The sequence below is a fragment of the Stenotrophomonas forensis genome (genome assembly GCF_028752115.1).
Lineage (GTDB): Bacteria > Pseudomonadota > Gammaproteobacteria > Xanthomonadales > Xanthomonadaceae > Stenotrophomonas > Stenotrophomonas forensis.
The window spans coordinates 508,838-624,180 of sequence record NZ_CP082270.1 but is presented as its reverse complement, the minus strand read 5'-3'; the positions used below and the strand labels follow the sequence as shown (position 1 = coordinate 624,180).

Genomic DNA, 115,343 nt, shown 5'->3' with positions numbered 1-115,343 from the left:
GCTCTCCTCGCCGAACACCTTTTCCAGGTCGGCGGCGACCTGCTCGGCCTTGCCCGACTGGATCGGGAACACGCCCACCGACATGCCCGACAGCCAGTCGACGTCGAAGATCTCGACCGTGCGCATATAGTTTTCCAGCTCGGCGCGGGTACCGCCGAGCGTGATCACGTTGCGGCCGCTGTCGACGTTGACGATGGCGTTGGGCCGCGCATACGGCTCCAGCACCTTCTTCATCTCGCTGGCGGAGATGAACTGCAGCGGGATCACCCGCACTTCGAAGCCGCGCGCGCTGGCCGCCGGCGCGGTGCTGGGCGCAACGGTTCCGGCCAGCGCCTGGTCGGCGGCGACGATGTTGTAGCGGCCGCCGCTGTACACCATGCGCGCGTTGTTCCAGCCCAGCACCATTTCCAGCAGGTTCAATGCCTGTGCCGGCGACACCGGCTTGGGCGTGGCCAGCGTGACCGTGCCCTGCACCCCCGGTGCGATCACGTAGTTCTGGCCCAGCATGTCACCCAGGATGGCCTTGACCACCGCATGCACCGACTCGCCTTCGAAGTTGAAGGTCGCCTCGCCGGTACTGGCCCCGTGCAGTGCCGGTGCCGGTGCGCGTGCCGCTTCGCGGTTGATCATGGTGCCGGTGCCGCGACGGATCACCGCCTGCGGGGCCCCCTGGGCATCACGGGCGGCATCGGCGGCGACCTCCGCGGCCTGTCCGGCCTCGGTGGTGGATGTCAGGTTGCCCTTGCGCTGCACGTGCGGCGCGGACACGGTGCTGCAGCCGACCAGCAGCGCGAGGGCAAAGGACCAGGGAAGAAAACGCAGGCTCATGCATTCACTCTATCGGTTGGTGCCATCGCCTGGGGGCGGCGACGGTTGTTGCTGCTGTTGTTGCTGCAGCTGGCGGCGACGGGCCTGGATGCGTTCGCGGATGGCCTGCATCTGCGCTTCGCTGGGGCCGTTGTTGTTGGCAGGCGGTGTAGCGGCCGCTGGCGGCACGCTGCCGGCCGGTTGCGGCTGTGGCTGCGCACTTGCCGCAGCAGGCGGCGGCGCGGGCGGGGCACCGGCCGGCGGCGGTACCACGATCGCACCGGCCGGCGGCGCACCGTTGGCGCCACGCAGTACGGTGGGTGGTTCACCGCCCTGGCCATTGAACACGGCCAGCTCCAGTACCTGGCTGCCACCGGGGCCGATCACCGTGGCCCGGCGCGGTTCCAGCGCCACCAGCTGCCAGCCATCCACCGCATCGCCGTTGAGGCGCAGCCGCACCGAGCGGTTCTGTTCGGTGGTGAAGGTGGCCATGCTGAAATTGCCGGTCAACAGCACGCCGGTCAGGCGCAGGGCCGCGCTGGCGGCTGGCTCGCTGCCACCGAGCAGGTAGGGCCGCGGCCTGCGGTCTTCGGCGAACAGCGGGCGTTCGCCGATCGCGCTGTAGCTGTCTGCGCTGGCCATGCGCTCGGCGGCCAAGGCTGGCAGCGCCGGCAACGACGGCGCTGCATCCGCATCGCCGTCGGCGCCCGGCAACTGGCTGCCAAGGCCGAAGCCGGTGGCCAGCCAGATCGCCGCCGCCCAACCCGCCAACGCCAGCAGGAAGCCGGTGCGCAGGCTGATCTGCTCAAGTTTCATCGGCCACCTCCTGCCCCTCGGCCGGCGCCGCCGGGGCGGGCGCCGCGGCCGCCGGGGACGGCTGCGGCTGCGCGGCCGGTTCGGTCGCCGGGGCCGGCGTGGCCGCATCGGTCGCCGCACCCGGCAACAGATAGCCCGCCAGTTCGAATGACACATCCAGGCCCAGGCCGGATTCATTCGGTGACTGCTGGAAGCGCTGCGCGATCAGGTTGAGGTTGTCGACGAACAGGCGCGGGCTGCCGGTCTCCAGGCTGTGCAGCACCGTGGCCAGTTCGGCGACGCCACAGCGCAGGCGCACCTGCATGGCGACGCGCACGAACTCGGCATCGCGCCGGTTGTCGGTCAGCGGCGTACGGTTGCTGATGGTGCAGCTGCGGTTGCCCGGGCTGGCCATCGCCACCGCATCCTGCAGCTTCGCGCCCAGCGCGGCAGCGGCGGCTTCGGCGGTGGCTTCATGCAGGAAACCGGGGCGCTGCTGCAACGCTTCGCGGGTGGCGCGCAGGCGCTGTTCGATCTGCGGCTGCTGCTGCAGCTGCGCCTGCACGCGCGCCTCGCGCTCGCGCAGTGCCGCGACATCAGCATCGATCTCGCGCAGGGGCTGGGTGAACCACGGGTGCACCAGCAACAGGTAGGCCAGGCCCAGCACTGCCAGCAGCAGTGCCAGTGCCAGCCAGCGGTCACGGCGTGCGCTTGGCATCGGCATCGGCCGCCTCCCGGGTCGGGGCAGCCGCCGGCAACGGCCGCAGTTCCGCGGTCATGGTGAAACGATCACGGCCACTGGCAGCGCCGTCGGCCTGCAATACACCGGTCAGATTGACCTTGCGCCACTGCGGTGCGTCCTGCAGCAGCTGCACCAGCTGCGAGGCTTCGCGGCTGAGCCCGATCAGCTGCAGGTTGTTGTTCTCGATGGCGAGCTTTTCCAGATAGGTGCCCTCCGGCAGGCGCCGGGTCAACTCGGTCCAGATGTCGACCGTGCCAGCACGCTGGCTGCGCTGCTTTTCCAGGAACGCGGCACCGTCGATCAGCGCCTGCAGCTGCGCGCGCTCACTGGCTACGCTGCGCGCACTGCGCGCGCTGCGTTCCACCTGGGCACGCAGTTCGTCGGCCGCTGCGCGTCGGTTGTCCAGCAGTTGCAGGCCGGCAAGCACCAGCATCACCACGGCAGCCACACCCAGCAGCAGGTTCCAGCGCCGCATCGGATCTGCCTGCAGCTGGCGCTGCGCGGGCGGCAGCAGGTTCACCTGCAGCGTGTTGCCCTGCGCGTCGATGGCATCTACACCGGCCAACGCATCGGCCCAGGGGCCCACGCTGCCGCGCCAGGCGTCCAGCTGGCGCAGCGGCCAGGCCACCAGTTCGACCTGCAGCTGGCCCTCGCCTGCCGCTCCGAGCTCGCGCACGTCATAGCTGACCTGGCTGGATTCGAACGGCGTCTGGCGGTCGATCTCGAAGCCGACCACCGCACGCAGGCGGTCGGCGGCGGCGGCCGGCAACCGCAGATGGCGACGCAGCACATCGCTGGCAGGCAGCAGCCACACGCGCGGCAGGCTGCGCAGGCGTGCTTCCAGGACCCGGTCCAGCTCGGCCGGCGACAGTGGCCACGGCAGCCGCGCCACGGACTCTCGGCGCTCACCGGCCTCGCGCCAGACCTGCAGCTGGTCGCCCTCACGCTGCAGCAGCAGGCGTGCCTGCGCCCAACCCAGCGCCCACTGCCAACGAACCGGTACCCATGCCAGCAACGACTGCCGCCACCAGCGCAGGAAACGGCCGGCGCCAGGACCGATCCGGCCCTGCACCTGTCGCAGACTGTCCTGCCACGCCGTCATCTTGCTGTCATTCCCTGCTCCCAGCGAAGCACTGTGTAGGTCCGCCCGGGAACCCCGCCCGAGCCGTTGCGTACCACTGCCTGCAGCACTGAGCGGCGTCCACTGCCGTCGGTGACACGGGACTCGATACTATAGGTGCCACTGCTGCTGGCAAGCGTTGACGCACCCGCAGCGGAATCGGCGTCACGCTCCTGCTGGGCGCGCTGGGCCAGCAGGGTGTCCGCATCCAGGCCCAATGCGGTCAGCACCGGCGCGCTGGCAAACTGCGGATCCGGCCGCGACTGGCGGCTGTACAGGGTCAGGTGCGGAAGCATGGCCCGGTACAGCGGACCGCGCATGCCCAGCACCCGCTGCAGCTCGCCCAGGGTCTCGAAACGTCTGTTGCGCGGGCCGTAAGGCAGCCCCGCCGCGGCGTAGTCGGGCGCCTCGGCGCCGCCGCCGGGCTGCAGCAGGCTGTCTTCGTCACGCCAGTCGACGATGGCCCCGGCCAGCTGCCGGGCACTGCCGTCTTCCTCGCCCAGCGCCTTCAGGAACGCCTCCAGCAGTGCCACGTCGGCCAGGTTCAGATTGATCTTGCCGTTCTCGTCGAGCACCGTGATCTCGATGTTGGCGTCATCGAACTGCCAGCGGTACGTGCGGCCGTCGGCGCGCCAGGGTGCCCGCTGCGGGTCGGCGGACAGGCGCATCAGCGCATATTCCATGCCCGCGCGCGCGCGTTCCTGGCCCCGCGCGTCGCCATCGAGCACCTGCTGCTGCAGATGCTCGACGCGCGCGCTCAGTGCGAACGCACCCACCAGCGCCGTCATCAGCGCGATCAGCCACAGCACCAGCACCAGCGCCGCGCCCCGCACCCGGTTCATCGCGCACCTCCGCTGCCACCGGCGCGCGGCGCCACCACCAGCGCCGGCCAGGGCGTGCCCTTGGCCGGCACGATCTGGATCTCCACCAGCATCGGCAGGCGCCGCGTGTCGTCCCAGCGTGGCATCCAGTCGGTCACCTGGCCGGTGCTGGCATCGATGCCGCGGTAGCGCAGCTGCACCGACTTCAGGTTGTCCACCAGCACCTCCGGCGGACGCGGCGGGTTTTCGGCGATGTGCTCGCCTTCCTGCAGCAGCACCAGGTCCAGCAGCAGGCGCTGCTGGCCGCTGCGGCCTTCCACCTGCAGCGCGTGCAGGTAGGCACCGCCGCGGCCGAGGTAGCCCGGCAGATCGGCCGCGAACAGCATGCGCTGCTCTTCGCCCTGGAAGAAGATCGGCTCGCGGGTAGGGTCCGGCGCTTCCAGCGGCGTACGCAGCGCCGCGGACAGCTGCCGCCGCAACAGCGCTTCCACCGCACGCATGCGCTCGCTCTCGGCGGCGATCTGCTCGCCGCGCTGGCTGACCGCCATCGCCGAGCGCACGCTGGCGAACGCCAGCGCCAGGCCCCCGGCCAGCAGCACCGTCGCCAGCATCACTTCCACCAGGGTGAAGCCTGCGGCGCCGCGCTTCATCGCGCGTTCTCCAGGTCCGGCGGCAACAGGCGCAGGCTGCGCCAACGAAGCTGCTCGCGTTCGCTGTCGCCCCAGCGCACCTGCAGCTGCAGTTCGGCCAGCCACGGCATTCCCGGTGCCTGCGTTTGCGCCTGGTTGCCGGCTCGCGGCTCCACCCACGGCTGCACCTGCAGTTCCCAGTGGTAGCGCCCCTGCTCCCAGTCACCCTGCTGGCTGCCGACCTGCAACGGCGAGGCCACGCCGGCTTCGGCCAGCAGCGACTGCGCATGCAGCACCGCACGCGTACGCACCTCGGCCTCGCGCACCTGCTTCGCACCACCGGAGAGGCTTCCCAGCAGCAGGGTCAGCGCCAACCCGAGCAGGGCGAAGGCGATGATCACTTCCAGCAGGGTGAAGCCACGTGCGCTGCGCTTCATTGTTCCCGCCAGGGGCCGGAACGGACTTCGCCGGTCAACCAGCCGACATCGATGCGCCATTCGGCAGCGTCGCGCTGCAGGCGAATGCGGCCACCGCTGGAACCGCCATCCGGATGGAACTCGATCACGCCCTGCCCCGGCGCGGTGGCCAGCTGCGCGGCGCCTTCGAACTGCACCTGCAGCTGTGGCGGCACTTCACCCACACGCTGGTTGGCACCTTCCCAGCGACGTCGCGCCGGTTCGATGACGAAGCGCTGCGGCTCGCCGCGGGCGATCGCCTGCGCGCGCACCATGCGCAGCTGGTTGGCGATGTCCTTGCCGGCGCTGCGCAGCTGCATGCCTGAAAAACCCCGCGACAGCCCGGCGGCGGTGATCAGCCCGATGGCCGCGATCAGCGCGATCACCAGCAGCATTTCCAGCAGCGACAGTCCCGCCGCGCGCCTGCCGTGCAGGCGCGGGCGTGGCAGCCGGCGCGGCAGGAAATACGTCATGCAGGATCAGGGCTGGTAGCGGATGTCGGCGTCGACGCTGCTGCCGCCGGCCTTGCCGTCCTTGCCAAGGCTGACCAGTTCGTAGGGCTGGCCTTCGCCCGGCGCGCGGTATTCCAGCGCATGGCCCCACGGGTCGTTCAGGTCGGCCGGCTTGGCATACGGCCCCAGCCAGCCGCCGATGCCGGCCGGTGCGGTCACCAGGTCGTTGAGCGATCCCGGCAGCTTGCCGGTGTCGATCTGGTAATTGTCGATCTTGGACGCGACGGTCTGCACCTGGGCCTTGGCGATGTTGGCCTTGCCGCGATCGGCGCCGCCGAGCACGCGGCTGGCGACCAGGGTCAGCACCGCGCCGATCAGCACGATGACGATGATGATTTCCAGCAGGCTCATGCCCGACTGGTTGCGCGCGGCAGTGAAGGAAAGGCGGATCGGTCGACGGGAAGCAATCATGGTCGGTCCTTTCGGTTGCGGAGTGTCGGGGTTGCGTAGGGATCCATCGTCAACCGATGGCATTGGTCAGGTCATACAGCGGCACCAGCACCGCCACGATCACCGCACCGACCACCGAGGCCAGCACCAGGGTGATCGCCGGCACCATCGCCGCCAGCAGCCGGTCGATGCGCCGGGCGCTGTCCTGTTCAAACGTATCGGCGGCCTTCAGCAGCATGGTATCGAGCGCACCGGATTCCTCGCCGACCTGGATCATCTGCAGGGCCAGGCGCGGGAAGCGCTTGCCGCGTGACAGCGCCAGCGACAGGCCGGCACCATTCTTCACTTCATCGGCCGCCGCTTCGACATCGGCGGCCAGCGCACGGTTGCCCAGCACGTTGCGGGCGATGCCCAGCGCACCCAGCAGCGGCACGCCATTGCGCAGCAGCGTGCCCAGCGTGCGCGCAAGCCGTGCGGTTTCCAGTTCACCCAGCAGGCGGCCGATGCCGCGCCGCTTCAGCAGCCAGCCATCCAAGGCCAAGCGGAAGGCCGGTTGCCGGGCCTTGCGTTCGAAGAACAGCGCCAGCACGGCCGGCACCACCAGCAGCAGCACCCACCAGTCGCGCACGAACAAGCCCAGTTGCAGCACCGCGTTGGTGAACCACGGCAGCGCCACATCCAGGCTTTCGTACATCTGCGCGAACTGCGGCACCACGTAGCCGAGCAGGAACAACAGCGCGCCACCTACCACCACCAGCAGGATCGCCGGATAGACCAGCGCATTGATCACCTTGCCCTGCAGCGCGCGGCTGCGTTCCAGGTAATCGGCCAGGCGTTGCAGGGTTTCATGCAGGCTGCCGCCGGCTTCGCCGGCACGCACCATGTTCACGTACAGGCGCGAAAACAGGCCGTGCTGGCGTTCCAGCGCGGTGGACAGCGGCGCACCGCCGCGCACCACGTCGCGGATGTCGGTGATGGCGCGACGCGAACGTTCATCCTCGGGCAACCCCAGCAGGATCGACAGCGCGCGGTCCAGCGGCTGGCCGGCACCGAGCAGGGTCGCCAGCTGCTGGGTGAACTGCAGCAGCGCGGCGCCCTGCAGCGGGCGCTGGCGCAGCAGGTTGCGCCAGCTGCTGCCACCGATCGCGCCACCATCGGCCAACTGCGTTTCCATCGGCAGGTGGCCCTGGTCCTGCAGGCGCGCGACCAGTTCGGCCTCGCTGGCCGCTTCCATCTGCCCGTCGAAGATCTCGCCGTGCGGATTGAGTGCCCTGTAGCGATAGGTCGGCATGTCAGCCCCGGCGTCCTGCGCGCATCAGCTTTCCTCGGTCACGCGCAGCACTTCCTCGATGGTGGTCTGCCCGCTCAGCGCCTTGGACAGGCCATCTTCGTACATGGTGCGCATGCCGGCTTCGCGCGCGATGCGCTCGATCTCGCCCATGCCATCACGGCGCATCACCGCCCGCCGCAGCGCATCGTTCATCACCAGGAATTCCATGATGGTGGTGCGGCCGAGGTAACCGGTCGGCGCCAGCGCCGAGGGCCTGGGGCGGAACAGGTGGATCGGGCCTTCGGGCTGCAGGCGGCGCAGCTCGAAGCGTTCGATCTCTTCCGGCGAGGCTGCGTAGCGCTCGGCGTGGGTCGGCTCCAGCCGGCGCACCAGGCGCTGGGCCAGGATGCCGTTGATGGTGGAGGTGAGCAGGTAGTCTTCCACGCCCATGTCGAGCAGGCGGGTGATGCCGCCGGCCGCATTGTTGGTGTGCAGGGTGGACAGCACCAGGTGGCCGGTCAGCGCCGACTGGATGGCGATGCGCGCGGTTTCCAGATCGCGCATTTCGCCGATCATGATGATGTCCGGGTCCTGGCGCACGATGCTGCGCAGGGCGTTGGCGAAATCCAGGCCGATCTGCGGCTTGGCCTGGATCTGGTTGATGCCCTCGATCTGGTACTCCACCGGATCTTCGACGGTGATGATCTTGACGTCGGCGGTGTTGAGCTGGCTGAGCGCGGTGTACAGCGTGGTGGTCTTGCCTGAACCGGTCGGGCCGGTGACCAGCAGGATGCCGTGCGGTTGTTCCAGCACCTTGCGGAACTGCGGCAGGAAGGCATCGGTAAAGCCGAGCCGATGGAAATCGAATACCACCGTTTCACGGTCGAGCAGGCGCATCACCACGCTCTCGCCATGCGCGGTCGGTACGGTGCTTACGCGCAGGTCCAGTTCCTTGCCCTGCACGCGCAACATGATGCGGCCGTCCTGCGGCAGGCGGCGTTCGGCGATGTTGAGCCGGGCCATGATCTTGATGCGGCTGATCACCGCTGCGGTCAGGTTGGCCGGCGGGCTTTCGCCCTCCACCAGCACGCCATCGACGCGGTAACGCACCTTGAGCCGGCTTTCGAAGGGTTCGACGTGGATGTCCGAAGCACGCAGTTCCACCGCACGCTGGATCACCAGGTTGACCAGGCGGATCACCGGCGCTTCCGAGGCAAGATCGCGCAGGTGCTCGATGTCGTCGACCGCGCCGCCCTCGCCGTCGGCGGTTTCCACGATCGCGCCCATCGCACTGCGGCCCTGGCCGAACCAGCGTTCGACCAGATCGTCGATCTCCGCGCGCATGCCCAGCACCGGCGTCACCGGAACCCCCAGCGCCAGCTGCACGGCCTGCTGCGGGTAGGCGTCGTGGGCGTCGGCCAGCCACAGGCGGACGCCCTGTTCATTCAATTCCAGCGGGCATACGTGGAACTGCTTCAGGAAACGCAGCGACAGCGGCAGGCCGTCGGCCAACGCCTGCGGCGGGGCTTCGGGTACCTGCTTGCCCTCCAGCAGCGGCAGGCCCAGCACCTCGGCGCTGGCCTGCGCCTGGTCGCGCTCGGAAACCAGCCCCAACCGCACCAGCAGGCCGAGCAGGCTGCCGCCGGCTTCGGCATGCAGCGGCCGCGCGCGCGCCAGGTCTCCTTCCTTGAGCCGGCCACGCGCCAGCAGCGCATCCAGGATGCGGCCTTCGGCGTCGTCGGTAACGGTTGCGGCGAGCGCGTTCACGTGACTCTCCTGTCAATCGCTCCGACTTTAGCAGTTAAGCCGTGATTTCCGCCGCCCCTCGGCCACCTTTCGTAAAAAGACGAAGCCCGTCACACAGGATGACGGGCCTCGGCCATTCAACTACGTCGGCAGGTGTTTACTGCGTGGCAAGGATGCTCACGCCGTTGTACGCCGCCTCGCCTACCACCTTGATGTAGTAGGTGCCGGCGGCCGGTGCCGTCACCCGCACCGTTTCCGAGGTGCCCGGGCGGGTCGAACGCGCATCGTTGTCGGTGGCACTCGGCTCGCGGCCCTGCGCCAGGTAGACCGAGACGTTGCCGGTACCGCCGTAGGTGATGACGCTGAGCTGCTTGCCGGCCACGGCCTCGAAGCTGTACAGCCTGCTGCTGGCGGCAGCGCCATTCAGGCCACCGACCGCCGCCTTGTTGGTCAAAGGCGTCGCCACCGGCCCGCAGTTTTCGGTGCACGGTTCTTCCAGTGCCTTGGCCAGCGCAGCCTTGGCGTCAAGGATGCCGGTACCGATCGGGGTCGCTGCCGGAATGGCGACCGGGAACGGACGCGCGGTTTCCTTCAGCAGGGTGCGCATCGCGGCCGGGGTCAGCGGATCCTTGCCCTTGGCGATCAGCGCGCTCTGCACCAGTGCGGCAACGGCTGCCACATGCGGCGAGGCCATCGAGGTACCGCCCATCCCCATGTAGCCCGGCGTGCCCGACTCCGGCGTGGTCGCTGCATTGGAACCGGTCTGCCAGATGTAGCCCCCCGGGTTGCCGTCGACACTGCCGCCGCCACCCGGACCGGACAGGTCCACGCGGGTGCCGTAGTTCGAGTAATAGGTGATGCCGCCGGTGATGCGGGTCGCGCCCACGGTCACCACGCCTTCGCAGCTGGCCGGCCGGTACTTGGATGCGTTGTCGGTCTCGTTGCCGGCGGCCACCACCACCGTGGTACCGCGCGAGATGGCGCCGTTGATCGCGTCCTGATAGGTGCTGCCGCAGGCGCCGCTGCCGCCCAGGCTCATGTTGATGATCTCGGCCGGGTTGGTGTTGGCCGGGATGCCCGATACGGTGCCGCCGGATGCCCACACCACGGCGTCGGCGATGTCGGACAGGTAACCGCCACACTTGCCCAGCACGCGCACCGGAAGCACCTTGGCCTTGTAGGCGACACCGGCCATGCCGACCCCGTTGTTGGTCTGCTCGGCCACGGTGCCGGCGACGTGCGTGCCGTGCCAGGAACTGTCCTCGGCCAGCGAGCCGTTGTAACACTCGTTATCGTTTTCGACCCAGTCGCCATAGTCCTGCGCACCGGGTACGCGATCATTGGTCGGGCGGCGCGAGGTCTCCGCGTCGCTGATGAAGTCGTAGCCTTCCAGCAGGTTGCCGACCAGGTCCGGATGCTGCGGCAGGATGCCGGTGTCGATCACCGCCACCACGATGCCCTCGCCCTGCGAAACGTCCCACGCCGCCGGTGCGTTGATGCCGCCGACCGCGTTGTGCAGGTGCCACTGGTTCTGCTGGTAGAAGGGATCGTTGGGCACCAGTGCCGGCTGCACGTCGCCGGCACGCAGCTCGGTGCGGCGCAGCTTCACGTCCGCTTCGGCGTACTGAACCGACGGGTCGGCCTGCAGTTCCTTCAGCACGCGCTGCAGTTCGGCCGGGGCCAGGCGGCCCTGTACGCGGATCAGGTCCGCGCCGGTGGCGAGCCTGCGCACCACCTGCGGGCCCAGCGTGCTGGCGCGGGAGGTGCCGCCGGACAGGCTGGCACGGGTCAGCGCCGACTGCACGGTGGACAGCTTGGCCGAGCGGTCGCTGGCGGCGGCAGCCCCGGCCCGGTACTTGACGATGATGCGCTCGGCCCCCGGTTGGGCGGTGCTGGCCTGGCGCACCGGCTCACGGGTCGGCAACCCGGCGGCGTGGACGGCACCGACGGCCGTCATCGACAGCACGGCGGCGGCAAGCACATTGATGCGAAGGTTCTGCTTCTTGATCACGTCGAAATTCCTCTTCTGGGTCATGGATCGAACCAACACTGCGGCCATCATTCCTTGACGACTCCCGGCCGGCCCAGCCGGGATTGCCGTGACCTCCCCCCAGGCCCTCACTGCAGGTGCTGCGCCGGCGTGGGTGGCCGCCGGCGCAATGGACGGGCTTACCAGCCGAAGCCGGCACCGACGCCGACCGAGCTGTCATCGCTGCTGAAAGCACCGCCGAAGGTGACCGTGGCGCGATCGCTGATCGCACGCTGGTAACCCAGCGACAATGCCGATTCGCCCCCCTGGAAGCCGATGCCGACACCGACCCGGTTCTGGGTGCGGATACCGGCGGCACTGGTGGCCATGTTGAGCATCGCGGCGCTCATCGCGCCCTGACGGTCGATGCGGCGGTCCATGTGACGCAGGCGCCCATCGATCTCGCCCTTGAACACATCGAAGCTGTCGGCGACGGCCTGGACGCGGCTGTCGGTGTAGCTGTTGGCGGTGGCCATGCCACGGTCGAGCTGGCCCTTGTTGACCGCGTCGGTGGCCGTGGTACCGGCCGCCACGTTGGTCACCTGGCGCTCGTTGCCTTCGCTGCCCACCGACACCGTGTTGGCGCGGTCGGCGACCGAGCCCTGGCCCAGCGCCACCGCGTTCGCTGCGCTGGCATTGGCCCCCTGGCCGATGGCGGTGGACGAGGCACCACTGGCAACGGCGCCGTCTCCCATGGCAACCGCATTGAAGCCGCTCGCCGGGGTACCCACCGGAATGCCGGCACCCGCCGCAGCCGCGGTCGGCGTGCCCTGCACACGCGCGGTGCTGGCCGGTGCTGCGTCCGCCGTCACCCGTGCGTCGGCGACGCTGGCCTGCGCACCGTCCTCCAGCGGCGCACTCATCGCGCGCAGGCTGGCGGTCCCGGCGCGTGTGCCACCGGCGGTGCGACGGTCGATTTCGCTGACCTTGCGATCCAGCGCGCCCAGCGCATCGCCGACATTGCTGTAGGTGGCGCCCTGGATCACGTAGTTCGGCGCCACGAACACCCCCTGCATGCCCACGCTGGCACCGCCACCGAGGAAGCTGGCGGCGTCGCTGAGCGACTGGAACAGCTGGCCACCATTGATGGCCTGGCGGCTGCCGGCAGCGATGCTGCCCGCGCCGACGTTGTCGATGGTGGTGCCCTGGAAGCCGGACAGGGTCAGGCGGTCACGGCTGGCATCGTCGTAGCTGACCGCACTGGCTGCGGTGGTTTCGACCGTGGCGATGCGCGAATCGAAATCGCCCACGCGGGTCTCCACCGCACCGACACGCTGGTTGGTGACGTTGAGCTGCGAGCCGGTGATTGCGTCGGTGCTGCCTGCACCGATGCGGCCATCAGCCACGTTGACGATGCGGCGCGTCGCCGGGCCATCGGTGCCATTGCCGCCGCCGACCGAGACCACGTTGGCATCAAGTGCACGTGACCCTGCGCCCAGCGCCACCGAGTTGGCACCGGATGCACCGGCGCTGTTACCCAGTGCCAGCGCGCCATTGCCGATCGCCATCGCGTTGGCGCCCACGGCGTTGCTGCGTGCGCCGCTGGCACTGGCCGCCGAACCGATGGCCGTGGCATCGCTGCCGCTGGCACTGGCGGTACCACTGCCGGTGGCCTTGAGGTAGCGCGCGGTGCCGTCGGCGGTCGCCGCCACTGCATCGAGCTGGCCGCGGTTGACCGCATCGGTACGCTCGGTACCCGCAGCGACCCGGGTGATCTGGCGGTCGGTGCTGACACTGCCGACCGACACGGTGTTGGCACGATCGGCCACCGAGCCGGCACCCAGTGCGATGCTGCTGGCCGCCGTGGCGTTGGCACTGACACCCACCGCAGTGGCGTTCGCACCAGTGGCCTTGCTGCCGTAGCCGACCGCCGTACCGAGGCGACCGCTGGCTTCGGCATAGCTGCCCAGTGCCGAGGCGCCATCGGCCGACGCATTGGCGCGGAAGCCGCTGGCCTGCGACTGCGTGCCACTGGCCGTGGCCTGCGCACCGCTGGCGGTGCTGTAGGCGCCCTTGGCCTGGGCACCGGCACCGCTGGCACTGGCGCCGAGTTCGCTGGCGCTGGCACCACTGCCCACCGCCACGCTGTCCACACCACTGGCCTGTGCAGCATTGCCCAGCGCTGCGGCGTTGTTGCCGGCAGCCAGTGCATCGAAGCCGACTGCGGTGGCATTGGCGGCCATCGCGTTGGCACCGCTGCCCAGCGCGGTAGCGCCGTTGCCTATGGCGTTGGCTGCATTGCCGGCGGCCAGGGCGTTGTCACCGTCGACCAGCGCGCCGGCCTCGCCATCGGCATTGCCACTGGCCTGGAACTGGCGGCTGGTCTTGTCGGCGACCGTCGCCACTGCATCCAGCTGGCCCTTGTTCACCGCGTCGGTAGCTTCGGTGCCGGCGGCAACATGGGTCACCTGGCGTTCGCCACCGGCCTTGCCGACGGCAACGGTGTTGTCGCGGTCCGCCTTGGACCCCGCACCGAGAGCGACGCTGTTGCTGCCGTTGGCGGTGGCGTTGGCACCCAGTGCGGTGGCGCTGCTGCCCGCCGCCCACGAATTCCAGCCGATGGCGGTGGCGTAGTCTTCGGTGGCCCACGCACCTGCGCCGAATGCCGCAGCGCCAGTACCGCTGGCACGCGACGGGATCAGGCCGAAGAAGGTACTGCCGCCAATGGCGACGCTCTCCTCGCCACTGGCCTCGCTGGACTGGCCCACGGCCACCGCGCCGGTACCGGCCGCGGCCGCGCCGAAGCCGACCGCCGTGGTGTTGGCACCGCTGGCCGCCGATCCATAGCCGAGCGCGGTACCGAGGCGGCCGCTGGCTTCGGCATAGCCGCCGACAGCGGTGGTGCCATCAGCGGACGCGGCGCTGCGGAAGCCACTGGCCAGTGCCTGCGTGCCGCTGGCGTTGGACTCGGTGCCGGTTGCGGTGCTGTAGGCACCACTGGCCTGAGCACGTGCGCCGGTGGCGCTGGCACCCAGCTCGCTGGCGCTGGCGCCACTGCCCAGGGCCAGGCTGTCTTCACCGGTGGCCTGTGCGGTACTGCCCAGCGCCGCTGCGTTGTTGCCGGTGGCCAGCGCATCGATACCGACGGCCGTGGCATTGGCAGCCAGCGCATTGGCACCGCTGCCGAGTGCGGTGGCACCGTTGCCGATGGCATTGGCCGCATCACCGGCCGCCAGTGCGTTGTCGCCCTCGACCAGTGCGCCGGTTTCGCCATCGGCATTGCCGCTGGCCTGGAACTGCCTGCTGGTTTTTTCCGCAGCAGCGGCAACCGCATCGAGCTGGTTCTTGTTGACCGCGTCGTTGCCCTGCGTACCGTCGGCTACGTTGGTGATCTGGCGGGTGTTGCCGCCCCCGCCCACCGAAACGGTGTTGTCACGGTCTGCAATCGAGTCCGCACCCAGCGCCACGCTGTTGGCGCCGCGCGATTCGGCGGCGTTGCCCAACGCGGTGCTGTTGATGCCACCCGACCAGGCGCCACCACCCACCGCGGTGGAGTAGTTGCCCGAGGCCTCGGTGGCCAGCACACCGAACAACGAGCCACCGACGGCGACGCTGTTGGTACCGGTGGCCAGGCTGCCCTGGCCGGTGGCGGTGCTGTAAGCACCGGACGCTTCCGAATCGCCGCCCAGTGCCACGCTGTTGGAGCCGGAGGCATTGGCGAAGTTGCCGAACGCGGTGGCATTGAAGGCCGAAGCCTGCGCGTAGCCACCGATGGCGGTGCTGTAGCCACCGGTGGCCTCGGCGCCGATGCCGAATGCCGCCGATGCGGTACCGCTGGCCACGCTTTCGCTGCCCACGGCAGTTGCCGCATCGCCACTGGCATTGCTGAAGTAGCCCACGGCCACGGCTTCTTCGCCGGACGCTTCGGACAGCACACCGTTAGCCGTGCTGCCGGCGCCGCTGGCGATGCTGGCGGCACCGAAAGCGGCGCTCTGCTCGCCGCTGGCCTCGCTTTCCGCACCGTGCGCGGTGGCGTACTCGCCGGTGGCCTGTGCGTTGGCACCCACCGCGCTGGCGTTGGCCGCGGTCGCCAGTGCATTGAAGCCGAGTGCCTGTGCATTGTTGGCCAGTGCGTTGGCGCCGCTGCCCAGCGCGGTGGCGCCATTGCCGATGGCGTTGGCCGCATCGCCCGCCGCCAGCGCGTTGTCCCCCTCCACCAGCGCACCGGCCACATCGTCGCCGTTGCCGCTGGCCTGGAAGAAGCGGCTGGTGGTGCTGGCGGTGCTTGCCACCGCATCCAGCTGCGCCTTGTTCACTGCATCGGTGGCCTGCGTGCCAGCAGCCACGTTGGTGACCTGGCGTTCGTTGCCGGCGCTGCCGACCGACACCGTGCGTGCACGGTTGGCCACTGAACCTGCGCCCAGCGCGACGGCATTGCTGGCGCTGGCATTGCTGCCGGCGCCGAGCGCGATCGCGCTTTCACCACCGGCCACGGTGTTGGTGCCGATGGCGATGCTGTTGAGGCTGTTGCCCAGCGCCTGGAAGCCCAGCGCCACGCTGTTGTCGCCATAGCCGAAGGCGCCGCGCCCCACCGCAGTGGAACTGGCGCCGTTGGCCCAGCTGTTGTAACCGATGGAGGTTGCACCGCTGCCGCTGGCCCAGGCCGCGTTGCCGAAGGCCGAGGCGTTGGTGGCGGTGGCCCACGCGCCGGAGCCGAAGGCGCTGGCGCCACTGGCGGTTGCCCAACTGTAGCCGCCGACAGCGGTGCTGTCGTCGCTGCTGGCGAACGCACTGTCACCCACCGCCACCGCATAGGCGCCGGTCGCGCGCGACTTGCCGCCCGCGGCGAAGCTGTTGTCACCGCTGGCCCTGGCGGCACTTCCGAAGGCGTTGCTGGCGGCTCCGGTGGCCTGTGCACCGCTGCCGACCGCCGTACCGTCGGCAACGGCGGTGGTACCCACCTGCTGCGCCGTGCCGTCGGCACCGATGATCGGCTGGTTGTACTCGTCGTAGGCCTGGCCGAGGCCACCGATCGCCACGCCGCCCTTGCCGGTGGCGTTGCTGTTGCGGCCGACCGCCACGCTGTCATCACCGATCGCCGAGGCGGCAGCACCCTGTGCAACCGCGCCGGCACCGATCGCATTGCTCGACGAACCGGCAGCAACCGCGCCTTCACCTTCGGCCAGTGCGCCGGCATCGCTGCCCGCTTCCGGCTGCGCCTGGAAGAAGCGCGCGGTGCTGTCGGCGGTGCTGGCCACCGCGTCCAGCTGTGCCTTGTTCACCGCATCGGTGGCTTCGCTGCCGGCGGCAACGCTGGTGATCTGCCGTTCGTTGCCGGCACTGCCCACCGCCACGCTGTTGGCGCGCACCGCTTCGGAGTTCGCGCCGAGTGCAACACTGTTGGCGCCCCGCGCGGTGGCGTAGTAGCCCACCGCCGTGCTCTGCGCGCCGCTGGCCCAGGTCTGCGCACCGAGCGCGCTGGCGTTCTCGCCGGGTGCGTAGGCGAAGTAGCCGACCGCAGTCGCTTCGGCGCCGGAGGCTTCGGTCAGGCTGCCGTTGGCCACCGCGCGGTCGCCGCTGGCGATTGCGCCGGCACCGACCGCGGTTGCGGCTTCGCCACTGGCCTGGGTCTGCACGAAGAAGCCCAGGCCGGGAATCAGGTCGGCCGGGCCACCGATGGCCACGCTGCTGGTACCGGTGGCGTTGCTCTGCGTGCCCAGCGCGGTGGAGTAGTCACCGATGGCATTGGCGACCGCGCCGAACGCGGACGACTGCGCACCGGCGGCATACGCGCCCACGCCATAGGCCGACGCGGCGAAACCACCGGCATCGGCACTGGCGCCCACGGCGGTGCCACCGACACCGGCACTGGTGGCGCCGGTTTCCACCGGCACACCGCCACTGGTGATCAGCGGATTGCCATCGGCATCGACCGCAGCACCGCCAACGGCGACGCTGCCCGGGCCGTTGGCCTGCGCATTGTTGCCGAACGCCGCGCTGTTCTGGCCCGAGGCCAGTGCGTTGTTGCCGACGGCGGTGGCGTTCTGCGCGACGGCGGTGGCACCGGCACCCACGGCGGTGGCGCCCTTGCCAATCGCGTTGGCCGCTTCGCCTGCAGCCAGCGCCTCATCACCCTCGGCCAGCGCACCGGCATCGCTGTTGCTGCTGCCGTTGGCCTGGAAGCGCTTGGCGGTGGCATCGGCCACGGCGGCCACGTCTTTCAGCTGGCCCACGTTGACGGCATCGGTGTCTTCAGTACCGGCAGCCACGCTGGTGATCTGCCGGGTCAGGCCATACTCGGCGGCGCCGACGGACACCGTATCGACACGGTCGGCCAGCGAACCGGCGCCCAGCGCCACGCTGCCGGTCGCCACCGCCGCCGAATTGGAGCCCAGCGCGGTGCTGTATTCACCCACGGCGGTGCTGAACGCGCCGACCGCAATCGACGCTTCGTTGGCGGCGGTCGCACCACGGCCCAGCGCGGTGCTGCCCGGGCCCATCGCGACGGCACCGCCACCCACAGCGGTGGCACCATCAGCGGTGGCTTCAGACAACGCGCCGAGCGCGGTGGCCGCGCCGTTCTCGCTGGCCGCATAGGCACTGGCACCCACGGCGGTGTCGCCCAGGCCGAAGGCCGCAGCACTCTGCCCGACCACGACGCTGGCATCGCCAATGGCCAATGCGCCCTGGCCGAACGCGCTGGCGCCGATGCCGGCTGCGATGGCCTGGGTACCGATGGCAGTGGTGGCATTGGCCAGCGACTGCGCACCGGCACCGGCCGCCAATGCGCCATGCCCCTCGATCTTCGCCGCGTCGCTGTCATCGCCTGCGCCGTCGGCCTTGAAATAGCGGCTGCCGTCTGCGGCCACGTCGGCAATCGCGGCCTGCGTGGCCCGTGCCTGCGCATCGAGCTGCGCCTTGTTCACCGCATCGGTCGCCTGGGCGCCCGCCGCGACATTGGTGATCTGCCGTTCCTTGCCGGCATCACCGACGGACACGGTGTTGGCCCGCGTGGCCTTGGAACCGGCGCCCAGCGCCACGCTGTTGGCGGCACTGGCGTTGCTGTTGCTGCCAATCGCAACGGCGTTGCTGCCCTTGGCCGTGGCCGAGCCCTCGATCAGGCACTTTTCCAGCAGCTTGCCGCTGAAAGCGACGCAGGTGGCGCTGCCGCCGATCTGCACCGACTGTGCCGCGGCGGTGCCGCTCATGCCCAATCCCAATACCAGGCCCAGCGCCACTGCCAGCAATGCGGGCGTGGCTCGTGTCGCATCGCGGCGCTGGTCGACGACCCCACCGCTGCTGCTGTCGGAGGAGGCCAGTTCCGAAGCCACCACCCACTGACCCAATGCTTTGTTCCAGACCTTGCGATAAATCCGATTCATCGGTACGGCTCCTGATTGGACTGGTTTTGGGCAAAGCAACGCCACCGCTGGGCTTTCCGGCCCAACGTCCCCTGGGGGCGTTTATTCGCGTGATTTACTGCGGGGTATTGCCGAACGGCGCGCAGCGACAGAAAACCGAGCGCGTGCGCCAACCGGTTACTGCGAAATGAATGATTCTGTAACGGGCTTCAAGTGTTAACGGCAACTTTCCAGATCGTCAAGACTTTGACACGGCAAATCCTATTGCCGTGAAGCAGTTCACTATTTCACCTGTTTATAAAGCGATTTTGTTAGGTCTGGGTGACGAACCACCGGCGCCCTGTAAACGCATGTAACTGATGGTTGCGGCAGGTATTTCTGCCCATCCAAAGAAAAACCCGACAGTCGCCTGCCGGGTTTTCCGTACCTCATCGCATTGTGGCGTGCGCGACGGTTGCGCCGTCAGCCGCACCACACCCGCGCGTTGCGGAACATGCGCATCCACGGCGAATCACCCTGCCATTCGGCCGGCGCCCAGCTCAGGTTGAGCGCGCGCGGGGTGCGCTCCGGGTGCGGCATCATGATGGTGACGCGGCCATCGCTGCTGGTCAGGCCGGTGATGCCGTCCGGCGAGCCGTTCGGGTTCAGCGGGTACTGGCTGGCAACGTTGCCGTGGCCATCGATGTAGCGCAGCGAGACACGGGCCGCGGCCTGGTCGACGGCGTTGTCGAACACCGCCTGGCCTTCGCCATGCGCCACCGCCACCTGCAGGCGCGAACCGGCCATGCCGCGCAGCAGGATCGACGGCGACTCCACCACTTCCAGCAGCGCGGTGCGGGCTTCGAACTGCTCGCTGGCATTGCGGCGGAACTGCGGCCAGTGTTCGGCACCGGGGATGATGTTCTTCAGCTGGCTCATCATCTGGCAGCCGTTGCACACGCCCAGCGCGAAGCTGTCTTCGCGGGCGAAGAACGCGGCGAACGCATCACGCAGCGCGCTGCGCTCCAGGATCGAGGTCGCCCAGCCACGGCCGGCACCGAGCACGTCGCCATAGCTGAAGCCGCCGCAGGCGACCAGGCCGGTGAAGTCCTGCAGCGCCACGCGGCCTTCGATCAGGTCGCTCATATGCACGTCAAAGGCGCGGAAGCCGGCACGTTCGAAGATGTTGGCCATTTCGATCTGGCCGTTGACGCCCTGTTCGCGCAGCACCGCCACGCGCGGACGTGCACCGGTACTGATGAACGGCGCGGCGACATCTTCGTTGAGGTCGAAGCTGAGCTTCGGCTTCAGGCCCGGCGCGTTGAAGGCGCGGGCGACTTCACGTTCGGCATCGGCGTTGGCCGGGTTGTCGCGGCGCTTCTGCATCGCGTGGGTGACCGACCACCAGGCGTCGAACAGCGCGTCCCAACGCCATTCGGCCAGGTTCTCGCCGCCCAGCGACACGCGCACCACCGGCGCGGTGGTCGGCTTGGCAATGCGCTGCGCGCATTCGGTGAGTGCGTGGCGCTCGACCAGATCGGCGAACGCGGCGCGGTCCTCGCGCGCGATCTGCACCACTGCGCCCAGTTCTTCATTGAACAGGCTGCGGAACGGATCATCGCCCCAGGCATCGAGGGTGATGTCCAGGCCCAGGCGCGAGGTGAAGGCCATTTCGCACAGTGCGGCGAAGGCACCACCGTCGCTGCGGTCGTGGTAGGCCAGCAGCAGGCCGGACTGGCGCGCATCGCGGATCAGTTCGAAGAAGCCACGCAGGCGCTGCGGATCGTCCAGGTCCGGGGCGGCACCGGCAAAGGCCGGCAGATCGCCGTGGTCGGCATGTACCTGGGCCAGGATCGAACCGCCCAGGCGCTGCTTGCCGGCACCGAGGCCGATCAGCCACAGCTCGCTCTCCACCTCACGGTCGAGCAGCGGGGTCAGCTGCTGGCGCACGTCGGCGACCGGCGCGAACGCCGAGATCACCAGCGACACCGGCGACACGCTCTTGTGTGCTTCGCCCTGGTCGTGCCACTGCGCCTGCATCGACAGCGAGTCCTTGCCCACCGGAATGCTGATGTCCAGCTGCGGGCACAGCTCCATGCCCACCGCCTTGACCGCGTCGTACAGCAGCGCGTCTTCGCCCGGGTGGCCGGCGGCGGCCATCCAGTTCGCCGACAGCTTGATCTCATCCAGTGCGTCGACCGGTGCCGCGCACAGGTTGGTCAGTGCTTCGCCCACCGCCATGCGCGCCGAAGCGGCCGCATCGAGCAGGGCCAGCGGGGTGCGCTCACCGATCGACATCGCTTCGCCGGACACGCCATCGAAGTCGGCCAGGGTGATCGCCACGTCGGCCACCGGCAGCTGCCACGGGCCGACCATCTGTTCGCGCGCGGTCAGGCCGCCGACGCTGCGGTCACCGATGGTGACCAGGAAGTTCTTCGAGGCCACGGTCGGGTGCGCCAGCACGCGCAGGCCGGCCTCGTGCAGGTCCAGGCCACCGGTCTTCAGCGCCGGCCAGCGCGGTGCCGGCGGGTGCGCGGTGTCGCGGTGCATCTTCGGCGGCTTGCCGAACAGGACGTCCATCGGCAGGTCGATCGGCGCATCGGCCGGGGTGTGGCCCGGCACCGCACCGTAGGCCACCACCAGGTGTTCCTCGGCGGTGGCCACGCCAACCGCAGCGAACGGGCAGCGCTCGCGCGCGCACAGCGCGGCGAATTCGGCCAGGCGCTCCTGGGCTACACCCAGCACGTAACGTTCCTGCGACTCGTTGCACCACAGCTGCATCGGCGACAGCGACGGATCATCGGTGGGCACCTTGCCCAGGTCGATGACGCCGCCGACCTTGGAGTCGTGCAGCAGTTCGGGAATGGCATTGGACAGGCCACCGGCGCCGACGTCGTGGAAGAACTTGATCGGGTTGTTGGCGCCCATCGCCACGCAGCGGTCGATGACCTCCTGGCAGCGGCGCTCCATTTCCGGGTTGTCGCGCTGCACGCTGGCAAAGTCCAGGTCCTCGGCGCTCTCGCCGGAGGCCACCGAACTGGCGGCGCCGCCGCCCAGGCCGATCAGCATCGCCGGGCCACCCAGCACGATGACCGCATCACCGGCCTGCAGCGGGATCTTCTCGACCTGGATGCGGTCGATGGCACCGAGGCCACCGGCCAGCATGATCGGCTTGTCGTAGGCGCGCACCAGGTCAGCACCTTCGGGCAGCTCGAAGCTGCGGAAGTAGCCGAGCAGGTTCGGGCGGCCGAATTCGTTGTTGAACGCGGCGCCGCCGAGCGGGCCGTCGGTCATGATTTCCAGTGCAGGTGCCATGCGCGGGTTCAGCGCGCGCGGCGCTTCCCACGGCTGCGGCAGCTCGGGAATGCGCAGGTGCGAGACCGAGAAACCGGACAGGCCGGCCTTCGGCTTGCCGCCGCGGCCGGTCGCACCTTCGTCGCGGATCTCGCCACCGTTACCGGTCGATGCGCCCGGGAACGGCGCGATCGCGGTCGGATGGTTGTGCGTTTCCACCTTGATCTGGAACGCGCTGGGCACCTGCGGCTCGCGCCGGTATTCGCCGCTGGCCGGATCCGGGCGGTAGCGCGAGGCCGGGTGGCCTTCGATCACCGCCGCATTGTCGCTGTACGCGCTGAGCGTGTGCTGCGGGGTCTGCTGGTGGGTGTTCTTGATCATCCGGAACAGCGAGCGGTCCTGTTCCTGGCCGTCGATGGTCCAGCTGGCGTTGAAGATCTTGTGGCGGCAGTGCTCGGAATTGGCCTGCGCGAACATCATCAGTTCGACGTCCGACGGCGAGCGGCCCAGCGCGGTGAAGCGTTCGCGCAGGTAGTCGATCTCGTCCTGGGCCATGGCCAGGCCCAGGCGCTGGTTGGCGGCCTCCAGCTGGTCCACCGGCACGCGTTCCAGTTCACCACGGGCCGGTGCCGAGAACAGCGCCTGGCCCTCTGCCACGGTCTCCAGCACCGACTGCGTCATCGGGTCGTGCAGCGCCTTGACCAGCGCCTGCTGGGCGGCGGCATCGGCCGGCCAGCCCTGCACATCGATGCGCAGGCCACGCTCGACCCGGCTGACCGGCTGGCCCGCACCGCGGACCAGTTCGGTGGCCTTGCTCGACCACGGCGACAGCGTGCCCAGGCGCGGCACCACGATGCGGCTGACCGCGCCCTCGGCCACGGCCTCGGCCTGCGGCGCAGCTTCGAGGATGCGGCACAGGGTGGCCAGGTCGGGGGCGGCGCTGCCTTCGGGCTGCACGAAGTAGACGTGCCAGGCACCGCTGATGCGCAGGGAGGGAGCGATGGACTGCAGGCGGGATTCAAGACGTTCGCGGCGGAACGGCGACAGGGCGGGCGCGCCCTCGAGGACCATCATGTCCGGGGAACCGTAGTTGGGAAACGGGCCCGACATTGTACCGGAAGCGGGGGAAGGGCTCTGGCCGGGCGGCGCCCGGCACCCGCCGAGGCCAGGGCAACAGCAACGGCCAAAGCAAAAGCTGGGTTCCCGTGGGATGGCGGGGTGGGTCCGGTGGCGGGGGACGCCGTAAACCCGTCCCTGGGGGCTTGGCCGCGGCATCCATGCCGCGGACACCCCCGCCACCGGACCCACCCCGCCTTCGACAGATTTCTGCGATCTGCAGTAGATCCACGCCATGCGTGGATGCTCTGCGGTAGTGCCGGCCGCTGGCCGGCAACCAGGAAACATCGGAAATCAGGCAGTGAAGAGCGAAGCGACCGGCTTCTGCTTTTGATTTTTTTGTTCTGCCTTTCGTGGCTGGCCGCGCAGGAACCTGTCAGGGGCCGGGTGGGTGGGCTGCGCAGGGGCGTGAGCCGCATGGATGCGGCGACCGAGCTTACATGGACGTACTTGCAGCGTCCCCTGCGCAGCCCACCCACCCGGCCAACCCTCAGAAACCCGCTTTCAGCGACCCACCCCAGCCACGAGGGGGCTCCGCCGATGGCCGCCGACCGCGCGCAGCGCCGCTCTCCAGCCGAATCCCCGAACCATGCACTCGCTCACGGATTGACCACACGATTGATGACAACGTTGTCCCCACCTGGTGCCGGACTCTCTCCCCGGCCTCCCAGGTACCTCCGTCCGCCCCCTCCGTCGCCTTCCCGGGCGACGCCCGGACCTGCGTCACGCGCGGCGCCATCGGGGCCCGCGCGCCCTTTGATCGGAGACTTACCCATGTACGACCCGATTGTGCGCAGTGCCGAACGTTCGACCCGTAGCTGTCGTCCCCGCCGCCTGGCCTGGCTGCTTGCCCTGGCCGCCGGCAGCGTCGCCCTGCCCGGCCTGGCGCAGGCCGCCAGCTGTGCCGGGGTGGCCCAGTGGGACCAGGCCAAGATCTACCGGGCCGGCGATACCCTGCAGAAAGGAGGCGTCCTCTATCGGGCGAACCAGGACATCTGGAACGCGCCGCCGGATCATCCGGCCGGCGCGCCCTACTACACCAACCTGGGTGCCTGCGATGGCAGTGGCAGCAACCAGCCGCCGGTGGTCAGCCTGACCTCGCCGGCCAACGGTGCCACCTTCAGCGCCGGCAGCACGGTGAACGTGACCGCCAACGCCAGCGATCCGGACGGCAGCGTCGCCAAGGTCGAGTTCTTCCGCGACGGCAGCTCGCTGGGCATCGCCACCAACGCGCCGTATGCGGCCAGCTGGGCCAATGCCAGCGCCGGCAGCCACACGCTGCGTGCGGTGGCCACCGACAACAACAATGCCACCACCAGCACGCCCACCATCACCATCACCGTCAACGCGGCCGGGGGCGACACCACCGCGCCGAGCGTGCCGGGCGGGCTGGCAGTCGGCACCCGTACCGCCAACAGCATCGCGCTCAGCTGGAGCCCGTCCACCGACAACACCGGCGGCAGCGGCGTGGCCGGCTATGACGTGTACCGCAACGGCAGCCTGGTCGGCTCGCCGTCCAGCGCCAGCTATGTCGATGGCGGGCTGACCGCATCGACCACCTACCGCTACCGCGTGCGTGCCCGCGACAACGCCGGCAATGCGTCGGCACAGGGCACCGAGATCAGTGCCACCACGCTGGCCGGCGACGGCGGCACTACCGGCAAGCGGGTCATCGGTTACTTCACCCAGTGGGGCATCTACGGCCGCAACTACCGGGTCAAGAACATCGACAGCAGTGGCTCGGCCGCGCGCCTGACCCACATCAACTATGCGTTCGGCAACGTGCGCAACAACCGCTGCGAAGTGGGCATCACCCAGCCGTCGGATCCGAACAGCGGTGCCGGTGGCGATGCCTTCGCCGATTACACCAAGGCGTTCAGTGCCGCCGAGAGCGTCAGCGGCAGCGCCGATACCTGGGACCAGCCGCTGCGCGGCAACTGGAACCAGCTCAAGCAGCTCAAGGCCAAGTACCCGGGCATGAAGGTGTTGATCTCGCTGGGTGGCTGGACCTGGTCGCGCGGCTTCTCCAGCGCGGCCCGCCCGGAAAACCGCCAGGCCTTCGTCGCCTCGTGCATCGACGCCTACATCAAGGGCAACCTGCCGGTGACCGACGGTGCCGGTGGTGCCGGAGCCGCGCTGGGCGTGTTCGACGGCATCGACATCGACTGGGAATACCCGGTGGCCTGTGGCATCGAATGCGGCAAGCCGGAAGACAACGCCAACTTCACCGCACTGATGGCCGAGTTCCGCCGCCAACTCGATGCGGTGCGTCCGGGCCTGTTGCTGACGGTGGCAGTGGGTGCGGGCATCGACAAGATCCGCGTCACCGATCCGGCCGCGTACCACCCGTACCTGGACTACATCAACGTGATGACCTACGACTTCCACGGTGCGTGGGATGCGAAGACCAATCACCAGTCGGCGCTGTTCGATTCGCCGAATGATCCGTCCACCGGCGACCAGAAGCTGTACAACAGCAACGATGCCATCGAGGCCTTCATCAGCCGCGGCGTGCCCGCTGCAAAGCTCAACCTGGGCATCGGCTACTACGGGCGTGGCTGGACCGGCGTGGCCAACGCCAACAACGGCTTGTACCAGACCGCAACCGGCGCCGCACCGGGGACCTACGAGGCCGGCATCGAAGACTGGAAGGTGCTGAAGAACCTGGCGTGGCCGGGCTACACCGACAACACCGCCGGTGCCACCTGGATCTACAACGGCAGTACGCTGTGGAGCTTCGACACCCCGGCCAACATCACCCGCAAGATGGGTTACGTGAAGACCCAGGGCCTGGGCGGCGCGTTCGTCTGGGAGTTCAGTGGTGACGATGCACAGGGCACGCTGACCAAGGCGGTCAGTGATGGCCTGAAGTAAGGAAAAAGCCGGGGGCGCATTGTGCGCCCCCGGCCCCTGATCTGTAGCGCCGAGCCATGCTCGGCTGTCACATGTGGAACCGCAGTCGAGCATGGCTCGACGCTACAGTTCCGCGTCAGCGCTTGGCCGACAGCTTTTCCAGCGCTGCGCGCAGCTGTGCCGGCGGCAGGTAGCCACCCAGCTGGGTGCCATCGGGGGCGAAGATCGCCGGCGTGCCGTTCACGCCCAGCTGCTGGCCCAGCGCGTACTGCATGGCCACCGGGTTGGTGCAGTTCTTGGCAGGCACGCTGCCACCGCGCTTGGCATTGGTCAGCGCCTGGCGACGATCGGCCGCACACCAGACCGAGATCATGTCGGTGTAATCCTTGCTGCCCAGGCCCATGCGCGGGAACGCCAGGTACTCGACGCTGATGCCGTTGCGGTTCAGTTCGGCAATGTCCTGGTGCAGCTTGCGGCAGTAACCGCATTCGATATCGGTGAACACGCTGATGGTGTACTTCGCGTTCGGCGCGGCAAACACGATGCGGTCACCATGGTTGGCCTTGGCCAGCAGGTCGCGGCGGTAGCCGAGCAGGCCTTCGCTGTTGGCCGGGCCCTTGGCACGGGTGTCGTAGGGCTGCGACTGGAACAGGTAACGGCCATCGTCGGAGACGTACAGCAGCTGGCCGGAAACGACGACCTCGCGGAAGCCCGGGAACGGCGCAGCACCGATGTAGTCCACCTGGAAGCCCGGATTGAGCGCGGTCAGCGCCGCACGCACGGCCTGGTCGGCCGACGCATTGGCGACCGGACCGGCCTTGGCCGCCGCGGCGGCAGCAGGTGCCTTGGCGGCCGGCGGGGCCGGCTGGGCGCAGGCGGTCAGGCTGAGCGCACCGAGCACGGCGGCGATGGCAAATCGAAGCATGGAGCGGTCCGCGACAGAAGAAGACCCCGGATTCTGACACAGCCGCCCGCAGCGGGCCGCGACGCCGCGCACGGCCCGGGGCCGGGATTCAGCCGCCGGCTCAGCCGCGCGGGTGATGGCGGGCGTGCAGCTTCTGCAGGTGTTCGCGGGCCACCAGGGTGTAGATCTGGGTGGTCGACAGCGAACTGTGGCCCAGCAGCATCTGCAGCGCGCGCAGGTCGGCGCCGCGATTGAGCAGATGGGTGGCGAAGCTGTGGCGCAGGCCATGCGGACTGATCCGCGCCGGATCGATCCCCGCGACCTGGGCGTGGCGCTTGACCAGATGCCAGAACGCCTGCCGGGTCAGTGCGTGCAGCGTCGGCTCGATGAACAACGGCGTCTGCCCATCGGCCAGGGCGTGCACCCTGCCCTTGCCGACCAGCTGCGGCCGCGACTGCTGCAGGTAGCGCTCCAGCCAGTGCTGCGATTCCTCGCCCAGTGGCACCAGGCGTTCCTTGCTGCCCTTGCCGGTGACCCGCAGCACGCCCTGGCGCAGGTTGACCGCGGTGGCCGGCAGCAGCACCAGTTCGCTCACGCGCAGCCCTGCGGCATACATCAGTTCGAGCATGGCCCGGTCGCGCAGGCCCAGTGCGCTGTCGATGTCCGGCGCCGCCAGCAGTGCATCGATCTGGCTTTCGGCCAGCGCCTTGGGCAGCAGACGTGGCAGTTTCGGTGGGTCCAGCAACGCGCTGGGGTCTTCACTGCGTTCGCCACGGCGTACGCCATCGGCGAAGAACGCACGCAGCGCCGACAGCAGGCGGGCATTGCTGCGCGGCGACCAGCCATGGCGGGTGCGCCAGGCCAGGTAGTCGAACAGCCCGGGACGCTCGATGCCGGCCAGGCCACCGTCGCGCCCATCCATCCAGCGCGCCAGCCCTTCCAGGTCGCGCCGATAGCTGTCGAGGGTGGCGCGGGCCAGGCCGTTCTCGGCCCAGATGGCATCGAGGAAGCGCTGGATGCGCGCGCTGTCGTCACCGCGCAGCTCGGGCAGCTGCTGGACCAGCTGGCGGCGTTCGGCAGGAGTGGAAACAAGGGCCATGGGTGAAGGATACGAGGGTGCCAGCGGATGCGGCCAGCATTGCGTATGCTCGGCGCATGTCCCGCCCCGCCACCGACACGACCCCTGCGGCCGCTACTGGAATGCCGCGCCCGCGCGCCCTGCTGGTCTGGCGCGTGCTGGCCATGGTCTACGACGCACTGCCGGTGCTGGCACTGTGGATGCTGGCAGGCACGCTGTTCACCCTGGCCTACACCCTCAGCGGCCACGCGCAGCGCGAGAACATCGCCCCGTTCAGTGCCTGGCAGTGGCTGCTGTGGGCGGTGTGCTGGGCTGTGACGGGCGGGTATGCAACGGCCAGCTGGCGCCGCGGCGGCCAGACGCTGGGCATGCGGCCATGGCGGTTGAAGCTCGAATCGAGCGATGGCACGCCGCTGCGGCGCGCGCAGCTGTGGCTGCGCTTCGCGGTGGGCACGCTGTCACTGCTGCTGGCTGGGCTGGGGTTCTGGTGGGCATGGGTCGACCCCCAGCGGCTGACCTGGCACGACCGCGCCAGCGCCACCCGGCTGGTGCGGATGCCCAAGCGCTGACGCGCATTCTGTAGCGTCGAGCCATGCTCGACTGCCTTCTGTGTAGAGTCGAGCCGTGCTCGACTCACGCGCGGAGCTCAGAAAGCAGCCGGGCCACGCCCGGCGCTGCATCACTCAGCCCGACTTGCGCCGGAACAGCAATCCGGACACCGCCAGCATCACGATCGGCGGCAACGCATAGGCAATGCGGTAGTCGAACTTCAGCGCGCCGGCCATGCGGCCGAAGAACAGCTGCAGCAGCCAGAAGCCCAGTGCGAACAGGATGCCCAGGAACAGGCGCTTGCCCATGCCGCCGCTGCGTAGCGAACCGAACGCGAACGGCACCGCGGCCAGGCACAGCGCCAGCACGTTCAACGGGTAGAACCAGCGGCTCCAGTAGATATCCTCGAAATCACGGGCATCCAGGCCGTTGCGTTCGCGGTACTCGATGCTGGCCCGCAACTCGGTGATCCTCAGGTTGCGCGGCTTGGCGATCCCCGCGGCCAGCGCGCCGGCATCCAGGCGGGAATTCCACGGCTCCCGTGCCACTTCCTGGCGCGTGGCCGAGCGCTCGCCGAACGTATCGCGGCTCACGCTGGTCAGCACCCAGCCGTCACGGTCATGCTCGGCGGTGGCGGCATGGGTGATCGAGGCGATCCGTCCATCCTCGGCGATGCGATACAGGCGCACCTCACGCAGGATCAACCGCGTGCCCTTGTCGCCCACCAGCTGCTCCTCGCCGCCGGCAGCGCTGAGGAAGGTGTCGCCCTCACGTGCCCACAGGCCCGCGTAACGGGTGGTGGCGATGTCCCGGCCCCACTTGGCGCTGGCCTTCAGCGCATCGGCGCGGTCCTGGCCCCACGGTCCCAGCGTCTCGGCGCTGAACACCATCACGGCGGTCAGCAGTGACAGCGCGATCGCCACCGACACGCTCAACCGCCTGCGCGACAGGCCCAACGCGCGCAGCGCGGTCAGTTCCGAGGTCGCGGCCAGCTGGCCCAGGCCCATCAGCGCGCCGATCACCGCAGCCGTGGGGAACATCGTGTAGGCCCGGCGCGGCACGGTGTACAGCACCCAGGCCGCCGCGTGTCCCAGCGTGTAGCCGTTCTTGCCGATGTCCTTGAACTCGCCGGAGAAGGCCATCACCACGTCCAGGCCCACCAGCACCGCCCAGGTCAGCAGCACCGTGGTGAACACCGTCCGGCCCAGGTACAGGTCGAAACGCATCGGGCGCAGCCTCATGCGCGGGCTCCCTTCGGTCGGCCCAGGCGGCCATCACGTGCATACATCCAGATCGACAGCGCCAGCAGCGGCAGGGTCAACCACCACAGGCCGAGCGCGGCCGGTATCTTGCCGGTGGCGATCCAGCCACTGCCGATGAACATCAGGTTGGTCCCCACCATGTAGGCCATCAGGGCCAGCATCATCCGCCCGTAGCGCTGCTGGCGCGGCGAGCTGCGGCCCAGCGGTACGGTCAGCAGGGCAAAGGCCAGTGCGATCAGCGGCGGCGCCAGGCGGCGGTGCAGCTGGGCCTGCGCCTGCGGGCGCCCATCGCCGATCAGCTGCAGGGTCGGCATCAGTTCCGGATCATCCTCGGTCCGGGTCTGCGCGCCATCCGGCAGGGCCACATCGTTGCGGGCGAAGGTGGCCAGGCGGTAATCCAGCCCGCCTACGGCCGGGCCTTCCACCTGGTGCCCGTCGTCCAGCTCGAGGAAGCGCTGGCGGGCACCTTCAAAGAACATCCGGCCACCTGCGGCGGACACCACCTCGATGCGGTCGTCCTTCTGCCGCTGCATGAACACCTTGCCCAGCTCGGTGCCGTCAGCCGAGATCGAAGACAGGTAAACCACGCCCCCATTGGGCAGCGGGGTGAACCGGCCAGGCTCCAGGCCGGCCATCAGCACGCTGCGGTTGGCCTCGATGATCATCTGCTCGGCCACCCGGCCGGCCCACGGGCCCAGCCACAGCGAGCAGGCACCGACCAGCAGCACCACCGGCACCACCAGCATCAGCAGCGGCCGCAGCAGGCGCTTGGGGCCGACGCCAATGGCGGTGATCACCGCCATTTCCGAGTCGCGGTACAGGCGGGCGATGGCCAGCAGCAGGCCCAGCATCAGTGCCAGCGGGAGGATCAGCGGCAGGTAGGCGATGAACTGCAGGCCCAGCTGCGAGAACAGCAGCTTGGCCGGCAGGCGTCCGTCGGCAATGTTGCCGAGGATGTCCACCAGGACGCCGCCCACGCTGACCACGAGCAGGACGATCAGGGTAGCGAGGAAACTCTGGACGAAATCGCCCAGCAGGTATCGGTCGAGCTTCAACATGGGGCGGTGGTTTAAACTCTGGGGTTCGTTCGCGGTGCCGCCCAGTCTACTGTCTGGGCGTAAACGGTCCGCGATTGTACGGACTTGCCAATGGAATCTGCTCAATGGCCCTCGAATTCACCCTGAACCACGTTGCTCCGGCCGCCGCCACCGTTGATTGCCTGGTGGTCGGCGCGTATGCCGACCATACCCTGACTCCGGCCGCAAAGGCACTGGACGCCGCCAGCGGCGGTCGCCTGGCCGCCCTGGCCCAGCGCGGCGATCTGTCCGGCAAGACCGGCGCCACCACCCTGCTGCACGACCTGCCGGGGGTGTCGGCCCCGCGCGTGCTGGTGGTCGGCCTCGGTGAGGCGGCCCGTTTCGGCGTGCCCCAGTACCTGAAGGCCGTCGGCGACGCCGTGCGCGCGCTGAAGGCCGGTGCCACCCGCAGTGCGCTGTTCACCCTGTCCGAAGTGGCGGTGAAGGACCGCGACGCCGCCTGGGCGATCCGCCAGGCCGTGATCGCCGCCGATCACGCGGCTTACCGCTACACCGCCACCCTGGGCAAGAAGAAGGCCGACGATGCCGGCCTGGCGCAGCTGGCCATTGCCGGTGACGACGCCCAGGCCCTGGCCCAGGGCCAGGCCATCGCCGCCGGTGTCGAGTTCGCCCGCGAACTGGGCAACCTGCCGCCGAACTACTGCACCCCGGCCTACCTGGCCGAAGTGGGCGTGAAGTTTGCCGGCGAGCACGACGGCGCCGAGGCCGAGATCCTGGATGAGACCCAGATGGAAGCGCTGGGCATGGGCTCGCTGCTGGCCGTGGCCCGTGGTTCGGCCAACCGCCCGCGCCTGGTCGTGCTGAAGTGGACCGGCGCCGGCGACGCCAAGCCGTACGTGCTGGTCGGCAAGGGCATCACCTTCGATACCGGTGGCGTCAACCTGAAGACCCAGGGCGGCATCGAGGAGATGAAGTACGACATGTGCGGTGGCGCCAACGTCATCGGCACCTTCGTCGCCGCGGTCAAGGCCAAGCTGCCGCTGAACCTGGTGGTGGTGGTCCCCGCGGTGGAAAACGCCATCGACGGCAACGCCTACCGTCCGTCCGACGTGATCACCTCGATGTCGGGCAAGACCATCGAAGTCGGCAATACCGACGCCGAAGGCCGCCTGATCCTGTGTGACGCGCTGACCTATGCGCAGCGTTTCGAGCCGGCCGCGCTGGTCGACGTCGCCACCCTGACCGGTGCCTGCATGGTCGCCCTGGGCCATCAGACCGCTGGCCTGATGAGCAAGCACGACGACCTCGCCAACGAGCTGCTGGCCGCCGGCGAACACGTGTTCGACCGCGCCTGGCGCCTGCCGCTGTGGGACGAGTACCAGCCGATGCTGGATTCGACCTTTGCCGACGTCTACAACATCGGCGGCCGCTGGGCCGGTGCGATCACCGCCGGCTGCTTCCTGTCGCGCTTCGCCGAAGGCCAGCGCTGGGCACACCTGGACATCGCCGGCGTGGCCAGCGATGAAGGCAAGCGTGGCATGGCCACCGGCCGCCCGGTCGGCCTGCTGAGCCAGTGGCTGCTGGACCAGGTCGCCCGCGCCTGATGCCGTACCCGACCCTGGCCGGCCACCGCCGGCCAGGGCCTCGCCCGGCAACGCCGGGCCCCTGCCTGACCCGGACCCTGCCATGCCCCGCGCCGACTTCTACCTGATCGCCAAGCCCCGCTTCCTGACCGAGCCGCTGCGCCTGGTCTGCGAGCTGGCGCGCAAGGCCAACGACGCCGGGTTGTTCACCCTGGTGCTGGCCCGTGACCAGGCCCAGGCCGAGGAACTGGACGAACTGCTGTGGGCGTTCGATGACGACGCCTACATCCCGCACCAGATCGCCGGCGAGGACATGGACGAGGAAGAAGCCCTGGTGCTGATCGCGGTGCCCGGCACCGAGGCCCCGGCCCGCCCGCTGGTGATCAACCTGCGCGACGATCCCTGGCTGGGCCAGTGCGAGCGCGTGCTGGAGGTGGTCCCGGCCGACCCGGAAGCGCGCGAACCGCTGCGCGAACGCTGGCGCCAGTACAAGGCCGCCGGTTACGACCTGAACAAGCACGACATGTAAGCACGCGCCGGCCCCCTTGATGGGCCGCCGCCGTGCCCTGATCCTTCAACGATTGCCTCCTGGTTCCCCCGCATGACCCAACTCGCCTCCAGCTACGACCCGAAGTCCTTCGAGACCGACCTCTACGAGGCCTGGGAGAAGGCCGGCCACTTCAAGCCGTCCGGCACGGGCGAGCCGTACACCATCCTGCTGCCGCCGCCGAACGTGACCGGCACCCTGCACATGGGCCATGCCTTCCAGCAGACCCTGATGGACGCGCTGGTGCGCTACCACCGCATGCGCGGCTACGACACGCTGTGGCAGGTCGGTACCGACCATGCCGGCATCGCCACCGAAATGGTGGTCAGCCGCAACCTGGCGCTGGAAGGCAAGGGCGAGACCCGCGATTCGCTGGGCCGCGAAGGCTTCATCGGCAAGGTCTGGGAGTGGAAGCAGCAGTCCGGCGACACCATCGAGCGCCAGATGCGCCGCCTCGGCACCTCCGCCGACTGGTCGCGCAGCACCTTCACCATGGACCCGCAGCCGTCGGCCGCGGTCAACGAAGCCTTCGTGCGCTGGTACGAGCAGGGTCTGATCTACCGTGGCCAGCGCCTGGTCAACTGGGACCCGGTGCTGAAGACCGCGATTTCCGACCTGGAAGTGGAGAGCGCCGAGGAAGACGGCTTCCTGTGGTCGATCGCCTACACGCTGGATGAAGGCCTGAGCTACGAGCACGTCGAGCGCGATGCCGACGGCGTGGAAACCCTGCGCGAGACCCGCGACTACCTGGTGGTCGCCACCACCCGCCCGGAAACCCTGCTGGGTGATACCGCGGTGATGGTGCACCCGGAAGACGAGCGCTATGCGCACCTGATCGGCAAGAGCGTGGTGCTGCCGCTGACCGGCCGCCGCGTGCCGGTGATCGCCGACGACTACGTCGACCGTGCGTTCGGCACCGGCGTGGTCAAGGTCACCCCGGCGCACGACTTCAACGATTACGAAGTGGGCGTGCGCCACAGCCTGCCGATGATCAACCTGTTCACCCCGGTGGCGGCGCTGAATGAGAATGCCCCGGAACGATTCCAGGGCCTGGACCGCTACGAAGCGCGCAAGGCCGTGCTGGCCGAACTGGAAGACCTGGGCATCCTGGTCGAGACCAGGGCGCACAAACTGCAGGTGCCGCGCGGCGACCGTACCGGCCAGGTGATCGAGCCGTACCTGACCGACCAGTGGTTCGTGAAGATGGACGACCTGGCCAAGCGTGGCCTGGAACTGGTCGAGGACGGCAGCATTTCCTTCGTGCCGCCGAACTGGATCAACACCTACCGCCACTGGATGAACAACATCCAGGACTGGTGCATCAGCCGCCAGCTGTGGTGGGGCCACCGCATCCCGGCCTGGTTCGATGCCGCCACCGGCAGCTGCTACGTCGGCCGCAGCGAAGCGGAGGTGCGGGCCAAGCACAACCTCGGCAGCGATGTGGTGCTGAACCAGGAAAGCGACGTGCTGGAGACCTGGTTCTCCTCGCAGCTGTGGCCGTTCTCCACCCTGGGCTGGCCGAACGAACAGGCCATGGCCGAGCGTGGCTTCGACCGCTACCTGCCGTCGTCGGTGCTGATCACCGGCTTCGACATCATCTTCTTCTGGGTGGCGCGCATGATCATGGCCACCGACAACCTGGTCGGGAAGATCCCGTTCAAGGACGTCTACTTCACCGGCCTGATCCGCGACGGCCAGGGCCAGAAGATGTCCAAGAGCAAGGGCAACGTGCTCGATCCGCTGGACATCATCGACGGCATCACCATCGACGACCTGGTCGCCAAGCGTACCGGCGGCCTGATGCAGCCGAAGATGGTGGAGAAGATCGAGAAGGCCACCCGCAAGGAATTCCCGGACGGCATCGCCGCCCACGGTGCCGATGCGCTGCGCTTCACCATCGCCGCGCTGGCCACCCACGGCCGCGACATCAAGTTCGACATGAACCGCGCCGAGGGCTACAAGAACTTCTGCAACAAGCTGTGGAACGCCAGCCGCTTCGCCCTGATGAACACCGAGGGCGCGGCGTTCAGCGGCGTGCCCACGCCGCGCACCGATGCCGAGCGCTGGATCCTGGCGCGCCTGGCCGCCACCACCGCCGAAGCGCAGGGCCATTTCGCCGCCTACCGCTTCGACCTGCTGGCACAGTGCCTGTACGAGTTCGCCTGGAACGCGTTCTGCGACTGGTTCCTGGAACTGAGCAAGCCGGCACTGAACGGTGGTGACGCCGCCGACGCCGAGAGCACCCGCCACACCCTGCTGTACGTGCTGGAAGCGCTGCTGCGCCTGCTGCACCCGCTGACTCCGTTCATCACCGAACAGCTGTGGCAGCAGCTGGCCCCGCGCCTGGGCCTGGCCGAGACCACGCTGTCGCTGCGCCCGTACCCGACCGCGGCCGAGTTCGAAGGCGATTTCGCCCAGGCCGAGGCCGACGTGGAATGGCTGAAGGCGGTGATCAGTGCGGTGCGTCGCGTGCGCAGTGAACTGAATGTCGCGCCGTCCAAGCTGGTGCCGCTGCGCCTGCAGGCCGGGCTGGAGCAGGACCGCGTGCGCATCGAACGCTTCAGTGCCTCGCTGTCGTTCCTGCTGAAGCTGGACAGCATCCAGTGGCTGGCAGAAGGCGAAGGCGCACCGGCTGCCGCCGCCGCGATCATCGGTGAGCTGAAGCTGCTGGTGCCGCTGGAAGGCCTGGTCGATCTTGATGCCGAGCGCGTGCGCCTGGACAAGGAAATCGCCCGCGTCGACGCCGAAAAGGAGAAGAGCGAGACCAAGCTGGCCAAGTTCACCGACAAGGTGCCGCCGGCCGTGGTCGAGCAGGAGCGCGTGCGCCTGGTGGACTGGAACACCCAGCTGGCTGGCCTGCGCGAGCAGCGCGCGAAGCTGTAACCGCCGCGCTCTGGTGCGTGCCAACCAAGGTTGGCACCTACCACGGCGGGAGAGGTTGGCACCCACCGAAGCGGAATCGGAAACGCCGGGCGATGCCCGGCGTTTCCATTTGCCTCGCATGGCATCATCGGCGGATGCCGCTTTCCATCTTCCTGCTCGTCCTCGCTGCCGCAGCACTGCATGCCAGCTGGAATGCGATCGTCAAGCGCGGGCCGGACAAGTTCCTCGGCACCGTGCTGGTCACCGGCAGCGCCGCGCTGCTGTCGGCCACCGCGTTGCCGTTCCTGCCCTTCCCTGCCGCGCACAGCTGGCCGTGGCTGGGTGCCTCGGTGTTGCTGCAGGTGACTTACTACGGCCTGGTCGCACGCTGTTATCAGCAGGTCGACATGAGCCTGGCCTATCCGCTGATGCGTGGCAGTGCGCCGATCCTGGTCGCACTGGCCGGCACCCTGCTGGGTGAAGGTCTGCCGCCCGTGGCGTGGCTGGGCGTGGTGCTGGTCAGCACCGGCATCCTGTGCATGGCACTGGGTGCACGAGGCGGCCAGCTTCGGCTGCCACTGCTGACTGCCGCAATGATCGCCACTTACACGCTGGTCGATGCGCAGGGTGCGCGCCAATCCGGCAGCGCGCTCAGTTACACCCTGTGGTTGTTCCTGCTGTCGGGCATTCCATTGCCGCTGTGGGCGCTGTACACCCGGCGGGGTGCGGTGCTGGCCTATGCGCGCCAGCACTGGCCGCTGGGCATGGCCGGCGGCGTCGGCACCACCGCCTCGTATGCGATGGCGCTGTGGGCGATGACCCAGGCGCCGGTGGCGATGGTTTCGGCGCTGCGCGAATCCTCGATCCTGTTCGCGCTGCTGATCTCGGTGTTCGTACTGCGCGAACACGTGCCGCGGGTGCGCTGGCTGGCCGCTTCGCTCATCGTGGGCGGCGTGCTGGCGTTGCGGTTGGCGTGAGCAGAGCGTGCCAACCAAGGTTGGCACCTACCACGGCAGGCGATGTGTCGATCACAGCGGAGACCCATCGGTAGTGCCGGCCGCTGGCCGGCAACCCTTCTCCGCTACAGCGGCGGCATCGCCTGCAGGTCGCCGTCGACCAGCTCGATCGCCATCACCAGCGCGTCTTCGCGGCCCTGCGCGGCGGGGTAGTAGCGCGGGCGACGGCCGATCTCGTTGAAGCCTTCGCTGTGGTACAGCGCCAGCGCGGGCGCATTGGACGGCCGCACTTCCAGGAACACGCGCTGCGCGCCGCGGTCTCCGGCCAGCTGCACCAGCGCACGCAGCAACTGGCGGCCGAGCCCCCGCGACTGCGTCGACGGATCGATGCAGACGTTCAGGACATGCGCCTCATCGGCGGCGATGCTGAGCACGCCGTAGCCGATCAGCAGGCCATCGCGCTCCATCGCCAAGCCCGGGTAACCCGCGCGCAGGCAGTCAACGAAGATGCCGCGGGTCCATGGAAACGGATAGCCGCGCACTTCAATCGCCATCACCGCATTGAGATCGCTCTCGCGCAACGCGCGCAGGCTGACCGGGCCGGGCTGGCTGACCGCACTCATGGCGCGCCCCGCTTGCGCAGCGCACGCAGCTGCGGCCACAGCGCGCGCTTGGCGGCCGGGTCGTGGCGCAGCTGGTCCAGGGGCCAACTGTCCATCAGCGCCTGCGTCGCCGGATCATTGGGATTGCAGCCGGACGCACGCAGCAGCGCGATCTGCAGGCGATCCGGCAGGCGCACCACGGGCTGCCGGGCATTGCCGGCCGGCAGCGGACGCGCCGATGCCGGCGCGGTATCGGGTGCGTTGACCGGGGTTTCGCGGCGGGGCGGCGCCGGGCGTTGCAGACCGGGCGACGGCACAGCCTCGGCGCGGCGTTCGCCCGACGAAGATGCCGCGCTTGCCCGTGCCGGCTGCGTCGGCGGCACGGCGGCCGCCTCGGCTTCGGCCACGCTCAGCTGCAGCGCGGCATCCAGCTCGGCGGCCAGCTGGCCGTCGTGGTAGACGGTGTAGCCCATGGCCTGCAGCCAGGCCTGCTGGGCCGGAGACCACAGCACGGGCAGGTCCTGGCTCACGCCGCCTCAGGCTTCTTGCGCAGGCGCTGCACGGCCCACATCACCGGGCCGGACAAGGCATACAGGATGCCTACCGCGAACAGCACGCGCGGCAGATCGATGACCGCGATGGCGATGGCCACCGGCACCAGCGCCAGCACCAGGAACGGGACGCGATCAGACCGGGTGCCCTTGGCGGCACCGCCCTTGAAGCTCCAGAAACGGATGCGGCTGACCATCAGCAGCGCCGCGATGATCGTCACGGCCAGCGCCACATAGCGCAGCTGGTTGCCGTCCCAGCCCAGGTTGCCATCGGCGAAGGCCCAGACGAAGGACATCATCAGACCGGCCGCAGCCGGGCTGGCCAGGCCGACGAACCAGCGCTTGTCGACCACCGCCACCTGGGTGTTGAAGCGGGCCAGGCGCAGCGCCGCGCAGGCGGCATACAGGAAGGCCACGGCCCAGCCGACGCGGCCGAGCAGCGGGTCATCGAACTTCAGCCACGACAGCGACCAGTGGTACATCACCAGCGCCGGGGCCATGCCGAAGCTGACCAGGTCGGCCAGTGAGTCGTACTGCACGCCGAATTCGCTGCTGGTGCCGGTCAGGCGCGCCACGCGCCCGTCCAAGCCATCCATCACCGCCGCCACGAACACGGCAATGCTGGCGTTGACGAAATCCCCGTTGGCCGCGGCGATGATCGCGTAGAAACCGGCGAACAGCCCGGCGGTGGTGAACAGGTTGGGCAGCAGGTAAATCGTGCGCGAACGCGGCGGCGGTGTGATCGGGTCCATGGAATCCAGTTTAATCGACTTGCCAGTGCTCGGTGCCAATGCTGCAATCGGCGTTCTACGCCCATTCTGCGGAGTCTGCCATGCGTGCCCTGTCCTGCCTTGGATGCCTGCTGCTGTTGGCCAGTGCCCACGCCGTGGCCGGTCCGGTCTACAAGTGGAAGGACGCCAATGGCGTGACCCAGTACTCGGAGACCCCGCCCGCGGGCAAGAAATTCGAGACCCGCGAGCAGGCCCGCAACCCACAGGCCGCAGCCAGTACCGAAACCCCGGCCGCGCCGGTGCCGGAGCAGTGCAGCACCGCCCGCGCCAACCTGACCCTGCTGGAGGGGTCCGGCCAGGTGATGCAGGACACCAATGGCGACGGCAAGCCCGATACCGCGCTGACCCCGGAGCAGCGCACGGCGCAGAAGGGGCTGGCCGACGCGGCCATCAAGGCCTACTGCCCAGCACAGTGAGGGTATCGGCAGGGCTTGCAGCCCTGCACCCGCAGAGGCAACAGCAAGCGCAACAGCCGGCTCTGGGCTTTCTGTGCGTTTGGCGGGGCGGTGTGGGCTGGCAGGACACGCCGTAAACCCATCCATGGGGGCTCGATGGCGCCATCCATGGCGCCAACGGTCCTGCCACCCCACACCGCCCCGCCCCTGAGAGACCGCTAGTGACGGTCAGTAGATCCACGCCATGCGTGGATGAAATCTGTCAGATATCGAATGGAATTCCGGGGTCAGATCCGTTTTCCTGCGGAAAACGGATCGGACCCCACGAGCTGTTCCGACAGCTCGCAGGAAACTGTCGAAGGCGGGGTGGGTCCGGTTGCGGGGGCGTGAGCCGCATGGATGCGGCGACCGAGCCTACATGGACGTATTTACGGCGTCCCCCGCAACCGGACCCACCCCGCCATCCCCAAGGAAACCTGCTCTTGCTCTTGCTTTTGCTGTTGCCCTGGCTTGAAGCAGGTGCAGGGCGCAGCCCTGCCGATACCCCTCCCCCCGGCCGGGCTGGCAGAATAGGCGTCTCTGCCGTTATCCGAAGCCGACGATGCGCCTCTCCCAGTTCCACCTGCACACCACCAAGGAAACCCCCAGCGACGCCGAGCTGACCAGCCACCGGCTGATGCTGCGTGCGGGCATGATCCGCAAGCTGGCATCGGGCCTGTACACCTGGTCGCCGCTGGGCCTGCGCGTGCTGCGCAAGGTTGAACGCATCGTCCGCGAGGAAATGGACCGCGCCGGCGCCGTGGAATTCCAGATCCCGACCATCCAGCCGAAGGAACTGTGGGAGCAGACCGGGCGCTGGCAGAAGTTCGGCCCGCAGCTGCTGAAGATCAAGGATCGCAAGGACCAGGTGTTCTGCTACAGCCCGACCGCCGAAGAAGCCGCCTGCGACTTCGCGCGCAGCGAGCTGTCCAGCTACAAGCAGCTGCCGGTCAACTTCTACCAGGTGCAGACCAAGTTCCGCGACGAGATCCGTCCGCGCTTCGGCGTGATGCGTTCGCGCGAGTTCCTGATGAAGGATGCCTATTCGTTCCACCTGCATGACGAATGCCTGGTGCGCGAGTACGAGAACATGAAGTCGGCCTACAGCCGCATCTTCACCCGCCTCGGCCTGGATTTCCGCATGGTGCAGGCCGACTCCGGTGCCATCGGCGGTGATGCCTCGCAGGAATTCCACGTGATCGCCGATTCCGGCGAGGACGCGCTGGTGTTCTCCACCGGTTCGGACTACGCAGCGAACATGGAAGCGGCGATCGCTGCCGATCCGGCGCCGCGTGCGGCCGCCGGCGAAGCCCTGCGCAAGGTCGATACGCCCACCCAGAAGACCTGCGAGGACGTTGCAGCCCTGCTTGGCATCGACCTGCAGCGCACCGTGAAGTCGGTGGCACTGATCGCCGGCGAAGGCGAAGCGCAGCAGTTCGTGCTGGCGCTGGTGCGCGGCGATCATGAGGTCAACGAGATCAAGCTGGCCAAGGTTGCCGGCCTGGCTGAGCAGCGTTTCGCCAGCGAGGCGGAAATCGCCGAGCACCTCGGCAGCGTGCCGGGCTTCCTCGGCCCGGTCGCGCCGGCCAAGGCCATCCGCGTGGTCGCCGATCGCGAAGTGGCGGCGATGTCCGACTTCGTCGTCGGTGCCAACGAAGCCGGCTTCCACCTGGCCGGCGTCAACTGGGGCCGTGACCTGGCGGAGCCGGAAGTGGCCGACATCCGCAACGTGCGTGCCGGTGACCGCGCGCTGGACGGCGGCGAACTGAAGATCGCCCGTGGCATCGAAGTCGGCCACGTGTTCCAGCTCGGCCGCACGTATGCCAAGGCGCTGGACGCCACCGTGCTGGACGAGAACGGCAAGGCGGCGGTGATGGCGATGGGCTGCTATGGCATCGGCATCTCGCGCGTGGTTGCTGCCGCGATCGAACAGAACCATGACGAGGCCGGCATCATCTGGCCGGACGCGATGGCGCCGTGGCAGGTGGTGGTGTGCGTGATCAACCCGAAGGGCGACGCCGCCGTCGCCGACGCCGCTGCCAGCCTGCTGCAGGAGCTGCGCGATGCAGGCCTGGATGCCGCGCTCGACGACCGCGGCCTGCGACCGGGCGCGATGTTCGCCGACATGGAGCTGATCGGTATCCCGCACCGCGTGGTGGTGAGCGAACGCGGCCTGGCCGCCGGTACCTACGAGTACCGCTCGCGTCGCGCCAGCGAAGCGGAAAGCCTCGACAAGGCCACCCTGCTGCAGCGCCTGCAGGGTTGATCAGGAAAAGACCGGGGCATGCCCCGGTCTTTTTTTGCCGCCCGAACCACCGCCCGATACTGCAACAGACATAATCCGGTCAAAATCGACGCACTGCAGTCGGCATACCGCCAAGCCCTGACCCGCCTGCATTTGTGCTTGGATTAATTCATCTTTATTCTGTCCCGCGACGCCATGGACTGGCTCGTCCCGTCCACACATTAGTTTCCGGAGTAACCGTAAATGAGCATTGACCTGACCGGCCTGTCGGCACGAGAGCTGGGCGCCCTGATCCGCACCGCGAAGAAGCAGCAGACCATCGTCGCCAAGCGCCGGCCGATCACCAAGGTACGGGCCCAGCTGACCAAGCTGGCCAAGACCGAGGGTTACACCATCGAGGAACTGTTCGGCGGCGCCCCCGCTCCGCGCGCCCGCAAGGTCGCCACTGCGACCAAGGCGCCGTCCAAGACGGCTGGCCGCAAGCTGGGCAAGGTCGCCCCGAAGTACCGCAACCCGGCCAACCCGAAGGAAACCTGGACCGGCCGTGGCAAGCAGCCGCGCTGGATGGCCGAGCTGACCGCCAAGGGCAGCAAGAAGCCGGAAGATTTCCTGATCAAGAAGGCCTGAGGCCAGATCGGGAAGCAATGAAAAACGCCGGCGAACGCCGGCGTTTTTCATTTCCCGGGAGGTGCGTGGAGCAACGGTCCACACCCACAGCAAGCAGCACAGAAGGGCGATTACAGGGTTTTGCGCGCGGGCATCAGCAGGTTGCCGAACAGCAGGCCGGCGACCAGCGCCATCACCACGTTGAGCACGGTGAGGAACACGCCCTGGCCGGCACCCACGTCCTGCTGCTGGACCAGGGTCAGCACGCCACGCAGGCTGGTGCTGCCGGGCACCATCATGATGATGCCCGGCAGGCGGATGATCGCGCCGGGGCGACCGACCAGGCGGCCGAACAGATTGCCGCCCGCGGTCAACAGCATCGCCGACAGGAAGATGCCCGCCGGTGCCCCCCAGGCATGGCCACCGAACTTGGAAATCGCATAACCGGCCACCGACGCCGCGATCACCCACGGGTAATCGCGGCGGTTGGCCTTGAACAGCATCGCGAACGCGAACGCGGCGGTCAGCAGCGAGCCCCACTCCACCCACGGCCCCTGCGGCCGCGCCGCGCGGATCACCGGGTCCAGCCCAAGCACATCGGCCAGGGTCACCGCGATCATCGCGCCGACGCTGAGCTTCATGATGGTGGTCAGTGCACCGGCGAAGCGCGCGGTGCCCGATACCCAGTGCTGGCTGGCCAGTTCATTGACTGCATTGGTGAGCGACATGCCCGGCAGCAGCACCACCAGCGAGGCGATGATCACCGTGTTGAGGTTGAGCGCGCCGATGAACGACGCCACCAGGGTGGCGACCAGGCCCGCCAGCAGTGCGGCCAGTGCTTCGGCCGCCTCGCGGGTGGCCGGGCGACGGTCGGTGACCATGCCGAGCAGGCCGATCATCAGGCCGATGACACCGGCGGTGGCAATGTCCAGCCACGGCAGCTTCCACATGCCGGCCACGCCGGCCGCGCCGAGGCTGAACGACAGGATGGTGCGCAGCTTGCCGCGACGGCCCGGATCCTTGTCCAGCTGGCGCAGTGCAGTGTGGCCCTGGGCGATGCTCATCCGCCCGTTGGACACTTCCTCGGCGATATGGTCGGCGACGCTGAGCTTGTGCAGGTCGTTCTCGCCGGGCGCCAGCCGGATCACGCGGGTGATGTCGCTGGAGCCGATCGCCTGCGCCGGGTCGCTGAAGCTGAGGATGATACCGGTGGGATTCGACCACGGTTCACAATCCAGATCGAGCTGGCGGGCCAGTGCCACGACTGCCGTTTCCAGGCGCTGGGCCGTGGTGCCGTAGCTGTGCAGGCGTCCGGCGATCTCGGAAACGAAGGCCACGCGCTGCGCGTAGGTGGCCTGGGGCGTGGGGATCGTGTGAGCGTCTGCGGACATGCGACGTAGTATTACCTAGGCCGGGCCTTACCGGAGAAATTCATCCGAGTTCGACGCGATGCCCAAGACAGACCGGTTATGCTGCGACCCGAATGGCCCAAGTGACCCCGAACCTCGCCCCCCAGCTCGAACAGGACGCCCATGACCCGGGCCTGATCCGCCTGTCCGGCACCTGGACCCTGAAAACCGCGCTGGCCGCGGCCGAAGTCCTGCGTGGCGTTCCCGAAAAGCTGACCGGCATCGATGCCACCGGCATCGAGCAGATGGATTCGGCCGGCGTGCTGCAGGTACTGCGCGTGGCCCACCGCGCCGACCTCGGCGAAGACGCGCTGCAGTTCCGCCAGGACCATCAGGCGCTGGTCTGCACCATCGAAGAGGTCGCCGACGACCGGCCCAGGCCCAAGCGCGACTTCGGCGTGCTGGCGGCACTGGAGCGACTGGGTGTCAGCGTCCATGCCACCGGCCACAACATCAAGGCGCTGTGCAGTTTCCTCGGCGAGAACCTGGTCAAGGCCGCGCGCCTGGTCAAGGAACCCCGCCGCTTCCGCCTGACCGCCACCGTGCACCAGATGGAACAGGTCGGGCTGGATGCGGTACCGCTGGTGGCGCTGCTGTCCTATCTGGTCGGCGCGGTGATCGCCTTCCTCGGCTCGACCATCCTTCGCGATTTCGGCGCCGAGATCTACGTCGTCGAGCTGGTCAACATCGCCTTCCTGCGCGAGTTCGCCGTGCTGCTGACCGCCATCGTGCTGGCCGGCCGCACCGCCAGTGCCTTCACCGCGCAGATTGGCGCGATGAAGGCGCGCGAGGAGATCGATGCGATGCGTACGCTGGGGCTGGACCCGGTCGACCTGCTGGTGCTGCCCCGCTTGCTGGCGCTGCTGGTGACCCTGCCGCTGCTGACCTTCATTGCCATGGTTGCCGGCCTTGCCGGCGGCATCACCGTCGGCGCATTCGACCTGGACATCCCGCCACAGATGTACATCGCGCGCATGCACGAGACGATGGAAGTGCGGCACATGCTGGTCGGCCTGTCGAAGGCGCCGGTGTTCGCGCTGGTGATCGGCCTGATCGGCTGCCTGGAAGGACTGAAGGTGGAAGGCACCGCGCAGTCGGTCGGCGAACGCACCACCTCCAGCGTGGTGCAGACGATCTCGCTGGTGATCATCATCGACGCCTTCGCGGCGTTGTGGTTCATGCACATGGACTGGTGACATGAGCACATCCGCCCGCCCCGAAATCCTCGACATGCGTGACGACCAGGGCCATGAACTGGCGATCCGCGTGCGCGGCCTGGTCAACCGCTTCGGCAGCCAGACCGTGCATGAGGACCTGGACCTGGACGTGCGCCGCGGCGAGATCCTGGGCGTGGTCGGCGGCTCCGGTACCGGCAAGTCGGTGCTGATGCGCTCGATCCTCGGCCTGCGCACGCCCGACGAAGGCCAGATCGAAGTGCTGGGCCGCGACGCACGTGCCGACGATCCCGAAAGCCGCCTGCACATCGAGCGCAACACCGGCGTGCTGTTCCAGGACGGCGCCCTGTTCTCCTCGCTGACCGTGGGCGAGAACGTGCAGGTACCGCTGAAGGAGCACCATCGTGAGCTGCCCGAGCGCTGGCACTACGAACTGGCACTGCTGAAGGTGAAGCTGGCCGGCCTGCCCGCCGACGCGATCAACAAGCTGCCGTCGCAGCTGTCCGGCGGCATGCGCAAGCGCGCCGGCCTGGCGCGCGCCCTGGCGCTGGATCCGCCGCTGCTGTTCCTGGACGAACCCACCGCCGGCCTCGACCCGATCGGCGCGGCCGCGTTCGACCGCCTGATCAAGACCCTGCAGGAAGCGCTGGGGCTGACCGTGTTCCTGATCACCCACGACCTGGACACGCTGTACGCCATCTGCGACCGCGTTGCCGTGCTGGCCGACCGCAAGGTGGTGGCCAATGCACCGTTGCCGGAAATCGAGAAACTGGATCATCCGTGGATCCAGGAATACTTCCACGGACCGCGTGCGCGTGCCGCGCGCGGCGAACAGATCGAGAGTGCCTGAGCCATGGAAACCAAAGCCAACTACGTGCTGATCGGCGCGTTCACCCTGATCACCGGCCTGGCCCTGCTGGCCTTCGGCCTGTGGGCCGCCAAGTACTCCTCCGACCGTACCTGGCAGGAATACCGCGTGGTGTTCCGCGAGGCGGTGACCGGCCTGTCGGTGGGCAGCCCGGTGCAATACAACGGCATCGCGGTCGGTTCGATCACCGAACTGAACCTGGTGCCGGACGATCCGCGCCAGGTGGTCGCACGCATCCGCCTGAACTCGACCACGCCGGTCAAGACCGATACCCGCGCCAAGCTGGCGATCACCAGCCTCACCGGCCCGTCGATCATCCAGCTCAGCGGCGGTACGCCGCAGTCGCCGGCGCTGACCACGGTCAACAAGGACCCGGCACCGATCATCCCGACCACGCCCTCGGCGCTGCAGAACATCACCGACGTGGCCAACCGCATCGTCGAGCGCATGGACCAGATCCTCAGCGACCGCAACGTCGCTTCGATCAATGCAACGCTGGCCAATCTTGAAACGATCAGTGGTGGCCTGGCCGATCGCGACCAGGGCACCCAGGCACTGCTGCTCAGCGCGCGCGATGCCGCACGCAGCCTGGACACCACGCTGAAGACCACCAACGGCACCATCGAGCGCCTGGACAAGAACCTGGTGCAGCAGCTGCCGGGCATCATCGACAAGCTCGACGCCACGCTGGGCAAGCTCGACTCGGCCGCCGGCAATGCCGATTCGATCCTGGGCGAGAACCGCGCGGCGATCAACAGCTTCGCCAACGACGGCCTCGGCCAGCTTGGCCCGACGCTGACCGAGCTGCGTGGCCTGATCCGCGACCTGCGCCGGGTCAGCGACCGCCTCGAGAACAACCCCGCGCGCTACCTGCTGGGCCGCGACGCACCGAAGGAGTTCGAACCCAAATGAGCACGACCACCCTTCCGCGCCTGCTGCTGGCCGCCTCGATGGTCACCCTGCTGGGCGGCTGCTCCATCCTTGGCAGCAGCGAGAAAACCGCAGTGACCCTGTACTCGCCGGCCGTGCAGGTGAAGGCCGATCCCGCGTGGCCGCAGGCCAGCTGGCAGCTGGTACTGGCCAAGCCCAGCGCCGCGCGCATGGTCGACAGCCCGCGCATCAACGTGCGCCCGACGCCGTCGCAGATGGAGATCTACAAGGGCGCCAGCTGGGCACAGCCGGCCACCGACATGATCGAGGACACCCTGCTGCGTGGCTTCGAGGACTCCGGCCGCATCCGCGGCGTGGCGCGCAGCAGCGCGGGCATCCGTGCCGACTACAAGCTGTCCACCGACGTGCGCCGCTTCGAATCGGATTACCAGGGCCAGGCCACGCCCACCGTGGTCATCGAGGTCAATGCCAAGCTGATCCACGTCGCCGACCAGCGCGTGGTCGCCGACCGCACCTTCCGCCAGGCGCAGCCGGTCGGCAGCACCGACGTTCCGGCGGTCACTGCCGCCTTCGAACGCGGCCTGCAGCAGCTGGCGCAGGATGTGGTCGGCTGGACGCTGGTGAGCGGACAGGCCGACCAGCCAGGCGTCCTGCGCTGATCAACGGCAGGCCCGCTCGCTACGGAGGGCGGGAGGGTCCGGACGGGGGCATGCGATACTCGACGCATCCCCGCCGCACCGCCTCCCGATGACCTCGTCCGTTTCCATCGCCGTCTGCACGTACAACGGCGAGCGCTTCCTGCAGGAGCAGCTGGACAGCCTGCTGGCGCAGACGCGCCATCCGGATCAGCTCGTCATCCGCGACGATGCATCCTCCGACGGTACCCTGGCGTTGCTGCGTGCATTCGTGCCTCGTGCAGAGGCGCTGGGCATCGCGGTGGACCTGCAGGTGAATTCGCGCAACGTCGGCTATCGGCAGAACTTCGATGGCGCGCTCCGCGCCTGTAGCGGCGACCTCGTTTTCCTGTGCGACCAGGATGACGTCTGGTATCCGGACAAGCTGCAGCGTTTCTGCGCCGAGTTCGATGCCCGCCCTGAACTGCTGGCGCTGCACAGCGATGCAGAGTTGATTGACGGAAGCGGCCGGATGCTGTCCAAACGATTGTTTTCCGCGTTGGGCTACCGACCGTCAGAGCACGCGCGGATGCATGCAGGCCACGGCTTCGAGCTGTTGCTGAAGCGGCCGCTGATGACAGGAGCCGCGATGGCGCTGCGTCGCCGGGTGCTGGACGATGCGCTGCCTCTACCTGCTTCGGGCTGGGTCCACGACGCCTGGATCAGCATGCTGGCAGCCATGCGAGGGAACATCGACAGCCTGCCCGATCCGCTGATCGGCTACCGCCTGCACGGCAACAACCAGGTGGGGCTCGGCGACCAGGATGGTGTCTCGCGCGAGGTGAGGCGGGAACGCCAGCTGGAAGTCGAACGACTGCAGTGCGAGCAGCTGCTGGTACGCGCACGCGCACTGGGCCTGCCCGGATCACGCCTCGAATGGATCGAGCGGAAGCAACGGCACCTGACGGTGCGCACCCGCCTGGGGCCAGCACGCCTGCGCCGCATTCCCGCAGTGATGGCAGAGCTGTTGTCCGGCAACTACGGGTACTTCGGGCGCGGCCTGCTGACAGCCGCCATCGACCTGGTCCGCCGCTAGGTCCTGCTACGATCGCCCGCTCCGGGGGAATGGATCCAGCGGAACGTCAGGTTGATCCGCTCCTCCCGGATCCGCGCTGACTTCGGAAGCGCGTGCTGGTAGAAGCGCTGGGTCTGCCCGCGCATCAGCAGCAGGTCTCCGTGGTCCAGCACGAATTCGGCCCTGCGCGCTGGCTCATCGCGACGGCGCAGCAGGAAGCGACGAGCGGTGCCCAGGCTCAGCGAAGCAATCACCGGTGACGGCCCCAGCTCCGGCTCATCGTCACTGTGCCATCCCATGGAGTCACTGCCATCGCGATAACGGTTCAGCAGCACGCTGTTGAACCGACCGATGTTCCCGGCCTGCAGGTGCTCACGCAGGGCCTGCAGCACGGGCAGCCATGGATGTGGAACGAACTCGGCGCCGGAATAACGGTAGCGGGCCTGCGGGTCGCCTATCCAGCAGCTCAGCCGCGGTGAGTCCACCCAGCGGCCGAACATGCGGATGCGGTGCACGTCCCACGGCACGTCGGCCTGCAGCACGGACATGAGCCGATCCGCCTCGGCCGCAGCCATCCAGCCCGGCAGGTGCTGGACATCGGCATCGGGCAGGTCGTGGGGGAACAACATGGCGGCCCCTCAAGGAACAGGGCGGCGTTTGGCCGCCCTGGAAACATCAGGCGCGCTGGAACGCGACGCCGGTCTTTTCCTTCAGTTCGTCATCGCTGACACCCGGTGCCGCTTCCACCAGCAGCAGCCCCTTGTCGGTCACGTCGAACACGGCCAGGTCGGTGATGATGCGGTCGACCACACCGACGCCGGTCAACGGCAGCGTGCATTCGGACAGGATCTTGTGCTCGCCGTTCCTGGCGGTGTGTTCCATCAGCACCACCACGCGCTGCACGCCGGCCACCAGGTCCATCGCACCGCCCATGCCCTTGACCATCTTGCCGGGCACCATCCAGTTGGCCAGGTCGCCCTTGGCCGTCACCTGCATGGCGCCAAGGATGGCCAGGTTGACGTGGCCACCGCGGATCATCGCGAAGCTGTCGTGGCTGCCGAAATAGCTGGCACCAGCCCGCGCGGTCACGGTCTGCTTGCCGGCATTGATCAGGTCGGCGTCGACTTCAGCGTCGGTGGGGAACGGGCCAATGCCGAGCAGGCCGTTTTCCGACTGCAGCCACACGTCCACGCCTACGGGAATGTGGTTGGCCACCAGCGTCGGCAGGCCGATGCCCAGGTTCACGTAGGCGCCATCGGTCAATTCCTGGGCAGCGCGGGCCGCCATTTCGTCACGGGTCCACGCCATGTCAGTTGCCCTCCGCGCGGATGGTGCGCTGTTCGATGCGTTTTTCAGGATGCGCGTTGTGCACGATGCGGTGCACGTAGATGCCCGGCAGGTGCACCTGGTCCGGATCGATGCTGCCGACTGGCACGACCTCTTCGACTTCCACGATGCAGACCTTGCCGGCCATCGCGCAGGCCGGGTTGAAATTGCGCGCGGTCTTGCGGAACACCAGGTTGCCGGCCTCATCGGCCTTCCAGGCCTTGACCAGCGCGACGTCGGCGCGCAGCGCGGTCTCCATCACGTAGTGCTTGCCGTCGAACTCGCGGGTCTCCTTGCCTTCGGCCACCACCGTGCCATAACCGGTGGCAGTGAAGAATGCCGGGATGCCCGCACCGCCGGCACGCAGGCGCTCGGCCAGGGTGCCCTGCGGGTTGAACTCCAGCTCCAGCTCGCCGGCCAGGAACTGCCGCTCGAATTCCTTGTTCTCGCCCACGTAGGACGAAATCATCTTCTTGATCTGCCGTGTTTCCAGCAGCTGGCCGAGGCCGAAACCATCGACGCCGGCATTGTTGGAAATCACGGTCAGGCCCTTGGCGCCGCTGTCACGCAGGGCGGCGATCAGCGCCTCGGGAATGCCACACAGGCCAAAGCCGCCCACGGCCAGGGTCTGGCCATCGGCGACCACCCCCTGCAGGGCCTGGGACGCACTGGCGAAGCGCTTGCCGCCGGAAGTCGATTGCTGCATTGCTGTAATACCCTGCGGATGGATATACGCATTCTAGCCGCAGCCCTGCAACCGACGGGTTTGCGCCGCAGCAAACGGTGCCGGTAGGTCGGCCCCGGGCCGCGACGAGGTTTTTCGGGCCCGCGCTCCAACGCGGATACAATGCACGATCCGCCGCATCCGCCCGCAGACGATGCCTCCAGCGACGCCAGCCACCTCCCCCGCAGCCCATGGCCGCGCCCTGTGCGTGGATCTGGATGGCACGCTGCTGGACTCGGACATCCTGTATGAATCACTGCTGGTGCTGCTTGCACGCAATCCGCTGTACCTGATCCTGCTGCCGTTCTGGCTGCTGCAGGGCAAGGCTGTGCTGAAGCGCCGGATTGCTGCCCGCGCCGCTGTCGATCCCCGTCACCTGCCCTACAACCCGAGGGTGCTGGAACTGCTGCGCGACACTCCGCAACGACCAAGGGTACTGTGCACTGCGTCGGACCAGTTGCTGGTCGCGCCGATCGCAGCGCATCTGGGCCTGTTTGAACAGGTCATCGCCAGTGATGGCCAGCGCAATCTGTCCGGTGCGCGCAAGGCGCAGGCCCTGGTGGATGCGTTTGGCGAACGCGGCTTTGATTATGCCGGCAACGGCACGGTCGACCTGCCGGTCTGGGCACGCGCATCAGGCGCCTGGGTGGTCAACAACGGCCCGCCCCTCGCCAGCGCCGCCGCCCGACACACCCAGGTGCTGGGGCATTGGCCGGGTCCCTCCCGGCTGCAGGCATGGGTGAAGGCACTGCGCCCGCATCAATGGTTGAAGAACCTGCTGGTGTTCGTACCGCTGCTGACCGCCCATCGTTTCCTTGAAGCAACGGCGGTCGCCGACGCCCTGCTGGCCTTTGCCGCCTTCAGCCTGTGTGCCTCCGGCGTCTATGTACTCAACGACCTGCTCGACCTCGGTGCGGACCGCCGCCACCCGCGCAAGCGCCTTCGCCCCTTTGCCGCTGGCCGGCTGCCGCTGCTGCACGGCTTGTTTGCCGGCCCCCTGCTGACACTGTGCGGCCTGGCCATCGGCCTGGCCTGCAGCCCGTCATTTGCCACCGTGCTGCTGGGATACTACGCACTCACCCTGGGCTACTCGCTGCGCCTGAAGCGCGTGGTCATGCTCGATGTGGTGCTGTTGGCAGGCCTTTACACCCTGCGCATCATCGGCGGCACGGTTGCCATCGGCGCGGAGCTTTCGTTCTGGCTGCTGGCCTTCAGCATGTTCATCTTCCTCTCGCTGGCCCTGCTCAAGCGCTACACGGAACTGCACTCGGTGCTGGCCCGGGGCAACACCCGTGCCGACGGCCGCGGCTATGACGTGGAGGACCTGCCGCTGCTGCAGTCACTCGGTGCCGCGGCGGGCTACTGCGCGGTGCTGGTGATGGCGTTGTACATCAACAGCCCCGACAGCGTGGAGCTGTACCGCAACCCGAAGCTGCTGTGGTTCATCTGCCCGATCCTGCTGTACTGGGTCAGCCGTACCTGGGTGATCGCCCATCGCGGCAAGATGCATGATGACCCCATCGTATTCGCAGCCACCGATCGGGTCAGCCAGATCGTGGCCGCGCTGTGCGTCGGGTTTGCGCTGGTGGCGATCTGATGCGCGCGCGCGCGTATTCCTGGGGAAGGTATCCGCGTTCGCCGCAAGCGCTGGCGAGGGTGCATGACCGCCAAGCTGGACTACCGGACTTCGAAGGCAGCGCGCTGCCGTACGGCAATGGCCGCAGCTATGGCGACAGCTGCCAGAACCCGGGTGCGACCCTGCTCGACTGTCGTGGCCTGGACCGCTTCATCGCCTTCGATCCAGCCAGCGGCCGGCTGCACTGCGAAGCCGGCGTGACCCTGGACGAGATCATTGCCCTGGCACTGCCGCAGGGCTGGTTCCTGCCGGTGACACCGGGTACCCGCCACGTCACGGTGGGGGGCGCCATCGGCAATGACGTCCATGGCAAGAACCATCATGTGGCGGGAAGCTTTGGCCACCATGTGCGCTCTTTCGAGCTGCTGCGCAGCGATGGCGAACGCCGGCTGTGCCGTCCCGGCGATGCGGATGGCTGGTTCGGGGCCACGGTGGGCGGGCTGGGCCTGACCGGCCTGGTCACCCGCGCCGAGCTGCAGCTGCGCCGGGTGCCAGGCAGCAGCCTGGAAGTGGAGAACATCCGCTTCTGCAACCTCGCCGACTTCTTCGCGTTGTCCAGGGAGAGCTGCGAAAGCCACGAGTACAGCGTGGCGTGGATCGACTGCCTGGCGCGTGGCCGTTCCCTCGGCCGCGGCCATTTCACCCGCGCCAACCATGCCGCACAACCGCTCGACGAACGTCCTGCTGCACCCCGCAGGCAGTGGGCGATGCCGCTGACGCCACCGGTTTCGCTGGTCAACCGGCTCACCCTGCGCCCGTTCAACGTGCTCTATTACTGGCGCCAGCTGCCACTGCGCCGGCGCCATGCGTCGCACCTGCTGCCCTTCTTCTACCCACTCGATGGCATCGACCAGTGGAACCGGATGTATGGTCCGGCTGGATTCCTGCAATACCAGTGCGTGCTGCCACCGCAGGCGGCCGCCGACGGCATCCCCGCCTTGCTGCAGGAAATCGCCCGCAGTGGCCAGGGTTCGTTCCTGGCGGTGCTCAAGCAGTTCGGCACGCGGCCATCGCCCGGCATGCTGTCCTTTCCACGCCCGGGCACCACGCTGGCCCTGGACTTCCCAAACACCGGCGAGTCCCTGCTGGCCCTGCTGCGGCGCCTGGACCAGATCGTCGATGCCGCAGGCGGTGCGCAGTACCCGGCGAAGGATGCGCGGATGACGGCCACGTCATTCCAACAGTCCTACCCCCGCTGGCAGGACTTCAGTCGTTTCATCGATCCACGTTTCTCATCCGGTTTCTGGCGCCGGGTGACGGAGTAAGCATGCAGAGTGTCCTCATCATCGGCGCCACGTCCGCCATCGCCGAAGCCGTTGCCCGGCGCTATGCCGCGCGTGGTGCATCGCTGTTCCTTGTCGGTCGCCGCGCGGATCGACTGGCTGCCATTGGCGACGACCTGCGCATCCGCGGTGCGCGCGCCACGCACACCCACGCCATGGACATCAACGACCTGCCGGCTCATGCCGACCTGCTCGCGCAGGCATGGCAGGCACTGGGCAAGGTCGACGTGGTACTGATCGCACACGGCACGCTGCCCGACCAGGCCGCCTGCGAGGCCTCGGTGCAGGCCTGCATGGCCGAATTCGCCACCAACGGCACCTCCACGCTGGCCCTGCTGGGACCACTGGCCAACCGGCTGGCCGATGCCGGCAGCGGCACACTGGCGGTGATCACTTCGGTCGCCGGGGACCGTGGCCGACAGAGCAACTACGTCTATGGCGCTGCCAAGGCGGCGGTCAGCACCTTCCTCAGCGGCCTGCGCCAACGCCTGGCCAAGCGGGGCGTGGCAGTGGTGGACATCCGCCCCGGCTTCGTCGATACGCCGATGACGGCCCACCTGCGCAAGGGCCCCTTGTGGGCTACACCGGACCAGATCGCGCGACGCATCATCGCCGGCATCGGCCGTGGCACCCCGGTGCTGTACGCGCCGGGCTTCTGGCGGTTGATCATGGGGGTGATCCGCACCCTGCCGCAGGCCGCCTTCAACAGGATCACGCTGTGAGCGCCGCATCGAGCTCCGTGCTGGAGCAGAAGATCATCATTCCCGGCGGCGCCGGCCTGGTCGGCCAGAACCTGGTGGCCATCCTCAAGCGCCTGGGCTATCGGCAGCTGGTGGTGATCGACAAGCATGCCGCCAATCTCGAGGTGCTGGCGGGCATGCATCCGGACGTGATCACTGAGCTGGCCGACCTGGCCGAACCCGGCCCGTGGGAACGCCATTTCGCTGCGGCCGACGCCGTGGTGATGCTGCAGGCACAGATCGGCGGCACCGATCCCCTGCCGTTCGTGCGCAACAACATCACCGCCACCGACCATGTCCTCGATGCGATCGAGCGCCACGCCGTGCCCTATACCGTGCACGTCAGTTCCTCGGTGGTCTGCTCGGTGGCCGACGATGACTACACCCGTACCAAGCGCGAACAGGAACAGCGTGTGGCCGCCCGCAACATTGCGTCCGTCATCCTGCGCCCTACCCTGATGTTCGGCTGGTTCGACCGCAAGCACCTGGGCTGGCTGTCGCGCTTCATGCGCAGAGTTCCCGTTTTTCCGATTCCGGGCCATGGCCGCTACATGCGCCAGCCGCTGTATGCCGGCGACTTCGCCACCATCATTGCCAGCTGCCTGCGCTCACGCATCAGCGGCCAGCGCTACAACATCACCGGCCTTGAAAAGGTCGACTACGTCGACATCATCCGCCAGATCAAGCGCAGCACGGGTGCACGCGCAATGGTGCTGCATATTCCCTACACCCTGTTCCACCTGCTGCTGAGGACCTGGGCACTGTTCGACCGCGATCCGCCGTTCACCGCCGCACAGTTGCAGGCGCTGGTGGCCCACGATGAGTTCGAGGTCATCGACTGGCCATCCATCTTCGGCGTGCAGCCAACGCCCTTTGCCCAGGCGATCGACGCCACCTTCAACGATCCCGAGTACGGCGACATCGCCCTGGAGTTCTGATCATGAGCGAACGCATCGCCGTTCTTGGTGCCGGTCCGATGGGCCTGGCCGTGGCATACCAGCTGGCCCGCGATGGCCACCAGCCCGTGGTGTTCGAGGCCGACGACCGCGTGGGCGGGATGACCGCCTGTTTCGATTTCGGCGGCATGCAGATCGAGCGCTACTACCACTTCCACTGCACCTCCGACCACGATTTCCTGGCGGTGCTCGAGGAGCTGGGCCTGGGTGATCGCATGCGCTGGACCGAAACCCGCATGGGCTACTGGTTCGGCAAGCGCCTGCAGCCATGGGGCAATCCGATCGCCCTGCTGCGCTTCAGGGGCCTTGGGCTGATGGCCAAGATCCGCTACGGGCTGCATGCCTTCCTGTGCACCCGTCGCAACGACTGGCACCCGCTGGATCATGTCGAAGCCTCCTCCTGGATCCGCCGCTGGGTCGGGGCCGAAGCCTATGAGACGCTGTGGCGCAGGCTGTTCGACTACAAGTTCTACAACTACGCCGGCAACCTGTCGGCGGCCTGGATCTGGAGCCGGATCCGGCGCATCGGTCGCTCGCGTTACAGCCTGATGCGCGAGAAGCTGGGCTATCTGGAGGGCGGCTCGTCCACCCTGCTCGATGCCCTGCATGCGGACATCCAGCGCCATGGCGGCGAAGTGCGACTGTCCAGCCCGGTGCAGCGCATCGTGATCGAGGCGGGCCGCGTACATGGCGTCCAGGTCGGCGGCGAGCACCTGGCCTTCGACAAGGTCATCTCCACGGTGCCGCTGCCGTTCGTACCACGCCTGGCCCCGGACCTGCCCGAAGCGATCCTGGCGAAGTTCCGCACGTTGAACAACATCGCCGTGGTCTGTGTCATCGCCAAGCTGCGCAAGCCGGTCTCGGCCAATTTCTGGGTCAACACCAACGATCCGGACATGGACATCCCCGGCATCGTCGAATACACCAACCTGCGCCCGATGGATGCACATATCGTCTACGTGCCGTTCTACATGCCCGGCGAGCACGAGCGCTATGGCGACAGCGACGAGGTGTTCGCCGACAAGGTGCGGCGCTACCTGGGCATGATCAATCCGCAGCTGCATGCAGACGATTTCATCGAAGTACGGGTCAGCCGCTACCGACATGCGCAGCCCATCTGCGAACCAGGCTTCCTCGACCGGCTTCCGCCGCGCAGGTTGCCCGTGGAAGGCCTGTGGGTGGCCGATACATCGCACTATTATCCTGAGGACCGTGGCATCTCCGAGAGCATCGGCTTCGGCCGCGCCATGGCCCGCGAGGCGATTGCGTGACCCTGTCGCGCCCGTTCCTGCTGTTCCTCGTGGCCGGCGGCATCGCCGCGCTCGCCAACATCCTGTCGCGGATGCTGTACAGCCATTGGATGCCATTCACTCCCGCGATCATCGCCGCCTACCTCACCGGCATGGTTACCGCGTTCGTATTGACGCGCTGGTTCGTGTTCTCCGGCAGCACCCGGCCGCTGCACCACTCGGCGTTCTACTTCGTGCTGGTCAATCTGTTCGCGGTAGCCCAGACCTGGCTGGTTTCCACCGTTCTGGCCTACCACCTGCTGCCGTGGCTGGGCGTAGACATGCTGCGCCTGGAGATCGCCCACGTGGTCGGCGTGGCCGTGCCGGTGATCTCCAGCTACTTCGGCCACAAGCACCTGTCGTTCCGGTGACCCTCACGGTGAGCCCGATTCCGGTCAACGGGGCCCACCTGCCTTCATCTGCGGATGCGCTCAGCGCCCTTCGGATGCACTCGCTTCCAGTTTGACTGGCAGGATCCGGCGCAGCCTGGGGTCATCCAGTTGTGCTTTCAGCTTGGCAGCATCCGGGTAAGGCAGTTCGCGTTCGCCCACCTGCAGCGCGGCCGGATCACCCGTGACCAGATAGCGCGTGGCATTGTCCTGCTGCACGCGGCTCTCCGCGGCAAACGCCCGGATCCTGCGGAAGTCCTTGCCCACCTGGCTGAGCGGAGCGCCCACAACCACCAGCGCGAACATGACCACCGCGGCACGCGCGGCGCTGCGCAGGCCCGAGCGCGGCAGCAGGCCCCAGAGCTGCAACGCGAACCACGCGTTGCCGAATACGCCGGGTACGAAGAGATCGGTGTAGCGCGGCGCCGGGGAACCCATTTCATGCCCGCGACCATAGGCAATCGCCAAGGCCTGCAGCACGGTCCAGGCACAGAATCCGGCCATCGCCACATCGGTCCGGGTGGCCTGCCGGCGTAGCAGCATGCGCGTGATCATCACCACACCCGGCAGCCATACGATGGCCACCCAGCCGTTCGAGCGCCCCGGCCACGACAGCACGCGGGTGGTCGCAAGGAACAGCTCTCCAAGCGACTGCGCGCGCAGCATTCCGTTGGCATCGATGACCGGAATCGCCCGATAGGCGATCACCGCCAACACCGCCAGCACCGCTGTGGCGCACAACGCCGGCGCACGCTTGCCGGGCAGGCAGAGGCAGGCGATCACGCAGGTGGCGCCCACCGCGACAGCAGTCAGCATGCCCGAGGCCATGGTGACCGCCGCCAGCACACTCAGCGCCATCGCCGCCAACAACGCGGGGATGCTCTGGTGATGGCGCGCCACCAGGCCGACAGCCACGATGCTGGACAGGACCAGGAAGTAGAACTGGCTCTGGAAGCCCACCAGGAGGTTCTCCCAGGAGAACGGCAGGATCGACATCAGCAGTGCGAATGCAACCAGCAACCTGCGCCCACCCACGACGCCACTGTCACGCAGCGCGTGCCAGACCAGCGTCGCCGGGATGAAGCAGGCCACCACGGCGCTGATGCGGGCTTCGTAGACGTTGTTCCACTGTCCGGTCAGGAAGAACGACAGCAACGCAACCAGGCGGGTCGGGAAGATGCGGTGTTCATTGTGCGGTTCCAGCAATGTGCTCCATTGCAGGGTTCCATGCAGCCAGGGTTGCAGCGCGGTCGCGCCCTCGCCGTCCCACTGGTCCCAGAAGGGCATCGGCGTACTGAAGAACTGGACGTAGAGAAGCCGCACCAGCAATGCGACCAGCGCGACGCCTGCGACCACGGCAAATGGAGGCAATCCGCTTCGTACCGCGGGCCCTGCGGGCACTCTGCTCATGAAATCCTTCTCGTCGGCGATGACCATGCCGCGCGATGGTGGGGCTATTTCCGGGAGCTGTCAAAGAGAGCGCGGGCTGCGGACTGCGTCCGCGCATGCGCCCCATTGCGGCTTCCCGCCTCAGTTGCGAAGCAACGCGATCTCGTCGATCACCCGCGCCAGACCGGCCTGCCAACTGGGCAGCTCGATAGCGAAATCCTGCTGGATCCGGCGGTTGTCCAGCACCGACCATGCCGGACGCTGCGCCGGGGTCGGATAGTCCGAACTCGGAATGGCCTCCACCACCGGCGCACGGTCCAGCAGCCCCTTCGCCAGCGCCTCGGCGAAGATCGCCTCGGCGAATCCATGCCAGCTGGTCTGGCCCGTGGCGGTCAGGTGCCAGGTGCCGGACAACGGGCCCGGGTGCTGCAATGCCAGCGCAGTGACATCGGCGATCAGTGCCGCCGGCGTCGGCGTGCCGATCTGATCGGCCACCACCCGCAGCCGGTCGCGCTCGGCGCCCACCCGCAGCATGGTGCGCAGGAAGTTCGCACCGTGCGCGGCATACACCCACGCCGTGCGGAAGATCAGGTGGCGCCCGCCCGCTGCACGCACCGCATCCTCGCCATCGCGCTTGCTGGTGCCATACACGCCCAGCGGTGCAGTAGGCTCGTCCTCGCGGTACGGCCGTGTGCCGCGTCCATCGAATACGTAGTCGGTGGAGTAGTGCACGAACGGCACACCCCGCAGCGCACACCAGCGCGCGATCACGCCCGGTGCCAGCGCATTGGCCGCAAAGGCCGCGCCTGCGTCCTGTTCGGCGCGGTCCACTGCCGTATAGGCCGCCGCATTGACCACGATCGATGGCTGCAGCCGATCCAGCAATGCCAACAGACTGTCTGGCTCGCTGAAGTCAGCCCTCTCGCAGGAACGGCCGTCGGGCAGCGTGCCGCTGCGCGTGGTTGCAATCACCGTACCCTGCGGCGCCAATGCGCGCAGCAGTTCCTGGCCCACCTGGCCGTTGCCGCCGAACACCAGCAGCTTCATGGCGTATAGGCCGGCAATCGGTCTTCGGCAATATCCTTCAGGAACGGCGCATCCTCATCCTTGGCCGACAGGATCGGATCGCTGATCGGCCAGTCCACCGCGATATCGGCGTCGTCCCAGCGCACAGCAGCATCGGCTTCCTTCACGTACACGTCGGTACAGAGATAGTGGAACAGCGCAGTCTCGGACAGCACCGCGAAACCGTGGGCGAAACCTTCCGGAATCCAGAACTGGCGCTTGTTGCCGGCACTCAGGATCACTGCCTCCCAGCATCCAAACGTCGGTGACCCGCGTCGGATGTCCACGGCTACATCGTAGACCTCACCTTCCAGCACGCTGACCAGCTTGCCCTGCGGGCGCGGCCACTGGTAGTGCAGGCCACGCAGCACGCCCTTGCTCGAGGACGAAACATTGCTCTGCACGAACCGGTCGGGCAACCCAAGCGCACCGAATCGCGATGCGTTCCAGCCTTCGAAGAAAAAACCGCGCGAATCACCGAACACCATCGGCTCAAGCACCACGCATCCCGGCAGGCGGGTCTGAATCACTTTCACGGAACCACCCCACGCAATGCCAGCTTGTTCAGGTACTGGCCGTAGCCATTCTTGATCAACGGGGCCGCCAGCGCCTGCAGCTGTTCGGCCGAGATCCAGCCCTGCCCGAACGCCACTTCCTCCGGGCAGCATACCTGCAGGCCCTGGCGGGTCTGGATGGTCTCGATGAAGTTGGAGGCTTCCAGCAGCGACTGGTGGGTGCCGGTATCGAGCCAGGCATAACCGCGGCCCAGTGCTTCCAGATGAAGCGTGCCGTCGGCCAGGTAGCGCTTGTTGAGATCGGTGATTTCCAGCTCGCCACGCGACGAAGGCCGGAGCTCGGCGGCATAGTCACTGGCGTTGCCGTCGTAGAAGTAGAGGCCGGTAACCGCATAGTTGGAACGCGGGTTTGCTGGCTTCTCCACCAGATCGACTACCTTGCCGCCCCTGTCGAACTCGGCCACGCCGTAGCGCTCGGGGTCATTCACCCAGTAACCGAACACGGTCGAACCGTCCACGCGCTCGTCGGCGCGCTTGAGCAGTTCACGTAGACCGTGGCCATGGAAGATGTTGTCGCCCAGCACCAGGCAGCTCGGCTTGCCGGCCACGAAATCGCGGCCAATCAGATAGGCCTGTGCCAGCCCATCAGGGCTGGGCTGCACTGCGTACTGGATGTCCATGCCCCACTGCGAACCGTCGCCCAGCAACTGCTGGAACAGCGCCTGCTCATGCGGCGTGTTGATGATCAGTACTTCACGGATGCCCGCCAGCATCAGCACGCTGAGCGGGTAGTAGATCATCGGCTTGTCGTACACCGGCAACAGCTGCTTGCTGACACCCTTGGTGATCGGATACAGCCGGGTGCCGGACCCACCGGCCAGGATGATGCCTTTGCGTTGCGTCATGCAGGTTTCCTGTTCAATGCCGTCGGTTCAGGCAGAGGTGCCAATGCGCTGCAGGCGGTAGCTGCCATCCAGCACGCCGTTCACCCACTCCTGGTTGTCCAGGTACCAGTCAACAGTGAAGGTGATGCCCTGCTCGAAGGTGTAGGCCGGCTCCCAGCCGAGGTCGTTCTTCAGCTTGGAGGCGTCGATCGCATAGCGGCGGTCGTGCCCCGGACGGTCGGCCACGTAGGTGATCTGGCTGCTGCGCGGCTGGCCATCGTCGCGCGGGCGGCGTGCATCGAGCAGCGCGCAGATCGCCTGCACCACTTCGATGTTCTGCTTCTCCGAATTGCCACCGACGTTGTAGGTCTCGCCGACCTGCCCCTTGGCCAGCACCGTGCGGATCGCTTCGCAATGATCGGTGACGAACAGCCAGTCACGCACCTGCCTGCCATCGCCGTACACCGGAAGCGGTTCGCCGGCCAGCGCCTTGGCGATCACCAGCGGAATGAGCTTTTCCGGGAAATGGTAGGGGCCGTAGTTGTTGGAGCAGTTGGTGGTCAGCACCGGCAGCCCGTAGGTGTGGTGGAACGCACGCACCAGGTGATCCGACGCGGCCTTGGACGCCGAGTACGGCGAATTGGGCGCATACGGGGTGGTTTCACTGAACTTGCCAGTCTCGCCCAGCGTGCCATACACCTCGTCGGTGGACACGTGCAGGAAGCGGAATGCAGCGGCCTCGTCGGCCGGCAGTCCCTTCCAGTAGTCACGCACAGCCTCCAGCAGGCCCAGGGTGCCCACCACGTTGGTCTGGATGAACGCGCCGGGACCGTCGATGGAACGATCCACGTGGCTTTCCGCAGCGAAGTTGAGCACCGCGTCGGGCCGGTGCTCGGCCAGCAGGCGGGCAACCAGGTCGCGATCACCGATATCACCCTGCACGAAGACGTGGTTGGCGTCGCTGTCCAGGCTGGACAGGGTCCTCAGGTTGCCGGCATAGGTGAGGGCGTCAAGATTGATCACCTTGATGCCACGTGCGACCGCTTCCAGCACGAAGTTGCCGCCGATGAATCCGGCGCCGCCGGTGACAAGCCATGTGGGCACTACCCGTTCTCCTGTTCAGATTTCACCTCGGCCCTGGAGCCTTCCGGCAGCGGGAGAGGATACATCGGCGGCTCCTTCACGACTGCCTGTCGGCCATGAACGGAACAGGTGGACACCGCCCGGAATGCCGCATTGCAACAAAACCATACGCATTCGCATGGTGCCCCGCCACCCGCTAGAATCGGGGTCCCACCCCCGAACCGGTTGCTGTTGCAGGACCGGATGTTCCCCCAGCAAATGTGAGCCGGCCAGCGGCCGGCACTACAAGGACCCCGTACCAGATGAAAATCCTCGTCGCGTACAAGCGCGTGGTGGACTACAACGTCCGCATTCAGGTCAAGCCGGACGGTTCCGGCGTGGTCACCGACGGCGTCAAGCTGTCCCCCAACCCCTTCGATGAAATCGCGTTGGAAGAAGCCCTGCGCCTGCGCGACAAGGGCATCGCCAGCGAAGTCGTGGTTGCGACCATCGCACCGGCCGACGCCCAGGCGCACCTGCGCAATGGCCTGGCCATGGGCGCGAATCGCGCCATTCACGTCGTCACCGACCAGGCCATCCAGCCGCTGACCGCCGCCCGCACCCTGCTCAAGCTGATCGAGAAGGAACAGCCGGACCTGGTGATCCTGGGCAAGCAGGCGATCGACGACGACGCCAACCAGACCGGCCAGATGCTGGCCACGCTCTGGGGCCGTCCGCAGGCGACCTTCGCCAGCAAGCTGGACATCGCCGACGGCAAGGCCACGGTCACCCGCGAGGTCGATGCCGGCCTGGAAACCCTCGAAGTGGACCTGCCGGCGGTGGTCACCACCGACCTGCGCCTGAACGAGCCGCGCTTCATCAAGCTGCCGGACATCATGAAGGCCAAGGCCAAGCCGCTGGAGAGCCTGCAGCTGGCCGACCTCGGCGTTGAAGCCGCCGATACCTTCAAGACCACCCAGTACGCCGCGCCATCCAAGCGCAGCAAGGGTGTGATGGTCAAGGACGCGGCCGAACTGGTTGCCGCACTCAAGCAGAAGGGGCTGCTGTAATGAGCAAGATTCTCGTCATCGCCGAGCACCACGACGGCAAGCTCAACGCCGCCACCGCCAAGACCGTCAGCGCCGCCGCCGCCATCAGCGGTGCCAGCATCGACGTGCTGGTGCTGGCCGCCGATCCGGCCGCCGTCGCTGCGGAAGCGGCGAAGATCGCCGGCGTCGCCAAGGTCCTGACCGTGGCCAACGCCGCCAATGCACAAGCCATCGCCCAGGTGCTGGCGCCGCAGATCGCACAGCTGGCCAAGGGCTACACCCACGTGTTCGGCCCGTCGACCACCTTCGGCAAGGACCTGATGCCCTGCGTGGCCGCCCTGCTTGGCGTCAACCAGGTCTCCGACCTGATGAGCGTCGAAGGCAGCCACACCTTCAAGCGCCCGATCTACGCCGGCAACGCAATCATCACCGTCGAAGCCCCGGCCGACCAGGTCGTGGTCGCCACCGTGCGTGCCGCGTCGTGGCCGGAAGCCGCCCAGGGTGGCAGTGCCGCCATCGAAGCGGCCAGCGTCGACGCCCCGCTGCCGGCCCACACCCGCTTCGTCGGCCTGGCCGCCGGTGCCAGCGACCGCCCGGACCTGCAGAGCGCCAAGCGCGTGGTCTCCGGTGGCCGTGGCGTCGGCTCGGAAGAGAACTTCAAAGTCATCTTCCAGTTGGCCGACAGGCTCGGCGCCGCCGTCGGTGCTTCGCGCGCCGCGGTCGATGCCGGCTATGTGCCCAGCGACCTGCAGGTCGGCCAGACCGGCAAGATCATCGCGCCGGAGCTGTACGTGGCCGTCGGCATCAGCGGTGCCATCCAGCACCTGACCGGCATCAAGGACGCCGGCACCATCGTGGCGATCAACAAGGACGGTGACGCGCCGATCTTCGAGATCGCCGACATCGGCCTGGTGGGGGACCTGTTCACGATCCTGCCAGAGCTGGAAGCGGCGCTGGGCTGAGCCCGGCAGAAGCAAGGGACCGCATAATCAACGGGTTATGCGGTCCTTTCCGATTGTTTTGGCCGGCACGGATGCTGGACAGGATTACCCGCCCCGACGGAGCCTGTCGCTATAATCGGCGGTCACCCCAGTAAGGACCGCATTGATGACGCTCCCGTGTTTCAAGGCCTATGACATCCGTGGCCGGGTTCCGGATGAACTCGACGCCAACCTGGCCAAGCGCATCGGCGCAGGCACGGCGGCATTGCTGGGGCCAGGACCGGTCATCGTCGGCCATGACATCCGCCTGAGCAGCCCGGAGCTGCTGCAGGCCGCGATCGAAGGCCTCACCGCAAGTGGCCGCGATGTCATCGACATCGGCCTGTGCGGCACCGAGGAAGTGTACTTCCAGACGTTCCACCGCCAGGCTGCCGGCGGCATCATGGTTACTGCCAGCCACAATCCGATGGATTACAACGGCATGAAGCTGGTACGCGAACAGTCCAAGCCGATCAGCGGCGATACCGGCCTGTTCGACATCCGCGACTTCGCGGCCTCCGACGCACCGCTGGGCAACGGCCACGGCACGGTCAGCCAGGACGCCGACAAATCGGCCTACATCCAGCACCTGCTCGGCTACATCGACGTCGCCAGCCTGAAGCCGCTGAAGATCGTCACCAACGCTGGCAACGGTGGTGCCGGCCTGGTAATCGACGCACTGGCCCCGCACCTGCCCTTCGAATTCATCCGCATCCAGCATGAGGCCGACGGCAGCTTCCCCAACGGCATTCCCAACCCGCTGCTGCCGGAAAACCGCGCGGCCACCCGCGACGCGGTGCGCGAACACGGTGCCGACTTCGGCATCGCCTGGGATGGCGACTTCGACCGCTGCTTCTTCTTCGACGCCGATGGCAACTTCATCGAGGGCTACTACCTGGTCGGCCTGCTGGCCACCGCGCTGCTCGCGCGCCAGCCGGGCGGCAAGATCATCCATGACCCGCGCCTGACCTGGAACACCATCGAGCAGGTACAGCAGGCCGGTGGCGTGCCGATCATGAGCAAGACCGGCCATGCCTTCATCAAGGAACGCATGCGCGCCGAAGATGCGATCTACGGCGGCGAGATGAGTGCGCACCACTATTTCCGCGATTTCGCCTACTGCGACTCCGGCATGATTCCCTGGTTGCTGATTGCCGCACTGGTCTCGCAGACCGGTACTCCGCTGGGCGAACTGGTCGCGGACCGGGTGAAGGCCTTCCCCTGCAGTGGCGAGATCAACTTCCGCGTGGAAGACGCCAAGGCGACGGTGGCCCACGTCCTGGCCCATTACCAGGCCGACGCACCGCTGCTGGATCATACCGACGGCGTCAGCGCCGAGTTCGCCGACTGGCGCTTCAATCTGCGCAGCTCGAACACCGAACCACTGCTGCGCCTGAACATTGAAACCCGAGGCGACGCCGTGCTGCTGGCGCGACGCACCCAGGAACTTACCGCCCTGATCGGCGGCAGCCCGGCTCATCATTAAGTAAGGAAGGACTCCATGCTCCCCATCGTCCCCGTCATTCTCTCCGGTGGTTCCGGCACGCGGCTGTGGCCGCTGTCGCGCGAAGCCTATCCCAAGCAGTTCCTGCCGCTGGTCGGCGACGACACCATGCTGCAGGCGACCTGGAAGCGCGTCGCCGCGATTGCGGGCAAAGCGCCGATCGTGGTTGCCAACCAGGAACACCGCTTCATGGCGGCCGAACAGCTGCGCGAATGCAATGTCCAGCCGCAGGCGCTGATCCTGGAGCCGGTTGGCCGCAACACCGCGCCGGCCATCGCCATCGCCGCCCTGCAGGTCCTGGCTGGCAACGATGACGCTTTGCTGCTGGTCCTGCCCTCGGACCACGTGGTCCGCAACGAGAAAGCCTTCCATGCCGCTGTGGCCCAGGCCGCGGTGGCTGCCGACGCCGGCAAGCTGGTCACCTTCGGCATCGTGCCGACGGCGCCGGAAACCGGCTATGGCTATATCAAGGCCGCCGCCGGCGAAGGCGCGCGTGGTGTCGAACGTTTCGTGGAGAAGCCGGACCTGGCCACCGCCGAAGGTTACGTGGCCTCGGGCGAGTATTTCTGGAACAGCGGCATGTTCCTGTTCAAGGCGTCACGCTACCTGCAGGAGCTGGAGAAGCTGCAGCCGGCGATCCTGGCCGCATGCCGCGAGGCCCTGGCCAAGGCAGCCAGCGACAGCGACTTCGTGCGCCTGGACGCCGACGCGTTCGCCGCCAGCCCAAGCGATTCGATCGACTACGCGGTGATGGAAAAGACCGGCGATGCCGCCGTGGTCGCCCTGGATGCCGGCTGGAACGACGTCGGCTCGTGGTCCGCGCTGTGGGACGTGTCCGACAAGGATGCCGATGGCAATGCCTGCCACGGCGACGTCATCGCCCTGGATTGCCGCAACAGCTATGCCTATGGCAACCGCCTGATCGCAATGGTCGGCCTGGAGGACGTGGTTGTAGTGGAAACGGACGATGCCGTGTTCGTCGGCCACAAGGACCGCGTGCAGGACGTCAAGGCGATCGTTGGCCAGATCAAGCGCGACGGCCGCAGCGAAGCAGCTGCGCACCGCAAGGTCTACCGTCCCTGGGGCGCGTACGATTCGATCGACAACGGTGCCCGCTTCCAGGTCAAGCGCATCACCGTCAAGCCCGGCGCGACGCTGAGCCTGCAGATGCACCATCATCGCGCCGAACACTGGATCGTGGTGAGCGGCACCGCCGAAGTCACCCGCGGCGACGATGTGATCCTGTTGACGGAGAACCAGAGCACCTACATTCCGCTGGGCGTTACCCATCGCCTGAAAAACCCAGGCAAGCTGCCGCTGGAGCTGATCGAAGTGCAGTCGGGCAGCTATCTTGGCGAAGACGACATCGTTCGCTTCGAAGACCAGTACGGCCGCGCCAACTGAGCGCGGTCCTGCCTGGAAACCGGCCCCGGTCGATGATCAACAGACCTGTATTGGGAGATATGCAATGCTGAAGGAATATCTACGACGCTTCGTCCAGCACCTGCTGGGTTCCTTCCTGTTCGACGCACCGGGGCTGGTGCAATGCAAGATGTTCGTGCTGCGCCGCTTCTTCGATATCGGCGCCAATTCGTACGTTTCCTACCGGGCCATGCTGGTGTCTCCGCACAGCACCCGGCATGCGCACTTCAGCATGGGCCGCAACGTAGGCGTTGAGCACGACTGCGAGCTGGACTACTCCGGCGGATTGAAGATCGGCAATGACGTCTGGATCTCCGAAGGCGTATTCATTGCCACCCATGGCCATCGGATCAAGACACGAGCGCTCAAGAAGGAGCAACCGGTGGATTTCACCGGCCTGACCATCGGCGACGATGCCTGGCTTGGCGCGCGTGCCGTGATCCTGCCCTCGGTCAACCGGATTGGCACCGGTGCGGTGATCGGCGCATGCTGCGTGGTCACCAAGGACGTCGAAGACTGGGCCGTGGTGGTTGGCAATCCGGCCCGCGTGATCGGCTACCGCAACTGATGCGGTAGCCGACCGTTTCGCTGCACCTGCTGGTTCTCAGCGGTGCAGGCCCATTACATCCATTTCGTTGATGCGGCGGATCGCGCTGTCGAAATCGATGCCGATGGTATCGAGGTACCACTTGATCGACTGCGGACGCGGGCGATTCTCGGTGTACACCGCCGAGATCGCCTCCTCGCGGGTCATCATCCCTTCGCGGATCTGATTGCTGCGGAACGTGTCGAACTCCGAGAATCCACGCGCGGTCATGTAGATGTAGTTGTAGAACGGCGCGGTGCCGTCGCCGATGCGCCAGGTACTGTCCGTGTCCGGTGCCAGCTCCCAGTCATACTGGTTGAGCAGCACGTCGTTGACTTCGTTCTCTTCCCAGATCATGTGGTCGAAGATGAAGTAGAAGTCGCGGCGTGGTTCAACGTAGTAGGCGAGGAAAGCGCCCATCGTGTCCAGCAACGACGTATTGATGTAGCCAGGATTGGTCAGGAAGCGACTGCCGTAGTAGGCCGCCAGGTGCAGCTTGCGGCTCATCGACAGATAATCGACGCGGCTCTTGTCGAAGTCCGGGCTGACACCGCAGAAGCCCGACTTGAAATCGGTGTTCTCCAGCGGATTGGCGCTCCACAGGTCCAGCGAAATTCCGGTCTGCCGCTTGAGCTGGTTGACGATGCGGAAGAAGTGCTTGTCGCCAGCCATGAACAGCGGGACCATGCCCAGATCGGGCTTCTTCAGCCACGCCGCCACGTTCTTGCGGACATTCTCGCGCTTCTGCTTGATGTCCGCCGAGACCAGGATGTTCTGCACTCCCAGCTGGCCGCACATGCGCGCCACATTACGACGGGCCAGGTCGGTCACCATGCCCCAGTCGTAGGTGAAGGTGATCGGGTTCAGGCCGAACTCGTGCTTGATCAGGTGCAGGCCATAGCTGCTGTCACGGCCGCCGCTGAAGGGTACCAGCACGTCCGGACGACCATTGCCGCGGCGGTAACCGGCCAGCGACTCGATGAAATCGTGCTTGGTCTTGACCGGATGCATGCCCGCATAGCGCGGCTTGTAGGAGCGGCAGTAATTGCACACGCCTTCGCCATCGAAGGCGATGAACGGGAAGGTCTCCGGCAGGATGCAGCGGCTGCAGCGACGCAGCTTCTTCAGATTGTCTTCGTTGTAGCGCAGCAGCGAGAAGTCCGCACTGCCAACGGCCAGCACCGGCGTTGCGGGGCGGGCCGGAGCGGCCTGGTGGGCGCTCACCGGGGTTGGGTACACCTGCACGCCAGCATCGGCCGCGGCCGCGGTGGCCTCGTCGAGGCGGAAGGCGGCTGTGCCGAGGTTGTTGATGCCCACACCCAGCGCGGTCTGCGGTTCCAGCCAACGTACAGCGGGAACCGCTGCTTCTCCATGGATGTGCTTGACCACGTTGTCCAGGATGTACTGCTCGGAGGCAAACACCAGCACGCCCTGGCGTTCGTCCAGATGGAAATACAGGTCGCCGGTGTTGGTTGCCAGCACCAGGCGATCGGTCTGTCCATGCACCCAGGCGATCGACGCAGCGCCCTTGAGCAGGGCGAAAACATCGGCAGTGGCCTTGGCCGGTGTGGAGGCACCGCCATGCTGGGCGAGGAACGCGCCCATGAACTCGGTGTCAACTTCGGCGTGGCGCTGCAGCTCCGGGTGGGACGCCCACAGCTCATCCACGTTGACGACGATACCGTTGTGGATCAGCGTCACGCCTTCACGGCTGACCGGCTGGTTGTTCTGTGGCAGCGCCGAGGTACCGTTGGTGACCAGGCGCGAATGTGCGATCACGGCCAGCGACGCACCGACCTTCTCAGCCTCGAAGGCAGCGGCCAGCGCCTGCATGATCGACGCGTACTCCGGCGACTTCATCAGGTCGGTCGCGCGATCAGCCGACTTCAGCCCCCACGATGCGCGCTGGTCGGGAACATAGGCATGGATGCCCGATGATTCCTTGCCGCGCGTCTCGGACAGCTTGAAAAGTTCAGAAAGCGTCGACTGCAGTCTGGAGTGGGAGAAAGCGGCATCCTTGCGGAGCACCAGACCGAAAATTCCGCACATGATTATGCCTCGATACGATTTGTAATTAGATTCCAGGAGTACAGGCGCCGCACCATCAACATCAACACGAGCACGCCGAAGACGTAGCTCAGTGCGGTTCCAAGCGCAGCACCCTCGATCCCCAACCACGGAATGAATATAACATTCAGGATTGCATTGACGATCACCACCGACAGCTGCTGCAGGGTCTGCAGCCCCGGGGAGCCGCCCAGCAGCGGCAGCTGGTCGAAGGGAATGAACGGCGCCACCGAAGTCAGCCCGAGGAGCAGGATGATCAGCGGCAACATGCCCTCTTCCAGCCCCTTGCCGCTCATCACGTAGGTGATGGTGAACCAGTACGCGAACACCACGCCCAAGGCCAGCAGAACCGCCAACGGATACAGGTAGCGTAGAGCCTTGTTGAGCAGCATGCGACAGGTCGACCAGTCACGGTCGCGGCTGGCGTTCACCAGGATCGGGTTCAGGTTGACCCGGATCAGGTGCCAGACCTGGTAGAGCCCATCGATCAGGATCGCGCCGAAGCTGTAGATGCCAGCCGCGCGGTCGGTCAGGAAGAAGCCGATCAGGATGACGTCCACGCGAGAGTTGAGCTCGACGAACGTATTGGACAACAGGCTCCTGGCACCGAAGCTGGCGTGGCGCCCGATCCATACCCGCCGCACGCGCATGCCCTGCAGCATCCGGCGCGACCACAGATAGCCCAGCGCGGCTACGGTGGTGACGACCTCGGCGACGAGGAAGCAGTACAACACCTTGTCGATACTGGCCGAAGTCATCGAGACCACCGCCACCCAGGCCATCACGACCAGATAGCGCAGCGATTGCAGGACAGCGAAGGCCTTCATCAACTGCAGGCCGTTGAGCAGGCCCAGCAGGGTCTTGCTCAACGGGAACAGCAGCAGCCCATACGCCACGTTGCGCACGCCCAGGGCAGTGTCCGGGCTGTCGAACCACTTGCCCAGGGCCGGTGCAGCCAGCACCAGCAGCGCAGCGCCGACTACGCCGGCAAGCGCCGAAAGCAGCAGCCCGCTACCGGCCAGGCTGCGCCCTTCCTCGGCATCACCGCTGTAATGGGCGGCGTTGCGCATGATCGAGTTGTGGATACCGAACACGGTCAACTGCGATGCGACCACGTACACCGCGTACGCCTGGTTGAAAACACCCAGATCGCTGGCGCTGCGGAAGCCGGCGATCATCAGGTTGATGGCGATCCCGCTGACGGCCAGGATCACCAGACTCGCGGCCGTCCAGGACAGATTGCTCGCGAGGGTCTTCAACAGGGCGGACGGCGAGATGCTCACGGGTCGATCGGATCCGGCGCCTGGCGATGGGTCACGTCACGATGGGTGATGGGCGGATTCAGATGGCGGTTGGCCTGGTAATCGAACCAGAACGCAAAGCCGATGGCATTGAAGGAGATGCTGAAGGAGAACAGCGTCACCAGGAACGACATCTCCGGCATGCTGCCCTGCGTGAACCACAGCAGGATGGTACGCACCAGGAACAGCAGGCCAACCAGCGCAGTCGCACCGCCGAAGGCATAGAAGAACACCAGCGGATGGAAGTCGCGGATGATGTACTTTTCCTTCAACCGGTAGAAGAACAGGCGCACGATCAGCCAGCCGATGCTGAAGAGCACCTTGCGCACGCGGATACCGGATTTTTCGCCGACGTTGTAGACCGGCTCGACCGGCACGTCGACCACGCGCATCTCGGCGATGTTCAGCCGCACCAGCAGATCGTTCGGCTGGCCATAGCGCTTGTACATGTGGTCCCAGTCGATCGCAGCCAGCGCCTTGGCGTTGATCGCCGTATAACCTGTCTGCGAATCGGCAACGCCCCAGTAGCCGGATGCGATCTTGGTCAGCAGGGACAGGGCCGAGTTGCCGAAGAAGCGGATCTTCGGGATGCGCTTGAAGGCTTCGCCAGTCACCAGGCGATTACCCTTGGAGTAGTCGGCCACATCGTTGATCACCGGCGCGAGAATGGCCGGCATGTCGAGCGGATTCATCTGGCCGTCGCCCGCCATCACCACCGACACGTCGATACCGTTGTCGCGGCTCCACTTGTAGCCGGTTGCGATTGCCCCGCCGACGCCCTGGTTCACTTCGTGCTCGATCAGCACGACGCGCCCGCTGGCGTATTCCGGCGTGGCGCGGACCACGTCGGAAGTGCGGTCCGTACTGGTGTCGTTGACGATGACGATGTAGTCGACATAGTCAGGCATGGTGTCGATGACGCGCTTGATCTGCGTCTCTTCGTTGTGTGCCGGCACCACGACACTGATACGGTTGTTCTGGTACATACGCGGGTCTCGCAAGAAAGTGGAGCGATGGTCGGGATCAGTCGCGGAGGGCCGCGCGCAGCTGCTCGATGATGTAATCCTGTTGCGTCTCATCGAGGTCGGCGGACATCGGCAGGCTCATGACGCGCTGCGCCACCCGCTCGGAGTTCGCCAGAGAGGACGCGATGCGGCAGCGGTCGCGGTACGCAGGCTGCTGATGCAGGGGCACCGGGTAGTGCACAGCGGTCGGCACGTTCGCCGCAGTGAGGCGCTCAACCACCTTGGCGCGATCATCGACCTGCACGGTGAACTGCCCCCAGACCGAACTGTTGCCTTCGCGCAGGCTCGGCAACTCGCAGCCCTGCAGGCCAGCCAACGCCTGCAGGTAGCGTCCAGCCACGTGCTGGCGGCGCTCGCATTCGAAGTCGAACCGGCCGAGCTTGGCCAGCACGATCGCGCACTGCAGGGTATCCATGCGCCCACCCACGCCCACGCGGGTGTGGTAGTAGCGGCGCTCCTGGCCATGCACACGGATCTCGGCCATCGCCTTTGCCAGCGCGGCGTCGTCAGTGAAGATCGCACCGCCGTCGCCGTAGCAGCCCAGCGGCTTGCTGGGGAAGAAGCTGGTGCACGCGATGCGCGACACGTTGCAGCTTGCCTTGCCGCGGTAGGTCGCACCGAAACTCTGCGCCGCATCCTCGATCACGGTGATGCCGGGATGACGGGCGGCGATCGCGTTGATCGCATCCATGTCCGCAACCTGGCCGTACAGCGACACCGGGATGATGGCCTTGGTACGCGGGGTGATGGCCGCCTCGATCAGGTTCGCATCGATGTTGCAGGTATCCGGCTCGACATCGACGAAGACCGGCACCGCCCCGAGCAGGGCAATCACTTCAGCGGTTGCCACGAAGGTGAACGAGGTGGTGATGACCTCATCGCCTGCGCTGACGCCGATCGCCATCAGCGCGATCAGCAGGGCTTCAGTGCCCGAAGCAACCGAGATGCAGTGCGGCGCACCGGTGCGGGCTTCCAGCGCCTGCTCCATCTCGCGAACCTCGGGCCCCATGATATAGCGCCCGTGCTCGAGCACCTTGGCGATGCGCGCGTCCACATCCTGTTTCAGGGCGCGGTACTGCGCGGCCAGGTCGATAAACTGAATTTCCATGTCACTCCTAGAAAAAGGCAGGCTCAGGCAGCCGCGCACTTACGCTCAGGCATCGAGCAACGCGCAGGACGCATCGTCGACCAGGTAACGGCGGTCGCAGTGCGCGCACGTCACCGTTCCGGTCCCTGGCAGCCGCTCGCCGCACAGGCACATCCAGCCCGCCCGGCGAGCCGGAACCCCGACCATCAGGGCGAACGGCGCAACATCGCGGTTGACCACCGCTCCGGCACCGACGAAGGCGTGCTCGCCCACGGTAACGCCACAGACGATCGTGCAGTTGGCGCCGAGCGTGGCACCCCGGCGCACCAGGGTCTGCCGGTACTCGGCCTTGCGGTTGACCGCCGAGCGGGGGTTGTAGACGTTGGTGAAGACCATGCTGGGGCCACAGAACACGTCATCCTCCAGCCGCACCGCGTCATAGACCGACACGTTGTTCTGGATCTTGACGTTGTTGCCGATCACCACGTCGTTACCGACGTACACGTTCTGGCCGAACGAGCAGTCGTTGCCGATCTGCGCGCCAGCGGACACATGCGCCCAATGCCAGACGCGGCTGCCATCGCCGATGCGCGCACCCTCATCAACGATCGCGGTTGGATGGATGAACAGGGCCATGTCAGTACTCCAGTGGCAGTGCGACCCGCTTGCCATCGCGCGCGGACATGTAGGCAGCAATCAGGACTTCCAGCGACTTCAGCCCTTCGCGGCCGTCGGTCTCCGGCTCGGCTTCGCCGCGCAGCACCTGGATCACGTTGTCGTAGTACAGCGGATGGCCAAAGCCGTAGACCGAGGTGGTTTCGTAGCTGGCGCTGGCCACGGCTTCGTCGTCCGGATCGGATTCGGCGAACTGCCACTGCTGGATCTCGTTCACCGCCACGCCACCGATGCGAACGGTGCCCTTCTCACCGATGATGGTGATGCTGCCCTCCAGGTTCTGCGGGTAGGTCAGCATGGTCACGTTGACCGAACCCAGCGCACCAGAGCGCCAGCGCAGGCCGATTACGCCGGAATCCTCGACCTCGATGTTGCGGGCAAGGGTTGCGGTATAGGCCTGCACGCTTTCCAGCGGCCCGCCCAGCCATTCCAGCAGGTCCACGTAATGGCTGGCCTGGTTCATGAAGGCGCCGCCATCGAACTCCCACGTCCCGCGCCACGATGCACTGTCGTAGTACGACTGCGGACGGGTCCAGAACACGTTGATGTTGATCATGTAGAGGCGGCCGAAGCGGCGCTTCTCCATCGCCCGCTTGAGCAGCTGCAGCGTGGCATTACGGCGGTTCTGCTTCACCACGAACAGGCGCACGCCGGCTTCGTCGCACGCCTTGACCATCCGCACGCCGTCCTGCAGGCGGGTAGCCATCGGCTTTTCGGTCATCACATGCTTGCCGGCGGCAGCGATTTCCACTGCCTGCTCCGGATGCAGGCCGCTGGGGGTGGTCAGCACGACGATGTCGGCCGTCGTGCTGGCCAGCATGTCGCTCAGCTTGCGGTGGCCAACGGCGCCGGTGTCTTCGACGGCCTTCTGCAGCGCGGCCGGGTCGACGTCGCAGACATCGGTCAACTCGATGCGATCAGCATGCTGGCGCATGGCATTGATGTGGGACTGGGCAATGCGGCCACAGCCGACCAGGGCGAACCGGATCTTCCTGTCCAGCACAGGCGGGGTAAATACGCGCATGATTCAGGCCTTTACGATGTTATCGGCGCTTTCCAGGAAGCGGCCACGGGAGTCCACCAGCACCGACGCGTGCTGCTTGATCAGCGCATAGTCGAACTTGTCGTGGTCGGTCGCCAGCAGCACGCAGTCGTAGCTGCAGAGGGTGTCGGCGGTGATGTCCACGCTGGACAGCTCGAACTGGTGCTCGCGCATCTTCGGGAACACCGGAATATGCGGATCGCTGTAGGACACTTCCGCACCGAGATCGCGAAGCTTCTCCATCAACACCACCGACGGCGACTCACGCATGTCGTCCACGTTCTTCTTGTAGGCGATACCCAGCACCAGCACACGGCTGCCGTTGATCGCCTTGCGGCGCAGGTTCAGCGCCAGCAGAGTCTTGGAAATCACGTAGTCGGGCATCGACGAATTGATTTCGCCCGCCAGCTCGATGAAGCGCGTATGCACGCCGTACTCGCGCGCCTTCCAGGTCAGGTAGAACGGATCGATCGGGATGCAGTGCCCGCCAAGGCCCGGACCCGGGTAGTAGGCGACGAAGCCGAACGGCTTGGTCGCAGCAGCACGGATGACCTCATGGATGTCGATGCCCATGCGGTCGGCGGCCACCTTCATCTCATTGACCAGGCCGATGTTGACGGCGCGGTGGATGTTCTCCAGCAGCTTGGTCATTTCCGCGGCACGCGCCGAACTGACCGGAACCACGCGGTCGATCACCTGGCCGTACAGCGCCAGGCCGACATCGAGGCACGGCGCGGTCACGCCGCCGCAGACCTTGGGGATCGAGCGCGTGCTGAAGTTCGGATTGCCCGGATCTTCGCGTTCGGGCGAGAACACCAGGAAGTAGTCTTCGCCGATGGTGAAGCCCTGCGACTCTACGCGGGGCTTGAGTTCCTCATCGGTGGTGCCCGGGTAGGTGGTGCTTTCCAGCGACATGATCTGGCCGGCGCGCAGGTGCGGCAGCAGCGCGTCGACCGTACCGACCACGAAGCTCAGATCCGGCTCACGGAACTTGGTCAGCGGGGTCGGTACGCAGATGATCAGGGCATCGACGTCCTTCGCCCGCGCGTAGTCGGTGGTCGCTTCGGCGCCACTGGCGAACGCCTTGGCGATGTCCGCCGAATCGATGTGCTCGATGTAGCTGCGCCCGGAAGACAGCATCTCGATCTTGGACGGATCGATATCGAAGCCGACGACCTTGTAGCCGACTTCGCTGTAGCGCAGCAGCAGCGGCAGGCCCACGTAGCCCAGCCCGACGATGCCGATCGTGGCCGTCTTGGAATCCAGGCGTTCAATCAGTTGCTTGTTCATTCTTTGATCTCGATCTCACTGATGCTGATGCCGAGCACGCGCGCGTCGTTCGCGCTTTGTGCCTGCTGTGGCGAAATGGCGTCCGGCAGGTCGAAGTCCACCGTCAGCGATCGCTTGTCGGTGTTGCCCACTGGAATCTGCAGCCGCTGGGTGTCGTTACCCGGTGCGAACTCGAACTGCTGGGGTGCACCGCCGTTGACCGATACACCGACACGCTGCTTGCGCCCGTTTGGCAGGTAGGCGGTGGCCTGGATTTCCACGGTGCTGGCCGAATGCCCCTCAGGCAGCGTGCAGGTGTAGCTCGCACGCTTGCCATCGGTCCAGCGGCCATGCGTCTCGGGGCTGCTGAAACCGTTCAGGCCCTTGACCAGGATCGCACCGTCGGTGGCCAACCCGAGCTCGTCCGTGCAGCTCGCGTTGGCGACACGGTCGAAGGTGCTGGTATCGATCCGATACAGATTGATTTCCACTTCGGCCTGCTTGAAGCGCAACGGCAGCAGCAACCGCGAACGCGATGTAGGCTGGAACATGTTCCCGGCCTGAGCGTGCTCGCTGTTGCTCATGTACCCCTGGCGGAACGGGACACGCTCGACCAGTTGCTCCTGCAGCGCGCTCGGCCGCTGGTTGGTCAACAGGTACAGGCGCCCCCCCTTCTGGTGCGCGTTGGCTTCCAGGCGATGCCAGGTACCGGTGTCGAAAGGCAGCGGAACAGAGCCACGGCCGGTGATGGAAAACACGTTCAGGTTATAGGTGACCCGCAGGCCGACCAGCTGCGCATCATCCAGCCCGGAGGCGATGATGATGTCATTGGGGCTGACAAGCTCGGCAATACGCTCGAAGAACCGAGGATCTTCGCCTTCGTCGTGGTTGTACTGCGCAATGGAGAACACCAGGAAGAACAAGCACTGGAACGCGGTAATCGCGATGGCCAGGCGGCGCCAGCGGCCGTCCCACAGGTAGGCGATCACGCCGGCGGTGAGGATCAGCGAGTACGGCAGCATGTCGCCAGCCAGGTAACGGCCGTAGTAGTACAGGTACGGGATGGCCGGCTGGGTCAGCACGGCCGCCCAGATCAGCACCAGGAACAGCAGCCCGAACTTGGCTGCGCCGGACCAGGCGATCCGGAACGCCGGCAGCAGCAGCAGCAGCGCTACGCCCAGCGGCGACAGCATCTGCGCCAGGCGGTAGATGGCGTGGTAGCGGACCAGGAAAGGATCAGTGCCGACCGGCACCGTCCACGGGAATGGCGCCAGCGAGCCGGTCTGGTACAGGGCAACGACGCTGGGAATCGAGGCCAGCAGTGCCAGCGGAAGCAGCCAGGTGACCTTGCCGGACCAGCGCAGGATCTGGTCATTGAGGCGTTCCAGCACGGCCAGGGTGGGGCGGCGCGCCACCACGTAGGCAAGCAGGCCCAGTACGACCAGCCCCAGGCCAGCGGCCATCAGTGCGGCAAGCTTCTTCAGCTTGTCCAGGTGGCCTTCGACCATCCCTCCATAGAGGATCGGCTGGTAGTAGCGGTAGAACGCCATGCTCAGGAGGAAGGTGATCACCAGCGATGCCGGGAACACCATCATCACCACGCGACGGCTCCACGGCTGGCGGATGGCAATCAGCGCATAGGCGAACAGCAGGCCCATGAACGGGATGTACAGGAAGAACTGCATGCGGGTATAGAACAACCCGTTGAAGCACAGGACCGCAATCAGCAGGAACAACCAGCGCTTGCCCCGTGCAACCTCGAAACATGCCTTGGCGAAGAACAGGAAGCCGTTGACCGTGAATGCGAACGCCACCATCTCGGTGACCGGAAACTTGGCGAAGAAAACCAGCGCGGGATTCAACGCGAGGAAGGCGGCAGCCAGCCCTGCCGCGCGCCGACTGCCAAACAGCAGCAGCGCCAGGTAGTAGCCACCGGCTATTCCCAGCGCGGCAAACAGCAGCAGCGATGCCGTATGGTAATTCTGGCCGAACGCCCAGGTGGACATTGCCATCCACGCCGGGTGCAGTGGGTAGAACGCAACCACATAGCGCGAGCGCACCGGATCGACCAGATCGACAGCGGCCATCGGCGCGCTGTCATACATCCGCAGCTCCTCGCCGCTCAGCGAGGCGCGGAATTCATCGGTGTAGTCCAGCGCCTTGGCTCGCAGCAGCTGTGCTGACATGTTGGTGTACAGGCCCTGGTCCTGACCGGCCTTCAGGTGCGGATCCAGATCCGATCGCAGGAACAGCGCCAGCGCGGCGATGGCGACGAAGCCAATTCCGAGCTTGGGCAGGGACCAGCGGATGCGTACCCGGAATACCGCCAGCATTGCCGCCGTGAGCAGCGTGGCCAGCAGCAGCAGCAGCGGAACATCGAACCTGCGCAGGCAAATCAGCGCGATCGCAAGCACGCTTGCCAGCGACACCCAAAGGACCGTCAACGTATAGGGAGAAATCAGGGAATCCCGGTTTTCCTCCCCCACCCCGCCCACCGCGCGGGAACTGCCTGATACCGCCATATGTAACTCTTCTCCGTTCAGCAAGGCTGGGCCGCGTCCAGATTGCGGCGTGTGTCATGGTCCCGTGAGGTTCTGTGGGAACCCCCGGACCGGGCGGTCGATGAGCAGGACGACCCACGCCGTCCTGGCGACCTCCGGAAAGCGGTCAATCTTACAGGTGCTGGCTGGATAAACCGACAGCCGGGCCTAGTTTAAGGCATCTGGACGGAGCCCAAGGGCGTGCGCGGCTTCGCGCCACCGCCTGGCCCGCCGGGCCGTGGCGTTCGGGGCGCCCGCGGGATATTATCCCGCAGTTGTTCCCAGCCACCCAAGATCCTGCCAACCCGCTGGAAGCGGGTCGGTCGACCCCGACAACCCAGCTCCTAGAGCACCCCATGACCACCAACATTTCAAAGATTGCGCTGCCCCTGATTCTCGCCTCGTCGCTGATGCTGACGGCCTGCTCGAATGACAGCCAGGCGCCTGCGGCGGCTGAGGGCGCAGCGCCTGCGGCGGTGAAGGAGAACCCGCAGCTGACTCACGAACAGGTCTCAAGCAACATCGAGCAGGTCGGCAGCACCGCGTACAACGCCGCTGACGATACCCTGACCGTCAAGCTTAAGATCAGCAACAAGGGCACTGCTGCCTGGCCGACTTCGGGCACCAACCCGGTTACCGTTGGCGTGGTTCAGCTGCTCGACCCGGCGCCGGGCACTGCCGAGCCGGCCCGTGGCGAGGAAGCTCGCGTTCCCATGACTGGCGACGTGCAGCCGCACGCCGAGACTGAAGTAACTGCGGTCGTTCCAGGTGACTTCGCTGCCGGTCACAAGGTGCGGTTCGAGCTGCTGCAGGAAGGCGTGGCTTGGTTCGGCTACAACTTCCAGCAGCCGGTCCTGGTGCTGGGCCCGTTCGCACGCTGCGCCGACGGCAAGGGCCTGTGCGACGACAAGGGCGCACCGATCGCGGCTGCCACCCCGTAATTGTACTGATCGCCTGAAAAGAACGCCCCGGCAGCACCATTTGCTTCGGGGCGTTTTCATTTGCGGGCCCAACGCCGCCTGCCGGTGGCCCCATGCGCGGCTGGATCAGGCGTCAAGCATCCACTGCAGGGTTTCACGCAATGGCCGGAACGCAATCCCCCCGGTCAGTGCGGTGAAGCCGGCATTGGAACCAGCAAGGCGATCAACGTCATGGCTGCGGATCAGCTCCGAATCGCTTTCAATCGCAAACTCCAGCCCGGAAATCTCGCTGACGGTTTCGATGACGCGGCGCAGCGAGGTCGGAACGCCGCTGCAGATGTTGACCACCTGGCCCCGGCACCCCTGCTCGATCAGCATGCCGTAGCAGCGAACCAGATCGCGCACATCGGTGAAGTCACGCTCGACATCCAGGTTGCCCAGGCGCATGTCGGTACTGCCACGACGCGCGTGGTCGATGACCTTGGCAACGAAGAACGAAGGCGATTGCCCCACGCCTGTATAGTTGAACGGACGGGTCAGCATGATCGGCAACCGGTCCATGTACAGCCTGGCAACGTGCTCACCGGCCACCTTGCTGATGGCGTAATCGTTGAACGGCGCCATCGGCGAAGTCTCCTCCAGCAGAGAACTGGAGGAGGCACCATAAACGTGGGCACTGCTGGGCAGCAGCACGCTCTTCGGCACGGCCTCCAGCTCCGTCAGCGCTTCCAGCAGGTTGCGCGTGCCCATGATGTTGGCCTGGTAGATCGCAGAAACGTCGCGGTGGGCGACATGCGAAACGCCTGCCAGATGGACAATCACCTGTGGCTGCAAGCGCTTCATCACGGCCCCGATCGCATCAGGGTCGAGAATGTCGGCGACCTCGTTGTCTCGCCCTGGTACGGGATTGCGGCTGATCCCCTTCACCTGGTATCCGAGCCGCTCCAGCTCCGCGGCCATGTAAGGGCCGGTGAACCCTTCGATTCCAGTGATTGCTGCGATGGGCTTCATGCAAGTGTTCCCGGACCTTCAACTGCTGTGGAGGGAGCGTGGCACGACAGGCGCTGTGGCGCCTGCCTGCCACGATCGAACGACAAGACCAGCAGTGTCGCGGATCAGAACGAGGCGCCCGCCTCATTGCGGCGCAGGTCGGCGTTGACCATCATTTCGCACAGCTCTTCGAGCGTGGTCGACGGCTCCCAGCCCAGTTCACGCTTGGCCTTTTCCGGATTGCCGATCAGCAGATCGACTTCTGCCGGACGGTGGAACTTCGGATTGATCTTCACCAGGACCTTGCCCGTTGCCTTGCAGGTACCGGTTTCGTCCAGGCCGCTGCCGTTCCAGGCCAGGTCCACACCGATGGCCTTGAACGCCATGCTGACGAAGTCACGCACGGTCTCGGTGCGATTGGTGGCCAGCACGTAGGTATCCGGCACGTCGACCTGCAGCATGCGCCACATGCCCTCGACGTACTCCTTGGCAAAGCCCCAATCGCGCTTGGCATCGAGGTTGCCCAGCTCCAGCACGTCCAGCTTGCCCAGCTTGATCTTGGCGACCGAGTCGGTGATCTTGCGGGTCACGAACTCGCGGCCACGCAGCGGCGATTCGTGGTTGAACAGGATGCCACTGGCACCGAAGATCCCGTAGGACTCGCGGTAGTTCACAGTGATCCAGTGCGCGTAGAGCTTTGCGACGCCGTACGGGCTGCGCGGGTAGAACTGGGTCTGCTCGGTCTGCGGCACCTGCTGCACCAGGCCGAACATCTCCGAGGTCGATGCCTGGTAGAAGCGGATCTCCGGGTTGACCGCACGAATCGCCTCGAGCAGGTTCAGCGCGCCCAGCGCAGTGATCTGCGCGGTCAGCACCGGCTGATCGAAAGACACGCCAACGAAGCTCTGCGCGGCCAGGTTGTAGACCTCGGTCGCTTCACTGTCCTTCAACAGGCGGATCGAGGAGCCGATGTCCTGCAGGTCATGCTCGACCAGATGCAGGTTCGGATGCTTGTCGATGCCAAGCTCTTCGATACGCCAGAAGTTGACCGAGCTGGTACGGCGGTAGGTACCGTAGACCTTGTAGCCCTTCTCAAGCAGCAGCTGCGCCAAGTAAGCGCCGTCCTGGCCAGAGATACCGGTGATGACTGCAGATTTCATGCTGATTTCCTGAATGAATGGAGCTTCGTGATAGGCAGCGGTATCAGAGGCTGAACATGCGGTCGAGCATGCCAGCCAGCCTGCCTGCCGAGGGACTGCTGCCGGGGATCCCCATCCGCCCCAGCTCGCGGCCCAGCGCCCTGGCAGCGGCAATGTAGGGTTCACTTTCTATGAACTCCGGGATCAACGCGTCAAGCCCCTTGGCGTAGTGAATGGCCGAGAACTCATCGCGTGCCCAGGCACGGGCACGGGCTCCCATATCCCGGCCCGCGCTGCGTTCGCGATCAACAAGCTGCAGTCGCGCAAGCAGTTCGTCCTCACAGTCGCCCTGCGGTACCTTCAGCACATAATCGTCCGGAAGGTCGGCATAGAAGCCGGCATCCGACACGATGACTGGCACCCCGGACTGCATGCCTTCGATGGCCGATGCTGACGCACCTTCCAGCGCGGGATCGCGCAGACAGCAGATCGCGTCCGCTTCGGCCATGCCTTCCAGCAGGCGCTCATCGCTGACCCGACCCTCAAGCACCAGCCCGCGGAAGCCGACCTCGGCGCAGATGCCTTCCAAGCGCTTGCGCTCCTGCTCGCTGACACCGCCGAGTACGCGGTACTCGGTGCGTGCGGCCAGCCCGGGGTCACGCATCAACGCGCGCACGACCTTGTCAACGCACTTGTTCGGATTGACCACACCCAGCGTGCACAGCCGCAGGCGGCTGTGATCATCCACCGCCGACCGCAGGTCCTGCCTCACGTCCGGCGCCGGATAGGCCAACGACAGCTTGTGCACCGGGCCCGGGCAGCGTGCCTGCACCTTGGCGCGATAGAACTCGGAGTGGATGATGCAGCCAAGCATGTCTGCCACGGCCCACTCTGTCATGGGGAAATGCGTGGCGGCCACCTGCATGATGGTTTCGGAAGTAGCGGCGGCACACAGCTCGCCCGCCTCCTGACCATACAGGCCTTGAATAATGCGCGGCGCGTCCTGCTGCCGCCCTTCGACCCTCAGCATTCCCCAGAACAGGTTCAGCACGAACCAGTCGTGCATGATGCCGATGAACTGGCGCTTGCGCGCCAGCTCGAAGATGCCACCGTGGAAGCCGTAATGATCGCCGACATTGGCGAACACCAGATCGGCCGTGCGCAGCCATTCGTCTTCCATCGCACTGCCGGAGGGCAGCACCGTCGTATCCGGCAGTGCAGGATAGGACGCTGCTTCGCCGGTCTCGGTGCGATAGATGGCGACCTCATGGCCCAGCTCGCGCAGGGCATTGACCACCTGGAGACTGAAACGGGCGATCGCCGACTGTCCGCAATAGGGGCCGGCCCAGACGATCTTCATCGCGTCAGTTTCTCCACCGTCGATGCCCAGTTGATATCCAGGCGGGTCCAGCTGTCGTATGCGTTGTCTCCGCGCTCGCGGGTCTGTGCACGGGAGGCGAATGCCTCGGTCATGGCCGCAGCGATTTCGCCGGTGTCGTCAGCGCACACCCAGCCATTGGCCCCGTGCTTGACCAGCTCGGTGAGGTCGCCGGAATCGTCGACGGTGATCACCGCCTTTCGCGACTGGCAGGCCTCCATGGTGACGTAGCCGAAGGAATCCTCTGCCATCGGCAGATAGGCGCAGGCCAACGCACCATTGACGTAGTCGGCGATCACCTGCCGCGGATGGAAGCCGATGTCCAGCTTCACCCGCCCCTGCAGCCCGTGGCTCTCGACCAGGGCACGAAGGCGCCGTTCGTCCTCCGGGGTATCGGCTGGCCCGGCGATAATCAACTTGACCGGCGAACGCGTCTGGGCCAAAGCTTCGACCAAACGGTGCTGACGCTTGCCGGCATTGATGCGGCCGCCGGCGAAGATGTAGTCACCGTACTTGCCTCCGGTGAACAGCTCGGGGTCGTTCAACGGCGCGCGCATCAACTCGGAGGGGATGCCGTTGTAGTTCATCAGACGGTCCTGCACAGTGCGACCCACGGCATAGACGCTCTGCGCCATCGAGAACGCGTCGTTGTCCGCCTCGGTGATCGCAGCGCGGATCTGCCGTCCCTCGGGGGTGTCCGGAATGTTGCTATGGCCGGAATCCCACATGTCGTAGGCCTGGCGGTACTGGTGTGCCAGCCAGAACACCTTGTTCTTGAAAGGCAGCAGGTAGGCGGGGAACTTCATCGCGATTACCCGATCGACGTTGACCAGGCGCATGCTCCGGCACATCAGCATCTCGCCGATGATCCGCTCGGGCGGGTGCCAGGTGAACGGGATGCGCAACAGCTCGGATTGATGACCGGCCTGGCGCAGGTTCACGACGAGCTGGTCGGCCAGTTCCTCTGCGCCACCGCGCATGCCCGGTACCATGTTGTTGACGACCAGGACCTTCATGACAGCAAACGCTCCAGGACGTGGTCCCAGTTGATCTTCAGTTCCTGCACACGCACCTTGGCCGCCTGGCCCATGCGGCGGGTATGCTCGCGATCCATCCACAGCGCATCGATGACCTCGGCCAGCGCCCGGGGGTCCGGCTCGGCGATCATGCCGTTGCGACCATGCTCGACGAACTCAAGCACGCCACCGGAATCGGTGGTGGTGATGATCGGCTTCGACGACTGCGCTGCCTCCAGCGATGGATAGCCGTAGGAATCCTCATCTTCCGGCAGGTATGCCGCTGCCAGCGCGGTGGACAGCCACTGCGCCTTCTCTTCCTCGGTGATCCAACGGTCAACGCAGGTGACGCGATTCTGCAGGCCTTCGGCAACGATGAAGGCACGCAGGCCATTGGTGTAGCCCGGGCCACTGCTGGTGCCGCACAGGCGCAGCTTGACCGGCGTGGTCACGTACTTGAATGCTTCCAGCAGCAGATGCTGCCGCTTATGCCGTTCCATCCGGCAGACATAGACGATCTCGTCGCCCTGGCCCGCGTCGCGGAAGTGCGAGACATCCAGCAATGGCGGATACAGCACTTCGGCATCCAGGCCGTTGTATCTCTTCACACGATCGGCCACCACCTGCGAGTTGGTGAACAGCCGGTGCGACTCGGCCAGTGCTGTGGTATCGGCCCTGACCAGCGCGCCACGCAGGGCGCGATGGCGGGCGTCATCAGGGAACTCGCGATAGGGCGTGTCCCACATGTCGTAGTACAAGCGGAAATGATGAATGAACCATGCCACCTTCTTCGGGTGCTGGATCAGGTGCGCCGGTGGCCGGGTGGTGATCACCCGGTCAACCGAATCGGAGAGGTCCATCATCCGATAGGCCGCCATCTGCTGCAGCAGTTCAGTCGGCGACTCGACCATCGGCAGGTAGATGATCTCCACCTGGTGGCCATGTTCGCGCAGACGGCTTCCAAGCCAGTCAACGATGAAGCGCGCTCCACCATTGACGAACGGTACAAAGGACGAACAGATGGCAATACGCAAGGTCAGGCGCTCACGCGGCCGATGGCCGATACCAGGGCTTCCACGACGCGCTCGACGTCCTCTTCAGTGAGGTCGGCGTGCGTCGGCAGGTTGATGCCACGCGCAGCCTGGTCGTTGGCGACCGGGTAGGCAGCCCCGTCTTCGAGGTAAGGCGGCAGCACATGCATCGGGTAGAACACCGGGCGCGTTTCGATGCCATCGGCATCCATCAGGCGCATGACTTCATCGCGCTGCTGTTCACTCAGGCCTGTCAGCAGCACGGTGTACATCCAGTAGACATGGTGCGCGTACTCGGCCACGGCCGGACGCTCGACCAGATCCACGTGCTGCGCAAAAGCAGCCTCATACCAGCCGGCAACGCGCTGGCGCACCTGCAGTGCCTCGTCGATACGCTCCATCTGGGCCACGCCGATCGCTGCAGCAACATTGGTCATGCGGTAGTTGAAACCCACCACCGGGAACCAGTAGCGGCGCTTCGGGTCCATGCCCTGCCCGCGGTACAGGCGCAGGCGGGCCGCCAGCTCATCATCATTGGTGGTCACCATGCCACCTTCACCGGTGGTGATGATCTTGTTGCCAAAGAAGCTGAAAGTGGCGCAATCGCCGATGCCACCCACGCGCGTGCCCAGGTACTCGGCGCCGTGTGCTTCTGCCGCGTCCTCCACGACCTTGAGATTGTGGCGGCGGGCGATGTCCATGACCGGCCCCATGTTGGTCGGATGGCCATACAGGTGCACCACGATGATCGCCTTGGTACGCGGCGTGATCAGGGCTTCCAGCTTGGCCGGATCCATGTTCATGGTGCCGGGCTCGGAGTCGACCAGGATCGGCTTGGCGTTGCAGTAGGCAACCGCATTGGCCGTGGCGATGTAGGTCAGGGTCGGGATCAGCACTTCGTCGCCTTCGCCGATACCCAACGCCACCAGCGCGAGATGAATGGCGGTGGTGCCGTTGTTGATCGCTACCGCATGGCGAACGCCGCAGAAGTCAGCAAAGCTCTGCTCGAAACGACCAATGAATTCGCCGGCCGAAGAGATCCACGTTGAATCTAGGCACTGTCCCACATACTTCTTTTCGTTGCCCGACAGGCTGGGAACTGCTACCGGAATCCGCTTTGAGGCCAACATTGATCAGTCCTTTATCTTGATTTGCCGTGCCGGCACGCCAACCCACGTTCCGGTTGAGTCGATATCCCTGACCACGACGCCGCCAGCGCCGACAGTGGCGCCATCCGCGATCTTGATCCCCGGAATCACTCGAGTACCCGCTCCGAGAAACACGCTGGCACCCACCTCCACGCCACCGGCGAGGGTACTGCCTGGGGCGATATGGGCGAATGCGCCAACCACGCAATCGTGGTCGACGGACGCATTTGTATTAATTATAGCAAAATCGTGAACTACGACATCCGCATTCAGTATTGCCCCTTCCATGATGGCGCAACCCTGGCCGATGCGGGCACTGGGAGAGATCACCGCAGAGCGGCCGACGGCGGGGATCATTTCCAGGCCGGCTGCGGTGACCGCCGCCGCTACCTTCCGGCGCAGCCGGTTGTCCCCCAGGGCGACGAAGACCGCATCCACACCCTGATCCTTGAGGAGCGGCAACTGCACGCGCTCATCCCCCAGGACCGGGACGCCATTGACGACCTGGCCAACGCGCCCCGCGTCCAGGCAGGCAACCACCTCGTGACCACCGCCACGCAGCAGATCGATGATCACCTTGGCGTGCCCACCTGCGCCGACAACGGCGACCCTGCTCATTCAGCGCCTCCAGCAGCAACAGCGCCGGGCAGCAAGCTCCCCGGCTGGCACAGCAGGACGTTCGAGCTTGCATGCTCGCGCAGCGCCGAGAAGCCGGCCAGCGGCACGCAAGCGCCAGTCAGATCGTCGATCCGGTAAAGATCGAAGGCGTGCTCGGCACGGAACGCCTCCCATTCCGCCTCGCTGGTCCCAACACGCGCCAGGTGCGAGACGGCGTACTCGGCTATCACGCCCATGTCGGGGTTGGCGGCCAGCAGTCCACGCATGCCCGCCAGTACCTCAAGTTCGGCACCCTCGACGTCGATCTTGGCCAGTGCCACCCGGGTGCCGCCGAGCAATCCGTCCACCGTCCTCACGTCGACCCGCAGCACTTCAACCTCTGTGTCGATCGGATACAGAGAGCTGTGCCCAGCCACCGCGCCGATATGGAACTCACGCCCATCCTCGTCGCAGGACCCCAACGCCACCGGCAGCACTTCAACACGGTCCTCAACCGCACTCAGCCTCAGCGAGGCACGCAGGTGCTGCAGGGTTCGCGGCATCGCCTCGGCGGCGTAGACCCTGCCTGACGGCCCCACCACGTGGGCGGCGGCCACCGTATGCAGGCCGATGTTGGCACCGGCATCAAGGAACACATCACCCGGCTTCAGCGCATGCTGCAGGAACAGCCGCAGACCGCGCTCGACGTCACCACTTTCCAGCAGGTACATCGCCAGCAGGTCGTCACTCTCGCTGCAGGAGAACGTGCCGAACTCGACGTTTATCAACCAGCCATCATGGCGGCGCAGCACGCGTCGCTGGGCAGCCCCGGCCCAACGGCCGGCGGCACTGGACAGCGTCAGCCTCTGGGCCTCAACCCGATCCCTGATGGCGACCAGCAGCTCGAGTACCTGGCCGGTCTCGAGCGCACTGTTGTCCAGCTTCTGATGCAGCAGGGCGATCAATTGCAGTGCCTGCTCCGACACTGCACGGTCGGCGACCACGATCGAGCCCCCCGCACCCGGCTTGACCACCGACAGATGATCCAGGCGCTCATGCAGGCGCAGCACGTGGTGACGCAACACCTCGGCATCGACATTGTTGCGCACGTCAAGCGAGCGCGCGCCTTCGCTCAGGATTTCCTGAACCTGCTGCTTCAGCTCCTCGCGCTCAACCTGGTGCCTTTTCTCCAGCAGCTGCAAGGTGGACTGCATGTGCTGACGCAGCTCATCTGACTCCGACCACTGCCGCTCGATCATGCCCTGCAGACTCGACTCAATGCCGGCCTGTGCCTCTTCCGAGCGGACCTGCTGCTGCTGCAGGGACAGGTGCAGCTGCTCACGCAGCTCGCGGATGCCGGAAATCGCATGCCGCGCATGTTCTTCTCCCTGGATCTGCACCAGTCGCAGGGCGCGATCCATTCCCGCCAGCTTGTTGTCGACGCTCTCGAATTCACGCAGCATCCGCATCGACTCGGACAGGGTGGTATTGAGCGTGTCCAGCACCGCCGCCACGTCGCGACCGAGGCCATCGGTGGTAGCGAGAATGCTTTCCAGACTGTCAGCGTGCTCGTCGCGGCGCTGCTCATGCATGCGACCGACCTCCTGCGCCGACTCCTCGATGGCCAGCAGACGAGCATGATTCAGCTCCAGCTGCTCGATGATCGCATCAACGTTGGAACCGGCACGACGACGTTCGCGCTCCTGCACACGGGCGTCGATCTCGATGTTGTCCACGCGTTCGCCAAGCTCACGCGTCTGACGCGCCGAATCGATTCGGATCAGGTCCAGCTGGCGACGCATCTCCTCCATGTTGCGGCTGACCCGGCGCATCCAGCGCACCACGCGAACCACGGGATTCTTGTCCAGCAACAGCATGCGCAGAATAGGGCCGCGCTTGGCAAGTGCACGGATGGTCTCGGTCGGTGACTGGGCGAAGACCCCGACGACACCCGCATTGGCATCCTGCGGCACGTCGGCAACTTCAACTGTCTCCACGACCACAGGCGTTGCTGCGACCGCCGTGCTGGCCGGGCCCAGATCAAGCAACTGCAGCGAGCGCACCTTGAATCCCAGCAGGCGGTTGTCGTCGCCCAGGCCTATTGCGGTAGGCGACATCGGATTGGCGACCTGGAACTCGATACGGACCATCGGGATCTTGCCTACAACCTGCACTTCCCAGTCGGCCACGATCGAGGACCAGCCGACGCTGTTGGCCAATACCTGGTGGGCGGGCCCGTCGTTGACTCGCATCGAGACCAGCGCGCGATGCCCGCTGCCCTCGAAGGCGATGGCATTGATCATCACTCGATAGCGGCGGCTGGCGTCGACTCCGCGCAGGCGCACATCAATTGTGTTGATCGCCCCGCTGGACCAGATTCCATCAGATTCGGGCAGGGCAAAACCACGCATCGTGATCGCGTCCATGCTCGCGTAGGAGGAACTGCTCAGTACCAGCTCCTCCCCCGGGGCCAGGAAACCGTCGCTCGCGCGCGACTGCGCGGCCTTGTCGGCAGCACTGCTTACAGCATTACCCAGCTTGATTTTCAATGCCATATCCTTCCGACGTGAGCTGTGAAATCGGGATTTCGCGCAAGGTCCCGTGGTTGAGCACGAACGCACGATTGCAGTACTTGGCGATGGTGTCCATCGAGTGGGAAGCCAGGCAGAAGATCTGCGACGACTTGATGAAATCGTGCATGCGCTTGGCGGCGCGATCCTTGAACGCCTCGTCACCGACGTCAAACACCTCATCGACCAGCAGGATATCGGGCGTCGTGCAGGTGGCCACCGCGAACATCAGCCGCATGGCCATGCCCGCAGAATAGGTGCGCACGGCCAGCTGCAGGAAATCGCCGAGGTCGGTGAACTCCTCGATCTCGGGGATCCGCTCGTTGACCTCCTTCAAGGACAGTCCCAGCATCATCCCCATGCGACGGATGTTCTCGTAGCCGGACAGTTCCGGATCCATGCCCGCGCCAACTTCCAGCATCGTGGCAATCCGCCCGACCCGCTCGACGCGCCCCTCCAACGGAGTGTAGATGCCGGCCATGGCGCGCAGCAGCGTGCTCTTGCCCGCGCCATTGTGGCCAACAATGCCTACCGCATCCCCCTGCTTCAGGCTGAAGGAAATATTGTCCAGCGCCGTGACCTGGGTGACCTGGCCCGAAGCGGCCATCAACTTGCCGCCGGTGGCGATGCCCACCAGGTTCCGGCGCAGTGAAAGGCTGTGCGAGTTGTAGATGGGATAACGGAGGGTAACGTTCTCGAAATTGAGCTTGGCGGTCATGATCAGATCCAGAAAGGCAGGCGAAGCTTGGCCTTGTGCAGCATCCAGAAGGCCAGAAGCCAGCCGACGATCGCCATGACGGCGAGTACGGCGTAGGTCTGCAGGCTGGCGACATGGCCCAGCATCGGGGCACGCAACGCCTCGATCAGGTAGGTGAACGGGTTGAACTCGAGGATCACCGACGAGAACGGCAGGTATTCCAGGCGATACATGACCGGACTGACCAGGAACAGCATCGGCATGATCGAAGCCACGCCGTATTCAAGATCACGATAGCGTGCGCCGGCCACGCCGAACACGAACGAGAGCCACAGCAGGTTGACCACGACCAGGGCCAGGTTCGGGATGAACAGCAGCGTGTTCCAGCCGACATCAACCTTCATCACGATCGCTACGATCACGAACACCAGCAGGCTGTGGGCGAAGTTGACCAGATAGCGGATCACAACGCTCAACGGGTGCACGGACAAGGGCATCACCACGTTGCGGATGATCGACGCCTGCCGCACGAACAGGCCACAGCTTTCGATCAGGATGCCCGACAGCATCTGCCAGATGATCAGGCCCGCCGTCAGCGTCGGAATGAACGTCTGCTTGTCTATCTTGAGGAGCTGGCTCCACAACAGGCCAAGGCCAACCACGCCCAGCGCGGTGGCCAGCGACTGCCAGAACGGCCCGAGCACGCTGCGACGGTAGCGCGCGGTGATATCACCCTTGGCGATGTAGAGCGGAACTTTGGCCCCCCTGATGCCATCAAGGAGATCTTTGAAGGTTGACGAGTAGCTGTGCATCAGTCCTGTACTTCCTGCATGGGCAGCGCAGCGGAGGTCAATCCGCGCTGCTGATGGATCTGTTCAATACGGTTGATCAGCGCAGCTGCTGCACGCTCGGGAGAAAGGGTCTGCAGCACCGATTGGCGGGCACGTTCGCCCATCGCCTGGGCCAGCCCCGGCTCGTCGGCCAGCCGGCGCATCCAGTGCGCCGCCTCCTCCACGTCCGCGGCAGCCCAGCGCTGTCCTTCGTGGTGCGCGTACTCGCCTTCCAGCACCGGCACCAGCGTGTAGCCGACAAGTGCACTGTTCCCGGCATCCATGAACTCCATGTTGCCCGACCAGCCGGTACCGATCACCGGTTTGCCCTGCGCCATGCACTCGGCCAGCCCCAGGCCGAACCCCTCGGCATGGTGCAGCGACACATACACATCAGCACAGCGCTGGAGCGCCTGCACATCGGCACGATCGAGCACGTGGTCGCGCACAACGATCCGCGGATCATCCTTGACGGCCTCCAGAAGGAGCTGGAGCCGCTCAGGACGGCGATAGCCGTTGCTGGTCTTGATGATCAGCTGCACGCCACGCCGATCACGCGGGAAGGCCTGCTGGAAGGCCCGCACGGTCGCGAAGGGATTCTTGCGGTGCACGAACGAGTTGAAGTCGAACGAGGTGAGGAAGACGAAGTCCTTCTCGGCGATTCCGAAGTCCTGTCGCTGCAGTCCACTGTCTCCCACTTCGCTCAGCGGCAGCGGAACGCACAGGATGGGCTTGCTGGTGACACGGGCGAATGCGTCACCCACGTAACGTGAAGAGACCAGGATCTCATCAACCTGATTGATGGCAGGCAGCCAGGAATCAGGAACCTGCTCCAGCTCCCAGAACCAGCAGGCGATGATGTAGCCACCCTGCAGTCGTGCCCTGCCGATCTGTTCGATCGCGGCATCAAGGAAGTCGGGATTGACGAAGATCAGATGGACACGATGCGGCGCATCGTTTCCGATGTACTCGTCAAGGCTGTGGTCGTTCCAGCCATGCGGCAGATTGATGTCGACATCCACAAGCGCAGCCGGATAACGCGCGCCCAGCAGCGCGCGGGCATACAGACGCGCGCACTCGGCCAGGCCGAACTGCCCACGCAGATACGCGAAGATGTTGCAGCCGTGGCGGCTCCACGCCGGGTCCATCCCGCCGAAGAAATGCACTGGCGCATCGGGCACGGCGTGCCGCCTCTCGGCCCAGCGCGCCTCGCCCTCGAAGCGATGATGGTGCTCCTCCTTGGACGTGGCCAGCAGATGCCCAGCCACCTTGTCGCGCAGACGGGACGGCACATGCCTGTACACGGCTCTCAACCACTGCTGGCGGATCACCCACTGCACCAACCGGTAGCCGGCGGGAATCCTGTATGTCGGCTGGCTCATGTCAGGCACCGCGGAGGGCAGCCGCATCCAATGCGTTTTCCAGGTCCACCTGCAGGTCCCCCAGGTCCTCCACACCGACGCTCAACCGCACCAGCGCATCACTGATGCCCAGCTGTTCGCGGCGCGCCACCGGAATCGAGGCATGGGTCATCACCGCCGGGTGGTTGACCAGGCTCTCCACGCCGCCCAGCGACTCGGCCAGGGTGAACAGCTCGGTCTTCTCGCAAAAGCGCTTGGCCGCCTCGAAACCGCCCTTGAGCACGATCGAGACGATGCCGCCATAGCCGGCCATCTGCTTGCCGGCGAGTTCGTGCTGCGGATGCGACGGCAGGCCCGGATAGATCACCTTCTCCACCGCCGGGTGCTTCTCCAGCCACTGTGCCAGCGCCATCGCGTTGGCGCAGTGCGCCTTCATGCGCAGCGGCAGGGTCTTCAGGCCACGCAGGGCCAGGAAGCTGTCGAACGGACCCTGCACGCCCCCCACCGAGTTCTGCAGGAAGGCCATCTGCTCGGCCAGCTCGGCGTTGTCACCCACCACCACCATGCCACCGACCATGTCCGAGTGGCCGTTGAGGTACTTGGTGGCCGAATGCAGGACCAGGTCGGCACCCAGGTCCAGCGGGCGCTGCAGCATCGGCGAAGCAAAGGTGTTGTCGACCACCACGATCAGGCCATGGCGCTTGGCGATGGCGACGACCGCGGCGATGTCGACGATCTTCAGCATCGGGTTGGTCGGGGTCTCGATCCAGACCATCTTCGTCTTCGACGTGATCGATGCCTCGAACGCATCCAGGTCGGTCAGGTCGACGAAGCTGAAATCCAGCCCGGCGGTGCGCCGACGCACACGCTCGAACAGACGGAAGCTGCCCCCATAGATGTCATCCATCGCCACCACGTGGCTGCCGGCATCCAGCAGTTCGATCACGGTAGAGCTGGCCGCCATGCCCGAGGCGAAGGCGAAGCCGCGGGTGCCGCCTTCCAGCGATGCCACGCAGCGCTCGTAGGCGAAGCGGGTCGGGTTGTGGGTACGCGAGTACTCGAAACCCTGGTGCTCGCCCGGGCTGGACTGGGCATAGGTCGAGGTGGCGTAGATCGGCGGCATTACCGCGCCGGTGCTCGGGTCCGGCGACTGGCCGCCGTGGATGGCCAGGGTAGCCAGGGCCAGCGCACGGTCGGGCGAAGAGGAGTGGGACATGTCGTTTCCTGAATGGCGCCGACCTGCGGCGCCGTCAAAGGATCGGGAGTCTATCAGCGAGGCCTTAACGACCTTTGACGCAGATAAACCGGAATTCAGTGGCGATCTGTGACGATCTGCAGGAATCTTCGGCTTACTGCACGCGACGGCGCAGATAGTTCAGCAGATCGATGCGGGTGATCAGGCCCAGGAAGCTGTTGCCGTCCATCACGATCGCCACCTGGCCACGGTCGAACACCGGCAGCAGGGCCTCGATCGGCGACTTCACGTCCAGCCGGTCCAGCTTGCTGACCATCGCGGTGGCGACGGTGTCGCGGAAGCGCGCTTCATCGCCATAGACGTGCAGCAGCACGTCGCTTTCGTCGACGATGCCGACCAGCTGGTCGCCGTCCATCACCGGCAGCTGAGAGACGTCGTACAGCTTCATGCGCTGGTAGGCGGTGGTCAGCAGGTCGTTCGGGCCGATCACCACGGTGTCGCGCTGGCCGTACGGGCGCAGGATCAGGTCACGCAGGTCGCCGTGCTGCGGGCGCTGCAGGAAGCCGTTGTCCAGCATCCAGTAGTCGTTGTACATCTTCGACAGGTACTTGTTGCCGGTGTCCGGCACCAGCACCAGCACCTTCTTCGGCGTGCTCTGCTCGCGGCAGTACTTCAGGCCGGCGGCCAGCAGGGTGCCGGTGGACGAGCCACCCAGGATGCCTTCCTTGCCCAGCAGCTCACGCGCGGTGTGGAAGCTCTCGGCGTCGCTGATGGCATAGGCCTTGGTGACACGGCTGAAGTCGGAAATCGACGGCAGGAAATCCTCGCCGATGCCTTCCACCAGCCAGCTGCCCGACTTGTCGTTGAGGTTGCCCTCATTGATGTACTCGGCCAGGATCGAGCCGACCGGATCGGCCAGCACCAGTTCGGTCTTCGGCGACAGTTTGGCGAACGCGCGCGACAGGCCGGTCATGGTGCCGGAGCTGCCGCAGCCGAACACGATGGCGTCCAGATCGCCGCCCATCTGCTCGAGGATCTCCGGGCCGGTGCCGAACTCGTGCGCGGCCGGGTTGTCCGGGTTGCCGAACTGGTTGATGAAATAGGCGCCCGGGGTCTGCTCGGCGATGGTCTTGGCCAGATCCTGGTAGTACTCGGGGTGGCCCTTGGCCACGTCCGAGCGGGTCAGGCGCACTTCGGCACCCATCGCCTTCAGGTTGAAGATCTTCTCGCGGCTCATCTTGTCGGGAACGACCAGGATCAGCTTATAGCCCTTCTGCTGGGCGACCAGCGCCAGGCCCAGGCCGGTGTTGCCGGCGGTGCCCTCGACCAGGGTCGCGCCCGGCTTCAGATCTCCCCGCTGTTCCGCCGCCTCGATCATCGACAGGCCGATGCGATCCTTGATCGATCCGCCCGGGTTGGCGCTCTCGAGCTTCAGATAGAGCTCGCAGACGCCGGTGTCCAGGCGCTGGGCCTTGACGATCGGGGTCTGGCCGATGAGTTCGAGGACGGAAGAATGGATGGGCATTCGGGGGCTGTCGGTTCGCGCCGCACGGGGCAGGACCGATGATTATCCGCCGGATGGCGTTGAATGTCAGGTCGGAATCGACCTACCCGGACGCCCGCCCTGAAAGAGATGCGGGCGGCCCCGGATCGACGAGGAGACCGGTACCGCCCGCATCGGTGAGTTGTGCCTGCAGGCCAAGGCACCACCGCCTGTGGTGCCTTGGCGCGGCCGCCTCATCGACGGTGCCGCGATGCCGGGGCAGGAGCGCCCGGCGGGGCCATCACTGGCCGGGGTCACGCCGTTCCGGGCGCGACGGGGTGCGTCAAAGCGTGGGGGACGTCATCGGGAGCGGTGTTTCGTACATTCGCAGAAGTCGTTGCTTGGCCAGCAGCTTCTCGCGCTTCATGCGACCCAGGGTGACATCATCGATCGGGAGTACACCCAACTCCGCGTCCATGCACTTCTTGTTCAACTTGCGGTGCTGGTCATGGAGTGCCCTGAACTCCGGATCACGCGCGCGACGTGCGTCGATCTCGCTCTGGGGCTGATCTTCAAACATGATGGACCTCCTTCGACAGATACACGAACGCCCCGGCCGCAAGGCACGGGGCGTTGTTCATGGAGGAGTGCCGGTCGATGGCCACCTGGACGCCTGCAACGACCTGCGGCACTGGCCTGCGCACGTCGATCTGCTGCGGTTCGCGCCCTGCTTGCATCGGCCCGGCCCTCCCATCGTCCGGTCCGCGGCATTGCGTCCCGGACGATTGACCCTACGCCTGCTCCGGGCGGGGTTCAAGCCCCTGCGTCAAAAAGACCGAACCCCGCCGGGGCGGGGTTCAGGCTGAATGCTCATCGCAACGAAAAACAAACAATATCAATCAATTACGGGGCGATGATGACCTCGGCCGAGCGCGCCCGGGTGGAGGCCGCCTTCTTGCCGCTGACCTGGATCCGGTTGCTGGCGACCCCGGCCGCGACCAGGGCGTCACGCAGTGCTTCGGCCCGCTTCTGGCCCACGCCATTGGCGCTGTCGTAGGCCTCGATGCGCAGGCGGCCCTTCTTGCCGATGTTCAGGTACTCGGCCAGTGCCTTGGCCTGGTTGCGGGCGTCGCCGGACAGGCTGGAGGCACCTGCCGCGAATGCATCACCATTGAAGATGAAGACTTCGCCGCGGCCATCGAACTTCGAGCCCGGCAGCTTCTGCCCGGACACCAGCTCGGCTTCCTCGCGGGCCAGCTTGGCGGCGTTCTGCTGGGCGGCGCTGAGGCGCTGCTGCTGCTTGCCGGCCACGCTGGTCAACGCATTCTCGGCATCCTGGCGGGCCAGGGTCTCGGCCTCGGCCGCCTGGCGCAGGCGCTCGGCCTCCTCGGCCTGCATCTGCGCCTGCATGCGCAGCTGCTCGGCTTCCTGGCGGGCGCGGGCCGCATCGCGGCGGCTGGCCTCGATCAGCAGATCGCTGCGGGTACGTTCCAGGCGGTCGACCTCACGCGCGGCCATCGCGGTACGCACGGCAGTCTCGGCGATCTCCACCCGGCGCTCGGCCAGATAGGTGGCCAGTTCCTGGTCGCGGCGCTTGGCCTTGTCCAGGGTGGCGATCGCCTGCTGGGCCTGCATGCGCTCGAACGCGCCCAGCTCAGCGGTGTCGGGGTTGGCCTGGATGGCCATCAGGCGCTGGCTCAGCTGCGCCACCATCGGGTTGTCGGCGGCCACGGCCAGGGTCGGCAGCGCCAGCAGCGCGGCCAGGCTTGCGGCAGTCATCGGCTTCACCGGCGGTCCTCCCCGGTCGACAGCTGGCGTTGCAGCTGGTTGACCTCGTTGCGGCGCAGCTGCAGCTGTGCGGTGACGGTGGCTTCCTCGCTGCGGACGCGGGCCAGGTCGGCGTCGGCGGCGGCACGCAGGGCCATCGCCGGGGCGTTCTTGCGCTCGCGGCGGTCGCCGGCGGCGCGCTGGGCCTGCTCCAGCCCCTGGCGGGCCAGCCCGATCAGGTCCGGGGCGTACTGGTCGGCATCGGCCTGGGTGGCCTTGTCCACCGCCTGCCGGGCCTGCGCCAGTTCCAGCGCGGCGTCCTGCGCCCAGGCGGGGGCAGACAGTGCGAATGCAAACGCCATCACATACAGGCCATGGCGCATTCGTGCGAAGCTAAGTCGTTTCATTGGGGAGGCCGTACCGGTTGTCGGTTCACGGCCATTGTCGTCAAGCCGACACCGTGCTGGCAACGGGCGTCGGCCGTTTCGTTGGGGAAAATTCGCAATGGATATCGGCTACTTCCTGAAGCTGATGACCGAAAAGAACGCTTCGGACATGTTTCTGACCACCGGGGCACCGGTCTACATCAAGATCGAGGGGAAGCTCTATCCGCTGGGCAATACCGGCCTGCCGCCGGGCATGGTCAAGAAGATCGCCTACTCGCTGATGGATGAAGGCCAGGTGCCGCAGTTCGAGCGCGAGCTGGAGCTCAACATGGCCATCGCCCTGCCCGATGCCGGGCGCTTCCGCGTCAACGTGTTCAAGCAGCGGGGCGAGGTCGGCATGGTCATCCGCGCCATCCGCAGCCGCATCCCGAGCATCGAGGAGCTGAACCTGCCGCAGGTGCTGAAGGACGTCATCATGACCCCGCGCGGGCTGGTGCTGGTGGTGGGGTCCACCGGCTCGGGCAAGTCCACCTCGCTGGCGTCGATGATCGACCACCGCAACAGCACCACCACCGGGCATATCCTCACCATCGAGGACCCGATCGAGTACCTGCACAAGCACAAGATGTCGATCGTCAACCAGCGCGAGGTCGGGCTGGACACCCATGCTTTCCACAACGCGCTGAAGAACGCGATGCGTGAAGCCCCGGACGTGATCCTGATCGGCGAGATCCTGGACGCGGAAACGATGGAGGCGGCGATCGCCTTCGCCGAAACCGGCCACCTGTGCCTGGCCACCCTGCACTCCAACAACGCCGACCAGACCATCGAGCGCATCCTCAACTTCTTCCCGGAAAGCGCGCACAAGAACGTGCTGATGAACCTGGCGCTGAACCTGCGTGCGGTGATCAGCCAGCGCCTGGTGAAGAACAAGGAGGGTCGCCGCCTGCCGGCCACCGAGGTGCTGATCAACACGCCGATGATCCGCGACCTGCTGCGTCGCGGCCAGGTGCACGAGATCAAGGCGGCGATGGAAGGCTCGCTGGAAGAAGGTATGGAGAGCTTCGACCAGTGCCTGTTCCGGCTGGCCAAGGCCGGCGTCATCGATCAGGAGGAGGCGCTGCGCGCGGCCGACTCACGCGATGGCCTTGCGCTGAAGTTCCGCCTGTCCGAAGGCAGCAGCGGCGAACACGACCCGTACGCGGATTTCTCGGCCGGCGCACCCAGCATCACCCACGGCTTCTAGAAAAAGGGGACGGAGGGAATCAAGTCGTAAATGCACTTACGACTTGATTCCCTCCGTCCCCTTTTTCTGAAGGGTTCAGGAGGTGTCTCATCCGATGAGACCTCCCGTCCGTAGGTTTCCTCAATGGAAACCATCCGCAAGCTGGCCATCCTCGCCGATGCCGCCAAATACGATGCGTCCTGCGCCTCCAGCGGCTCGGGGAAGCGTGATTCGCGTGCCAGCGGCGGCATCGGCAGCACCGAAGGCATGGGCATCTGCCACAGCTATACGCCGGATGGCCGCTGCGTATCGCTGCTGAAGATCCTGCTGACCAACTTCTGCGTCTACGACTGTGCCTATTGCGTGAACCGCGTTTCCAGCAACGTGGCCCGCGCGCGTTTCAGCGTGGACGAGGTGGTCACGCTCACCCTGGATTTCTACAAGCGCAACTACATCGAAGGGCTGTTCCTCTCCAGCGGCATCATCCGCAATGCCGATTACACGATGGAACAGATGGTGGAGGTGGCGCGGCGCCTGCGCGAGGAACATCGATTCGCCGGCTACATCCACCTCAAGACCATTCCCGAAGCCTCGCCCGAGCTGCTGGCCAGTGCCGGGCGCCACGCCGACCGCCTGTCCATCAACGTGGAGCTGCCCACCGAGGCCGGCCTGAGTGCACTGGCGCCGGAGAAGACCGTGCACTCGATCCGTGGCGCGATGGGCGAGCTGCGCTGGCGGATCGAGGAAGCCAGGGAGGCGCGCAAGGCACCGGCCGTGCTGGCACCGGCAGTCACCCGCAGCGCGCGGCCGAAGCAGCCGCGTTTCGCACCGGCAGGCCAGAGCACACAGATGATCGTGGGTGCCGATGGCGCCAGTGACCAGCAGATCCTGACCAGCGCCGACAGCCTGTACGGCAACTACCGCATGCGCCGGGTCTACTACTCCGCGTTCAGCCCGATTCCCGATGCCAGCCGGCAACTGCCCCTGCAACCCCCGCCGCTACAGCGCGAGCACCGGCTGTACCAGGCCGACTGGCTGTTGCGCTTCTATGGCTATGGCGTGGACGAGATCACCGACACCACGCAAGGCGGGATGCTCGATCTGGATATCGATCCGAAGATGGCCTGGGCGATCCGCCATCCCGAACGCTTTCCGGTCGATCTGAACCGTGCCCCGAAGGAAATGCTGCTGCGGGTGCCCGGCCTGGGGGTGCGCAATGCAAAGCGCGTGCTGATGGCGCGCCGTCATGGGCGCCTGCGCGTAGCCGACATCGCCCGCCTGAAGGCGCCGATGAGCAAGCTGCTGCCGTTCGTGCTGCTGGCCGACCATCACCCGCGCAAGGCGCTGGATGATCCGGCCGCGCTGCGTGCGCAGCTGGCCCCACCTCCGCGCCAGGGATCGCTGTTCGATGCACCGCCGGCAGCCTGACGCGCAGCGCTGGTCGCAGCGGGTGGACCCGGCCTGGTCACTGCAGGCCTGGCGCGACGGCGCGCGTGATGCGTTGCTGCGCGGCGTGCCGCCCGAGCAGCTGGACTGGCTCGAAGGCAGCGAAGCGTCGCTGCTGGATGCGCCGCTGGTGCAGCAGGCAGCGGCGCCGGCAGGTGCAACCGCTCCCAACGTCCCGCGCGAATTCCTCGACCTGGCCGCCACCTGCCTGTGCCATCGCGAGCCGCAGCGCCTGTCACTGCTGTATCGGCTGCTATGGCGGATCACCCATGGCGAACGTGCGGTGCTGACCAACCCCGCCGATGCCGATGTGCTGCGTGCGATGGCACTGGCCCAGGCCGTCCGCCGTGACACGCACAAGATGAAGGCATTCGTGCGCTTTCGCGAGGTTCCGGGCCAGCCCGAGGCGTTCATCGCGTGGTTCGAACCCCAGCACCACATCGTCGATCGGGTGGCACCGTTCTTCGCGCGTCGCTTCACCGGCATGCGCTGGGCCATCCTGACACCCTCGCGCAGCGTCGCGTGGGATGGGCAGGCGCTTGCCTTTGGCCCAGGGGCACGGCGTGAGGACGCTCCGGCCGAGGATGCGCGGGAGGCCCTGTGGCAGACCTACTACGCCAGCATCTTCAATCCGGCCCGGCTCAATACGCGGATGATGATGCAGGAGATGCCGGCGAAGTACTGGCGGCATCTGCCGGAGGCGCAGTTGCTGCCGCGCCTGGTGCGCGATGCAGGCGATCGCGTGCAGGAAATGCATGATCGTCCCGCACAGGCGCCGCAGCGCAGGATTCCCATGCGTGAAGAGGTGGCGACATCGGCTACCGATACCCGCAGCCTGCAGACTCTGCGGCAACAGGCCAGCGCCTGCCGCCAGTGCCCACTGTGGGAGACCGCGACGCAGACGGTGTTCGGCCAGGGGCCGGCCGATGCCGGCGTGATGCTGGTGGGGGAACAGCCTGGCGATACCGAGGATCTGCGTGGCCAGCCCTTCGCCGGCCCGGCCGGGCAACTGCTGGACCGCGCACTGGCCGAGCTGGGTATCGACCGCGCCGCGCTGTACCTGACCAACGCGGTGAAGCACTTCCACCATGAGCGCCGCGGCAGGACCCGGCTGCACAAGCGTCCGGAAAGCCGCCACATCCAGGCCTGCCGGCCGTGGCTGATGGGCGAGATCGCGCGGGTGCGGCCGCAGGTCATCGTCTGCCTGGGCGCAACCGCGGCAGCCTCGGTATTTGGCCGTGACTTCAATCTGTCGCGCGACCGTGGACGCTGGCACACACTGGAGGACGGCACCCGCGGCTACGCCACCGTGCACCCGGCGTGGGTGCTGCGGCAGGGCGATGTCGTACGCCGCGAGAAGGCCTATCGCCTGTTCCGCGATGACCTGGCCCAGCTGCTGCAGAAAGGGGACGGAGGGGATTAAGTCGTTTGTGCCACAAACGACTTAATCCCCTCCGTCCCCTTTTTTTCTTTCAGGCGGCGTCGGGCTGGTTTTGCGGGCGGGCGCGGTCGAAGGCGTCCAGCGCCTGGCAGGCCGCTTCGATACGGAGCAGGGTCGGGTACGGCGTCAGGTCCAGGCCGAAGCGGTGGGCGTTGTACAGCTGCGGCAGCAGGCAGAGGTCGGCCAGGCCCGGGCGGTCGCCGTGGCAGAAGGTGCCGGTGTCGCGACTGCTGGCCAGCATCGCTTCCATGGCAGCCAGGCCTTCAGCGATCCAGTGCAGGGTCCACTGCGTGCGGGCATCGGCCGGCAGCTGCAGGTTGCGCTCCAGGTACTGCATCACCCGCAGGTTGTTGATCGGATGGATATCGCAGGCCACCAGCTGGGCCAGCGCACGCACCCGCGCGCGGCCGGCGGCGTCGGCCGGCAGCAGCGGCACCTGCGGGAAACGCTCGTCCAGATACTCGACGATCGCCAACGACTGGGTCAGCGTGTGCCCGTCATGCAGCAGGGTGGGCACCAGCTGCTGCGGATTCAGCGCGCGATAGGCGTCGAGGTGCTGCTCGCCGCCCTCGCGCACCAGGTGCACCGGCCGTGCGTCCCAGGCCAGGCCCTTCAGCTCGAGCGCGATGCGCACGCGGTAGGCGGCGCTGGATCGCCAGTAGGTGTACAGCACGATGCCGTCGTCGACCGGGATCTCCATTGCCGCCTCCATGCTCAGGGCTTGGCCGCCTGCTCGATGCGCTGCTCGATCGCACCGAAGATGCTGTTGCCGGCGGCATCGAGCATCTCGATACGGACCACGTCACCAAAGGACATGAACGGCGTGCTCGGCTTGCCGTCGCGCAGGGTCTCGACCACGCGCTGCTCTGCGAAGCACGAGGCGCCCTTGCTGGTGTCCTCGTTGGCGATGGTGCCCGAGCCGACGATGGTGCCGGCGCCGAGCGGACGGGTCTTGGCCGCATGCGCGACCAGCTGGGCGAAGTTGAACTGCATGTCCACGCCCGCTTCCGGCGCGCCGAACCACGTCCCGTTGATATGGGTCAGCAGCGGCAGGTGCACCTTGCTGTCCTGCCAGGCGGCGCCCAGCTCATCGGGGGTGACAAACACCGGCGAGAGCGCCGAGCGCGGCTTGGACTGCAGGAAGCCAAAGCCCTTGGCCAGTTCGCCCGGAATCAGGTTGCGCAGCGAGACGTCGTTGACCAGACCGACCAGCTGGATATGGCCCGCCGCCTGTTCCGGCGTTGCCGCCATCGGCACGTCGTCGGTGATGACCACGATCTCCGCTTCCAGGTCGATGCCGTAGTCCTCGCTGACCACCTTGACCGCGTCACGCGGGCCGTAGAAGCCTGCGCTGGTGGCCTGGTACATCAGCGGATCGGTGTAGAAGCTCTCCGGCACCTCGGCGCCACGGGCACGGCGCACGCGCTCGACGTGCGGAAGGTAGGCGCTGCCGTCGACGAACTCATAGGCGCGCGGCATCGGCGCGGCCAGCGCCTGCGGGTCGAGGTCGAACACGCCGTCGGCATCGCCGGCGTTGAGCGATTCATACAGGGCGTTCAGGCGCGGCGCGATGTGGCTCCAGTCTTCCAGGGCCTGCTGCAGGGTGGCGGCAATGCCGGTAGCGCGCACGCCGTGGCGCAGGTCACGCGAGACGACGATCAGGGTGCCGTCGCGGCCGCCTTCCTTCAAAGAACCAAGCTTCATGGGTGGGTGTCCGGAGTCATGGGCAAACAAGTTTCAAGTGTAATCAAATATGCGGCGGCGCCAAGCTGCAGCGCGGCATCGGCCCACCCTACCGCAGGAGGGGGTTCGGCAGGGCTTGCAGCCCTGCACCTGCTCAATGCAACGGCAACGGCAACTTCAACGTCAAAAACGGCTCTGGTTTTCTGCTGGTTGGGCGGGGTGGTGTGGGTGGGCAGGACACGCCGTAAACCCATCCATGGGGGCTCGATGGCGCCATCCATGGCGCCAACGGTCCTGCCCACCCACACCGCCCCACCCCCGACAATTTCCCGATGACGGATCGAACATCCACGTCATTCATCGTCGAAATCCATCAGATATCGAGACAAATCGAATGAGATCTGACAGATCGCGGAAAACTGTCCAAGGCGGGGTGGGTCCGGTGGCAGGGGCGTGAGCGGCATGGATGCCGCGACCGAGCCTACATGGACGTATTTACGGCGCCCCCTGCCACCGGACCCACCCCGCCAACCCACAGGAACCCGGCTTTTGATCTTGCTCCGGCCATGGCTCTGGCCTCTGCGGGTGCAGGGCGCAGCCCTGCAGGCAGAACCCCTACCTGAACAGGCCTTTTTGCGCGAAGTCTCAAACATCGTTTAGACTTGCGGGGTCTGCAGCGGCCGTCCGTTTCCCTCCGGGATCGCCGGCGATCTGGGTCCGCCCTCTTCGCCCGCCCCCACTCCGACGCCGTTCGTCACGCATTCCAGCCTGCGCTTCGTGCCGGCTGCACCCAATTCTCGCAGCGCGGTTCACGGGAACGCTCCGAGTCAGCCGATCAGTTTGATCTGCCCCCGTCTGTCCAGTCGGACAGGCGTTTCTTGTACTTGGAGCAAACTCAATGTCTTTTGAATCGCTGGGCCTGGCGCCCTTCCTGCTGCGTGCGCTCGCCGAGCAGGGCTACGAAAACCCGACCCCGATCCAGCAGCAGGCGATCCCGCTGGCGCTGGCCGGTCGCGACCTGCTGGCCGGCGCTCAGACCGGCACCGGCAAGACCGCCGCCTTCGGCCTGCCGCTGCTGCAGCACCTGGGCACCGCCTCGCAGGAAGTGCGCAGCGGCCCGCGCAAGCCGCGCGCGCTGATCCTGGCCCCGACCCGCGAACTGGCCACCCAGGTGCATGACAGCCTGCGCGGCTACAGCAAGTACCTGCGTATCCCCAGCGCCTGCATCTACGGCGGCGTCGGCATGGGCAACCAGCTGGACATCCTGCGCCGCGGCGTGGACCTGCTGGTGGCCTGCCCGGGCCGCCTGATCGACCACCTGGAGCGTCGCAGCATCGACCTGTCCGGCATTGAACTGCTGGTGCTGGACGAAGCCGACCGCATGCTCGACATGGGCTTCCTGCCGTCGATCAAGCGCATCCTGGCCAAGCTGCCGAAGCAGAACCGCCAGACCCTGCTGTTCTCGGCCACCTTCGAGGACAACATCCGCCAGCTGGCGCTGGAGTTCATGCGCAACCCGGAACAGATCCAGGTGACGCCGAAGAACACCGTGGCCGAAACCATCACCCACCGCGTGCACCCGGTCGATGCCGGCCGCAAGCGCGACCTGCTGCTGCACCTGCTGGCGCAGGACAGCCGCGAGCAGACCCTGGTCTTCGCTCGCACCAAGCATGGCAGCGACAAGCTGGCCACGTTCCTGGAAAAGTCGGGCATCAAGACCGCGGCGATCCACGGCAACAAGAGCCAGGGCCAGCGCCTGCGTGCGCTGGGCGACTTCAAGGCGGGCCGCGTGACCGTGCTGGTGGCCACCGACATCGCCGCGCGTGGCATCGACATCAACGAGCTGCCGAAGGTGATCAACTTCGACCTGCCGATGGTGGCCGAGGATTACGTGCACCGCATCGGCCGTACCGGCCGCAACGGTGCCACCGGCCAGGCGATTTCGCTGGTGGCGCAGGATGAAGTGAAGCTGCTGCGCGCGATCGTGCGCCTGCTGGGCCGCGACATGGACATCCGCGATGTGCCGGGCTTCGAGCTGCAGACGCCGATCCGCTGGGGCAACAGTGCACCGGGCAAGGCCGAGCACGATACCGGCGAGCGCGCACCGCGCAAGAACCACGCGCGCCGTCCGCACGGTGATGCACCGCGCCATGCGCATGCCGGCCCGAAGAAGTCCGGCGGCGGCCGTCGCGAGGGCGGTGGCAATGGCCAGCAGCGTGCCGGTGCGGGCGCGGGCCAGCGTCGTGGTGGTGGCGGCAATGGTGGCGGCCGTGGCCGCGGCCAGGGTGGCAACGGCGGCGGTCGCGCCGGCTGATCCCAGCTGAGGGTTTGTTGTGCTTCCCGCTGCGCGGGGGGCTATCGAGGGACGGCGCTGAGGCGCCGTCCTTTTTTTTGCTGGCTACCGGGTGATAGAGCACGCGGTGGCAGTACCGAGGGCGGATGGGCATGGGGGCAGCGCAGAACACGCTGTAAATACGTCCATGTAAGCTCGATGGCGCCATCCATGGCGCCAACGGTTCTGCGCTGCCCCCATGCCCATCCGCTTCAAGCATTGCCTGCGCCTTCTTCTCCCGCCCGGTAGCCGGGCGAAGAGAGATCAAATTCAAATTCAATTTCAAATTCAAAGGCAAAAGCCGAAACCGACGGCTTTTTGCTTTTGCTTTTGCTATTGCTCCCGCCTTGGGTTTGATGCGTCCGCGCCCGCAGGAAACTGTCATGGGAGGCAGGGGGCCTCAGCCAGGACCGTTGGCGCCATGGATGGCGCCATCGAGCCCCCATGGATGGGTTTACGGCGTGTCCTGGCTGAGGCCCCCTGCCTCCCAAACTCAGCAACAACTCGGCGCCAAACGCCTCAACCCCGTGCTTTACTCGGATTCACCAGATTCCCGAAGAAGATCGCGTTGATCAGCAGTCGATCCGTCCCGTGCCAGTACTTGCGATGCGCCGGATCATCGGCAAACAGCACCACGTTGCCCTGCCCCTGCGCCGACACCAGCAGCCACGCGCTGCCCGCCACCCGCGTGCGGTTGCGCTCTGACAGGTAGCCATTCACCCGCGGCGGCGTGTCGATGCGCACCACGGTCGAGAACGGATTCGCGCTCGGCTGCAACGTCACCGTGTTTTCCTTGTTGATCGACAGCTGCCGGCGCGGCACGCCGAACGCCAACGGATGGCTGGTGTCCACGTCGGCACTGAGGATGTTGCCGCTGACCCGCTCGATCGCGGCAATATCGCGCTGGTCGCCGAACGCACGGCGGCTCTCACCAGCAGCCTCTTCTTCCTTGCCAAGCGTCTCGCCCTCGGCCAGCTTCTGTTCGATCGCCCACTTCGAAGCACTGCCGTAGGTCACCAGAGAGCCTCCGGCCTGCACCCAGCGCTTCAGTGCAGCCACCGCGGTGGCATCGACGCCGGTATAGGTGCCGCCGGACAGCACGATCGTGGTGTAGCGATCCAGCGGCACTTTGCCCAGCTGCTGCGGATCCAGCTTGCTGGCCGGAAGCTGCAGTTGCTGGTCAAGCAGGAACCAGGCCGAGCCAATCTCGGTGGCGGCCACGCCCTCGCCCATCACCAGTGCCACGGCTGGCTTGCGCAGCGCCTTGACGCCATCGCTGCCCAGGTCAACGCCCTCGCGGCTGCGCCCACTGGACAGCGCATGCACCTGCACGCGGGCAGCGCGTGCGGCGGCGCGCACCGCGTCCAGCAGCGCCGCGCCCTGCAGCGGCTGCCCGGCCACCGGAATGACGATGCTGCCGGCGGCGAAGTCCGCCTCGCCCTGTGCGGTGGCGGCAGTGAACGGCTGGAAGGTTGCGCGTGTACTCAGGCCCTTGCCCTGCAGCACCGCCAGCGCCCGGCCCGCGTTGTAGTCGCGCCAGTCGATGACATAGGCAAACCCGGCCTGGCCGCCAAGCACCTCGCCCTGTATCGGCGGAAGCTCCGCGATGCGGGCGCCACCGTCGATGCGGCTGCGACTGCCCCCGAACGCCACGCCGTAGGCCGGTGCGATCGCGTAGCTGGTGCTGCCGTAGAACACGTCGCCCTTGATCGGCGGCGTCTCGGCGAAGATCGAATGCACCAACCGGAACTGCGCCTGCTGCACCGGCACCACGTAGGCGTTGCCCGGCGCGAAGTGCTGCCCATCCACGGTGACCGCACGATCCAGCGCGCGCACCTCGATGCGATGCAGCAGCAACAATTCCAGCAGGCGGCGGGTCAGTGCCGGATCACGCGCATCGCCAAACACGAAGCTCTTCACCGGCTGCTGCGCGGCCTGCTTCAGTGCGCTCTGGAAGAACTGCTTCTGCAGGTCGAACAGGCCGCTGCGCTCGGTCACTGCACCACGCACCGTGCCGAGCCCGGTAGCAAGCTGGTTGCGGATGGTGAACGGGAACGTCAACACGCCATTCACCGATTCCTGTACGCGGCCCCGTGAACTGGCCTGCTCGACGGTCACGCCGACCGCGCCGTGGAAGTCTGGATAGGTGGAGCCATAGACCGGCGAGAAGTTGTCGAAGTTTTCCCCGGTGTAGTACAGCGAACCCAGCGCATCCAGCGCCTGCGCATGGTATTTGGCCAGGGTCTTGTTGAATTCGTACGATGCCGCCGGGATCAACGGGCTGTGCATGCTCTTCGGCGACGGCTCGAAGTAGTAGGTGCTGTCCTTGCCCATCTCGTGGAAGTCGATCTGCACGTTCGGGTACCACTGGTGGAACACCTCCACCTTCGGCCGCGACTCCTGCTGGGTCAGCGCAAGCCAATCGCGGTTGAGGTCGGTGAAGTAGTGGTTGGTGCGGCCCTGCGGGAACGGCTCGACGTGTTCCTTGTCGGCCGGATCGGCCGAAGCCGGGTCCGAGGCCCATGCGTTGTGCCAGTTGGCCGCGCGATCACGGCCGTCCGGATTCTGCGCCGGGTCGAACAGCACCACGGCCTGCTGCAGCCAGCGCTGGGTTTCTGCACTCTGGTTGGCCACCAGGTAGTACGCGGTCAGCATCGCGGCTTCGGCACTGGAGGTCTCGTTGCCGTGCACGCTGTAGCCCAGCCACACCACCACCGGGCTGTCACCGGCGGCGCTGCGCGGCTGCGCCGGATCGACCAGGGTCGCGTGCTGCTGGCGGATCTGTTCCAGTCGCGCCTGGTTGCCCGCCGCAGTGACCGTGGCGATCAACAGCGGGCGTCCCTCGTAGCTGCGGCCGATCTCGCGCACGCTGATCTTGTCCGAGCGTTTCGCCAGTTCCTGGAAGTAGGCCACCAGCTGGTCATGCCGGGTGTAACGGCTGCCGACCGGATAGCCGAGGAACTGTTCCGGTGTGGGAATGGACGTATCGAATGCGGCCGCTTCGGTGGCCTGCGGGAAGAAGTACGCGCTCTGTGCCTGCGCCGGCTGCGGCGAGGACAGTGCAGTGACTGCGGCGATCAGCAACGGAAGAACGGCACGGCGATGCAAGGACACGGTGGCTCCCCTGGAACACAACGGCAGGTAGTCGCGCGGCCGGCTCCCTTGGGTAGCCGGCCGCGGTGGGTGGATCAGAAGCGGTAGTCAAAGCCCAGCGTGAAGTAGCGGCCGCGCAGGTCGTACTGGCTGAAGTCGTACGGCGCGCGGATGCCCGGGAACGAGGCGTCGTACGGCGGCGTCTTGTCGGCCAGGTTCTGCACCTTGGCGTACACGGTGAGCTTGTCGACGCCGGTGTAGGCCAAGTACAGGTCGTACTGGCTGTAGCTGCCGACACGCTGCTGCACGGCCTTGGCCGCGGTGCTGGCTTCCTGGCGGTAGCTGCTGGTGTAGTACCAGGTCACTGCCGCGTTGAAGTCGCCATGCTTCCAGTCCAGCGTGGTGGTGGCCTTGTCCTTGGGCAGGGTCGCGCCGAGGTTGCTGCCGGCGTAGTCGACCAGCGGGCCGCCGACCACGGTCGGGCGACGGTAGTCACGCACGTGGGTGTAGGCCGAAGACACGGTGAAGTCACCCAGCGCTGCGGTCGGGATGCGCTGGCGCAGCTCGACATCGATGCCCGAGGTCTTCAGCTCGCTCAGGTTCTGGTAGCGGTTGTAGACCGCCTGCAGCTTGCCGCGCTCGTCGCGCTGCACGGCACCGGCCACGTTGTCGTTGACCAGGGTCTGGGTGTTGTTGGTGCCGACCAGGTTGTCCAGCTGGATGCGGTAGTAGTCCACGCTCAGGTTGGTGTTGGCCCACGGCGACAGCACCACGCCGAAGTTCACGCTCTTGGTACGCTCCGGCTTCAGTGCATTGTTGCCGACGGTGAAGAAGGTCGGGTTCTGGCGCGAGCCGGGCACGTCCGGGTCACGCGGATCCACCACGCTGCCGTAGGCGATGCTGGTGCTGTTGGAGTTCTCAGACAGCGATGGCGCACGGAAGCCTTTCGAGGCCGAAGCACGCACCAGCAGGACGTCCAGCGGCTGCCAGCGCAGGCCGAGCTTCGGCGAGAACGCATTGCCGAAGTCATCGTAGTGGTCGGCACGTGCGGCCGCGGACAATTCCAGCGTCGAGGCCAGCGGCACGTTCACTTCGGCGTAGGCGGCGCTGACCTGGCGCTGGCCATGCACTTCGGCAATGGCCGGGCGCACCTGCAGGCCGGCATCGATCTGCCATGGATTGTTGGAGTCCAGCTTCTCGCGGCGCCACTCGGCACCGGCGGCGAAGCCGATCTCACCGGCCCAGGTGTGGCCCAGGCTGCCGGAAATCTTCGCGTCGATGCCCTGCAGCTTGGACTCGGCCGGACGCAGGGTGGCGATGTTGATCGCATCACGCACCGACTGCGGCGTGGCTGCCGGGTTGAGCAGGTTGTAGCTGCCGGTGGCCAGTGCATCGGCCAGCGCCCAGCGGTTGGCGAAGCCACCGGACACGCTCTCGCGCTCGCTGCTGCGCGCCCCGAACGCGGCCACTTCCCAGTCCCACTTCGCGGTGGTGCCACGCAGGCCGAACACGCCGCGATAGGCGGTGGAACGGTTGGTCTTGAGGGTGCCGCCAAGGTCGAAGAAGGTGTACTCGATCGGGATCGCGCGGCCGTACGGGTTGTACGGATTGTTGGCCGGCAGCAGCGACGACACCGGCTCGGCCAGGCCACTGTCCGCGTTCAGTGCGAAGCGCCCGCTTTCCAGGGTGAAGAACGGGCTGCTGCCGAACCACGCGGTGCTCTTGATCTGGCTGTACAGCACTTCGCCGAAGGCTTCGACGTTGTCGTTCAGGCGGAAGGTACCGTTGGCGTAGGCCTGGTAGCGCTTGGTCGACGGAATCAGGGTGGTAAACGGCGCCTGGTTGAAACCGCAGGTATCGCCGGCCAGGCCGTCGATCGGCGCGCTGGCAACGCGGGTGGTGCCGGTCGGGCAGTTGCCGTTGGCATCGAGCATCGGCACCGACACGCCGTTCACCAGGTAGCGCGCGCCCTTGGCCGACCAGCCGTTCCAGCGGCCGCCCGGCTTGTCGGTGTAGATGCCGCTCCTGGTCAGGTTGCGTTCGTCCTGGTCCAGGCGCTCGCGGTTGTAGCCCTGCAGGCTGAACAGGATGTTGTAGCCATCGGTGTCGAGATCACCGAGGCCGCCGACGAACTTCAGGTTCTGCTCGTGCAGGCCGCCCTGGTCGGCGCCGCCGAAGCTGCCACCGATCTCGGCGCCTTCGAAGTTCTGCCGGGTGATGATGTTGACCACGCCAGCCACCGCATCGGAGCCGTAGACGGCCGAGGCGCCGTCCTTGAGCACTTCGATGCGCTCCACTGCGACCAGCGGCAGCGCGTTGAGGTCGACGAAGGTGTCGGACAGGCCGCCGGCCGGGAAGCCGTAGTTGGCCAGGCGGCGGCCGTTGAGCAGCACCAGCGTGTTCTTCTGCGACAGGCCACGCAGGCCGATGCCAGCCGAGCCGGAGGCCCAGCCGTTGTTGGTGGTTTCGTTGCTGGCGTTGCCGGTATTGGCCGAGATCGAGCGCAGCACATCGGCCACGGTGGCCTTGCCGGTCTGTTCCAGCTGCTGGCGACCGATCACCTGCACCGGGTTGGAGGCTTCGGTATCGGTGCGCTTGATGTTGGAACCGGTGACGCGCACGGCGGCCAGGGTGCTGGCTTCGCCACTGGCATCGGCGGAGGATTCGGCGGCGGCGGACAAAGGCGCGGCCAGAGCGACGGCCAGGGCCGCCACGAGCAGGGTGTGCTTGGGCATGACGATGTGGGGGAGGTGGTAAGGACGACGAAGTTCCGCAGTAGTCCATGCCTGGCCGGGGTCCGGCCAATAACATCTCTTCATACGGATATAAGAGAAACTATCATCTCTTCATCCGGATGAAAAGAGTTTCTTCACGAGCAACCAACATCCACCCGGCCAGAGGCGACAGCCGCGGCGTACAATCGCCGCCATGGAAATCTTCAAAGTCTTCATGCTCGAGGCGGCGCACCGCCTCCCCAACGTGCCGCCGGGGCACAAGTGCGCGCGCCTGCACGGCCACTCGTTCCGGGTGGAACTGAAGGTCGAGGGCGAGCCCGGCGCGCAGACGGGCTGGATCATGGATTTCGGTGACGTGAAGGCGGCATTCCAGCCGATCTACGAGCGCCTGGACCATCACTACCTCAACGACATCCCCGGCCTGGAGAACCCGACCAGCGAGAACCTGGCGGTGTGGATCTGGAACGAGCTCAAGCCCAGCCTGCCGGCGCTGAGCGAGATCACCGTGCACGAGACCTGTACCTCCGGCTGCCGCTACCGCGGCCCGGCCATCTGATCAAAGCATTGATCTGAAAGGTTTTTCAAAGGCGCCGTGGGCGCCTTTGTTATTTTTGTTGCAATGCGGCATCAACGGCGTATGCTGCATTGCATCAAGTCACGCTCTGATGCCCATGGCCGCCGCCTTCAGCGATCGCTTCAGTGATGCCACCCGCCAGCTCGCCGCCGCGGCAACGCGCGCGAACCGGTTGGCGTTGGAGAACGCCGAAAGCATGTTCGGCGTGCAGCTGAAGGCGCTGGAGCGGAACCTGACCGCGACCGGTGGCTGGCTGGGTGAACTGGCCCGCAGCGACGATGCGGCCGGGGTGCTCAGCAAGGGCACGCAGCTGTGGCAGGACAACCTGCAGCGGCTGGGCCAGGCCCAGCAGGACGTGGTCGGCCTCGGCCTGCAGGCCGGCAAGGCCTGGTCCGAACTGGTGCAGGGCTACAACGAATCAAGCGCGGACGCGAACAGCCACTGACGCGACGCAACGCTCATTGCATGGGTCCCTCCCCCCATGCAATCCGGACCCGGCAGATCCCTCCCTCTGCCGGGTCTTTTTTTGCCTGACGTTTGGATTCCGAGGCACTTCTTCGTCTGGACTCTCTGCGAGCTGAAGGGCCCCGCCGGGGTGGGCAGGGGCTTGGGCAAATGTCCCCCGGCGCCGGCCGTTGGCCGTCACCTCCTCCTTTACTTTGCCCAGACCCCTGCCCACCCCGACGAGGCTCGGCTTGCGGCAGGTAAAGCGCAGTGCTCGCGGCAGCCTTTCAACGAGGCGCCGACGAACTCCGAACGCAGGGCGGAGGCCCTTGCGTACGAAGTAAAGGAGGAGGTGACGGCCAACGGCCGGCGCCGGAGGACATTCGTACGCAAGGGCCTCCGCCCTGCGCCGCGCAGAATGATTCCGCCACACGCGCGTCTCCGTCCGCAATTGCCGCGAACGGATGGGCCCCGACGAGGCTCGGCTTGCGGCAGGTAAAGCGCAGTGCTCGCAGCAGCCTTTCAACGACGCGCCGGAGGACATTCGTACGCAAGGGCCTCCGCCCTGCACCGCGCAGAACAATCCGCGAAGGAACCTCAGCGCCCGCGACCACCGTGCCAGTGCTGGTGCCACGCCTGGAACATCAGCACGTTCCACAAGTGCGTGTGCCACTTGCGCTCGCCGCGCAGGAACGCCTCCCAGATGCCGCGCACGCGCACCGCATCGAAGCAGCCCTGGTTGCGCAGCAGCTGCGGATCCAGCAGCGCCTCGGCCCAATCGCGCAGCGGACCCGCCAGCCAGCGCGCCATCGGCGGGCCGAAACCGCGCTTGGGGCGGTACACCAGCGGCTCGGGCAGGTAGCGCGCCAGCAGGTGCTTCAAAATCAGCTTGTGCTCGCCATCGTGGTACTTCAGATGCTGCGGCAGGCGCCAGGCCAGGCGCACCACCTCCATGTCCAGCAGCGGCGCACGGGTTTCAACGCCCGCCGCCATGCCCGCGCGATCGACCTTGGCGAGAATGCCTTCGGCCAGATCCATGCGGAAATCGAGCAGCTGGATGCGCGCCTCGGCCGGCAGCGCGGTGTCCTGCTGCTGGAAGATCGTCACCGGTTCGCGCGCGCCCAGCACCACCTGCGCCGGCTGCCGCCAGCGGGTCACGCGCTGCAGGTAATGGCCTTCCACATCGTTGGCGGCGACCTCGGCCACCAGTGCGCGCCAGCCACCGAGGCGGCCACGCTCGACGTTCATGCGGTTGCCGCTGCGCCGCGCCAGGTCACGTACCCAGTCCGGCAGGCCACCACACAGGCGCGCATTGCGCAGCGCGCGGCCATAACTGGGATGTCCGAAGAACAGTTCGTCGCCACCGTCACCGGTCAATGCCACCGGCTTGCGCGCACCCAGCAGTTCACTGGCCAGCAGTGTCGGCAGCTGCGAGGCGTCGGCGAACGGCTCGCACCAGACCTGCGGCAGCCGCTGCAGCAGGTCCAGGCCCTGGCGCGCGTCCATCCGGTGCAGGTGGTGCTGCACGCCCAGGTGGCGCGCCACCTGCGAAGCCCAATCGCTCTCGTCGTGGCCCGGATCGTCGAAGCCGACCGTCCACGCTTCGATCGGCAGGGTCGACTGCGCCTGCATCATCGCCGTCACCAGCGAGGAGTCGGTGCCGCCGGACAGGAACGCGCCGCAGGCCAGCGGCGAGTGCATGCGTGCAGCGATGGCCTTCTGCAGTACCGCCTCCAGCTGGTCGGTGGCCTGCTCCAGGCTCGGCGCCGGCTGCAAGGGTTCCTGCAGTGCGCTGTGCATCGCATCGCGTGCACACCAGTAACGCGAACCGCCCTGCGCGGCCATGCCGGAGTGCCCCGCAGCATGGTCATTCATGTCGATGCGCAACATCGCGCCGGCCACCAGCTTGTGGATGCCACGGTAGATGGTGTGCGGCGCCGGCACGTAGTCATGGCGCAGCAGCAGGCTCAGGGCATCCTGGTCGATGCTTGGCGAGAAACCCTCAAAGGCCTGCAGCGCCTTCAGCTCCGACGCGAACAGGAACCTGCCCTGGTACCAGCCGTAGTACAGCGGCCGCTCGCCCACCGGGTCGCGGGCCAGCCACAGCGCGCGCGACTCGCGGTCCCACACGCTGAAACCAAAGGCGCCCTCGATGCGCGACAGCGCCCGCCCCACGCCCCACTCGACGATCGCCTGCAGCAGCAGCCGCGCATCGCTGCAGTTGCGCGGCAGATCGCGCAGTTGTGCCTGCAGGTCGGCGCGGTTGTACAGGCGTCCGTCCAGGCACAGCACGTAGCGGCCGCAGTCCGAGCTCAGCGGTTGCAGGGGCGTATCGGTCGGCGCCCGGCAATGGCCCAGTGCCAGGCCGGCCTCGGCATCGGTCCAGTAGCCGATGCGACCCCGGCCGCGCTGTTGCAACGCGCGCAGCATCGGCGCCAGCTGCTGCAGCAGGTGCTCGTCTTCGGCGGGCGGCAACCAGGCCCCGACCACGCCGCTCATCGGGCACCTCCGCAGTGGCGGCGGGACAGGCACGGCAGGCAGAGGTTGGCGGGCGACATGGGAACGGCACGCGGAACGGAGGAGACTCCATGCTCGGCCCGCGCCCGCCCCGCGTCAGTCGCATTGCTGTCAGCGATCGTCACCAGACGTGTGACGAAGGTAACGTTTTGTAACGGCAACCGGCTATGCTTGGCGCCAAGTGGTTGCCGGGGCTGAGACCCGGCCCGTGCGCCAGCAACCCCGGCTGAATGGCGCCCGCCCCCTGGACCCGGGCGGCCCTATGGCTGGGATAGCATCGCCGCGCTCGTGCCGTGGCGGTACGTTTGCGTCCACGGAGGCCTTGAAAATGCTGGATATCGTACTGGTCGAAGACGATGCCCGCCTGGGAACGATGGTCAGTGACTATCTGCAGCGGCATGGTTACCAGGTCGCCCACGAGCGCAGCGGCGAGCGCGCCGTGGCCCGGATCCTGGCCGAAAAGCCGGCCCTGGTCCTGCTCGATGTCGGCCTGCCCGACCAGGATGGTTTCGAAGTGTGTCGGCAGATACGGCCCCACTATGACGGCATCATCTGCGTGCTGACCGCCCGAACCGACAACATCGACCAGGTCCTGGGGCTGGAACTGGGCGCCGACGACTACATCGGCAAGCCGATCGAACCGCGGGTGCTGCTGGCCCGCCTGCGCGCCCACCTGCGCCGCCACCGCCGGGTCGAGCCGCGCGACGGCAGCCTGCGCTTCGGCGAGCTGAGCATCGACCCGTCCACGCGCAATGTGCACCTGCAGGGTGCCCTGCTGGAACTGACCACCGCCGAGTTCGACCTGCTGTTCCTGCTGGCCAGCAACGCCGGCCAGATCCTCGACCGCGACGCCCTGCTGCGCGGCCTGCGCGGGATCGCCTTCGATGGGCTGGACCGCTCGATTGATGCCCGCATCTCGCGCCTGCGCCGCAAGCTGGGCGACAACCCGGAACAACCGGAACGGATCAAGACCGTCCGCGGACGCGGCTACCTGTTCAGCCGCTCGGCATGGGGATGAAGCGCACCCCCTCGGCGATGCGCGGCCACGCCTTCCACTTCCTGCGCTATGGCATCGGCTTCCTGGTCGCCCACCTTCTGCTGATCGTGCTTGGTCTGTGGGCGTGGGACGCGCTGCTGGAAGACCGCACCGAAGCCGGCCTGCAGGCCGAGATGCGCGGCACCCATGCGTTGCTGCAGCACCGCTTCGCCGAAACCCCGCGCGAGCAGTGGCCGGTGCTGGCGCGCGAACTCGACGCCGATTTCGCCTACGCGCTGCGCATGGTGCCGCTGGCCGAGGCGGTGAAGGAGCTGCCTGCCAGCCAGCGCCCGCCGTTCAACAACGGCCGTGTGCAGATCGACCTGGAGCACATGCGCAGCCTGCAGCGGATCGGCGACAGCGATTACGCGGTAATGCTGGGGCCGCTGGACGAAGCACTGCCTGAGGAGGGATGGCAGGACAGCGAAGTCTCCGGCGTGGCGATCCTGCTGCTGATCCTGATGGTGGCGGTGGCCCTGCCGATGTACGTGATGGTCTACCGCCTGTGGCGCGACGTCTCGCAGTTGGCCCAGGCGGCGCGTCAGATGCGCGATGGCCAGCTCGACACGCGCGCGCCGCGTGCCGGTACCGCGCTGGTACGGCCAC

General features: G+C 66.6%; 93 protein-coding genes (2 of these 93 running past the window's edge). 34 read left to right on the top strand and 59 right to left on the bottom strand.

Features of this window, described 5'->3' with window-relative positions:
• From gspD to purL, 14 genes are all read right to left on the bottom strand, one after another.
• A protein-coding gene (gspD, locus tag K5L94_RS02835) for a type II secretion system secretin GspD (RefSeq protein WP_053448761.1) crosses the window boundary here: on the bottom strand, positions 1–828 show its 5' end (the start). 1,377 nt of this gene lie to the left of the window's left edge; only the first 828 of its 2,205 coding nucleotides appear in the window; its start codon is at positions 826–828; its stop codon lies beyond the left edge, outside the window.
• A gap of 9 nt (positions 829–837) precedes the next feature.
• Entirely contained in the window at positions 838–1,623 is a 786-nt protein-coding gene (locus K5L94_RS02830) for a general secretion pathway protein GspN (RefSeq protein ID WP_274511961.1), read from the bottom strand.
• Positions 1,613–2,326 (bottom strand): type II secretion system protein GspM, encoded by a 714-nt coding sequence (gspM, locus tag K5L94_RS02825; RefSeq protein WP_164087850.1) that lies wholly within the window; start codon positions 2,324–2,326, stop codon positions 1,613–1,615. The genes K5L94_RS02830 and gspM overlap by 11 nt, the downstream gene beginning before the upstream one ends.
• Positions 2,301–3,446, bottom strand: coding sequence for a PilN domain-containing protein (locus K5L94_RS02820; protein WP_274511960.1), 1,146 nt, complete (start codon positions 3,444–3,446; stop codon positions 2,301–2,303). Before K5L94_RS02820 ends, gspM begins: the two co-directional genes overlap by 26 nt.
• Entirely contained in the window at positions 3,443–4,306 is an 864-nt protein-coding gene (locus tag K5L94_RS02815; RefSeq protein WP_053448757.1) for a type II secretion system minor pseudopilin, read from the bottom strand. Before K5L94_RS02815 ends, K5L94_RS02820 begins: the two co-directional genes overlap by 4 nt.
• On the bottom strand, positions 4,303–4,935 hold the full coding sequence (locus K5L94_RS02810; protein ID WP_049456875.1) for a type II secretion system protein J: 633 nt from the start codon (positions 4,933–4,935) through the stop codon (positions 4,303–4,305). Before K5L94_RS02810 ends, K5L94_RS02815 begins: the two co-directional genes overlap by 4 nt.
• Positions 4,932–5,351, bottom strand: coding sequence for a type II secretion system protein XpsI (gene xpsI / locus K5L94_RS02805; RefSeq protein ID WP_133933769.1), 420 nt, complete (start codon positions 5,349–5,351; stop codon positions 4,932–4,934). The genes K5L94_RS02810 and xpsI overlap by 4 nt, the downstream gene beginning before the upstream one ends.
• Positions 5,348–5,842, bottom strand: coding sequence for a type II secretion system protein XpsH (xpsH, locus tag K5L94_RS02800; RefSeq protein ID WP_053448755.1), 495 nt, complete (start codon positions 5,840–5,842; stop codon positions 5,348–5,350). The genes xpsI and xpsH overlap by 4 nt, the downstream gene beginning before the upstream one ends.
• Positions 5,843–5,848: 6 nt before the next feature.
• Entirely contained in the window at positions 5,849–6,292 is a 444-nt protein-coding gene (gspG, locus tag K5L94_RS02795; protein WP_053448754.1) for a type II secretion system major pseudopilin GspG, read from the bottom strand.
• Between the two features lie 49 nt (positions 6,293–6,341).
• Positions 6,342–7,562 carry a type II secretion system protein XpsF gene (gene xpsF / locus K5L94_RS02790; RefSeq protein ID WP_164087847.1) on the bottom strand — a complete coding sequence of 407 codons (1,221 nt, stop codon included), beginning with the start codon at positions 7,560–7,562 and terminating at the stop codon, positions 6,342–6,344.
• A 24-nt stretch (positions 7,563–7,586) separates the two neighbouring features.
• Positions 7,587–9,308 (bottom strand): type II secretion system ATPase GspE, encoded by a 1,722-nt coding sequence (gene gspE, locus K5L94_RS02785; protein ID WP_053448752.1) that lies wholly within the window; start codon positions 9,306–9,308, stop codon positions 7,587–7,589.
• Between the two features lie 136 nt (positions 9,309–9,444).
• Positions 9,445–11,298 carry a S8 family peptidase gene (locus tag K5L94_RS02780; protein WP_053451238.1) on the bottom strand — a complete coding sequence of 618 codons (1,854 nt, stop codon included), beginning with the start codon at positions 11,296–11,298 and terminating at the stop codon, positions 9,445–9,447.
• Positions 11,299–11,456: 158 nt separating this feature from the next.
• Positions 11,457–18,638, bottom strand: a complete 7,182-nt coding sequence (locus K5L94_RS02775; RefSeq protein ID WP_274511959.1) for an ESPR-type extended signal peptide-containing protein — start codon at positions 18,636–18,638, stop codon at positions 11,457–11,459.
• A 441-nt stretch (positions 18,639–19,079) separates the two neighbouring features.
• Positions 19,080–22,964 (bottom strand): phosphoribosylformylglycinamidine synthase, encoded by a 3,885-nt coding sequence (gene purL, locus K5L94_RS02770; RefSeq protein WP_274511958.1) that lies wholly within the window; start codon positions 22,962–22,964, stop codon positions 19,080–19,082.
• 816 nt (positions 22,965–23,780) lie between these two features.
• Between purL and K5L94_RS02765 the strand changes: the two genes are divergently transcribed.
• Positions 23,781–25,880, top strand: coding sequence for a glycosyl hydrolase family 18 protein (locus tag K5L94_RS02765; RefSeq protein WP_274511957.1), 2,100 nt, complete (start codon positions 23,781–23,783; stop codon positions 25,878–25,880).
• 115 nt (positions 25,881–25,995) lie between these two features.
• On the opposite strand, the gene K5L94_RS02760 is transcribed toward K5L94_RS02765, so the two are convergent.
• The gene (locus K5L94_RS02760; RefSeq protein WP_053448748.1) at positions 25,996–26,784 is read right to left on the bottom strand and encodes a thioredoxin fold domain-containing protein; all 789 of its coding nucleotides are present in this window, start codon (positions 26,782–26,784) and stop codon (positions 25,996–25,998) included.
• A gap of 100 nt (positions 26,785–26,884) precedes the next feature.
• On the bottom strand, positions 26,885–27,862 hold the full coding sequence (gene xerD / locus K5L94_RS02755) for a site-specific tyrosine recombinase XerD (protein WP_274511956.1): 978 nt from the start codon (positions 27,860–27,862) through the stop codon (positions 26,885–26,887).
• Between the two features lie 56 nt (positions 27,863–27,918).
• Between xerD and K5L94_RS02750 the strand changes: the two genes are divergently transcribed.
• Positions 27,919–28,410, top strand: a complete 492-nt coding sequence (locus tag K5L94_RS02750; RefSeq protein ID WP_274511955.1) for an RDD family protein — start codon at positions 27,919–27,921, stop codon at positions 28,408–28,410.
• A 114-nt stretch (positions 28,411–28,524) separates the two neighbouring features.
• On the opposite strand, the gene lptG is transcribed toward K5L94_RS02750, so the two are convergent.
• Both lptG and lptF read right to left on the bottom strand, forming a co-directional pair.
• On the bottom strand, positions 28,525–29,631 hold the full coding sequence (gene lptG, locus K5L94_RS02745) for an LPS export ABC transporter permease LptG (RefSeq protein ID WP_053448746.1): 1,107 nt from the start codon (positions 29,629–29,631) through the stop codon (positions 28,525–28,527).
• The gene (gene lptF, locus K5L94_RS02740; RefSeq protein WP_053448745.1) at positions 29,628–30,710 is read right to left on the bottom strand and encodes an LPS export ABC transporter permease LptF; all 1,083 of its coding nucleotides are present in this window, start codon (positions 30,708–30,710) and stop codon (positions 29,628–29,630) included. Before lptF ends, lptG begins: the two co-directional genes overlap by 4 nt.
• Before the next feature lie 104 nt (positions 30,711–30,814).
• Here lptF and K5L94_RS02735 point away from each other — a divergent pair, with 104 nt between their 5' ends.
• From K5L94_RS02735 to K5L94_RS02720, 4 genes are all read left to right on the top strand, one after another.
• The gene (locus tag K5L94_RS02735; protein ID WP_164088011.1) at positions 30,815–32,293 is read left to right on the top strand and encodes a leucyl aminopeptidase; all 1,479 of its coding nucleotides are present in this window, start codon (positions 30,815–30,817) and stop codon (positions 32,291–32,293) included.
• A gap of 82 nt (positions 32,294–32,375) precedes the next feature.
• Positions 32,376–32,801, top strand: a complete 426-nt coding sequence (locus tag K5L94_RS02730) for a DNA polymerase III subunit chi (RefSeq protein ID WP_004154132.1) — start codon at positions 32,376–32,378, stop codon at positions 32,799–32,801.
• Positions 32,802–32,873: 72 nt separating this feature from the next.
• Positions 32,874–35,702, top strand: a complete 2,829-nt coding sequence (locus K5L94_RS02725) for a valine--tRNA ligase (protein WP_053448743.1) — start codon at positions 32,874–32,876, stop codon at positions 35,700–35,702.
• Between the two features lie 134 nt (positions 35,703–35,836).
• Positions 35,837–36,658, top strand: a complete 822-nt coding sequence (locus K5L94_RS02720; protein WP_274511954.1) for an EamA family transporter — start codon at positions 35,837–35,839, stop codon at positions 36,656–36,658.
• 104 nt (positions 36,659–36,762) lie between these two features.
• Here the strand turns inward: K5L94_RS02720 and rimI are convergent, their stop codons facing one another.
• From rimI to pssA, 3 genes are read right to left on the bottom strand one after another with little or no spacing between them, the layout of a single operon-like run.
• A complete protein-coding gene (rimI, locus tag K5L94_RS02715) occupies positions 36,763–37,260 on the bottom strand; it encodes a ribosomal protein S18-alanine N-acetyltransferase (RefSeq protein WP_053448741.1) in 498 nt (165 codons plus the stop codon).
• Positions 37,257–37,769, bottom strand: a complete 513-nt coding sequence (locus K5L94_RS02710; RefSeq protein WP_164088008.1) for a hypothetical protein — start codon at positions 37,767–37,769, stop codon at positions 37,257–37,259. Before K5L94_RS02710 ends, rimI begins: the two co-directional genes overlap by 4 nt.
• Positions 37,766–38,542 (bottom strand): CDP-diacylglycerol--serine O-phosphatidyltransferase, encoded by a 777-nt coding sequence (gene pssA / locus K5L94_RS02705; RefSeq protein WP_005415206.1) that lies wholly within the window; start codon positions 38,540–38,542, stop codon positions 37,766–37,768. Before pssA ends, K5L94_RS02710 begins: the two co-directional genes overlap by 4 nt.
• Before the next feature lie 80 nt (positions 38,543–38,622).
• Here pssA and K5L94_RS02700 point away from each other — a divergent pair, with 80 nt between their 5' ends.
• The 3 genes from K5L94_RS02700 to K5L94_RS02690 all read left to right on the top strand — a co-directional run bounded on the left by K5L94_RS02700 (position 38,623) and on the right by K5L94_RS02690 (position 41,887).
• The gene (locus K5L94_RS02700) at positions 38,623–38,997 is read left to right on the top strand and encodes a DUF4124 domain-containing protein (RefSeq protein WP_274511953.1); all 375 of its coding nucleotides are present in this window, start codon (positions 38,623–38,625) and stop codon (positions 38,995–38,997) included.
• A 580-nt stretch (positions 38,998–39,577) separates the two neighbouring features.
• Positions 39,578–41,281 carry a proline--tRNA ligase gene (locus tag K5L94_RS02695; protein WP_049458183.1) on the top strand — a complete coding sequence of 568 codons (1,704 nt, stop codon included), beginning with the start codon at positions 39,578–39,580 and terminating at the stop codon, positions 41,279–41,281.
• Between the two features lie 222 nt (positions 41,282–41,503).
• Complete coding sequence (locus tag K5L94_RS02690) at positions 41,504–41,887, top strand: H-NS histone family protein (RefSeq protein ID WP_053448739.1); 384 nt, start codon at positions 41,504–41,506, stop codon at positions 41,885–41,887.
• Between the two features lie 110 nt (positions 41,888–41,997).
• Here K5L94_RS02690 and K5L94_RS02685 read toward each other — a convergent pair whose 3' ends face one another.
• Entirely contained in the window at positions 41,998–43,257 is a 1,260-nt protein-coding gene (locus K5L94_RS02685; RefSeq protein WP_053448738.1) for a threonine/serine exporter family protein, read from the bottom strand.
• Positions 43,258–43,349: 92 nt separating this feature from the next.
• On the opposite strand from K5L94_RS02685, the gene K5L94_RS02680 reads away from it, so the two are divergent.
• From K5L94_RS02680 to K5L94_RS02660, 5 genes are all read left to right on the top strand, one after another.
• Positions 43,350–44,471, top strand: coding sequence for an ABC transporter permease (locus K5L94_RS02680; RefSeq protein ID WP_274511952.1), 1,122 nt, complete (start codon positions 43,350–43,352; stop codon positions 44,469–44,471).
• A 1-nt stretch (position 44,472) separates the two neighbouring features.
• On the top strand, positions 44,473–45,300 hold the full coding sequence (locus tag K5L94_RS02675; RefSeq protein ID WP_004154115.1) for an ABC transporter ATP-binding protein: 828 nt from the start codon (positions 44,473–44,475) through the stop codon (positions 45,298–45,300).
• 3 nt (positions 45,301–45,303) lie between these two features.
• Positions 45,304–46,230, top strand: coding sequence for an MlaD family protein (locus tag K5L94_RS02670; RefSeq protein WP_004154114.1), 927 nt, complete (start codon positions 45,304–45,306; stop codon positions 46,228–46,230).
• A complete protein-coding gene (locus tag K5L94_RS02665; protein WP_274511951.1) occupies positions 46,227–46,868 on the top strand; it encodes an ABC-type transport auxiliary lipoprotein family protein in 642 nt (213 codons plus the stop codon). The genes K5L94_RS02670 and K5L94_RS02665 overlap by 4 nt, the downstream gene beginning before the upstream one ends.
• Before the next feature lie 88 nt (positions 46,869–46,956).
• On the top strand, positions 46,957–47,919 hold the full coding sequence (locus tag K5L94_RS02660) for a glycosyltransferase family 2 protein (RefSeq protein ID WP_053448736.1): 963 nt from the start codon (positions 46,957–46,959) through the stop codon (positions 47,917–47,919).
• Here K5L94_RS02660 and K5L94_RS02655 read toward each other — a convergent pair.
• Genes K5L94_RS02655 through K5L94_RS02645 form a run of 3 tightly spaced genes read right to left on the bottom strand, consistent with a single transcriptional unit; the run spans position 47,916 to position 49,930 of the window.
• On the bottom strand, positions 47,916–48,527 hold the full coding sequence (locus tag K5L94_RS02655; protein ID WP_180878780.1) for an alpha-ketoglutarate-dependent dioxygenase AlkB family protein: 612 nt from the start codon (positions 48,525–48,527) through the stop codon (positions 47,916–47,918). The two genes, K5L94_RS02660 and K5L94_RS02655, sit on opposite strands and share 4 nt — an antisense overlap.
• 46 nt (positions 48,528–48,573) lie before the next feature.
• Positions 48,574–49,206, bottom strand: a complete 633-nt coding sequence (locus K5L94_RS02650; protein ID WP_053448734.1) for a CoA transferase subunit B — start codon at positions 49,204–49,206, stop codon at positions 48,574–48,576.
• Between the two features lies 1 nt (position 49,207).
• The gene (locus K5L94_RS02645; protein WP_053448733.1) at positions 49,208–49,930 is read right to left on the bottom strand and encodes a CoA transferase subunit A; all 723 of its coding nucleotides are present in this window, start codon (positions 49,928–49,930) and stop codon (positions 49,208–49,210) included.
• A gap of 226 nt (positions 49,931–50,156) precedes the next feature.
• Here K5L94_RS02645 and K5L94_RS02640 point away from each other — a divergent pair, with 226 nt between their 5' ends.
• The 6 genes from K5L94_RS02640 to K5L94_RS02615 are packed head-to-tail and all read left to right on the top strand — an operon-like array spanning position 50,157 to position 56,223.
• Positions 50,157–51,545, top strand: coding sequence for a UbiA family prenyltransferase (locus K5L94_RS02640; protein ID WP_239510841.1), 1,389 nt, complete (start codon positions 50,157–50,159; stop codon positions 51,543–51,545).
• Positions 51,545–52,849 (top strand): FAD-binding oxidoreductase, encoded by a 1,305-nt coding sequence (locus K5L94_RS02635; RefSeq protein ID WP_053448731.1) that lies wholly within the window; start codon positions 51,545–51,547, stop codon positions 52,847–52,849. The genes K5L94_RS02640 and K5L94_RS02635 overlap by 1 nt, the downstream gene beginning before the upstream one ends.
• Before the next feature lie 2 nt (positions 52,850–52,851).
• Entirely contained in the window at positions 52,852–53,589 is a 738-nt protein-coding gene (locus K5L94_RS02630) for an SDR family oxidoreductase (protein ID WP_274511950.1), read from the top strand.
• Positions 53,586–54,545, top strand: coding sequence for an NAD-dependent epimerase/dehydratase family protein (locus K5L94_RS02625; protein ID WP_274511949.1), 960 nt, complete (start codon positions 53,586–53,588; stop codon positions 54,543–54,545). Before K5L94_RS02630 ends, K5L94_RS02625 begins: the two co-directional genes overlap by 4 nt.
• 2 nt (positions 54,546–54,547) lie before the next feature.
• On the top strand, positions 54,548–55,834 hold the full coding sequence (locus K5L94_RS02620) for an NAD(P)/FAD-dependent oxidoreductase (RefSeq protein WP_274511948.1): 1,287 nt from the start codon (positions 54,548–54,550) through the stop codon (positions 55,832–55,834).
• A complete protein-coding gene (locus K5L94_RS02615; RefSeq protein WP_053448728.1) occupies positions 55,831–56,223 on the top strand; it encodes a GtrA family protein in 393 nt (130 codons plus the stop codon). The genes K5L94_RS02620 and K5L94_RS02615 overlap by 4 nt, the downstream gene beginning before the upstream one ends.
• Positions 56,224–56,283: 60 nt before the next feature.
• On the opposite strand, the gene K5L94_RS02610 is transcribed toward K5L94_RS02615, so the two are convergent.
• The 5 genes from K5L94_RS02610 to rfbB form a co-directional block, all read right to left on the bottom strand.
• The gene (locus K5L94_RS02610; RefSeq protein WP_180878784.1) at positions 56,284–57,612 is read right to left on the bottom strand and encodes a hypothetical protein; all 1,329 of its coding nucleotides are present in this window, start codon (positions 57,610–57,612) and stop codon (positions 56,284–56,286) included.
• Between the two features lie 159 nt (positions 57,613–57,771).
• Positions 57,772–58,677 (bottom strand): dTDP-4-dehydrorhamnose reductase, encoded by a 906-nt coding sequence (rfbD, locus tag K5L94_RS02605; protein WP_274511947.1) that lies wholly within the window; start codon positions 58,675–58,677, stop codon positions 57,772–57,774.
• Positions 58,674–59,231: a dTDP-4-dehydrorhamnose 3,5-epimerase gene (gene rfbC / locus K5L94_RS02600; RefSeq protein WP_164086976.1), complete on the bottom strand. Its 558-nt coding sequence runs from the start codon at positions 59,229–59,231 to the stop codon at positions 58,674–58,676. Before rfbC ends, rfbD begins: the two co-directional genes overlap by 4 nt.
• A complete protein-coding gene (gene rfbA, locus K5L94_RS02595) occupies positions 59,228–60,115 on the bottom strand; it encodes a glucose-1-phosphate thymidylyltransferase RfbA (protein WP_053448724.1) in 888 nt (295 codons plus the stop codon). Before rfbA ends, rfbC begins: the two co-directional genes overlap by 4 nt.
• Before the next feature lie 27 nt (positions 60,116–60,142).
• Positions 60,143–61,198, bottom strand: coding sequence for a dTDP-glucose 4,6-dehydratase (rfbB, locus tag K5L94_RS02590; RefSeq protein ID WP_274511946.1), 1,056 nt, complete (start codon positions 61,196–61,198; stop codon positions 60,143–60,145).
• A gap of 281 nt (positions 61,199–61,479) precedes the next feature.
• Between rfbB and K5L94_RS02585 the strand changes: the two genes are divergently transcribed.
• From K5L94_RS02585 to K5L94_RS02565, 5 genes are all read left to right on the top strand, one after another.
• Entirely contained in the window at positions 61,480–62,226 is a 747-nt protein-coding gene (locus K5L94_RS02585; RefSeq protein WP_053448722.1) for an electron transfer flavoprotein subunit beta/FixA family protein, read from the top strand.
• Positions 62,226–63,167 carry an electron transfer flavoprotein subunit alpha/FixB family protein gene (locus tag K5L94_RS02580; protein WP_053448721.1) on the top strand — a complete coding sequence of 314 codons (942 nt, stop codon included), beginning with the start codon at positions 62,226–62,228 and terminating at the stop codon, positions 63,165–63,167. The genes K5L94_RS02585 and K5L94_RS02580 overlap by 1 nt, the downstream gene beginning before the upstream one ends.
• A 145-nt stretch (positions 63,168–63,312) precedes the next feature.
• Entirely contained in the window at positions 63,313–64,671 is a 1,359-nt protein-coding gene (locus K5L94_RS02575) for a phosphohexomutase domain-containing protein (RefSeq protein WP_049446207.1), read from the top strand.
• Positions 64,672–64,686: 15 nt separating this feature from the next.
• Positions 64,687–66,093: a mannose-1-phosphate guanylyltransferase/mannose-6-phosphate isomerase gene (locus K5L94_RS02570; RefSeq protein ID WP_053448720.1), complete on the top strand. Its 1,407-nt coding sequence runs from the start codon at positions 64,687–64,689 to the stop codon at positions 66,091–66,093.
• Positions 66,094–66,157: 64 nt separating this feature from the next.
• Positions 66,158–66,679, top strand: a complete 522-nt coding sequence (locus K5L94_RS02565) for an acyltransferase (RefSeq protein WP_053448719.1) — start codon at positions 66,158–66,160, stop codon at positions 66,677–66,679.
• A gap of 36 nt (positions 66,680–66,715) precedes the next feature.
• On the opposite strand, the gene K5L94_RS02560 is transcribed toward K5L94_RS02565, so the two are convergent.
• The 8 genes from K5L94_RS02560 to K5L94_RS02525 are packed head-to-tail and all read right to left on the bottom strand — an operon-like array spanning position 66,716 to position 77,709.
• Positions 66,716–68,725: a hypothetical protein gene (locus K5L94_RS02560; protein WP_274511945.1), complete on the bottom strand. Its 2,010-nt coding sequence runs from the start codon at positions 68,723–68,725 to the stop codon at positions 66,716–66,718.
• Between the two features lie 23 nt (positions 68,726–68,748).
• Positions 68,749–70,047, bottom strand: coding sequence for a lipopolysaccharide biosynthesis protein (locus K5L94_RS02555; protein ID WP_053448717.1), 1,299 nt, complete (start codon positions 70,045–70,047; stop codon positions 68,749–68,751).
• Positions 70,044–71,051 carry a glycosyltransferase family 2 protein gene (locus K5L94_RS02550; protein ID WP_053448716.1) on the bottom strand — a complete coding sequence of 336 codons (1,008 nt, stop codon included), beginning with the start codon at positions 71,049–71,051 and terminating at the stop codon, positions 70,044–70,046. Before K5L94_RS02550 ends, K5L94_RS02555 begins: the two co-directional genes overlap by 4 nt.
• 37 nt (positions 71,052–71,088) lie before the next feature.
• Positions 71,089–72,198, bottom strand: a complete 1,110-nt coding sequence (locus K5L94_RS02545; protein ID WP_274511944.1) for a DegT/DnrJ/EryC1/StrS family aminotransferase — start codon at positions 72,196–72,198, stop codon at positions 71,089–71,091.
• Positions 72,199–72,243: 45 nt separating this feature from the next.
• Positions 72,244–72,813, bottom strand: a complete 570-nt coding sequence (locus tag K5L94_RS02540) for an acyltransferase (RefSeq protein ID WP_053448715.1) — start codon at positions 72,811–72,813, stop codon at positions 72,244–72,246.
• A gap of 1 nt (position 72,814) precedes the next feature.
• A complete protein-coding gene (locus K5L94_RS02535; RefSeq protein ID WP_053448714.1) occupies positions 72,815–73,876 on the bottom strand; it encodes a Gfo/Idh/MocA family protein in 1,062 nt (353 codons plus the stop codon).
• Positions 73,877–73,879: 3 nt separating this feature from the next.
• Positions 73,880–75,184: a nucleotide sugar dehydrogenase gene (locus tag K5L94_RS02530; RefSeq protein ID WP_274511943.1), complete on the bottom strand. Its 1,305-nt coding sequence runs from the start codon at positions 75,182–75,184 to the stop codon at positions 73,880–73,882.
• Positions 75,181–77,709, bottom strand: a complete 2,529-nt coding sequence (locus K5L94_RS02525; protein ID WP_274511942.1) for an ArnT family glycosyltransferase — start codon at positions 77,707–77,709, stop codon at positions 75,181–75,183. The genes K5L94_RS02530 and K5L94_RS02525 overlap by 4 nt, the downstream gene beginning before the upstream one ends.
• 350 nt (positions 77,710–78,059) lie before the next feature.
• On the opposite strand from K5L94_RS02525, the gene K5L94_RS02520 reads away from it, so the two are divergent.
• Positions 78,060–78,644: a hypothetical protein gene (locus tag K5L94_RS02520; protein WP_180878791.1), complete on the top strand. Its 585-nt coding sequence runs from the start codon at positions 78,060–78,062 to the stop codon at positions 78,642–78,644.
• Positions 78,645–78,749: 105 nt separating this feature from the next.
• Here K5L94_RS02520 and K5L94_RS02515 read toward each other — a convergent pair whose 3' ends face one another.
• From K5L94_RS02515 to K5L94_RS02440, 16 genes are all read right to left on the bottom strand, one after another.
• Positions 78,750–79,634, bottom strand: coding sequence for an NAD-dependent epimerase/dehydratase family protein (locus K5L94_RS02515; protein WP_080374864.1), 885 nt, complete (start codon positions 79,632–79,634; stop codon positions 78,750–78,752).
• 104 nt (positions 79,635–79,738) lie between these two features.
• Positions 79,739–80,773: a GDP-mannose 4,6-dehydratase gene (gene gmd / locus K5L94_RS02510; RefSeq protein ID WP_053448710.1), complete on the bottom strand. Its 1,035-nt coding sequence runs from the start codon at positions 80,771–80,773 to the stop codon at positions 79,739–79,741.
• Positions 80,774–80,816: 43 nt separating this feature from the next.
• Positions 80,817–82,112, bottom strand: a complete 1,296-nt coding sequence (locus K5L94_RS02505) for a glycosyltransferase family 4 protein (RefSeq protein WP_053448709.1) — start codon at positions 82,110–82,112, stop codon at positions 80,817–80,819.
• A complete protein-coding gene (locus K5L94_RS02500) occupies positions 82,109–83,146 on the bottom strand; it encodes a glycosyltransferase family 4 protein (RefSeq protein ID WP_053448708.1) in 1,038 nt (345 codons plus the stop codon). The genes K5L94_RS02505 and K5L94_RS02500 overlap by 4 nt, the downstream gene beginning before the upstream one ends.
• On the bottom strand, positions 83,143–84,180 hold the full coding sequence (locus K5L94_RS02495; protein WP_180878794.1) for a glycosyltransferase family 4 protein: 1,038 nt from the start codon (positions 84,178–84,180) through the stop codon (positions 83,143–83,145). The genes K5L94_RS02500 and K5L94_RS02495 overlap by 4 nt, the downstream gene beginning before the upstream one ends.
• Positions 84,181–84,182: 2 nt before the next feature.
• Positions 84,183–85,307, bottom strand: coding sequence for a DegT/DnrJ/EryC1/StrS family aminotransferase (locus K5L94_RS02490; RefSeq protein ID WP_053448706.1), 1,125 nt, complete (start codon positions 85,305–85,307; stop codon positions 84,183–84,185).
• A gap of 3 nt (positions 85,308–85,310) precedes the next feature.
• A complete protein-coding gene (locus K5L94_RS02485) occupies positions 85,311–85,943 on the bottom strand; it encodes an acetyltransferase (RefSeq protein WP_180878795.1) in 633 nt (210 codons plus the stop codon).
• Positions 85,940–88,543, bottom strand: a complete 2,604-nt coding sequence (locus K5L94_RS02480; protein ID WP_274511941.1) for an FkbM family methyltransferase — start codon at positions 88,541–88,543, stop codon at positions 85,940–85,942. Before K5L94_RS02480 ends, K5L94_RS02485 begins: the two co-directional genes overlap by 4 nt.
• Positions 88,452–89,210 carry an ABC transporter ATP-binding protein gene (locus tag K5L94_RS02475; RefSeq protein ID WP_053448703.1) on the bottom strand — a complete coding sequence of 253 codons (759 nt, stop codon included), beginning with the start codon at positions 89,208–89,210 and terminating at the stop codon, positions 88,452–88,454. The genes K5L94_RS02480 and K5L94_RS02475 overlap by 92 nt, the downstream gene beginning before the upstream one ends.
• A gap of 2 nt (positions 89,211–89,212) precedes the next feature.
• Positions 89,213–90,001, bottom strand: a complete 789-nt coding sequence (locus tag K5L94_RS02470) for an ABC transporter permease (RefSeq protein WP_053448702.1) — start codon at positions 89,999–90,001, stop codon at positions 89,213–89,215.
• Positions 90,001–91,401: a glycosyltransferase family 4 protein gene (locus tag K5L94_RS02465; protein ID WP_425507577.1), complete on the bottom strand. Its 1,401-nt coding sequence runs from the start codon at positions 91,399–91,401 to the stop codon at positions 90,001–90,003. The genes K5L94_RS02470 and K5L94_RS02465 overlap by 1 nt, the downstream gene beginning before the upstream one ends.
• 1 nt (position 91,402) lies before the next feature.
• Positions 91,403–92,596: a cystathionine gamma-synthase gene (locus K5L94_RS02460; protein ID WP_274511939.1), complete on the bottom strand. Its 1,194-nt coding sequence runs from the start codon at positions 92,594–92,596 to the stop codon at positions 91,403–91,405.
• 133 nt (positions 92,597–92,729) lie between these two features.
• Positions 92,730–94,100: a pyridoxal-phosphate dependent enzyme gene (locus tag K5L94_RS02455; RefSeq protein WP_053448700.1), complete on the bottom strand. Its 1,371-nt coding sequence runs from the start codon at positions 94,098–94,100 to the stop codon at positions 92,730–92,732.
• Positions 94,101–94,401: 301 nt separating this feature from the next.
• Positions 94,402–94,638, bottom strand: a complete 237-nt coding sequence (locus K5L94_RS02450; protein WP_004154075.1) for an HP1242/YdcH family protein — start codon at positions 94,636–94,638, stop codon at positions 94,402–94,404.
• A 323-nt stretch (positions 94,639–94,961) separates the two neighbouring features.
• On the bottom strand, positions 94,962–95,846 hold the full coding sequence (locus K5L94_RS02445; RefSeq protein WP_274511938.1) for an OmpA family protein: 885 nt from the start codon (positions 95,844–95,846) through the stop codon (positions 94,962–94,964).
• Positions 95,843–96,208 (bottom strand): DUF4398 domain-containing protein, encoded by a 366-nt coding sequence (locus K5L94_RS02440; protein WP_005415160.1) that lies wholly within the window; start codon positions 96,206–96,208, stop codon positions 95,843–95,845. The genes K5L94_RS02445 and K5L94_RS02440 overlap by 4 nt, the downstream gene beginning before the upstream one ends.
• Positions 96,209–96,329: 121 nt before the next feature.
• Between K5L94_RS02440 and K5L94_RS02435 the strand changes: the two genes are divergently transcribed.
• From K5L94_RS02435 to K5L94_RS02425, 3 genes are all read left to right on the top strand, one after another.
• Positions 96,330–97,457, top strand: a complete 1,128-nt coding sequence (locus tag K5L94_RS02435) for a PilT/PilU family type 4a pilus ATPase (protein WP_004154068.1) — start codon at positions 96,330–96,332, stop codon at positions 97,455–97,457.
• A gap of 123 nt (positions 97,458–97,580) precedes the next feature.
• Positions 97,581–98,864, top strand: coding sequence for a putative DNA modification/repair radical SAM protein (locus K5L94_RS02430; RefSeq protein WP_053448698.1), 1,284 nt, complete (start codon positions 97,581–97,583; stop codon positions 98,862–98,864).
• Positions 98,845–100,305: a UdgX family uracil-DNA binding protein gene (locus K5L94_RS02425; RefSeq protein ID WP_053448697.1), complete on the top strand. Its 1,461-nt coding sequence runs from the start codon at positions 98,845–98,847 to the stop codon at positions 100,303–100,305. The genes K5L94_RS02430 and K5L94_RS02425 overlap by 20 nt, the downstream gene beginning before the upstream one ends.
• A 49-nt stretch (positions 100,306–100,354) precedes the next feature.
• Here K5L94_RS02425 and maiA read toward each other — a convergent pair whose 3' ends face one another.
• Entirely contained in the window at positions 100,355–101,023 is a 669-nt protein-coding gene (gene maiA, locus K5L94_RS02420; RefSeq protein ID WP_053448696.1) for a maleylacetoacetate isomerase, read from the bottom strand.
• Between the two features lie 14 nt (positions 101,024–101,037).
• The gene (locus K5L94_RS02415; protein WP_049458252.1) at positions 101,038–102,027 is read right to left on the bottom strand and encodes a fumarylacetoacetate hydrolase family protein; all 990 of its coding nucleotides are present in this window, start codon (positions 102,025–102,027) and stop codon (positions 101,038–101,040) included.
• Between the two features lie 877 nt (positions 102,028–102,904).
• Here K5L94_RS02415 and K5L94_RS02410 point away from each other — a divergent pair.
• Entirely contained in the window at positions 102,905–104,320 is a 1,416-nt protein-coding gene (locus K5L94_RS02410) for a DEAD/DEAH box helicase (protein ID WP_053448695.1), read from the top strand.
• Positions 104,321–104,857: 537 nt separating this feature from the next.
• Here K5L94_RS02410 and K5L94_RS02405 read toward each other — a convergent pair.
• Positions 104,858–107,452, bottom strand: a complete 2,595-nt coding sequence (locus K5L94_RS02405) for a M14 family metallopeptidase (RefSeq protein ID WP_053448694.1) — start codon at positions 107,450–107,452, stop codon at positions 104,858–104,860.
• A 74-nt stretch (positions 107,453–107,526) separates the two neighbouring features.
• Complete coding sequence (locus K5L94_RS02400; RefSeq protein ID WP_053448693.1) at positions 107,527–110,166, bottom strand: TonB-dependent receptor; 2,640 nt, start codon at positions 110,164–110,166, stop codon at positions 107,527–107,529.
• A 193-nt stretch (positions 110,167–110,359) separates the two neighbouring features.
• Between K5L94_RS02400 and queD the strand changes: the two genes are divergently transcribed.
• The gene (gene queD / locus K5L94_RS02395) at positions 110,360–110,722 is read left to right on the top strand and encodes a 6-carboxytetrahydropterin synthase QueD (RefSeq protein WP_053448692.1); all 363 of its coding nucleotides are present in this window, start codon (positions 110,360–110,362) and stop codon (positions 110,720–110,722) included.
• Positions 110,723–110,837: 115 nt separating this feature from the next.
• Positions 110,838–111,185 carry a phasin family protein gene (locus tag K5L94_RS02390; RefSeq protein WP_049455872.1) on the top strand — a complete coding sequence of 116 codons (348 nt, stop codon included), beginning with the start codon at positions 110,838–110,840 and terminating at the stop codon, positions 111,183–111,185.
• Between the two features lie 596 nt (positions 111,186–111,781).
• Here the strand turns inward: K5L94_RS02390 and asnB are convergent.
• Entirely contained in the window at positions 111,782–113,683 is a 1,902-nt protein-coding gene (gene asnB, locus K5L94_RS02385) for an asparagine synthase (glutamine-hydrolyzing) (RefSeq protein WP_274511937.1), read from the bottom strand.
• Positions 113,684–114,029: 346 nt separating this feature from the next.
• Here asnB and K5L94_RS02380 point away from each other — a divergent pair, with 346 nt between their 5' ends.
• Positions 114,030–114,719 (top strand): winged helix-turn-helix domain-containing protein, encoded by a 690-nt coding sequence (locus K5L94_RS02380; RefSeq protein ID WP_053448690.1) that lies wholly within the window; start codon positions 114,030–114,032, stop codon positions 114,717–114,719.
• Positions 114,716–115,343 carry the 5' portion of an ATP-binding protein gene (locus tag K5L94_RS02375; protein WP_164086238.1) on the top strand. 719 nt of this gene lie beyond the right edge of the window, so 628 of the gene's 1,347 nt are visible here — the first part of the coding sequence; the start codon lies at positions 114,716–114,718; the stop codon falls past the right edge of the window. Before K5L94_RS02380 ends, K5L94_RS02375 begins: the two co-directional genes overlap by 4 nt.

Excerpts from the sequence above, each read along its gene's own strand:
- K5L94_RS02570 (WP_053448720.1), top strand. The coding sequence starts at position 64,687 with ATGCTCCCCATCGTCCCCGTCATTCTCTCCGGTGGTTCCGGCACGCGG.
- K5L94_RS02810 (WP_049456875.1), bottom strand. The coding sequence starts at position 4,935 with ATGAAGCGCGGCGCCGCAGGCTTCACCCTGGTGGAAGTGATGCTGGCG.
- K5L94_RS02660 (WP_053448736.1), top strand. The coding sequence starts at position 46,957 with ATGACCTCGTCCGTTTCCATCGCCGTCTGCACGTACAACGGCGAGCGC.
- K5L94_RS02455 (WP_053448700.1), bottom strand. The coding sequence starts at position 94,100 with ATGCCCATCCATTCTTCCGTCCTCGAACTCATCGGCCAGACCCCGATC.
- K5L94_RS02515 (WP_080374864.1), bottom strand. The coding sequence starts at position 79,634 with ATGAAGCCCATCGCAGCAATCACTGGAATCGAAGGGTTCACCGGCCCT.
- K5L94_RS02765 (WP_274511957.1), top strand. The coding sequence starts at position 23,781 with ATGTACGACCCGATTGTGCGCAGTGCCGAACGTTCGACCCGTAGCTGT.
- K5L94_RS02665 (WP_274511951.1), top strand. The coding sequence starts at position 46,227 with ATGAGCACGACCACCCTTCCGCGCCTGCTGCTGGCCGCCTCGATGGTC.
- asnB (WP_274511937.1), bottom strand. The coding sequence starts at position 113,683 with ATGAGCGGCGTGGTCGGGGCCTGGTTGCCGCCCGCCGAAGACGAGCAC.
- K5L94_RS02735 (WP_164088011.1), top strand. The coding sequence starts at position 30,815 with ATGGCCCTCGAATTCACCCTGAACCACGTTGCTCCGGCCGCCGCCACC.
- maiA (WP_053448696.1), bottom strand. The coding sequence starts at position 101,023 with ATGGAGATCCCGGTCGACGACGGCATCGTGCTGTACACCTACTGGCGA.
- K5L94_RS02425 (WP_053448697.1), top strand. The coding sequence starts at position 98,845 with ATGCACCGCCGGCAGCCTGACGCGCAGCGCTGGTCGCAGCGGGTGGAC.
- K5L94_RS02380 (WP_053448690.1), top strand. The coding sequence starts at position 114,030 with ATGCTGGATATCGTACTGGTCGAAGACGATGCCCGCCTGGGAACGATG.
- K5L94_RS02820 (WP_274511960.1), bottom strand. The coding sequence starts at position 3,446 with ATGACGGCGTGGCAGGACAGTCTGCGACAGGTGCAGGGCCGGATCGGT.
- xerD (WP_274511956.1), bottom strand. The coding sequence starts at position 27,862 with ATGGCCCTTGTTTCCACTCCTGCCGAACGCCGCCAGCTGGTCCAGCAG.
- K5L94_RS02630 (WP_274511950.1), top strand. The coding sequence starts at position 52,852 with ATGCAGAGTGTCCTCATCATCGGCGCCACGTCCGCCATCGCCGAAGCC.
- K5L94_RS02540 (WP_053448715.1), bottom strand. The coding sequence starts at position 72,813 with ATGGCCCTGTTCATCCATCCAACCGCGATCGTTGATGAGGGTGCGCGC.
- xpsI (WP_133933769.1), bottom strand. The coding sequence starts at position 5,351 with ATGAAGCGCAGCGCACGTGGCTTCACCCTGCTGGAAGTGATCATCGCC.
- K5L94_RS02545 (WP_274511944.1), bottom strand. The coding sequence starts at position 72,198 with ATGGAAATTCAGTTTATCGACCTGGCCGCGCAGTACCGCGCCCTGAAA.
- K5L94_RS02580 (WP_053448721.1), top strand. The coding sequence starts at position 62,226 with ATGAGCAAGATTCTCGTCATCGCCGAGCACCACGACGGCAAGCTCAAC.
- K5L94_RS02645 (WP_053448733.1), bottom strand. The coding sequence starts at position 49,930 with ATGCAGCAATCGACTTCCGGCGGCAAGCGCTTCGCCAGTGCGTCCCAG.
- K5L94_RS02450 (WP_004154075.1), bottom strand. The coding sequence starts at position 94,638 with ATGTTTGAAGATCAGCCCCAGAGCGAGATCGACGCACGTCGCGCGCGT.
- rimI (WP_053448741.1), bottom strand. The coding sequence starts at position 37,260 with ATGAGTGCGGTCAGCCAGCCCGGCCCGGTCAGCCTGCGCGCGTTGCGC.
- K5L94_RS02500 (WP_053448708.1), bottom strand. The coding sequence starts at position 83,146 with ATGAAGGTCCTGGTCGTCAACAACATGGTACCGGGCATGCGCGGTGGC.
- K5L94_RS02635 (WP_053448731.1), top strand. The coding sequence starts at position 51,545 with ATGCGCGCGCGCGCGTATTCCTGGGGAAGGTATCCGCGTTCGCCGCAA.
- K5L94_RS02460 (WP_274511939.1), bottom strand. The coding sequence starts at position 92,596 with ATGTCCCACTCCTCTTCGCCCGACCGTGCGCTGGCCCTGGCTACCCTG.
- K5L94_RS02620 (WP_274511948.1), top strand. The coding sequence starts at position 54,548 with ATGAGCGAACGCATCGCCGTTCTTGGTGCCGGTCCGATGGGCCTGGCC.
- gmd (WP_053448710.1), bottom strand. The coding sequence starts at position 80,773 with ATGAAATCTGCAGTCATCACCGGTATCTCTGGCCAGGACGGCGCTTAC.
- K5L94_RS02505 (WP_053448709.1), bottom strand. The coding sequence starts at position 82,112 with ATGAAGATCGTCTGGGCCGGCCCCTATTGCGGACAGTCGGCGATCGCC.
- gspM (WP_164087850.1), bottom strand. The coding sequence starts at position 2,326 with ATGCCGATGCCAAGCGCACGCCGTGACCGCTGGCTGGCACTGGCACTG.
- lptF (WP_053448745.1), bottom strand. The coding sequence starts at position 30,710 with ATGTTGAAGCTCGACCGATACCTGCTGGGCGATTTCGTCCAGAGTTTC.
- K5L94_RS02520 (WP_180878791.1), top strand. The coding sequence starts at position 78,060 with ATGACCACCAACATTTCAAAGATTGCGCTGCCCCTGATTCTCGCCTCG.
- xpsH (WP_053448755.1), bottom strand. The coding sequence starts at position 5,842 with ATGACGTATTTCCTGCCGCGCCGGCTGCCACGCCCGCGCCTGCACGGC.
- K5L94_RS02415 (WP_049458252.1), bottom strand. The coding sequence starts at position 102,027 with ATGAAGCTTGGTTCTTTGAAGGAAGGCGGCCGCGACGGCACCCTGATC.
- K5L94_RS02470 (WP_053448702.1), bottom strand. The coding sequence starts at position 90,001 with ATGCACAGCTACTCGTCAACCTTCAAAGATCTCCTTGATGGCATCAGG.
- K5L94_RS02465 (WP_425507577.1), bottom strand. The coding sequence starts at position 91,401 with ATGAGCCAGCCGACATACAGGATTCCCGCCGGCTACCGGTTGGTGCAG.
- K5L94_RS02730 (WP_004154132.1), top strand. The coding sequence starts at position 32,376 with ATGCCCCGCGCCGACTTCTACCTGATCGCCAAGCCCCGCTTCCTGACC.
- K5L94_RS02690 (WP_053448739.1), top strand. The coding sequence starts at position 41,504 with ATGAGCATTGACCTGACCGGCCTGTCGGCACGAGAGCTGGGCGCCCTG.
- gspG (WP_053448754.1), bottom strand. The coding sequence starts at position 6,292 with ATGATTGCTTCCCGTCGACCGATCCGCCTTTCCTTCACTGCCGCGCGC.
- K5L94_RS02575 (WP_049446207.1), top strand. The coding sequence starts at position 63,313 with ATGACGCTCCCGTGTTTCAAGGCCTATGACATCCGTGGCCGGGTTCCG.
- K5L94_RS02490 (WP_053448706.1), bottom strand. The coding sequence starts at position 85,307 with ATGTTGGCCTCAAAGCGGATTCCGGTAGCAGTTCCCAGCCTGTCGGGC.
- K5L94_RS02400 (WP_053448693.1), bottom strand. The coding sequence starts at position 110,166 with ATGCCCAAGCACACCCTGCTCGTGGCGGCCCTGGCCGTCGCTCTGGCC.
- queD (WP_053448692.1), top strand. The coding sequence starts at position 110,360 with ATGGAAATCTTCAAAGTCTTCATGCTCGAGGCGGCGCACCGCCTCCCC.
- K5L94_RS02725 (WP_053448743.1), top strand. The coding sequence starts at position 32,874 with ATGACCCAACTCGCCTCCAGCTACGACCCGAAGTCCTTCGAGACCGAC.
- K5L94_RS02485 (WP_180878795.1), bottom strand. The coding sequence starts at position 85,943 with ATGAGCAGGGTCGCCGTTGTCGGCGCAGGTGGGCACGCCAAGGTGATC.
- K5L94_RS02720 (WP_274511954.1), top strand. The coding sequence starts at position 35,837 with ATGCCGCTTTCCATCTTCCTGCTCGTCCTCGCTGCCGCAGCACTGCAT.
- K5L94_RS02695 (WP_049458183.1), top strand. The coding sequence starts at position 39,578 with ATGCGCCTCTCCCAGTTCCACCTGCACACCACCAAGGAAACCCCCAGC.
- K5L94_RS02535 (WP_053448714.1), bottom strand. The coding sequence starts at position 73,876 with ATGCGCGTATTTACCCCGCCTGTGCTGGACAGGAAGATCCGGTTCGCC.
- xpsF (WP_164087847.1), bottom strand. The coding sequence starts at position 7,562 with ATGCCGACCTATCGCTACAGGGCACTCAATCCGCACGGCGAGATCTTC.
- K5L94_RS02670 (WP_004154114.1), top strand. The coding sequence starts at position 45,304 with ATGGAAACCAAAGCCAACTACGTGCTGATCGGCGCGTTCACCCTGATC.
- pssA (WP_005415206.1), bottom strand. The coding sequence starts at position 38,542 with ATGGACCCGATCACACCGCCGCCGCGTTCGCGCACGATTTACCTGCTG.
- K5L94_RS02565 (WP_053448719.1), top strand. The coding sequence starts at position 66,158 with ATGCTGAAGGAATATCTACGACGCTTCGTCCAGCACCTGCTGGGTTCC.
- rfbD (WP_274511947.1), bottom strand. The coding sequence starts at position 58,677 with ATGAAGCTGCTGGTGTTCGGCGGCAACGGCCAGGTGGGCCAGGAACTG.
- K5L94_RS02760 (WP_053448748.1), bottom strand. The coding sequence starts at position 26,784 with ATGCTTCGATTTGCCATCGCCGCCGTGCTCGGTGCGCTCAGCCTGACC.
- K5L94_RS02815 (WP_053448757.1), bottom strand. The coding sequence starts at position 4,306 with ATGAACCGGGTGCGGGGCGCGGCGCTGGTGCTGGTGCTGTGGCTGATC.
- rfbA (WP_053448724.1), bottom strand. The coding sequence starts at position 60,115 with ATGACGCAACGCAAAGGCATCATCCTGGCCGGTGGGTCCGGCACCCGG.
- K5L94_RS02475 (WP_053448703.1), bottom strand. The coding sequence starts at position 89,210 with ATGACCGCCAAGCTCAATTTCGAGAACGTTACCCTCCGTTATCCCATC.
- K5L94_RS02680 (WP_274511952.1), top strand. The coding sequence starts at position 43,350 with ATGGCCCAAGTGACCCCGAACCTCGCCCCCCAGCTCGAACAGGACGCC.
- K5L94_RS02530 (WP_274511943.1), bottom strand. The coding sequence starts at position 75,184 with ATGAACAAGCAACTGATTGAACGCCTGGATTCCAAGACGGCCACGATC.
- K5L94_RS02775 (WP_274511959.1), bottom strand. The coding sequence starts at position 18,638 with ATGAATCGGATTTATCGCAAGGTCTGGAACAAAGCATTGGGTCAGTGG.
- K5L94_RS02650 (WP_053448734.1), bottom strand. The coding sequence starts at position 49,206 with ATGGCGTGGACCCGTGACGAAATGGCGGCCCGCGCTGCCCAGGAATTG.
- K5L94_RS02435 (WP_004154068.1), top strand. The coding sequence starts at position 96,330 with ATGGATATCGGCTACTTCCTGAAGCTGATGACCGAAAAGAACGCTTCG.
- K5L94_RS02430 (WP_053448698.1), top strand. The coding sequence starts at position 97,581 with ATGGAAACCATCCGCAAGCTGGCCATCCTCGCCGATGCCGCCAAATAC.
- purL (WP_274511958.1), bottom strand. The coding sequence starts at position 22,964 with ATGATGGTCCTCGAGGGCGCGCCCGCCCTGTCGCCGTTCCGCCGCGAA.
- K5L94_RS02440 (WP_005415160.1), bottom strand. The coding sequence starts at position 96,208 with ATGCGCCATGGCCTGTATGTGATGGCGTTTGCATTCGCACTGTCTGCC.
- K5L94_RS02685 (WP_053448738.1), bottom strand. The coding sequence starts at position 43,257 with ATGTCCGCAGACGCTCACACGATCCCCACGCCCCAGGCCACCTACGCG.
- K5L94_RS02585 (WP_053448722.1), top strand. The coding sequence starts at position 61,480 with ATGAAAATCCTCGTCGCGTACAAGCGCGTGGTGGACTACAACGTCCGC.
- K5L94_RS02750 (WP_274511955.1), top strand. The coding sequence starts at position 27,919 with ATGTCCCGCCCCGCCACCGACACGACCCCTGCGGCCGCTACTGGAATG.
- K5L94_RS02655 (WP_180878780.1), bottom strand. The coding sequence starts at position 48,527 with ATGTTGTTCCCCCACGACCTGCCCGATGCCGATGTCCAGCACCTGCCG.
- K5L94_RS02390 (WP_049455872.1), top strand. The coding sequence starts at position 110,838 with ATGGCCGCCGCCTTCAGCGATCGCTTCAGTGATGCCACCCGCCAGCTC.
- K5L94_RS02550 (WP_053448716.1), bottom strand. The coding sequence starts at position 71,051 with ATGTACCAGAACAACCGTATCAGTGTCGTGGTGCCGGCACACAACGAA.
- lptG (WP_053448746.1), bottom strand. The coding sequence starts at position 29,631 with ATGAGGCTGCGCCCGATGCGTTTCGACCTGTACCTGGGCCGGACGGTG.
- K5L94_RS02410 (WP_053448695.1), top strand. The coding sequence starts at position 102,905 with ATGTCTTTTGAATCGCTGGGCCTGGCGCCCTTCCTGCTGCGTGCGCTC.
- K5L94_RS02675 (WP_004154115.1), top strand. The coding sequence starts at position 44,473 with ATGAGCACATCCGCCCGCCCCGAAATCCTCGACATGCGTGACGACCAG.
- K5L94_RS02700 (WP_274511953.1), top strand. The coding sequence starts at position 38,623 with ATGCGTGCCCTGTCCTGCCTTGGATGCCTGCTGCTGTTGGCCAGTGCC.
- K5L94_RS02830 (WP_274511961.1), bottom strand. The coding sequence starts at position 1,623 with ATGAAACTTGAGCAGATCAGCCTGCGCACCGGCTTCCTGCTGGCGTTG.